Raw genomic sequence first — 114,673 nt, 5'->3', positions numbered from 1 at the left:
CGGGTCGACAGGCACGGCGGTGAGGTCTACGTCTACCGCCGACCCGGCGCACCGTGCCACGTCTGCGGCACCCCGGTGAGCCGCGGCGTCCTGGCCGGGCGCAACCTGTACTGGTGCGCCACCTGCCAGACCGGCTGACCCGGAGCCGGGCCGGCTACGGTCACGTCTCGTCGAGCAGCCAACGGACCGTGTCGACCTGGCCGCCGAAGACCTGATCCCCGCCGATGCTCCAGGCCAGCGTCTGCCCGACCGCCCAGCCCCGGACCCGTTCCCGGTCCAGGCCCAGCTCGGTGCTGAGCCGGTCGAGCCGGTGGCGCACCGCCGCCGGGGAGCGGCCCAGCTCCGCACCACGCACCAGCGGCACCACCGCGAACTCCCGCTCGCCGACGAGCGGCTTCGGGTCGATCACCAGCCACGGCTCGCGACCGGCCGCGAGGATGTTGCCGGCGTGCAGGTCCTGGTTCACCAGCACCTGCTCGCCCTGACTCGGCGCCAGTTCGGCGAGCAGGCCGAGCGCGGTGTCCAGCAGCCGCCGCTCGTACGGGCGGTTCGCCCGCCGCCAGTTGCCCGGCATCCGGTCCGCCCAGCCCGCCGCCTCCTCGGCGAGCGGGGTGAACGGCGCGCCGGCCGGCACCCCCAGCCGGGGGAGCAGGCCGACCGCGACGTCGAGCGCGGCGTCGGCCGCCAGCGCGTGCAGCGGCGTGCCCGGGTCGCAGCGCTCCACCAGCAGCGCGCGTCGGCCGGGGTCGTGGGCGAGCAGCCGGATCGCACCCCGGCCGGCCCACTGCGCCAACGCGGTGGGCTCGTGCACACTGTCGTCGTCCGGGTACTGCAGCTTCAGGACCGCCCGGGTCCCGTCGGGCAGCGTCGCCGGCAGCGCCAGCGAGGCGAACGCGTAGTCGAACGGTCGCCCGACGGTCAGCTCCCACCGGGCGACGCAGGCGGCCAGCCGGTCGGGCAGCTCCGCCAGCCACTCCCGCCCGGCCTCCGTCCGCTCGACCCAGCGCAGCCCCTCGGGAATGTCGTACCGCATCCGGCCACCATGGCAGACGCGGGCAACGGGTGCCGGGAGGGTCACCGCAGCCGGCGGATGTCCCCGTACGCGCGGTAGAAGCCGCCGCGGCCCGACTCCCGGACCTCGGTGACCAGGTAGCGGGCACCGGGTTCCCGAATGCCCTTGGGGAACTGGACCGACCAGTCCCGCCGGTAGCCGTCGGCCACGACGTGGACACGCAGCCGGCCGCCCTGGTCGACGCACTGCACGAGCACGCCGTCCCGGTCGTCGGTGGTCACCTCGACCGACGACCAGGCGGCCGTCTCGGGCAGCCGGGCCGGGGCCTTGACGTCCACCACGTCCGGCACGGTGCCCGCCTCGGCCGCCCGGATCGCCGCCTCGCCGGCGTCGATGCAGGCCAGGTAGCCGCTGGTGGTGACCACGTAGAGCCGGTTGTCGTGGTATTGCATCGAGTACGCCGAGCCGCAGCCGGTGCCGAGCTTCCACAACCGGTTGCCGGCCCGGTCGAAGCAGTAGATCGAGGACGCGCTGTCGCCGGCGAAGACGTACCGGCCGCCCTCGGCGGTGGCGCAGGAGAAGACCGCGGCGTCGCACTGGTACGCCTGCTCGGCCCGGCCGTCCTTGCGCAGCCGGACCACCTGGCGCGTGCCGGTACCGGCGAACACGGCGTCGCGTTCCTGCCAGCCGAACAGGACCGCGCCGGTGCCGGTGTGCCACAGCTCCCGCCCGGTGCGCCAGTCGTAGCCGGTGACCCCCTGCGAGTGGCCGTGGTAGAGCGCGTCCGCGTCGCAGCGCACCATCCACGCCGACCGCCCCCGCCCCGGCCGCCGCCAGAGGAACTCGTCCTCGTGGTCGATCGCCGAGATGCCGCCGTCCCGGTCGGACACGCCCAGCACGCCGTCGTGGATGTCCAGCCAGTAGATGTCGATCTCGGGGGCGATCGCGTACGCCGCCCGGGGCACCTTGCCGGAGAGGTCGTAGACGTTGCCGTCGTCGCAGCCGGCGTAGACCCAGGCGTCGTCGGCGACGATGCACTTGACCCCGTCGGGGAGCCGGACCTGGTGGAGCACCCGGGCGTCGTGGTCGAGGGTGGTGATCACGCCGTGCTCGTTGCCGACCATGCAGCTGCGCCCGTCGACGAAGATGCCGAAGGCGGGCGCGCCGGAGGCGTACCGCCACAGGACCGGGGCGGTGCGGGCGGTGGAGCGGGTGCTGACGATCTGCCGGCGCGAGACCGTCCGCTTCTGGCGTACGCCGGGCACGGCCGGGGCGTACCCCTTGCGGACCTTCTCGCCGATCTTCTTCGCGGCCGCGGCGCGGGCGCGGGCGTTGTCGGGGTAGGCGCTGGTCTTGACCTGGCCCTGGTCGCCGATCCGGCCGTAGCGCACGGTCAGCGCGGAGTCGTCCACCACCACCTCGTAGAACTTGTGCGCTCCACCATCCACTTCGGACAGTTCGAGGTAGGTCGTCTCCTGGGCCATAAGGGTTACCTCCGAGGGGAAGTGCCGAACCGGCAACGCGCACACGCTAACCCCGTCCTCCGACAAGACAGGTGTCAGGCGGGGGCCCTTCCTATACCGGAGGCGCTAACAGAGGGCCCTTTCTTACTCCCGGAGGGCGTCGACGGCCTTGCGGGCGGCGATCAGCACCGGATCCCACACCGGGGCGTACGGCGGCGCGTACCCCAGGTCCAGCGCGGTCATCTCGTCCACCGTCATGCCGTTCCACAGCGCCACGGCCAGCACGTCGATCCGCTTGGCCGCCTCCGACCAGCCGACGATCTGCGCGCCGAGCAGCCGCCCGCTGACCCGCTCGGCGATCAGCTTCACCGTCATCGGCCGGGCCCCGGGGTAGTAGCCGGCCCGACTCGTCGACTCGGCCCGCACGGTGACGAACTCGAAGCCGGCCTCCACGGCGTCCCGCTCCCGCAGGCCGGTGCGCCCCACCTCCAGGTCGCAGACCTTCGTCACGGCGGTGCCGATCACGCCGGGGAACGTGGCGTAGCCGCCGCCGATGTTGATCCCGGCCACCCGCCCCTGCTTGTTCGCGTGCGTGCCGAGCGGGATGTGCACCGGCAGCCCGCTGACCCGGTGCAGGGACTCCACGCAGTCGCCGGCCGCCCAGACACCGGGCACGCCGGGCACCCGCATCCGGCGGTCCACCCGGATCCCGCCGGACGGCCCGATCGGCAGGCCGGCGGCCTCGGCGAGCGTGGTGTTGGGACGTACGCCCAAACCCAGCACCACGACGTCGGCGGGGATCGGCCCCTGGTCGGTGACCACCGCGGCGATCCGGCCGTCCCGTTCCCGCAGGTCGGTCACCGTCAGGCCGGTGCGCACGCCGATCCCGCTGGCCCGCATCGCGTCGACCACCAGCTCGCCCATGTCCGGGTCGACGGTCGACATCGGCTGGTCGGCCTGCTCCACCAGTTGCACGTCGAGCCCGCGCAGCATGAGCGCCTCGGCCATCTCCACCCCGACATAGCCGCCGCCGACCACCACCGCACGTCGCGGCCGGGGCTCGCGGTCGAGCCAGTCGAGTACCGCGGCACCGTCGTCGAGCGTCTGCACGCCGAACACCCCGGCCACCTCGTCGCGCGCCCACGAGGGCTGCGCCGGGGTGGCGCCGGTGGCGTACACCAGGGTGTCGAAGCCGGCGCGGACCTCGCCGCCGCCCGCCAGGTCCCGCGCGACGACCTCGCGGCGGTCCAGGTCGATGGCGGTGACCTCGTGCCGGATGCGGACGTCGATGTCGAAGTCGTCGCGGAAGGTGGCGGGGGAGCGGCTGATCAGCTCGTCCCGCTCCGGCACCACACCGCTGACCCAGTAGGGGATGCCGCAGGCCGAGTAGGAGGTGAAGTGCCCCTGCTCGAAAGCCACGATCTCCAGGTCGGTCGGGTCCCGGCGGCGCCGCCGGGCCTGCGACGCGGCCGACATGCCGGCGGCGTCCCCGCCGATGACGATCATCCGTTCCGTCACGCGGCCCATCCTGTCAGAGTCCGGCGTCGCGGCGCTCAGCCGCGGGTCTGTCGGGCCACGTCCGCGACCACGTCGACCAACCGGCCGGTACGCGTGAACACCGCCCGCTGCCGCGCCGCGCCGCTGCCGTGCCGGCGCAGCCCGCCCAGCAGGTCGGTCACCCGGTCCAGGTCGCCGTGCCGCTGAAGTTCCGGGCGCAGCCGGTCGACCAGCCGGTCCAGCAGCTCCCAGGCGGGGCGCAGTTCGCCGTCGGTCAGGTCGACGCCCTCGCCCTCCAGCCCGTCGTGGGCGGCCCGCCAGTGCGCGGCGACAAGCAGGTGGTGGTCGGTGTTGACGGACGGCCGGCCGGCGGCGATGTCGCTCAGCGCGGTCGCGACGAGCGCGCGGACCAGCGCGGCCACCAGCACCGCGTCGTCGACGGACGGGCAGACGTCGCCGATCCGGATCTCGACCGTCGGGTACTTCGCGGAGAGCCGGGCATACCAGTAGAGCATTCCCTCGTCCAGCATCACCCCACTGGCGATGAGTTGCCGGATCAGCCGCTCGTAGTGTTCGTGCGACTCCAGGTACGGGGTGGGTGCCACCGACGGCCAGCGTTCCCACTCCACCGACCGCCAGCTCGCGTACCCGGTGTCCTCGCCCTGGGCGAACGGGGAGTTGGCGGTGACCGCCTGCAGGATCGGCAGCCACAGCCGGACGTGGTTGAGCACCTGCACCCCGGTGTCCGGGTCCGGGATGCCCACGTGCACGTGCATGCCGTTGTTGCCGGGGCCGGGCACCAGCAGCCGGAACCGTTCGATCATGCGGTCGAAGCGGGGCTTGTCCACCACGGCCGGCACCGGCCCGTCGACCGGCCCGGTGCCGATCGCCAGCAGCCGTACGCCCGCCCGCTCGGCCGCGTCGGCCAGTTCGGTACGCAACATCCCCAGGGAGTGCCGGATCGAGGAGAGTTCCAGCCCGGGCGGGCTGCCGATCTCGATCTGACTGGTCTGGAACTCGCGTTCCACCTGTCCCCGCAACTCGGCCGGCACCTGCTCCATCACCAGGTCGACGGCCGGCACGGCGGTTCCGGTGTGCGGGTCGGCGAGCAGGAACTCCTCCTCCACCCCGACTGTCAGCAGGTCCGTACCGCCGGATGCGGCGTTCCGTTCCCGCTGCGCCACCGAGCCGCTCATCGTCACCACCGTCTCCTCCGGACCGGTCGCGGCACGGTGCCGCTGTGGTCGAGTCCCTGTTACCCACCGTGTCGGCTCTCGGAAACGCGCTACCGGGCGTGTCGAGCCCCGTTCGCCCGTTCGGGTCGCCTCGCGGGCCCACGCCATGTGACACGGCGGGCTAGGCTCAGCCCGTGGCGCAAGCGCTGGCGGTCGTGACGGGGATGTGGGTCTACACCCTCACCCTGGCCGCGGACCGGCCGGTGGGGCTGCTCGCCGGGGCCGCGGTCGCCACCGCGCTGCTGCTGGCCATGCTGCTCGCGCTGCGGGTCCGGGCGCTGCCCACGCCGCCGGGCACCCGGTACGCCGCGGCACTGCGGGCCCGCTCCCGTCGTCGGGGTGTTCCCCGACAGACCGACCCGGACGCGGCGGGGCGTCCGCGCCCGCGGGCACCCGGAACGCACCCCTCGGCCGCATAGCCACCGCGTCGTCCGGGCCGGGCGACGCGAACCGGCCCGCCTCCGGGTGGCTCGGCGGCCGATTCCGCCGTCATCCGTCCCGCCCGCGCGGGACATCCGGAATCGGACCGAGGGGTCTGTCCCATGCTCTCCTTCGCACCGTTGCACTCCGCGGCCTCCGCTGCCGCGGTCGTCGTCATCTGGCTCACCGACCTGCTCGCCCCGCTCACCGGCGGTGCCGCGACGGCCGCCGCCATCGTCCTGTTCACCGTCTGCGTACGGCTGTTGATCTCGCCGCTGACCGTGGCCCAGGTCCGTGGGGAGCGGCGTCGCGCGGCGCTCGCGCCGCAGGTGCGGGATCTCCAGCGCCGGTACGCCGACGATCCCGCCCGCCTGCAGAGTGAGCTGTTCGCCCTCTACCGGCGGGCCGGGGCCAGCCCGGTCGCGGGGTGCCTGCCGGCCCTGTTGCAGGCACCGTTCTTCCTGGTCATGTACCGGCTCTTCGCCACCGGCGACGGTGCGCCCGGCCTGTTGGAGCAGCGGCTGGCCGGGGTGCCCCTGGGGTGGCACCTCGGCGACGGGCTGGCCGGTCCGGTGCCGCTGGTGTTCGGGGTGCTGCTGGCCGCGCTGCTGGCGCTGGCGTGGTGGTCGTCGCGGCGGATGCGGCGGGCGGCGGCGACCACCGGCACCGTGGCGGGCACCCCGACCGAGGGGCCGGGGGCGGCGGTGCTGGGCCGACTGCTGCCGCTGTTGCCGTACGGGACCGTGCTGGTGGCGCTCGTGGTGCCGCTCGCGGCGGTGCTCTATCTGGTCACCACCACCGCGTGGACGGCGTTGGAGCAGGTGGTGCTGCGCCGGCCGCAGCCGGCAGTCATCGACGAGCGTTGACAAGTGCGGGGGCGGGCGCGTAGAAATCGCTCTCAGAGAGCGCTCTCCCGGACCGTCCCCCGCAGAGAGGCACCCCGAATGAACCCGATTCCGGCGGCTCCGGCCGCCTCCGCCACCGTGCCCCGAACACGCCGCCGGCTCGCCCTGGCCGCAGGCGTGCTCGCCCTGACCACCGCGCTCACCGGCGTCTCGATGACCGCCCGGGCGGCGGTGCCCCCGACGCCCTCCGGCTGGAACCTGGTGTGGAGCGACGACTTCGCCGGCGGGGCCGGAACGCTGCCCTCGTCCGCCAACTGGATCATCGACACCGGCACCGGCTACCCGGGCGGCCCGGCCAACTGGGGCACCGGCGAGATCCAGACCTACACCTCCAGCACCGCCAATCTGGCCCAGGACGGCTCGGGCAACCTGCGCATCACGCCGTTGCGGGACGCCGCCGGCCGCTGGACCTCCGCCCGGATCGAGACGGTACGGGCGAACTTCAAGCCACCGTCCGGCGGCGTGCTGGCCATGGAGGGCCGGATCCGGATGCCCGACGTCACAGGCGCGGCGGCGTCCGGCTACTGGCCGGCGTTCTGGGCGCTCGGCTCGCCCTACCGGGGCAACTACCAGAACTGGCCGGGCATCGGCGAGTTCGACGTGATGGAGAACGTCAACGGGATCAACTCGGTCTGGGGCGTGCTGCACTGCGGCGTCGCGCCGGGTGGCCCGTGCGGGGAGTTCAACGGCATCGGCGCGTCCCGGGCCTGCCCGGGCAGCACCTGCCAGTCGGCGTTCCACACCTACCGGTTCGAGTGGGACGCCTCGACCAGCCCGCAGCAACTGCGCTGGTACGTCGACGGCCAGCTCTTCCACACCGTCGGGCAGAACCAGGTCGGTGAGCCGTACTGGGGTCAGATGACCAACCACGCCGGCTACTTCATGCTGCTCAACGTGGCCATCGGTGGCGGCTTCCCGGACGGGGTGGCCGGCTCGGCGACGCCCACCGCGGCGACCGTGCCCGGCCGGCCGATGCTCGTCGACTACGTGGCCGTCTACACCCGGGGCGGCGGTGGCGACCCGTCGCCGACCCCGACCACGCCGCCGCCGGGCGGGGTGCGGGACGCGTACGCGACGATCCAGGCCGAGTCGTTCAACGCGCAGAACGGCGTGCAGGTGGAGACGTGCGCCGAGGGCGGCCAGGACATCGGCTGGCTGGCCAACGGCGACTGGGCCCGCTACGACAACGTCGACTTCGGCTCGACGCCGCCGCGCGACTTCGTGGCCCGGGTCGCCTCCGGCGCGGCGGGCGGGGTGAGCGGGCTGGTCGAGGTGCGGGTGGACAGCCCGACCGCGCCGCCGATCGGCAGTTTCGCGGTCGGTGACACAGGTGGCTGGCAGACCTGGCGTTCGGTGCCCGGCAACGTCGCCGCGGTGACCGGCCGGCGCACCGTCTACCTGACGTTCAGCAGCGGTCAGCCGTCGGACTTCGTCAACGTCAACTGGTTCACCTTCCGCCGCTGAGCGCGGCCGGGGTGCGGCCCGGACCCTACGGTCCGGGCCGCACCGAACCAATGCTGGACAGAAACAGTTAACACTCTTAATAATAGGCGCACGTCGACGGTAGTGAATGCCTCTGCCCCCGCCCGTCACTGGAGGACGCCGTGAGACTCCGCCCCCGCCTGGCGACGCTCGCCGCCGCGCTGACCACCGCCGTGGTCGCCGGCGCCCTGCTGGCCGCGCCACCCGCCTCCGCCGCCACCGCCACCTTCGTCCGCACCTCCAGCTGGAGCAGCGGCTACGAGGCCCGGTTCACCGTCACCAACGACACCTCCACCGCCATCTCCTCGTGGAACGTGCAGTTCGACCTGCCCGCCGGCAACACGCTCGGCTCGTTCTGGGACGCCCGCCTGAGCACCTCCGGCCAGCACGTCACCGCCGTCAACCAGTCCTGGAACGGCGCGCTCGCCCCCGGCGCCAGCACCAGCTTCGGCTTCGTGGTCAGCGGCACCGGCGACCCGGTCAACTGCACGGTCAACGGCGCGTCCTGCACCGGCGGCGGCAACCCGGGCAACCCGGGCGCCCCGGCCACCCCCGCCGGGCTGCGGGTCACCGGCACCACCGCGTCGTCGGTGGCGCTGGCCTGGAACGCCGTCCCCGGCACGGTCACCGGCTACCGGGTGTACGAGGGCGGCACCGTCAGGGCCACCGTCACCGGCACCTCGGCCACCGTCTCCGGACTGGCCGCGTGCAGCGGACACAGCTACACCGTGACCGCGTACGACGGCGGCGGCGAGTCGGCCCGCTCGGCGGCGGTCGCGGCCACCACGGGCGGCTGCAGCGGCGGTGGCGCCGGCGCGATGGCCGCCGCGCCCTACCTCTACCCGGGCTGGGGCGACCCGCCCGCGCCGGCCACCGTCATGGGCGCGACCGGGATCAAGTGGTTCACCATCGCGTTCGTGCTCTCCGGCGGCGGCTGCATCCCGGCCTGGGACGGCAACGGCCCGCTGACCGGCGGCCCGCACGCCGCCACCATCGCCGCGATCAAGGCGGCCGGTGGCGACGTCATCCCGTCCTTCGGCGGGTGGAGTGGCAACAAGCTCGGCCCGAACTGCTCCTCGGCCGCCGCCCTGGCCGGCGCGTACCAGCAGGTCATCAACGCGTACGGGCTGAAGGCGATCGACATCGACATCGAGAACAGCGACGAGTTCGAGAACGAGGTGGTGCAGGACCGCATCCTGGACGCCCTGAAGATCGTCAAGCAGAACAACCCGGGCATCAAGACCATCGTCACGTTCGGCACCTCGACCACCGGCCCGGCCTACTACGGCACCCGGCTGATCAACCAGGCGGCGGCCAAGGGTGCCGGGATCGACGTGTTCACCATCATGCCGTTCGACTTCGGCGGCGGCGCGAACATGTACCAGAGCACGGTCAACGCGGCCGAGGGCCTGAAGACCGCGTTGAAGAACGCGTTCGGCTGGTCCGACGCCATCGCGTACGCGCACATGGGGCTGTCCGGCATGAACGGCCTCTCCGACCAGCAGGAACTGACCACGCCGGCCACCTGGACGCAGATCCGCGACTGGGCCAAGGCCCGCGGCCTGGCCCGGTTCACGTTCTGGTCGGTCAACCGGGACCGGCCCTGCCCGGGCGGCGGCGTGGTCGCCAACTGCTCCGGCATCGCGCAGGACACCTGGGAGTTCACCGCCGTCACCGCCGGCTTCTGACCGGCACCGGCCTCAGCGCCCGGTGGTCACCGACTGCCGGGCGCGCCGCCGGCGCACCTTCTTGACCGCCCAGCTCACGATCATGAAACCGAAGACCGCGAAGATCGCGTAGTTGAACCACTGGCTGTACTTGTCGACGTCCTTCCACCGCGATCCGAGGACGAAGCCGGCGCCGACGATGAGCGTGTTCCACACCCCGCTGCCGAGCGTGGTGAGCAGGATGAACTCGCCCAGCGGCATCCGGTTGGCGCCGGCCGGGACGGAGACCAGGCTGCGCACCACAGGCACCACCCGGCCGATCAGCACCGCCCACCGGCCGTGCCGCTCGAACCACCGGTCCGCCTTCTTCAGGTCCTCCTGGTCGACCAGCGGGATGTGGTCCAGCCACCGCTTGAGCCGGTCCTCGCCGAGCACCGCGCCGAGCCAGTAGAGGACCAGCGCGCCGAGCAACGAGCCGACGGTCGCCGCGACCACGATCAGCACCAGGTTGAACCGGCCCTCGGCGGCCAGGTAACCGGCCATCGCCAGCACGATCTCGCTCGGGATCGGCGGAATGATGCTCTCCAGCGCGACCAGCAGGGCCACACCGACCGCGCCGAACGAGTCGATCACGCTCGCCACCCAGCCGGTCAGCCCGGTGAACTCGTTCGGGTTGACATCCTGGGCGAGGGCCATGGTGGTCCTTTCACGCGGAGCCGGAGATCCGGGATTACTACCCAGGCCCGCCGGAGACACACCTGTGACTCAGCCCTCCGGGTGCAGCGCCGCGTCCGCCGGACCCCGCCGCCAGCCGGTGAAGCGGACCCGTAGGCCGCCGCGGCTGGGTGAGCAGCAGTACGGCCCGGCCGACGCCGTCGCCGCCGGATCGAGCGGGGCGACCCGGACCAGTCGCCACGGTTCCTCGTCGCAGCGGGCCCGGACGGTCAACGCGTCCCCGGCCCGGCTCACCCGCACCGTCACCAGGCGGCCCGACCACTGCGGCACCGGCGCCACCGACCAGTCGGAGAACTCGTCGGTGACCACGGCGCCCACCTGCGGCGCCCCGTCGCTCACCTCGACGCCGGCCTTGGTCCACCGCCGCTCGTCCACCCGCACCAGCACGCCGGCCTGGTCGAACTGCTCGGCGTAGTCGAGGCGGAAGGACACCTCGACCGCGCTGCCCACGCCGAACGGGGTGAGCAGCGCGCAGCCGTCGTCGTGCACGAAGCCGTAGCTGGTGCGCCGCCAGAAGTCGCTGCCGTCGTGCGGCTCGACCAGCAGGTCGCCGTCGCTCTCCTCGACCCGCGCCGGTGGGTTCAGCCAGGCGCCGGCGGACCAGTCGACGGCTGAGGTCTCCTCGCTCACCCCGGCACCGTACCGGGTTTGCCGGCGCCGACGTTCGGAGAAGTAGTCACCGCATGGGTGACAGGTGGTATCAGGAGGCGGTCGTCTACTGCCTCGACGTCGACACGTACGCGGACTCCGACGGCGACGGGGTGGGTGACTTCCAGGGTCTGATCAGCCGGCTCGACTACCTGGCCCGGCTGGGGGTGACGTGCCTCTGGCTCAACCCGATCCACCCCTCGCCCAACCAGGACGACGGGTACGACGCCACCGACTTCTACACCGTCGACCCCCGCCTCGGCACGCTCGGGGACTTCGCCGAACTGCTGCACCAGGCGGGCAACCGGGGCATCCGGGTGATCATCGACCTGGTGGTCAACCACACCTCGGACCAGCACCCGTGGTTCCAGTCCGCCCGGTCCTCGCCCGACTCGCCGTACCGGGACTGGTACGTCTGGGCCGAGCACGAGCCGGCCGACCGCCACCAGGGCATGGTCTTCCCGGGCGAGCAGCACGAGACGTGGACCTACGACCGGACCGCGAAGGCGTGGTACTACCACCGCTTCTACAAGTTCCAGCCGGACCTGAACGTCGAGAACCCGAAGGTCCGGGCGGAGATCAAGAAGATCACGTCCTTCTGGCTCCAGCTCGGCGTCGCCGGCTTCCGGATGGACGCGGTGCCGTTCATCATCGAGCGCACCGAGCCGGGCAACCCGGCCTCGCCCAAGGACTTCGACTTCCTCACCGACCTGCGCCAGCACGTGCAGTGGCGGCGCGGCGACGCGGCCCTGCTGGCCGAGGCGAACGTCGAGCCGGACGAGTTGCCGGTCTACTTCGGTGACGGCAGCGGCTCCGGCAACCGCATCCACATGCTCTTCGACTTCATGCTCAACGGCCGGCTGATGCTCGCCCTGGCCCGGGAGGACCCGGAGGTGATCATCGACGCGTTGCGCGACACCCCGAAGCTGCCCACCGGCGGCCAGTGGGCGACCTTCCTGCGCAACCACGACGAGATCGACCTGTCCAAGCTCACCGCCGACCAGCGCAACGACGTGCTGGGCAAGTTCGGGCCGGACGAGAACATGCAGCTCTACGGCCGGGGCATCCGCCGCCGCCTGGCACCCATGCTCGGCAACGACCGGCGGCACATCGAGCTGGCCTACTCGTTGCAGTTCTCCCTGCGTGGCACCCCGGTGCTGCGCTACGGCGAGGAGATCGGCATGGGGGAGGACCTGTCGCTCAAGGGGCGCGACGCGATCCGCACCCCGATGCAGTGGTCCTACCAGGACAACGCCGGCTTCTCCACGGCCGAGCCGGAGAAGCTGATCCGCCCGGTCATCGACAAGGGTGAGTACGGCTACCAGCACGTCAACGTCACCGCCCAGCGCAAGGACCCCCGGTCGTTGCTGGGCTGGTTCGAGCGGATGATCCGGACGCTGCGGGAGGCGCCGGAGACCGGCTCCGGCAGCACCACCCACATCGACGTGCCGATGCCGCCGGGGGTGCTCGCGCACCGCGCCGACGGACGCACCGGGACCATGGTCTTCCTGCACAACCTCGGCACCTCCGACGTCGAGGTCGACCTGAGCACGCTTGCCCCGGAGGCGGACCAGCCGATCGACGTGCTCAGCGACCGCAACTACGAGGACGTGGGCAAGCTCGACCGGCTCAAGCTCGGCGGGCACGGCTACCGGTGGATCCGGCTCTGCCGACGTCACGCGGTGTAGGGCGGCGTACGGCTGGGTTAAGCTCCTTCGATCGAGCCACAAGTTACCGGGAGGTAAGCATGTCGGAGGAGCCCCGCGTCGCCATCGTGACCGGATCCGCGCGCGGCATCGGCGCGGCCACCGCCCGCCGGCTGGCGGCCGACGGCATGGCCGTCGCCGTCGTCGACATCGACGAGTCCGCCACCAAGGAGACCGTGGACGCCATCGCCTCGGCCGGTGGCCGGGCGCTCGGCGTCGGCGCCGACGTGTCCGACCGGGCCCAGGTCGAGGCCGCCGTGGCGCGGGTCACCGCCGAGTTGGGCGCCCCGACGGTGCTCGTCAACAACGCCGGCGTGCTCCGCGACAACCTGCTGTTCAAGATGGCCGACGCCGACTGGGACACCGTCATGGGCGTGCACCTGCGCGGCGCTTTCCTGTTCAGCCAGGCCACCCAGAAGCACATGGTCGAGGCGAAGTGGGGCCGGATCGTCAACCTCTCCAGCACCTCGGCGTTGGGAAACCGGGGCCAGGCGAACTACTCGGCGGCGAAGGCCGGCCTCCAGGGCTTCACCAAGACGCTCGCGATCGAGCTGGGCCCGTTCGGGGTCACCGTCAACGCGGTCGCACCGGGCTTCATCGTCACCGACATGACCGCCGCCACCGCCGCCCGGATGAAGGTCGACTTCGAGGCGCTGAAGCAGCACGCCGCCGCCGAGATCCCGGTCCGCCGCGCCGGCACCCCGGAGGACGTCGCGCACACCATCTCGTTCCTGGCCGGCGAGGGCGCGTCCTTCGTCTCTGGCCAGGTCATCTACGTGGCCGGCGGCCCGAAGGACTGACCGGGCGCGCTCCACCCGGCGCGGTCCCGCTCAGGCGGGGTCGTGCCGGGTGCGCCAGAGCCAGAACAGGCCCAGCACCGGCAGCACCAGCGGCACGTAGCCGTAGCCGCTGCCGAAGCCCGACCAGACCGTCTCGTCCGGGAACAACTCCTCGTCGACCACGCTGAGCAGACCGACCCCGAGCACCCCGACCAGCTCGACCGTGCAGCAGGCAAGCGCCACCCGCCGGCCGGCGTGCCCGGCCCGGGCCAACCCCACCGCCGCCACGATGTAGATCAGCGCGGCCAGCGCGGACAGCAGGTACGCCACCGGCGCCTCGTCGAGCTTCGTGGCGATCTGCAGGCCGGCCCGCGACGTCGCGGCGATGGCGAAGATGATGTAGACGGCGATCAGCAGCCGGCCCGGCCCACGGTTGGTGGCGCGTTCCTGCGTCGTGGTCTCAGCCACCGAGGGCCTCCCAGGTCTGCTGAAGCCGTACCGCCACGACCGGCGTGACCAGGCAGACCGCGCAGACGATGCCCGAACCCCAGCGGGTCGGCTCCATCCGGGCCAGCACCCAGGCCAGCGGGGGCAGGCAGACGAGCGTCACCAGGTAGCCGAAGAACGCACCCGGCTCACCGGGCCGCTCCCCGCCGCCGAGCGCCACCAGGGCCACCACGGTGAGCGCGAGCAGCGCCACCTCCAGCACGGCCAGCCCGACGAACTGGACCCGGTCCGGCGGCCGGTGGCGTACCGCCACCACCAGGGCCCAGACCGCGACCGCCAGCGAGATCACGATCGCGACCGTGGCGAGCGGCCCGTCCACCGGGGAACCGGAGGCCGCCGCGCTGGTCGTCGACACGGTGTCGTTCACCGGCACAGCCTACTAACCGGTGTAGTAGCGGCTCGCCCGCCGGGTCGGGGCGCGCCGGGCGAGTCCGGCGACTAGCGTGGATCACGATCCCGGCGCACGCCGGTGGTCGATGTCGGCGGCAGGGGGTCGGGGTGCGGTTCGGGTTGTTCGGCACCGGTTACTGGGCGGCGGAGACGCACGCCGCCGCCATCGAGGCCCACCCGCGGGCCCAACTCGCCGGCGTGTGGGGGCGCAACCCCGCGAAGGCGGAGGAGTTGGCCACCCGGCACGGCGTACCGGCCTTCACCGACGTCGACGCGCTCATCGACGCCTCGGATGCGATCGCCGTGGCGCTCCCACCGGATGTGCAGGCCGACATCGCCGTCCGGGCCGCCACCGCCGGGCGGCACCTGCTGCTGGACAAGCCGCTGGCACTCGACCTCGCCGACGCCGACCGGGTGGTCGCCGCGACCGAGGCGTCCGGGGTGGCCTCGGTGGTCTTCTTCACCCAGCGCTTCCACCCGAACGTCACAGGCTTCCTCGCCTCGACGGCGGCGGCTGGCGGCTGGCAGCACGCCCGGGCCACCATGTTCGCCTCGATCTTCCAGCCCGGGAACCCGTACGGCGACTCGCGCTGGCGGCGGGAGCGGGGCGCCCTGTGGGACATCGGCCCGCACGCGCTGTCGCTGATCCTGCCGGTGCTCGGCGGGGTCACCCGGGTCGCTGCGACGGACGGGCCGAGCGGTCTGGTGCACCTGTTGCTCACCCACGACGGCGGCGCCACCAGCTCGCTCTCGCTCACGCTCGACGCGCCCCCCGGGGCGGTCGCCCGCGACTTCGTCTTCTTCGGCGAGAACGGCACCGAGACCGTCCCGCCCGGCGACGGCAGCGCCCTGCGGGCGTTCGGCGCCGCCCTGGACCAGTTGCTGGAGGAGGTCGACGCCGGCACCCGCGACCACCGCTGCGACGTACGGTTCGGCCGCGAGGTGGTGGCCGTGCTCGCCGCCGCCGAGACCGCCAGGGCGCAGGGACGCACCGTCGACCTGTAGGAAATCGGTCGCCGGGGCGACGGCCGGCCGCTAGCGTCGCCCGCATGTTCACGCACGCCCTGATCCGCGTGGCCGCCGCGCCGGCCGCGCACGGGTTCCTCCTGGTTGCCCGTCCGCGGTTCCGGCGCCCGGCCCTGGCCGGCCGGTACGCCCGCCGCGTCTGACCTGACCGCCGGCTCCTGCCCGCCCGCCTCGCACGAGGTGGTGCCGGTCGCGCCATCTCCACGAGGTGGCGGTGTCTGCCGTCCGTCGACCACGCCACCTCGCCGAGGTGGCGTCCGCGCCGATCCCTGGCGCCGCGTCCCGGCCACTCTCCAGGGCCGTCCGAGTCCCGATCCGCTCGGACCGCCCGCCCATCCGCCCTGTGCCGCCTCGGCGCACCGCCGTCTCGACGGCGAGGGCGACACCCGCGCAGCGGTCCGTACCCGTCGCCGTCCGGCGACAGACAGGACGAACCCGTGGCGCCCCGCCGACCCTCCGCACGCGACCGGTCCCGTCGCGTACTGTCCCAGAACTTCCTCACCGACCCGGCCGCCGTCGCCCGGATGGTCCGGGCGACCCGCCCCGACCCGGACGGCCTGCTGCTGGAGGTCGGTGCCGGTGACGGCCGGCTGACCCGGCCGCTCGCCGGCCGATGCGGGCGGCTGATCGCCTACGAGGTGGACCAAGCCGTGCTGCCGGACCTGGCCGTGACCTGCGCCGGCCTGCCGAACGTCGAGGTGCGGGCCGCCGACTTCCTGGCCGCGTCGCCGCCCGGCGAGCCGTTCTCGGTGACCGGCAACATCCCCTGGTCGCTGACCGCGGCGGTGGTGCGGTGGTGCCTGGCCGCGCCCGGACTGCGCACCGCCACGCTGCTCACCCAACTCGACTACGCCCGCAAGCGCACCGGCGACCACGGCCGGTGGAGCAGGCTCACGGTGCTCACCTGGCCGGAGCACCACTGGCGGCTGGCCGGTCGGGTCCCCCGGTACGCGTTCCGGCCGGTGCCGGGTGTGGACGGCGCCATCCTGCGCCTGGAGCGCCGTGCCGTGCCGCTGGTGGCGGCGGCGGAACTGCCCGCGTACCGGCGGATGGTGGAGGTGGGGTTCGGCGGGGTTGGCGGCCGACGGCATGGTCAACCTGGGCCAGCTCGGTCGGGAGCGGCACGGGCGGGACGCGGTGACGCTCATCGGCTTCGGCAGTTGGCGGGGCAGTGTGGTCGCCGCCCCGCGCTGGGGTTCCCCGGCCGAGACGATGGCGGTGCCGCCGGCCCGGGCGGGCTCGGTGGAGCATCTGCTGCACGAGCTGATGCCGGACCGGGCGGTGCTTGTCTTCGGCGGCGCGGACGAACCGGACTGGGTGACCGAGGAGGTCGACCACCGGGCCATCGGGGTGGTGTACGACCCGAGCTTCGAGTCCTGGGGCAACTACGTGCCGACCCGGCTGGGTGAGCGCTACGACGCGTTCGTCTGGTGCGACGAGACGACCGCGCTGCACCCGCTGCCCACCCGGGTGACGCCGAGCGAGATGGAGACCTACCCGGCGGGGGTGTGACCGGGTGGGGCCCGGCGGGGCCCCACCCGTCGGCTCACGCCTCGGCGTGCTTCTTCTCGTTGAGGTGGGCGCGCAGGCCCTCACCCTCGACGTCCACGTTGGGCAGGATCTTGTTCAGCCAACGGGGCAGCCACCAGGCGGCGTTGTTCAGCAGCGACATCACCGCCGGCACGATGGTCATCCGGACCACGAACGCGTCGATGGCGACGCCGACCGCGAGCGCGAAGCCCATCGACTTGATGATCGGGTCCTCCAGGAAGACGAAGCCGCCGAACACCGAGATCATGATGAGCGCGGCGGCGGTGACCACCCGGGCACCGTGCCCCATGCCGTTGATGGTGGCCTGCTGGGCGGTGTCGCCGTGCACGAAGTCCTCGCGCATCCGGGACACCAGGAAGACCTCGTAGTCCATGGCCAGGCCGAACAGGATGCCGATGAGCAGGATCGGCAGGAAGCTGACCAGCGGCGCCGGGGTGTCCAGGCCGACCAGGTCGGCCAGGTGGCCCTGCTGGAACACCGCGACCGTGATGCCGAACGTGGCCGCCACGGTGAGCAGGAAGCCCAGCGCCGCCTTGACCGGCACCAGGATCGACCGGAACACCAGCATCAGCAGCAGGATCGACAGGCCCACCACCAGCAGCAGATAGACCGGGAGCGCGTCGGAGAGCTTCTCCGACACGTCGATGCCGACCGCGGTGACGCCGGTGAGCAGCACGTCGACGTTCTGGACGCCCGATACCCGCTCACGGATGTCGTGCACGACCGTCTCGGTGGCCTCCTCGGTCGGCCCGGTCTTCGGGATCACCCCGATCAGGGCGGTACGCCCCGACGGGTCGACCTGCGGCGGGGCCACCGCGAGCACCCCGTCGGTCTTCTGGATCAGCTCGGCGACCTGCGGCACGGCGGCCTGGGTGGCCTGCGGCGAGTCGGCCGTCACCACCACCGCGAGCCGGCCGGTGAAGCCGGGACCGAAGCCCTCCCGGACCAGGTCGCTGCTGACCCGGGCCGGGGTGCCCTCGGCGGCGGCGGAGGCGTCCGGCAGCGCCAGGCGCATGTCCTGGGCCGGGATCGCGAGCAGGCCGAGGCCGAGCAGGCCGACCAGGATGACCGGGATGCGGAACCTGGTCACCCAGTTCGCCCAGCGGAACCCGAAGCCGGAGCGGTCCTCCGAGCCGGTGCCCGGGTCCTCGACCGCCTTGCGGTCACGCAGCTTGCGCGGCAGCACCTTGCGGCCGGCGAAGCCGAGCAGCGCCGGGGCCAGCGTGATCGCCACGAGCACGGCGACGGTCACGGTGCCGGCGGCGGCCAGACCCATCACGGTGAGGAACGGGATGCCCACGACGGCCAGACCGGCGAGCGCCACCACCACTGTCGCCCCGGCGAAGACCACGGCCGAGCCGGCGGTGCCGACCGCACGGCCGACCGCCTCCTCCGGGGACAGCCCGTCGAGCAGGTTCTGTCGGTGCCGGGAGGTGATGAACAGCGAGTAGTCGATGCCGACCGCGAGGCCGAGCATGAGTGCCAGGATCGGCGCGGTGCTGGTCAGCTCGACGGTGCCGCTGAGCGCGAACAGGCCGGCCATGCCGACGCCCACGCCGATCAGCGCGTTCAGCATGGTCATCCCGGCCGCCACCAGGGACCCGAACGTGATGACCAGGACGATCGCCGCGACCGCCACGCCGAGCACCTCGGTCGAGCCGACCTCCGGCTCGCCGTTGAGCACCTCGCCGCCGGGGGCGATCTGCCAGCCCTGCGCCTCGGCCTGCGCGCCGACCTTCTCGTACGCCTCGCACTGCTCGTCGGTGACGTCGTCGGCGCGGCCGGCGAACTGCACCTGGATCAGCGCGTACCGGCCGTCCGGGGTGAGCGCCTGCGCCTGGTAGGGGTCGACCGCGCCGACCACCCCGGGCAGCGTGGCCGCCTCCTGGGTGACCTGCTTGACGACCGCCTGCCCGGCGGGTGTGGTGAGCGCGCCGTCCTGCGGCGCCTTGACGGCGATGGTGCCGGTGGCGCCGCTGGCCGCGGGGAACCGGTCGGCCAGCAGGTCGATGGCCTTCTGCGACTCGGTGCCGGGCATGGTGAAGTTGCTCGCCGTCGGGCCCCTCAGCGTGGCCGCGGCCAGGCCGAGACCGACGAGTACGACGAGCCACACGACGGCGACGAGTCGCCGTCGGCGCAGGGATGCCCGGCCGAGCCGGTACAGCAGGGTGGCCATGAGTTTCCTTCGTCCTCGGGTGTGGATCAGATGGTGACGTCGAGTGCGCGGTATGCGACGGCGAGCAGCGCGGGTCGCAGCTCGTCGTCGCGGATGTCCAGGAACTCGCCGCAGGTCTCGGCGATGCCGGCGAGTACGACGAGCGCGGCGACGCGGGCCGCCGGCCGATCGGAGAAGCCGGCGAAGGCCGCGACCAGCCGCTCGGAGATCTGTTGGATGTGCGCGAACGCGGGCTCCTGGAGCAGGTCACCGAACTCCCCGCGCAGCAGTGCGATCTCCCGGCGGAACCGGACCGCCAGGTCGACGAAGCCCTCGGCGGCGACGCGCTGCGCCTCCGCGCCGGTGTGCGCGGCGGTCCGGGCGTCGACTTCCTCCAGCATCGCGATGGCCGGGGCCATCAGCTCCCGCAGCAGCGCGACCTTGCTGGCGAAGTGGTAGAGCACGGTGGCCTTCGAGCAGCCCACCTCGTTGGCGATGTCCTGCAACGAGGTGCCCTTGTAGCCGGTGACGGCGAACCGCCGGGCCGCCGCGGTGAGCAGCTCGCCGTGGGTGGCCGGGGTGGAACGTGCCATGTCCTCCAGCATGCCTGACCGATCGGTCAGCACCTGACCGATCGGTCAGATCGGGCGCGTGGTCTTCGCCACAGTAGGCTGTTCTGCCTGGTCAGCCGGTCCATTCGGCGAGCCAGTCGCCGGACCAGGTGAGCCTTCCCGCGCGCAGGTCGGCGACGAGCGCGCGGACCCAGTCCAGCTCGGCGCGGAGCACGGCCGCCCGGTACTCGTCCTCGACCAGGAAGAGTCGCGGCAGATCCACCGCGTTCAGGGTCGCCACGCGCTCACGCAGCCGCGCCTCGATGGCGACGGCCCGCTGTTCGAGCCGCCGGGTCGCCTCCTCGGGCGGCAGGATGGGCAGGAACGACAGGGCGGCGGGGAACTCCGGGAACTCCCGGGCGGGGGCGGCGAGCGCGTCGGCGAGCCACCCGTCCAGGGTGCGCCGTCCGGTCGGGGTGAGCGCGTAGACGGTGCGCTCCGGCCGTCCCTCCTCGCGCGTGGTCTCGGCGACCCGGATCAGCTCGTCGCGGCGCAGGCGCTCGATGGTCTGGTAGATGCTGTTGCGCTGCGCGACGTTGACCACGTCCTGCTTGTCCCGCTCGCGGATGAGCTGCTGCATCCGGTACGCGTGCATCGGCTCCTCGACCAGCAGGGCCAGCACCATCATCGCCAGCGGCGAGCGACGAGCCGTCATGCGCCCACCCTAGGTGACCCCTGGCCACTCATAGTCATTTTATGTATAGTCATGACATGACTAAAGCTGTTGTCGTCGGTGCCGGCCTGGCCGGTCCGGTCGCCGCCATGGCGCTACGACGCGCCGGCATCGACGCCCCGGTCCACGAGGCGTACCCGCGCGACGCCGTCGGCGTCGGCGCGTTCCTCACGCTCGCGGCCAACGGGCTGGACGCGCTGCGCGCGATCGGACTCGACGGCCTGGTCGCCGGGCTCGGCCACCCGACACCGCGGATGGTGATGCGCGACCACCGGGGCCGCCGGCTCGCCGAGTTCGGTGCCCCCGGCAGCCGCACCGTCGGCCGCTCCGACCTCTACCAGGCGCTGCGCGACGAGGCGGTGCGCCAAGGCGTCGAGTTCGTCCACGGCGCGCGGCTGACCGACGCCGTCCCGACCGACGGCGGCGTGACCGCGCTGTTCGCCGACGGCCGCACCGTCCACGGCGACCTACTGGTCGGTGCCGACGGGCTGCGCTCCCGGGTCCGCACCGTCATCGACCCGGCCGCCCCCACGCCCCGCTACGTGCCGTTGCTGAACGCCGGCGGGTTCGCCCACGGGCTGCGCCTGCCCGACCCGCCCGGCGCGATGCAGATGATGTTCGGCCGGCGCTGTTTCTTCTGCTGGATCGTGGTGGGACCCGACGAGGTCTGGTGGTTCGCCAACCCGCCGCAGCCGGTCGAGCCGAGCCGGGAACACCTCGCCGCGATCGACCCGGACGAGGCACGCGCCCGGCTGCACGCGCTGCTCGCCGACGATCCCGGACCGGCGGCGGCGATCCTCGACCACACCGCCCGGATCGAGTACGGCTGGCCGACGTACGACCTGCCCTCGGTGCCGCGCTGGCACCGCGACCGGATGATCGTCATCGGCGACGCGGCGCACACCGCCGCACCCTCCTCCGGACAGGGCGCGGCGATGGCCTTCGAGGACGCCGTCCAGCTCGCCCGCTGCCTGCGTGACCTGCCGGACGTCCCGGCGGCCTTCGGAGAGTACGAGCGGCTGCGCCGTGGACGGGTGGAACGGGTGGTCGCGCAGGGACGACGGACCAGCAGCACCAAGGTGGCCGGCCCGGTCGGACGGACCATCCGGAACCTGGGCATGCCACTCGCCGCCCGATACCTGGCGCGTAACGACGGCGCCGCCCAGGCGTGGCTGTTCGACCACCACATCGACTGGGCGCAGCGGGTGGCGGGCTGAACCGGCCGGACCGGTCGCCGACGCCCGGTGCCGTGTCGGGGTTGCCGAGCCGGCCCCGGCCCGGGAAGGTGGGCGGATGGGCGCCGCCGACGAGACCCGGGCCGGAGTGTCGCTGACCAACCTCGACCAGCCGCTGTTCGACGGCGCCGGGGCCACCAAACGCGACCTCGTCGACTACCTCGACGCCGTGCGGGAACGGATCCTGCCGCAGGTGCGCGACCGGCCGCTGTCGGTGCTGCGGGTACGGCCCGGCCAGGAGCCGTTCATGCAGAAGAACCTGCCGAAGTACACGCCCGACTGGGTGCGCCGCACCGAGGTCTGGGCGGAGGCGTCCCGCCGGCGGATCTCCTACGCGCTCTGCGACGACAGGCGGACGCTGCTCTGGTTCGCCAACCAGCGCGCGGTGGAATACCACCCGACGCTCGCCCACGCCGGGCACCCGGAGCACCCGACCCATCTGGTGCTCGACCTGGACCCGCCGGAGGGCGACTCGTTCCCGGCCGCGGTGCGGGTCGCGTTGCTCGTGCGGCAGGCGCTCGCCGACAGCGGACTGGCCGGCGCGGTGAAGACCAGCGGGGCGAAAGGGCTGCACGTGATCGTGCCGGTGGCGCCGGAGACGACGGCCGAGGAGGCCGCCGCCGCGACCCGGGCCCTCGCCGCCCGCACCGAACGGCTCGACCCGGCGGCGGCCACCACCGCGTTCATCGTGGCCGACCGTGGCGGCCGCGTCTTCGTCGACTCCACCCGGGCGTACGGGGCGACCGTGGTGGCCGCGTACAGCCCTCGCATCCGTCCCGGCACGCCGGTGTCGTACCCGGTGGGGTGGGTCGACCTGGAGGCGGCGCGGCCGGCCGACTTCACCGTGCGGACGGCGCCCGCGCTGCTCGGCGACCGGGACCCGTGGGCCGGGGAGATGCCCGCGCCGCAGCGGCTGCCGGCGGACCTGGTCGCCGAGGGGCGGACCATCCCGGTCGCCCGGGTGCAGGCGATGCACGAGGGCAAGCGTCGTGCCCGGGCCCGGCGCGCGGCCGGGTGAGCCGGGTCAGCGACGCGCGGTCGCCGGTGACCGCTTGCCCCAGGTGAGCGCGATCAGCGCCACCGAGAGTGCCCAGGTGACCACCAGGGTCCAGATCGGCCGGCTCTCGGTGGCCGCCCCCACATATCCGCCCACCGCATAGCTGACGAGGCAGAGCAGGCCGGTGGCGGCGAGCCGGCCGGCCGCGGCGCGGCCCGACGGCTCGAAGATCCAGTCGGCGATGCCCTTGGTGGTGCGCAGCACCGTACCGGTCTGGTAGGACGTGGCGGTCTGCACGCCGAAGGTGCGGACGATGAGGCCGCCGAGGATGCCGACCGGGAACGCAAGGAGCGCGGTCAACACGGTGCGCTCGGCCAGCGAACCGCGTCCCGAATCGAGGGACCGGTCCACCAGACCCCAGACGACGAGCAGCGCCAGCATGGCGAGCAGCTCCATCCCGGGCGGGGTGAGCGGGCCGGCCGGCGACAGCCTGCGGATGCCGGCACCGAGCAGGCCGCCGAGACCGAAAGCGACGAGCGACACCAGTGCGGACGGCCACGCCGGGAGATGACCTGCCGCCCCCATTCCGACGAACGCCACGTTGCCCGTCTGAATGCCCACGAAAACCTTGTACTTGAGGAAGGAAAAGGCATCGACCACCCCAGCCAGGCCGGTGGCCAGCGTGAGGGCGAGAAATGGCACGCGGGTCCCGCCGCCGCTGGCCGAGGACCGGGTGTTCAGCCCCACCGGCGACGTGCCGCGGACGTTCAAGCACAGCCTGCTCGCCCAGACACCGGAGAAGTTCGAGGGCGGCAGCGTCCGCATCGCCGACTCGAGCAACTTCGCCGCGGCGATCACCACGACCGTCGCCATGGTGGAGATCGAACCCGGCGCGCTACGGGAACTGCACTGGCACCCGAACGGCGCGGAGATGCAGTACGTCATCTCGGGCATGGGGCGTATGGGGGTGTTCGCCAACCACGGCACGGCGCGCACCTTCAACATGCAGACCGGAGACGTCGGCTACGTGCCGATCTCGATGGGCCACTACATCGAGAACACCGGCGACAAGCCCTTCGTCTACCTGGAGCTGTTCCGGACCGCGAAGTTCGAGGACGTGTCGCTGGCACAGTGGCTGGCGAACGTCCCGCCGGAGGTGGTCGCCGACACGATCAACGTGCCACGCGAGCTGGTCGAGGCGCTGCCGAAGACGAAGAGCCCGGTCCAGCGGCACTGACATCGACAGGCGCGGAGGCCACCCGAGGCGGGTGGCCTCCGCGCCGGATCGTCGCGTTCAGCGGTCGTCGTGCTGCCCGGCCTCCCACACCAGCGCCAGCTCCACCCGGTTGCGGACATCGAGCTTGGCGTAGATCGCGCGCAGGTGGGTGTCGACGGTGTGGAACGAGACGAACAGGTCCCGCGCCGCCTCCTGCTTCGTCATCCCGACGGCGAGCAACTCGGCCACCCGTACCTCGGCGGGGGTCAGCGTCGCGAGGGTCGGGGGCGCGGGATCGGCGGGTGCGGGGGTGCGCCCCGGCGTCAGGTCGCCCGTGGCGCCCATCCGGGTGTACATGGCGGCGTATTCGGCGCGCACGTCCCGCGCCTGGACCGCCGGCAGGCCGGGCACCGACGCCAGGTCACGCAGGGCGTCGGCCAGCGCCGGTCGGGCAGAGGTGGTACGCAGCAGCCGTACCGCCGCGTGCAGGGCAGCCGGGTCGCCGGTCAGCAGCCCGTCGGCCTGGTGGGCGACGCCCCGCCAGAGCCGGTTGTTGGCGGTGCCGGCGGCCCGCTTCAGGTGGCCGGCGAGCACCTCGGCGCGGTGCCGGTCGCCGAGCGCCAGCGCCACCCGTACCAGCCGGGGCCCGTGGTGTGGCACCAGCAGCAGGGGAGCCCTCGTCCGGTTGGGGATGTCGAGCGTGGCCCGCAGGAGCGCGGCGTGCCGGTCCGGTTCCGGGTCCTCGGCGGCGGCGCAGCCAAGCCGGAACCACTGCATGTGGTCGGGCCAGTCCACGGCGGGGCGTTCCCGGGCGAGCAGGGCCCGCGCGGGGCCCACCTCACCCCGGCGCAGCAGCACCTCCACCACCGTGGCGAGCAGGTCCACCCGGGCCTCCACCGGCATGGAGGTGCCCGGTTCCCGCAACGCCAGCCGGGCCCGGGCCTCCGCCTCGGCGAGTTCGCCGGTGGCGAGCCGGACCGTGCAGTCCAGGGCGGTGAACAGCGGCTGCGCCACCAGGCCCAACGTGTCGATCTCGGCGCCGACGGCGTCGAGCGCGGACGCGGCGTCGACGTAGTGGCCCAGCGCGACCTGGCTCGCGACCCGGGCCAGGCGCAGGAAGATCGCCTGGGTGCGGGCCGTGGGCTCGGTGGCGTCCACCTCGCGCAGGAATCGTGCCGCGCCGGCCAGGTCGCCGATGCCGGCGGCCAGCGACGCGCGGGCCAGTGCCAGCCGGATCTCCCCGCCGGGGGCCGGAGCGGTGGCGTGGGCCCGTTCCGCTCTCGCCAGGAGGTCGGTGGCGTCGGGATGCCCGAAGCGGGCCGCCAGCGACGCCAGCATGGTCAGGGCCCAGCTCCGACCGGCGGCATCCCGGTCCTGGTCCAGCGCCCGACCGAGGTACGTCAGCGACAGGGCGGGCCGCTGCGTCGCGTAGCAGGCGCCGAGCCGGCCGAGCAGGACGGCCTGCTGGCGTGGCCCGTACCTGTCGGCGGCGACCTCCCGGTGCAGCATCGCCAGCGTCTCGTCCACCCGGCCGGCGAGGAAGAGGTTGTCCACGAGGTCGACCAGCCAGGTCAGGCGCTCGGCGCCTCCTCGGGGGCGGGGGCGGCGAGCAGCAGGTCCGCGGCGAGGCTGGGACTGACCGCCGGGTGGTCGGCCAGCCGGGCGACAAGCGTCCGGGCGGAGCCGCTGGACGCCGGCATGGCCCGCAGCAGTTGCCGGGCGGCCTGGGCCGGGCGGCCGGCGTCGGCGAGCACCTCGGCGGCGGTCTCGCGCAGTCCCTGGCGCAACGACGGCGGAGCGTCCCGCAGGACGCTGTCGCGCAGCGCGATGGTGGCCAGCCGCAGTCCGGCGGCCGTGTCGACGAGGAACCCGCGGCAGATCAGCTCCTCCACCGTCCCCTCGATCGACGGCTGCGGCGGGGTGCCGGCCCGGTTGGCCATCTGATCGAGGAACCACAGGCCGCAGGGCGCGTCGGCGACGGCGACGGCGCGCAGCACCCACTGCTCGACAGCGGTCAGGGACGCGGGAACGCCTGTGTGCATCTTGGGCCGGTTGGTCAGCGGCGTGTCGGGCAACGATCACCTCGCGGCGTTTTCCGGGGTGGCTGCGGTGGAACCCGTCACCGCGAGGCTAACCGGGCCGGGAGGCGCCCACCCCCGGTTTCCGGCAGCAAAGGCGAAAGCTGTTCAGGCCGCGCCCCGGTCACGGGCCCGGGGTGCCTCGACGACGAAGGCCCCCGACCGGTTTTCGCCCGGTCAAGGGCCTCTCGTGCTGGTTTGCTCTGGTGCCCCCGGCAGGATTCGAACCTGCGCCCCCGCCTCCGGAGGGCGGTGCTCTATCCCCTGAGCTACGGGGGCTCAGCGACCCGAGAAGAGTAGCAAACCCCGTCTCCGATCACCGAATCGGTATCCCGCGGTCGATCTTCGGCCGGTTCAGGCGGCGGCGACGGCGCGACCGCAGCTCGGCAGCGGGTGCACCGCGATCCGCTGGGGCAGTCGGCGGGGCCACTCGTTGCGCGGCCATGAGCCGTCCACGATCAGGTGCACGGTGCGCTCCTCGGCCCCACTGAGCCGCAGCACGAAGTCCCGGGGCAGGGGCGGGTCCACCGACGGGGTGGTCACCATGAACCGCACCCGTCCCCGGGAGGAGACCGCCGACACCACGTCGGCGGCGGGCATGGTGCCGCGCAGGCGTACCCGGCCGATCCAGTAGACCTCCGCGTCGTGCTCCTGTGCGGCCCGGGTGATCGCCGGGTACTCGCTGCGTACCCACCGTTCGACCGCGCCGACGCAGAGCCCGCAGGCCCGTTCGCGCGGCTCGCGCGGCCCGAGCCCCCAAGCCCGCAGGTACGCCCCGACGGTGCCGGTGTCCAGCGCCAGCCCGAACCGGCGCTCGATGAGCGCGGTCAGGCTCTGCCGGGTCCAGAGTTCCTCGTCCAGACCGAACTCGTCGGGGTGGACCCCCCGCAGCACGTCGATGAGTTCGAGTTCCTGTTCGCGGCTGAGCGTTCCCGGCTCGCCCTGCCGCAGTCCGCGACGGACGGCTGCCACCGCTCCGTCACCGCCGATGGTGTGGCGTCGGCACCAGCTGGTCACCGACCGCCCTGCGTCTCTGAGTGCAACCCCCACGTCCTACGCAACGACCACGAATCCCAACCGGTCACGATATGTAGGTAGAAAAGTCGCTAAGCAGTGCAATGGGTTGTTAGCGCCAAAACGTTATAAACGGTCATAACGGGCAAAGTTGGTCACGGTGCTAAGCCCGGAGCCCGCGTCGCGGCAACGACGCGGGCTCCGGGTGGGCTGGACGGGTGACGCGGCTACGGGGTGCCACCCAGGCGCTTCAGCGCCGCGGACAGGTTCGTCAGGTCGTTCTGCTGGGTGTTCTTCATGGTCTGCGCGACCGCCCGGACGTCGTCGTCGTGCCCCTCGTCCAGGATGCCGTCGATCATGTGCACGCCGCCGATGTGGTGGCGGATCATCATCTGCAGGAACAGCACGTCGAACTCGCGGCCGCCCGCCGCCCGCAGCTTCGCCATCTCCTCCGGCGTGGCCATCCCCGGCATCAGGCCGTTCTTCACCAGGCCGCCGCCGTCGGACATCCACGCCATCGGAGCCTCGTCGCCGGTCGGATCCAGCTTCCAGGAGCGCAGCCAGGTCTGCATGGTGCCGATCTCACCCTGCTGCCCGGTGGCGATGTCCACACCGATCTGGCGTACCTCGGCGTCCTCGCCCTGGCGGAACGCGAGCAGCCCCATGGCCACCGCCTGGTTGTGGTGCGCCGTCATGTCGCGTGCGAAGCCCGCCTCCACCGAGTTGTTCCCCGGTCGGGTGAGCGCCGGCGTGAGCAGACCGCCGGCGTACCCCAGGAGGAGCCCGACCACGACGGCGGCGGCCACGACCAGCAGGCCGTAGCGTCGCGCCGCCCCCCGGCCGTCGGCGGCCGGGGCCTCGTCGATCTCGCTGTCGGTGGTCACCGGCGCGCTCATCGCGGCGTCCTCACTGGGCGGGCTGTTGCTGGGGCAGGTTGTCGCGAGGGGTGGTGCCGGGGGCGGTGACGCCCTGGTCGCAGAGGGCGTTCGGGCCCTCGACCGAGGCGTTCACGCGAAGCGTCTTGACGAACTCGTCGATCCGCCCGTCGTCGGCGTTGTCGACCTTGAGCTGGTAGCCCCAGGCCTGCAGGGAGATCGGCTTGTCCAGCCCTTCGAACGGGCTGAGCATCATCTTCTCCTTGCCCTGCACCTTGCTCTTGAGCTTCTCCACCTGGTCGGCGGGCAGGTCCGGGCGGTAGGTGATCCAGACGGTGCCGTGCTCCAGGCTGTGCACCGCGTGCTCGCTGGCGATGGGGGCGTCGTAGACGTCGCCCATGCAGTTCTGCCAGGCCTGGTTGTGCGGCCCACCGACCGGCGGGAGGATGTCGTACTTGATCGTGCCGGGCTGGTGGTTGCCGCCCTTGACCAGTTCCTTGTCCTTCTCGCGGTAGTCGACCACGCCGTCGATCGCCCGGGCCCGCTTCTCCCAGGGCTGGGCGCCCTGGTAGACCGCCCAGGCGCCGGCGCCGATGATGCCGACGGCAAGCAGGCCGACCGCCGCGAACAGCGCGATCGGGCCCCACGAACGACCCTGACTGACCTTCACCGGGGCGATCGGCTTGCGACCCTTGCCCCCCGCGCCGGGACGCGGGTTGCCCTTGCCGCCGCCGGCCTTGCCCGCGCCGGGCCTGCCCGCGTCGGCCTTGCCCGCGCCGGCCTTGGCCGTTCCGGCCTTGCCCGCGCCGGCCTTGGCCGTTCCGGTCTTGTCCGCTCCGTCCTTGGCGGCGGGCTTGTCGGCAGCCGCGGGCCGGCCGGCGCCCGGCTTCTTGCCGGTGCTGACCACGGTGGGACGGCGTTCCGGGCCGCCCGGGGTGCTGATGCTCATCGTGCCTCGTCAGGTCGGTCGGTCAGGGGGGTGCGGGGCACCGGTTCACATGCTGGGTCACCGCCGCGGTGGCCGAGTCTACCCCCGATAACATGGATCAGTGACTCCCGCAGAACTCGCCGAGGTCGTCCTCGCCGCAGCCCACGCCGTCTTCGACGCCCGGGGTCTGGACCGTGCCGCGCTGCCCGCGCAGACCACCGTCGAGCGACCCCGCAATCCCGATCACGGCGACTACGCCTCCACGCTGGCGCTCCAGCTCAGCAAGAAGGTCGGCGTCCCCCCGCGGGAACTGGCCACCGGGCTGGCCGACGAGCTGGCCAAGGCGCCGGGGGTCAAGTCGGTGGAGATCGCCGGGCCGGGCTTCCTCAACATCCGGCTCGACGCGGCCGCCGCCGGTCAGCTCGCCAAGGTCATCGTCGAGGCCGGCCCGGCGTACGGGCGCAGCGACACCCTCGCCGGCCAGCGGATCAACCTGGAGTTCGTCTCGGCGAACCCGACCGGCCCGGTGCACATCGGTGGGGTCCGGTGGGCGGCCGTCGGTGACGCGCTCAGCCGCCTGCTCCGCGCCACCGGCGCCGACGTGGGCACGGAGTACTACTTCAACGACGCCGGCTCCCAGATCGACAGGTTCGCCCGCTCGCTGCTGGCCGCCGCCCGGGGCGAGCCGGCGCCGGAGGACGGCTACGGAGGCGCGTACATCGCCGAGATCGCCGCCGACGTGATCCGCCTCCGGCCGGACGTGCTCGACCTGCCCGAGGGCGCCGCGCAGGACGTGTTCCGGGCCGAGGGCGTCCAGCTGATGTTCGCCGAGATCAAGTCCTCGTTGCGCGACTTCGGCGTGGAGTTCGACACCTACTTCAACGAGAAGGACCTGCACGACCGGGGCGCGCTGGAGGCGGCGCTGACCCGGCTGCGGGAGCAGGGGCACGTGTTCGAGTCCGAGGGCGCCACCTGGCTGCGCACCACCGACTTCGGTGACGACAAGGACCGGGTGCTGCGCAAGTCCAACGGCGAGTGGACCTACTTCGCCGCCGACTGCGCCTACTACCTGGACAAGCGGGAACGCGGCTTCGAACAGGTCGTGATCATGTTGGGCGCCGACCACCACGGCTACATCGGCCGGATGAAGGCGATGGCCGCCTGCTTCGGCGACGACCCGGCCCGCAGCCTGGAGATCCTCATCGGCCAGATGGTCAACCTGGTCCGCGACGGCGCGCCGGTGCGGATGAGCAAGCGCGCCGGCACAGTGGTCACCCTGGAGGACCTGGTAGACGCGATCGGCGTGGACGCCGCCCGCTACGCGCTGGCCCGCTACTCGGCCGACTCGCCCATCGACATCGACGTCGAGCTGTGGACCCGGGCCAAGAACGACAACCCGATCTACTACGTGCAGTACGTCGCGGCCCGCACCGCCGGTGTGGCCCGCAACGCGGCCGAGATCGGCCTGACCCGCGGCGACGGCGCGTCCTTCCACCCGGAGCTGCTCGGTCACGAGAAGGAGAACGAGCTGCTCAAGGCGCTTGCCGAGTTCCCCGCCGTGGTGGCCACCGCCGCCGAGCTGCGCGAGCCGCACCGCATCGCCCGCTACCTGGAGGAGAGCGTCGCCCCGGCCTACCACCGGTTCTACGACAACTGCCGGATCGCCCCGCAGGGCGACGAGGAGACCACCGACACCCACCGGGCCCGGCTCTGGCTCAACGACGCCACCCGGGTGGTCATCGCCAACGGCCTGCACCTGCTCGGGGTGTCCGCGCCGGAGCGGATGTAGTCATGCGCGCACACGAGGCAGGCGCACTGCACGGTGAGATCGGTCAGCGGGAGCCGGCCTGGCTGCGTCCCCCCGCCGACGTCAACGCCCTGGTGCCGCGGCTGTGGCCGCGGCACGTGACGCGCGGTCCGGCCGGGGCGCTGACCGTCGCCGGTCTGGACGTGCGCGACCTGGCCGCCGAGTACGGCACCCCGGCGTACGTGCTCGACGAGGACGACCTGCGGGAGCGCTGCCGCGAGTTCCGGGCGGCGTTCCCGGACGCGGACGTCTACTACGCGGGCAAGGCGTTCCTCTGCCGCGCGGTGGTCCGCGCGATCGCCGAGGAAGGGCTGTTCCTCGACGTGTGCACCGGCGGTGAGTTGGCCACCGCGCTGTCGGCCGGGATGCCGCCGGAGCGGATCGGCTTCCACGGCAACAACAAGTCGGTGACCGAGCTGACCCGGGCGGTCGACGCCGGGGTGGGCCGGCTCATCGTCGACTCGACCGCCGAGATCGACCGGCTCACCGCGCTGGCCCGCGAGCGTGGGGTACGCCCACGGGTGCTGCTGCGGGTCACCGTCGGCGTGGAGGCGCACACCCACGAGTTCATCGCCACCGCCCACGAGGACCAGAAGTTCGGCTTCTCGCTGGCCGGCGGCGCCGCCGCCGCGGCGGCGCTGGCGATCCTCGACGAGGACGTGCTGGAGCTGCGCGGGCTGCACTCGCACATCGGCTCGCAGATCTTCGACGCCAGCGGCTTCGAGGTCTCCGCCCGCCGGGTGCTCGCCCTCCAGGCGCAGATCCGCGACGCCCGGGGCGTGGAGCTGCCCGAGCTGGACCTGGGCGGCGGCTTCGGCATCGCGTACACCACCCAGGACGACCCGTCGTCGCCGCACGAGCTGGCCAAGCGACTCCGCAAGATCGTCGACGGGGAGTGCGCGGCGGAGAACCTGGCCGTGCCGCACCTGTCCGTCGAGCCGGGCCGGGCGATCGTCGGCCCGGCCGTGTTCACGCTCTACGAGGTCGGGACCGTGAAGGGCCTCGACGGGCTCCGGACGTACGTGAGCGTGGACGGGGGGATGAGCGACAACATCCGTACCGCGCTCTACGACGCGTCCTACTCGGCGACGGTGGCCAACCGCACGTCGGCGGCGGAGCCCCTGCTCGCCCGCGTGGTGGGAAAGCATTGTGAGTCCGGGGACATCGTGGTGAAGGATGAATTCCTGCCCGCCGACGTGCAGCCGGGAGATCTTGTCGCGGTGCCCGGCACCGGGGCGTACTGCCGGAGCATGGCCAGCAACTACAACCATGTCCCGCGGCCCCCGGTCGTCGCCGTCCGGGACGGCCAGGCCCGGCTGATCGTCCGCCGGGAAACCGAAGACGACCTGCTCGCATTGGATGTGGGATGACCTCACCGGTTCGCTTGGCGCTGCTCGGTTGCGGCACGGTGGGCAGCGACGTGGTGCGACTGCTGCACGAGCAGTCCGCCGACCTCGCCGCCCGGATCGGCGCCCCGCTGGAGATCGTCGGCATCGGCGTACGCCGCCTCGGCCGTGACCGGGGCGACCTGCCGGTCGACCCGGCGCTGTTCACCACCGACGCGCTCGGGCTGGTCAAGCGCGACGACGTGGACGTGGTGGTCGAGGTCGTCGGCGGCATCGAGCCGGCCCGCGGCTGGCTGGTCGAGGCGCTGCGTGCCGGCAAGAGCGTGGTCACCGCCAACAAGGCGCTACTCGCCGAGGACGGCGCGACCCTGCACGACGCCGCCGCCGAGGGCGGTGCCGACCTCTACTACGAGGCCAGCGTCGCCGGGGCCATCCCCCTGCTGCGCCCGCTGCGCGAGTCGCTGCACGGCGACCGGATCACCCGGGTCACCGGCATCGTCAACGGCACCACTAACTTCATCCTCTCCGCCATGGACGCCACCGGCGCCGGCTTCGCCGAGGCGCTGGAGGAGGCCACCGAGCTGGGGTACGCGGAAGCCGACCCGACGGCCGACGTGGAGGGCTTCGACGCCGCCGCCAAGGCCGCCATCCTCGCCTCCCTGGCGTTCCACACCCGGGTGACCGCCGCCGACGTGCACCGCGAGGGCATCACCGAGGTGACCTCCGCCGACATGGCCAGCGCCAAGGCGATGGGCTGCACCATCAAGCTGCTCTGCATCGCCGCCCGGGGCGTCGACCCGGCCGGGCGGGAGACCGTGAACGTCCGGGTGCACCCGGCGATGATCCCGCTGACCCACCCGCTGGCCGGCGTGGGCGACGCGTACAACGCGGTCTTCGTCGAGGCCGACGCGGCCGGGCAGCTCATGTTCTACGGCCGGGGCGCCGGTGGCGCGCCCACCGCCAGCGCCGTGCTCGGCGACGTGGTGGCGGTGGCCCGCAACCGCCTCGCCGGGGTACGCGCGGCAAGCGAGTCCGCGTACGCGGACCTGCCGGTACGCCCGATGGGCGAGGCGCTCACCCGCTACCACATCAGCCTTGAGGTGGACGACCGTCCGGGTGTGCTGGCCGGGGTGGCCGGCGTCTTCGCCCGGCACGAGGTGTCCATCGCCACGGTCCGGCAGGGGCCGGCCGGCGGGGACGCCGAACTGGTCATCGTCACCCACGTCGCCCCGGACGCGGCGCTCGCGGCCACGGTGGGGGAGCTGCGCGGGCTGGACATCGTCCGCTCGGTGACGAGCGTGCTGCGGGTCGAGGGCGGCGCGTGACCCACATCCCGCCTGATGGTTAGGGCAGGGTGTGGCCTTGGCTGGCCGCGACGGCTGGTCCAGGCTGTTGGTATGCCCCGGCGCGGGGCGACGGAGGCGAGGAGCGCGACATGTGGCGGGGACTGATCGAGGCGTACCGGGATCGGCTGCCGGTCACCGACGCGACTCCCGTCGTCACCCTGCACGAGGGCAACACGCCGCTGCTGCCGGCGCCGGTGCTCTCCGCCCGGGTCGGCGCGGACGTGTGGCTCAAGGTCGAGGGGGCGAACCCGACCGGCTCGTTCAAGGACCGGGGCATGACCGTCGCCGTCTCCAAGGCCGTCGAGGCCGGCGACAAGGCGATCATCTGCGCCTCCACCGGCAACACCAGCGCCTCGGCCGCCGCGTACGCGGCCCGCGCCGGGATCACCTGCGCCGTGCTCGTGCCGCAGGGCAAGATCGCGTTGGGCAAGCTGGCCCAGGCCCTGGTGCACGGCGCGAAGCTGCTCCAGGTGCAGGGCAACTTCGACGACTGCCTCGGCCTGGCCGGCAAGCTCGCCCAGGACTATCCGGTCGCGCTCGTCAACTCCGTCAACATCGACCGGCTGCACGGGCAGAAGACCGCCGCCTTCGAGATCGTCGAGGCGCTCGGCGACGCGCCCGACATCCACTGCCTGCCGGTCGGCAACGCGGGCAACATCACCGCGTACTGGATGGGCTACTCCGAGGACCTACGCGACGGCAACGCGACGAAGGCACCCCGGATGTACGGCTTCCAGGCGGCCGGGGCCGCCCCGATCGTCACCGGCCAGGTGGTGCCGGAGCCGTCCACCATCGCCACCGCCATCCGGATCGGCAACCCGGCGAGCTGGACGAAGGCCATCGACGCGCGGGACGCCTCCGACGGGTTGATCTCGGCGGTCACCGACCGGGAGATCCTGTCGGCGTACCGGCTGCTGGCCCGCGAGGTCGGTGTCTTCGTCGAGCTGGGCAGCGCCGCCAGCGTCGCCGGTCTGCTCCAGCAGGCCGCCGCCGGCCGGGTGCCGGCCGGGTCCCGGGTGGTCTGCACCGTCACCGGGCACGGGCTGAAGGACCCGGAGTGGGCCATCTCGACCGCGCCGGTGCCGGTGACCATCGCCAACGACGCGCTGGCCGCCGCCCGTTCCCTCGATCTGGCCTGACCCACCCGCTTCCTGGCCGTCCCCGGCCCGGGGAGGTGGTGCTGTCGGGGGACACCCCACAAGGGTGGGTGCGGGGCGCGTGCGGCAGACTCAGGGACCCCCGCATCCTTCCCTCTTCAGGAGTGAGTAACGCCGATGTCGCTGCTCGCCAGATTCAGTCTCGCCAACCGGGGCCTGATCGCCCTCATCGCGTTGGTGACCACGGCGTTCGGGGCGTTCGCCGTGCCGTCGCTGAAGCAGCAGCTGCTGCCGTCGCTGGAGTTTCCGGCCGCGTTCATCGTGGCGCCGTTCCCGGGCGCCGCGCCGGAGATCGTCGAGTCGCAGGTGGCCGAGCCGATCGAGAACAGCCTCCGGGGCATCCCCGGCCTGGAGAAGGTCACCTCGACCTCCCGTGAGGGCGCGGCGACGGTCCAGGTGGAGTACGCGTTCGGCACCGACCTGGACGACGTGGTCAACAAGATGGAGACCGCGCTGAGCCGGATCGACTCGCAGCTCCCCGAGGGCGTCGACCCGCAGGTCATCGCCGGCAGCACGGACGACCTGCCGGCCGTGGTGGTGGCCGCCACGGGCGACGGTGACGAGCGGGCGCTGGCGGAGAAGCTGCGTGCCTCGGTCGTACCCGAGCTGGAGGCGTTGGACGGGGTCCGCTCGGTGGACGTCACAGGCGCCCGCGACCAGGTGGTGACGATCACGCCGGACCCGGCGAAGCTGGCCGCCGCCCGGGTGTCGCCGGCCGCGATCGGGCAGGCGCTGAAGACCAACGGGGTGGCCGTGCCGGCCGGCGCGCTCGCCGACGGCGACCGGTCGCTGCCGGTGCAGGTGGGCAACCCGATCCGGACCCTGGACGATTTGCGCGGTGTCGTGCTCACCACCGCCCCCGCCGCCCCGGTACGTCTCGGCGACGTGGCCCGGGTGGAGCAGCAGCTCGCCCCGGCGACCTCGTTCACCCGCACCAACGGCAAGCCGAGCCTCGGCATCGCGATCACCGCCAGCCCGGACGGCAACGCGGTCGACATCTCGCACGACATCCGGGACCGGCTGGACGAGTTGTCGGCCGCGGCCGGCGCCGAGTTGACCGTGGTGTTCGACCAGGCACCGTTCGTCGAGCGGTCCATCGAGAGCCTCACCACCGAGGGCCTGCTGGGCCTGGTCATGGCCGTGGTGGTGATCCTGGTCTTCCTGCTCTCGGTGCGGTCCACCGTGGTCACCGCGGTGTCCATCCCCCTGTCGGTGCTGGTGGCGTTGATCGCGCTCTGGGTCGGCGACTACTCGCTCAACCTGCTCACCCTCGGCGCGTTGACCATCGCGGTGGGCCGGGTGGTGGACGACTCCATCGTGGTGTTGGAGAACATCAAACGGCACCTGGAGTACGGCGAACCGAAGCGGGAGGCCATCCTCACCGCGGTCCGGGAGGTGGCCGGCGCGGTGACCGCGTCCACGCTCACCACGGTCGCCGTGTTCGCACCGATCGCCCTGGTGGGCGGCTTCGTCGGGCAGCTCTTCGCCCCGTTCGCGATCACCGTGACGGTGGCGCTGCTCGCCTCCCTGCTGGTGTCGCTGACCGTGATCCCGGTGCTCGCGTACTGGTTCCTTCGTCCGCGCGGCCGGGTGGCCGACGACGCCGACCGCCGGGCCGCCGAGGAGAAGGAGCTGCGCAATCCGCTCCAGCGGGCGTACCTGCCGGTCATCGGGTTCGCCACCCGGTCCCGCAAGACCCGATGGGCGACCGTGGGGCTGGGGCTGCTGGTGCTCCTGGGGACCTTCGGGTTGGCGCAGAAGCTGGAGACCAACTTCCTGGACGACTCCGGCCAGGACACGCTCGCCATCCGCCAGGAGATGCCGGCCGGCACCTCACTGGCCGGCACCGACCGGGCCGCCGCCCGGGTCGAGGAGGTGCTGCGGCGTACGCCGGGGGTGGAGACCTACCAGGTCAGCGCCGGCGGCGGCGACAACCCGTTCGCCGGGGGCGGCAGCGACGCGGCCACCTGGTCGTTGGCGCTGACCGACGACACGGACGCCACCGAGGTGCGGGAGGCCCTGCGCAAGGAGTTCGACGCGCTCGGCCCGGAGGTGGGCGAGCTGACGTTCGGCGGCGGGCAGAGCACCTCGGCCAACCAGGTCGAGGTGGTGGTGCAGGCCGCGGACCCGCAGGCGCTGGCCCGGGGCGCGGAGGCGGCACGCGGGGCGATGGCCGGTACGCCCGGCATCGAGGACGTCACCACCAGCCTGGCCACCCGGGTGCCCCGGGTGGAGGTGACCGTGGACCGGGTCGCCGCGGCCCGCGCGGGTCTCACCGAGGCGGCCGTCGGGCAGCTCGTCGCGCAGACGTACCGGGGTGCGCCGCTGGGTCAGGTCACGTTGGACGGGACGACGCAGACCGTCGTGTTGAGCAGCGGGGCCCGTCCACCGCTGACCGTGGCGGAGCTGCGCGCGTTGCGGGTGGGCGCGGTGCCGCTGGACGCGGTCGCGGACGTCAACCAGGTCGACGGTCCGCAGCAGGTGACCCGGATCGACGGTGAGCGCAGCGTCTCGGTCACCGGCACGGCGACCGGCTCGAACCTGGGCGCCACCAGTCAGGAGCTGCGGGAGCGGCTGGACGCGTTGGACGTGCCGGGTGCCACGTACGTGATCGGCGGGGTGAGCGCCGACCAGGCGGACGCGTTCGCGGACCTCGGTCTGGCGGTGCTGGCGGCGATCGCCATCGTCTTCCTGATCATGGTGGCGACGTTCCGCAGCCTGACCCAGGCGCTGATCCTGCTGATCTCGGTGCCGTTCGCCGCGACCGGGGCGATCGGCCTGTTGCTGGTGACCGGGACGCCGCTGGGCGTGCCGGCGCTGATCGGCGTGCTCATGCTGGTCGGCATCGTGGTGACGAACGCGATCGTGCTGCTCGACCTGATCAACCAGTACCGGGCACAGGGCATGGGCGTGACCGAGGCCGTGGTCGAGGGTGGCCGGCGGCGGCTGCGACCGATCCTGATGACCGCGATCGCCACCGTGTTCGCGCTGCTGCCGATGGCGTTGGGGTTGACCGGTGAGGGCGGCTTCATCTCCAAGCCGTTGGCGATCGTGGTGATCGGTGGCCTGCTCAGCTCCACGTTGCTGACGCTGGTGCTGGTGCCGACGCTCTACACGATGGTGGAGCACACGAAGGGTTCCTTCCGGGCCCGCCGCCGGGGCGCCGCGGAGCCGGCCGAGCCGGTCGAGGAGCCGGCCCCGGTGCCGGCCGGCGTCGGTGGCGGGCAGCGGCGGGCCGAGGTCGCCCCAACGCCGTCCCGCCCGTCCGGCGCGCTCGTCGACGGCACGGACCAGTTCGAGGTGCTGCGCCTGCCGAAGAGCCGCCGATCTCCGCTGCCCCCCACCGACTGAGGGGTGGGCGGGGCCGGCCGGCGCACGTGCGTCCGGCCGGCCCCCGTCCGCACGGTGCCGATGGACGCCTTCCGGCCCTGCGCAGGCGGTACGCTCCGCGAGAGATTGCTTACGGAGCGTGTGAGGCGGGGATGGCCGACGGCGGATTCCGGTGGAGCCGACGCACCGTGTTGCGCCGGTCCGCGTTGCTGCTCGGTGGCGCCGCGCTCGGGTGCGCCGCGACCGTGGAGAGCACCTGGGTGGCCGACCGTCGGCTTCCGCTCGGCGGCGGCCCGGCCGGCGCCACGCTCGGCAACCGCCGCCAGGACGTGGGCGGAGGCGACGTGCAGGTCGTCTGGGGCGCCCGCACCACCGAGCCGCTGGTGGCCCTGACGTTCGACGACGGCCCGCTGCCGCAGTGGACCCCGTCGGTGCTTGACACGTTGGCCGAGCACCGGGTGCCGGCGACGTTCTTCCTGGTCGGTGCGCGGGCCCGCGAGCACGCCGCGCTGGTGCGGGGCCGGATGACCGGGCACGAGGTCGGCAACCACAGTTGGGCGCACGGGGACCTGGCCCGGATGGACGCCGCGACCGCGTACGACGACCTGCGCCGCAGTCACGACGCGATAAGCGCGGCGGTCGGGATGGTGCCGCGCCTGCTCCGCCCGCCCTGGGGCCACCTGGGCGGGGCGGTGTTGCACGCGTCGGCCCGGCTGGGCTACCGGCTGGTGCTCTGGTCGCTGCAGATGGTCGAGGGCGAGTTCCCGCACGACCCGGTCGGGCACGCCCGGCGGATCGTCGGTGACGTGCGTCCCGGCACGATCCTGCTCGCGCACGACGTGGGCGACGAGCGCAGACGTGTCGCGCTGCGGGGCCTGCCCGACATGATCGGCGGGCTGCGGGCCCGGGGTTACACTTTCGTCACGGTTTCCGACCTGCTGCGCCGCGCTGCCGCCCAGGAGGCGGCCCGGTAGGGTGCCGGCGTGTCGCCCGCTCTGTCGCTCGTTGCCCGTAACCGTGACTTCCGTAACCTGTTCCTCGCCGAGCTGGTGGTGTTCGGCGCCGACTGGTTCGTCATGGTGCCGCTGCTGGTGCTCCTGCCCGACCTGACCGGCAGCGGGATCTGGGGCGCGCTGGTGCTCGCGGTGGACACCGGCACCACCGCGTTGCTGCTGCCGTACGCGGGCACGGTCGCCGACCGGCTCGACCGCCGCCGGGTGATGATGGCGGCCAACGTGGCCGCGCTGGTCGGGGTCCTGCTGCTGCTCGGCGTGCGCAGCGCCGGGACGGCCTGGCTGGCGCTGGCGGCGATCGCGTTGGTGGCGGTGGCGAAGGCGTTCTACTCGCCCGCCGCCCAGGCCGCCCTGCCCAACGTGGTCGACCCGGAGGACCTGGCGGCGGGCAACGCGGTGGCCGGTTCGGCCTGGGGCACGATGACCGTGGTCGGCGCCTCCCTCGGCGGCATCCTGAGCGCCGTCTCCGGCCCGTACGTCAGCTTCTGGGTGGCCGCCGCGGCTCTGGCCGCCGCGGCGGGTCTGGCCGCGCTCATCCGCCGCCCGTTGCAGGCCCCCCGGGATCCGGCGGCCGCGGTGCCGCGCACCTGGGCAGCGATCCGCGAGGCGCTGCGCTACATCGCCCACCGTCCACGCGTGCTGGCGCTGGTCACGGTGAAGTCGGCGGTCGGCCTGGGCAACGGGGTGCTCACCGTCTTCCCGCTGCTCGCCGGGGTGTACGGGGTCGGGGCGGTGGGTGCGGGCCTGCTCTTCGCCGCCCGGGGCGCCGGCGCGTTGGTCGGGCCGCTGCTGACCCGCCGGGTGCTCAGCAACCGGGCCTGGCTGCTCACCGGCCTGGCCCTGTCCATGTCGATGTACGGCCTGGCCTACCTGGGCGCCTCGCTGGTCTCCTGGTTCCCGCTGGTGCTGGTCCTGGTCTTCCTGGCGCACCTGGGCGGGGGCAGCAACTGGGTGTTGTCCAACTACGCGTTGCAGGGCGAGGTGCCGGACCGGCTGCGCGGCCGGGTCTTCGCCACCGACATGATGCTGGCGACGCTCGCCATCGCGGTCAGCCAACTGGTGGTCGCGCTGGTGGTGGACCGGGTGGACGAGCGCACCGTGCTGGCCGGCTGCGGCCTGGTCACGGTGGTCTACGCGATCGGCTGGCGGTTCGCCACCCGGCGGCTCTCGCTCACCGATCCGGTGGACGTCCCGACCCCCGATCGCGCGGGCTGAGGCGTGGGTCGCCGGTCCCACGGTCCGGGCGATCCGGCCGGCCGGCCGCGGCGACGTCCTAGCATGGGCCGGTGTCCACCACCTTCGCCTCCGGCCCGGTCCGGGTCCGGGTGCCCGCGACCAGCGCCAACCTGGGTCCCGGCTTCGACGCGCTCGGGCTGGCTCTCGGCCGCCACGACGAGGTCACGGCCGAAGTGACCGGCGGGGGAGTCCGGGTGGCGGTGACCGGTGAGGGCGCCGGCGAGTTGCCCGCGGACGAGCGGCACCTGGTGGTGACCGCGATGCGGGCCACGTTCGACGAGTTGGGCGGGCAGCCGGCCGGTCTGGCGCTGGAGTGCGTCAACCGCATCCCGCAGGCCCGTGGGCTCGGTTCCTCGTCGGCGGCCATCGTGGCCGGGGTGTTGGCGGCCCGCGCGTTGGTCGTCGACGGCGACCGGCGGCTGGACGACGGGGCCGCGCTGCGCCTGGCGGCGGAGCTGGAAGGGCATCCCGACAACGTCGCGCCGTGCCTGCTCGGCGGCTTCACGATCGCCTGGACCGAGCCGGCCGGCGCGCGGGCGGTGTCGTTGCCGGTGGCGCCGGCCGTCCGGCCGACCGTCTTCGTGCCGGCCGAGCGGGGGTTGACCTCGGTGGCCCGGGCCGCGTTGCCGGCCACCGTGCCGCACGCCGACGCGGCGTCCAACGCGGGCCGGGCGGCGCTGCTGGTGCACGCGTTGACCGCCGATCCGGCGCTGTTGCTGCCGGCCACCGTCGACCGGCTGCACCAGGAGCAGCGGGCGCCGGGGTTGCCGGCCACGGCGGCGCTGGTGGAGGCGCTGCGTGGGGCGGATGTGGCCGCCGTGGTCAGCGGGGCCGGGCCGACCGTGCTGGCCCTCTCCCCGGTGCCGGCGGGATTCGTTCCGGGAACAGACTGGCGCCGCTGGGAGTTGCCGATAGATGTCAGCGGCGCCCGGGTTTCCCGGGGTAGACTTTGACACGCCGAGCGGGACCCTGTTGCCGCAGGTCGGAAGAGTTGATTACGCTCTAGACCGAGCACAGCCGCGAAGCATGCGATCTTCCTGCGGTTCGGCGCACCCCCGAAGCTCTCGGCGGTCAGCCCGTCACCCCTGCCAAAGGCCCACGCCGCACCGCAGTTTCCACAGGTCGCCGCAGGCGGCGAGACCTGCTCACCGATGGTGGTGAGCCGGGAAACCACCGGCTGCTGTGTCACAGACTCCCGCGACGCGTCCATGCGAGGCGGGTGCACCGAGGCCGCCCGGCCACCTGGCTCCACGACTCCGGGCAGCCCCGGCCTATCGAGGGAAGGAATCCATTGAGCGACACCACCGACGTGACGTCGGATGTTTCCAACGTCGCTGGCGATGCCACCACCGCCGCCCCCACGCGCCGTCGGCGTAGCGGCACCGGCCTGTCGGCGATGCTGCTGCCGGAACTGCAGAGCCTGGCCGCTTCGCTCGGCATCTCTGGTACGGCTCGCATGCGCAAGGGTGAGCTGATCAGTGCGATCACCGAGCGGCAGCAGGGCGGCGCTGCCGGGACCCCTCGACCACGTGCCGAGGTCGCGGCCTCTGCCGCCCCCGCCCGCGAGGAGGTGCACGCCGAGGTCCGTGAGGAGCGGACCGGAGCACGCGCCGCCGAGCCGGCACCGGTCGCCGAGGTGACCGAGGGGCGTACCCGTGCGCGGCGCACCCGGGCGTCCGCCGCGACCACCGAGAGCCGACCGGCCGAGGTGCAGCCTGCCGAGGCACGACCGGTCGAGACGCGCGCCGAGGAGGCTCCCGTCGAGACCGGCGAGCGGCCCGAGCGCGGTGCCGACCGGGGCCGCGAGCGTGCCGAGCGTGCCGACCGGGGCGGCGAGCGTGCCGAGCGGGGCGACCGTGCCGAGCACGGCGGCGAGCGTGCCGATCGGGGCGGCGAGCGTGCCGACCGGGGCGGCGAGCGTGCCGAGCGGGGCGACCGTGCCGAGCGCGGCGGCGACCGCAACGAGCGTGCCGATCGGGGTGAGCGTGCCGAGCGGGGCGATCGTGCCGAGCGCAACGACCGCAACGACCGGGGCGAGCGTGCCGATCGAGGCGAGCGTGCCGACCGGGGTGACCGCAACGACCGGGGCGAGCGTGCCGACCGGGGTGACCGCAACGATCGTGGTGACCGCAACGATCGTGGTGACCGCAACGATCGTGGTGACCGTAACGATCGTGGTGACCGTAACGACCGGGGTCAGCGCACCGAGCGGGACAACGACGGCGACGACGACGGCGAGGGCGGCCGGCGGGGCCGGCGCAGCCGGTTCCGGGACCGCCGGCGTGGCCGGGGCGAGCGGGTCGAGGGTAGTGACGGTGGCGGCCGCGAGCCGCAGGTGGGCGAGGACGACGTGCTCGTCCCGGTCGCCGGCATCATCGACGTGCTCGACAACTATGCCTTCGTCCGGACCACCGGCTACCTGGCCGGCGCGAACGACGTGTACGTCTCGATGTCCCAGATCAAGAAGTACGGGCTGCGCCGCGGTGACGCGATCACCGGCGCGGTGCGGGCCGCCCGGGACGGCGAGCAACGGCGCGACAAGTACAACCCGCTGGTCCGGCTGGACACCATCAACGGGATGGAGCCGGACGAGGCGCGGCGCCGGCCGGAGTTCTACAAGCTCACCCCGCTCTACCCGCAGGAGCGGCTGCGGCTGGAGACCGAGCCGCACATCCTCACCACCCGGGTCATCGACCTGGTCATGCCGATCGGCAAGGGCCAGCGGGCGCTGATCGTCTCACCGCCGAAGGCGGGTAAGACGATGGTGTTGCAGGCGATCGCGAACGCGATCACCACCAACAACCCGGAGTGCCACCTGATGGTGGTGCTCGTCGACGAGCGACCCGAAGAGGTCACCGACATGCAGCGGTCGGTGAAGGGCGAGGTCATCGCGGCCACGTTCGACCGTCCGCCGCAGGACCACACCACGGTCGCCGAACTCGCCATCGAGCGGGCCAAGCGACTGGTCGAGCTCGGCCACGACGTGGTCGTGCTGCTCGACTCGGTGACCCGGCTCGGCCGGTCGTACAACCTGGCGGCGCCGGCGAGTGGCCGGATCATGTCCGGTGGTATCGACTCGACCGCGCTCTACCCGCCGAAGCGGTTCCTCGGCGCGGCGCGCAACATCGAGAACGGCGGTTCGCTGACCATTCTCGCCACCGCGCTGGTGGAGACCGGTTCCATGATGGACACGGTCATCTTCGAGGAGTTCAAGGGCACCGGCAACGCCGAGCTGAAGCTGGACCGGAAGATCGCCGACAAGCGGGTCTTTCCGGCGATCGACATCAACCCCTCCGGCACCCGCAAGGAGGAGGTCCTGCTCGCGCCGGAGGAGCTGGCGATCATCCACAAGCTCCGTAAGGTGTTGCACTCGCTGGACTCGCAGGCGGCGCTCGACCTCCTGCTGGACCGGCTCAAGAAGTCCCGCACCAACATCGAGTTCCTGATGCAGATCGCGAAGTCCACTCCGGGCGAGTGAGCTGACGGATCCGACGACGAGGGGCACGGCCGAGCGGCCGTGCCCCTCGTGGCGTGTCGGGGTCCGGCGCGTATCTGAAGTATTTCTACGGTTCATGCGTCAGGTATTGAAACTTCTGTTCACCGTCGGGTTGACTGTGGTCCATGCGAATCCGCAGTCGACCCGCTCGTCTCACCGGCGTCCTGCTGCTGACGCCGTTGCTCACACTCACCACGCCGGCACCGACGGCAGCCACGGCCGCCGCGCCGGCCCCCGTCGCGCCGTCGGTCGCCACCGTCGCCGAGGACGCGCCGGCCGCCTCCTCCCGTCCCGATCCCGCGGTCGCGCTGGCCGGGGTGGAACCGGCCGGCGGTCTGGAGACCGCCAAGACCACCCGCCCGGTCGCCCCCGGTCTCGCCCTGACGTCCTTCGACAGGTACGACGCCGCCGGCTGGCTGCGCGCCGACGCCCTCACCGCCGACCTGTCCGGCGGTCTGACCGTGGACTACGTGAACTCCGGCGAGGTCACCCGGAACGAGCCGCTGCGCGCCGCGGTGGACCGCTCCCGCGCCGTGGCCGCGGTCAACGGTGACTTCTTCGACATCAACAACTCCGGTGCCGCCCAGGGCGTCGGCGTCCGCTCCGGCGAACTGGTGCAGTCGCCGGTCGCCGGGCACCCCAACGCGGTCGGGATCAGCGCCCAGGGCATCGGCCGGGTCGTCCAGGTCGGCTTCGAGGGCGCGGCGACGCTGCCCACCGGCCCGGTGCCGCTGACCCAGTTCAACAACATGGTGCAGCGCGACGGCGTGGGCGTCTTCACCCCGCTCTGGGGGTCGTACCCGCGGCAGCGGGCGGTGGACGGCGCGACACGGGTGGTCGAGGTCACCCTCACCGGCGGCCGGGTGTCGACCGTGGCCGACACCGCCGGGCAGGGGCCGATCCCGGCGGGCAGCACCGTGCTGCTCGGCCGCGAGGCCGGGGCCGCCGCGCTCGCCGCACTGCGACCCGGCGACACGGTGGACGTGTCCTGGCGTCCGCGCGCCTCCGACGGCGCTGACCTGCGCGCCGCCGTGGGCGGCGGCAACGTGCTGGTCCGCGGCGGCGCGGTGCAGCAGATCGCCGACCAGTCGCTGGCCCCGCGTACGGCGGTGGGCTTCTCCGCCGACGGCCGCAAGATGATCATGTTGACGGTGGACGGTCGGCAGGTGGACAGCCGCGGCGTCACCCAGACCGAGATGGGCCGGATGATGGTCGAGCTGGGCGCCGCCGACGCGCTCAACCTCGACGGCGGCGGCTCCTCCACCCTGCTCGCCCGCGAACCCGGCGCGGCGACGGTCCAGGTGGAGAACAGCCCGTCCGACGGCAGCGAGCGGCCGGTGCCCAACGGGCTGGCCGTCTACGCCCCGAAGGGCAGCGGCCGGCTCACCGGCTACTGGCTGGAGACCGCCAGCGACCCGACCGCCGCACCGGGCGTGGCACCGGTCCGGGGCGGCCGGCCGGACCGGGTCTTCCCCGGCCTCACCCGCCGGCTCACCGCCGCCGGCTACGACGAGACGTACGGCCCCGCGGCCGGCGACCCGCGCTGGCGCGCCACGCACGGGTGGGTGAACGGCGACGGGGTGTTCCGGGCCGCCATTCCCGGCCGGAGCACCGTCACCGCCGAGCGTGGATCGGCCCGGGGCACCATCGGCCTGACCGTGCTCGGCCCGCTGCAACGCATCGACGGCACCGTCGACCGGGTCGGCCTGGACCAGGCCGGCGACACAGGCCTGTTCGGCGTGGTCGGCTTCGACGCGGAGGGGAACACCGCGCCGATCGAGCCGGCCGACCTGAGGCTGGAGTACGACCGCGACCTGCTCTCCGTCACGCCCACCGCCGACGGCAACCTGGCCGTCAAGGCGCTCGCCGGCTCCGGTTCGGCGCTGGTCACCGCCCGCGTCGGCAGCCGCACCACGGTCCTGCCGGTGACGGTCGGGCTGACCGACGTGTCGGTGGCCGGCTTCGACGACGCTGCGTCCTGGAAGTTCAGCCAGGCCCGGGCCGCCGGCTCGGTCGCCCCGGCCGAGGGGCACACCGGCACCGGTCTGCGGATGTCGTACGACTTCGGCCAGTCCACCGGCACCCGGGCGGCGTACGCCGACCCGCCGGCCTGGATCGACGTGCCCGGTCAGCCGCAGGCGTTCGGCATGTGGATCAAGGCCAACGGCACCGGTGAGTGGCCCAGCCTGCACCTGCACGACGCGCAGGACACCCAGTTCGTGCTGCGCGGCCCGTACCTGGACTGGACCGGCTGGAAGTACGTGGAGTTCGCCGTCCCGCCGGGCGTGCAGTACCCGGTGCGGGTGCGCCGGTTCTACGTCGCCGAGACCGACGCGGCCAAGCAGTACCGCAGCGAGGTGGTCATCGACGACCTGGTGGCCCGGGTGCCGCCGGACGTGCAGGCGCCGCCGGAGCCGAACCGCACCGACCGGGTGGTGGTGCGCGACGGCACCGTGGACGGGGCGCCCTGGCGCTTCGCGGTGCTCTCCGACGCGCAGTTCGTCGCCGCGAACCCGGACAGCGACCTGGTCGCCCAGGCCCGCCGTACGCTGCGCGAGGTCCGCGCCGCCCGGCCGGACTTCCTGATCATCAACGGGGACTTCGTGGACACCGCCTATCCGGCGGACTTCGCCCTGGCCAAGCGGATTCTCGACGAGGAACTCGGCGGCGAGGTGCCCTACCACTACGTGCCGGGCAACCACGAGATCATGGGAGCGCCGATCGACAACTTCCGCGCCGTCTTCGGGGACACCTCCCGGGTGTTCGACCACCGGGGGACCCGCTTCGTCACCCTCAGCACGGCCACCGGGTCGCTGCGCGGGGGCGGGTTCGACCAGGTGGAGTTGCTGCGCCGCACGCTCGACGAGGCGGCCGGTGACCGCGGGGTGGGCTCCGTCGCGGTGTTCTTCCACCATCCGCCGCGCGATCCCACCCCGGCCAAGGCCAGCCAACTCGGCGACCGGAAGGAGGCGGCGCTGGTCGAGCAGTGGCTCGCCGACTTCCAGCACCGCACCGGCAAGGGCGCTCTGATGGTCAACGGGCACGTCGGCACGTTCCACGCCGACCGGGTCGACGGCGTGCCGTACGTGATCAACGGCAATTCGGGCAAGGGACCGTCCACGCCGGCCGCGCTCGGCGGGTTCACCGGCTGGACCGAGTTCGGGGTGGACCCGGTGACGCCGGGGGAGGCCGAGCGGGCCCGTCGTAACCCGCTCGCCGAGGGGCCGCGGTGGGTGGCGGCGGAGACGCACGCGCACGTCGACGGGCTCACCCTGACCGCCCCGGCCGAGGTGCGCCCCGGCGCGCCGGTCGAGGTGGCGGCCACGCTCACCCAGCCCGGCGGCCGGCAGGTGCCGGTGGCCGCGCCGGTCAGCGCGGACTGGGCCGGTTCGCCGAACCTGCACATCGGTGGCGTGACCGGCGTGCGGCCCTGGCACGTGGCCCGGTTCGACCCGGTTACCGGGCAACTGAGCGCGTTGCGTCCCGGCGCCCAGGTGCTGCTCACGGTGACCGTGAACGGCGTGAAGGCCGAAACCACGGTGCGGACCGCCGCCCGCACCGCGGCCTCCCGCGCCCGCCCCGCCGCCTGACCCACCCCGCCGCGGCGATCATGAGGTTGGCCGGAACCGGACGAACATGTCGTCGGTTCGACCTCATGGTCGCCGCGCCGCGCGGGAGTGGGCGGGGTGGGGGTGGGAATGCCGGACGGGAGACCGGTGTTGGAGGTGGCGGACCTCCTGCGTCGGGCGGAAGACGCCCGTGGCAGACTGGTCCATCGGCCACCGGTTCCGGTTCACGCCCGAGCCCCTCGCGGACGACGGGGGCACCGACGGCGACCCGGCGACCACCGACGAAAGGACCGAGGCGACATGAAGCCCAACATCCACCCGCAGTACGCGACCACCGAGGTCCGCTGCTCCTGCGGCAGCACGTTCACGACCCGCAGCACCGCCAAGGGCGGCGCCATCAGCGTCGAGACCTGCAGCGCCTGCCACCCGTTCTACACCGGTAAGCAGCGCGTGCTGGACACCGCCGGTCGGGTCGCGAAGTTCCAGCAGAAGTACGCCAAGGTTCAGGCCAAGAAGGCCAAGTAGCTCCGTCGACGACGCCCGTGTCCGGCCCCGTGCCGGATGCGGGCGTTCGTCCGTTTGTGCCGGTTCAGCCGACGACGAAGGAGCATCCGCAGCATGAGCAGCGAGCGCCTGGCCGCCCTCCTCGACGAGTACGCCCAGTTGGAGAAGCGGCTGGCCGACCCGGCCATCCACGCCGACCAGGGCGCCGCCCGGCGGGTCGGTCGGCGCTACGCCGAACTGGTCCCGCTGCACAAGGCGGCCGGTGAGCTGGCGCAGGCCCGCGCCGACCTGACCGCGGCCCGCGAGCTGGCCGCCGAGGACCCGGCGTTCGCGACCGAGGCGGAGGCGATCGGCGCGTCCCTGCCGGTGTTGGAGGAACGGCTCGCCGAGTTGCTCATCCCGCGCGACCCGCACGACGCCAAGGACGTGATCGTCGAGATCAAGGCCGGCGAGGGCGGGGAGGAGTCGGCGCTGTTCGCCGCCGACCTGCTGCGGATGTACACCCGGTACGCGGAGCGGCACGGCTGGGTCACCGAGGTGATCGACGCCCAGGACTCCGACCTCGGCGGCGTCAAGGACGTCTCGCTGGCGATCAAGAGCAGGGGCGTGCCGGAGGGCGGCAACGGAGTCTGGTCCCGGCTCAAGTGGGAGGGCGGCGTGCACCGGGTGCAACGGGTGCCGGTGACCGAGTCGCAGGGGCGGATCCACACCAGCGCGGCGGGCGTGCTGGTGCTGCCCGAGGCGGAGGACGTGGACGTCACCATCGACCCGAACGAGCTGCGCATCGACGTGTTCCGCTCGTCGGGCCCGGGTGGGCAGTCGGTCAACACCACCGACTCGGCGGTACGGATCACCCACGTGCCGACCGGCATCGTGGTGTCCTGCCAGAACGAGAAGTCGCAGCTGCAGAACCGGGAGCAGGCGATGCGGATCCTGCGCGCCCGCTTGCTGGCCGCGGCCCAGGAGCAGGCCGACGCGGCCGCGTCGGACGCCCGCAAGGCGCAGGTGCGCACCATGGACCGCTCCGAGCGGATCCGCACCTACAACTTCCCGCAGAACCGGATCACCGACCACCGCATCGGCTACACCGCGTACAACCTCGACCTGGCGTTGGCGGGGGAGCTCGACGGGGTACTCGACGCCCTCACCGAGGCGGACCGGGCGGCCCGGCTGGCCGGCGAGACCGAGCTGTCCCGCCGCTGACGGGCTTGGCGCGGGGGACCGGCCGACGGCCGGTCAGCCCGCGCGCGGTCGGCTCTTGGCCCGCAGCATCTCCCGGTCGGCCAGCTCGAACGCGGTGCCCAACGCCTCCCGGACGCTGACCGTGGTGCTGCCGTCCACCTCGGCGAAGCCGATGGTCACCCCGACCGGGGTGCCGGGAACCAGGGCGTCCCAGTCCTCGGTGCGCACGGCCGCCTCGATCCGCCGCGCCACCTCGACCGCCTCGGACCGGCAGGTGTCGGGCAGCACCACCACGAACTCGTCGCCGCCGTAGCGGGCCACGAAGTCACCGCGCCGCATCACCCGGTTGATCACACCGGCGACCCGTTGCAGCACCAGGTCGCCGGAGTGGTGCCCGTGCCGGGTGTTCACCGCCTTGAACCCGTCGAGGTCGCAGACGCCGACCACCACCCGCTCGCCGCGGGACACCACCGCGCCCAGGTAGCGCTCCAGCCGGCGTCGGTTGGGCAGGCCGGTCAGCGGGTCGGTGAGCGCCTCGCCCTCGTAGCGGGCGGCCTCGCGGCGCATCTCCTCGTGGTCGATGCGGGCGGCGATCCCGTCGATGTAGACGTCGCGGAGGCGGTCGCTGCGCCGCGCGGCCAGCCGGAACGCGTGCCGGTCGGCGCGGTGCGCCCCGGCGTGGTCGCCGGCCCGGGCCAACGCGATGCTGCGCAGCCGTTGCGGCTCGGCCGCCCCCAGCGTCTCGTCGGACACCCGCAGCGTGTCCAGCCGGGTGACCGCCTCGATCGGGCGGCCGGCGGCGACGGCCAGGCAGACCTGACCGAGTTGACGCAGGTCGCGGGCGCGGGCGCTGTCCCCGCCGAAACCGAGCAGGCGGTTGGGGTCGGCGTCCCCGGCGGACTCCACCCGGTCGCCGAGCGCGGCCCGCCGGGCGGCGGCGTAGCCGTAGGCGGCCAGGCTGCTCGGGCGCAGGTCGTCGGCCCGCCCGCCGCGCAGGAACCGGGCCAGGTCGCCGGCCACGTCGCGCAGCACCCGCAGGCAGCCGTCGCTGTCGCCGTTGTGGTCCAACGCCACGGCGTTGCGCAGCCGGATGCCCGGGGCGGCGAACGTCTCCTCCGGGATGCCCGCGCTCAGGCCGACCTCCCGGGCGCGTTCGATCGCGCCGAGCGCGTGGCCGTGGAAACTGAGATATGAGTACGCCATGGCCAGGTCGTGCCAGCCCCAGGCGGTGTCCCGGTCTGGCGTGTCGTCGGCACCCAACGCGCGGGCGGCCCGGACCAGGTGCATCACGCACCTGTCGAGCGCGCCCTGGTGGTGGGCGGCGAGCGCGGCGAGCGCGTTGAGGTGCCCGTGCAGGTAGGGCTCGGCCAGGTCCCGGACCGCGGCGGAGGCGTCCTCGACGGCGCGGGTGAACTCGGCGGTGCGACCGAGATTGATCAACGCGGACAGGCGCTGCACCAGCGCGTCGGCGCGGGCGTAGGGGTCCTCGGTGGTGCGGATGACCCGGTCGAGCAGGGCGCACGCCTCGGCGGAACGGCTGGCCTCCTGCAGCGACCGGGCACGTCGGAGAGCATCAACCTGGTCCTCGACCTGGTCGAGCCAGCCCACCCGAGACCTCCCTGCCGTGTGCGCCCGGACGCACCCGCTCGTGAGGTGGGCCGCGACGCTTCATGATTATTGCGTGACAACACTCCCGCAACACCCGTCCGAAGGGACAGAACGCGAACGTCCGACGCTCGTGGTCGCCCGCGTCTCCCGGACGCTCGCCGCGGCCGGCGTGGCGGCGCCCCGGGCCGAGGCCGAGCAGTTGGCAGCGCACGTGCTGGGGGTGCCGCGTGGCCGGCTGGCGCTGGCCGACGGCTTCACCCCGGCACAGCGCGACCGGCTGGACGCGCTCGTCCGTCGGCGGGTGGGTCGGGAGCCGTTGCAGCACCTGACCGGCGTGGCCGGTTTCCGGTTCCTGGAGCTGGCGGTCGGCGCCGGGGTGTTCGTCCCCCGGCCGGAGACGGAGTTGCTCGCCGGGTGGGGGGTCGAACAGGCCCGGGCGCGGGACGCGCCGCTCGTGGTGGACCTGTGCAGCGGCTCCGGGGCGATCGCCCTCGCGGTGGCCCACGAGGTGCCCTCGGCGCGGGTGGTGGCGGTGGAGCGGTCCCCGGCGGCGCTGACCTGGCTGCGCCGCAACGCCGCGGCGCGGGCCGCGGCGGGGGACCGGCCGATCGAGGTGGTGGTCGCCGACGTGACCGACCCGCGGCTGCTGGCCGACCTGGTCGGCCGGGTGGACGTGCTGCTGTGCAACCCGCCGTACGTGCCGCGGTCGGTGGCGGTGCCGCCGGAGGTGGCCGGGCACGACCCGGACGAGGCGGTGTTCGGCGGTGCGGACGGGTTGGCCGTGCTCCGCCCGGTGGTGACCCGGGCGGCCGCGCTGTTGCACCCGGGCGGTGTGCTCGGGGTGGAGCACGACGACACGCACGCCACGGCGGTGCCTGACCTGCTCGCCGACGACGGTCGCTACCAGCGCGTCGAGGAGCATCGGGACCTGGTCGGGCGGCCACGGTGGGCGACCGCGTCCCGGCGGGCGGACGGCACCCACGCCGACCGGGCCTCGGCGTGGCAGACTGACTCCTCGTGATGCTCTACGACTGTCGGTCGCCCGCCGACCGGGACCGCGGCATCGCCGCTGCCATCGAGGCGGTCAAGAACGGGGAACTCGTCGTCCTGCCGACCGACACGGTCTACGGCATCGGGGCGGACGCCTTCACGCCGTACGCGGTCAAGGCCCTGGCGGACACCAAGGGTGGCGCCCGGCAGGCGCCACCGGTGCTGATCGGTTCCCGGCACACGCTCGACGGCCTGGTCTTCTCCCTGCCCACCGCGGCGCGGGACCTGGTCGAGGCGTTCTGGCCGGGCGCGTTGACCATCGTGGTGGAGCATTCGCCCAGCCTGGCGTGGGATCTCGGGGACAGCAGCGGCACGGTGGCGGTGCGGATGCCGCTGCACCCGGTGGCGTTGGAGGTGCTGCGGGAGACCGGGCCGATGGCGGTGACGTCGGCCAACAAGGTCGGCCAGCCGGCCGCGCTGACCGCCGAGGAGGCGCGTGACCAGCTCGGCTACAGCGTGCGGGCCTATCTGGAGGCCGGGCCGGCGGTGGACCCGCTGCCGAGCACCATCGTCGACCTGACCGGCGAGGTGCCCCGGGTGCTGCGCGAGGGTGCGGTGACGTTGGCGAAGCTGCGTGACGTGGTGCCGGAGATCCTCGACGAACGGGGGGTCTGAGTGCCGCCGTTCACCGTCCTGCACGTCTGCATGGGCAACATCTGCCGGTCGCCGATGGCCGAGCGGCTGCTGCTGATCGCGGTCCGGGAGCGGCTGGGCCGCCTCGGTGTCGACCCGGCCGGGTCGGACGCGCTGGTGCACAGCCACAGTGCCGGCACCGGCGGCTGGCACGCCGGGGAGGAGATGAACCCGCCGGCTGCCCGGCAGGTGACCGCGCGCGGCGGTGACGTGGCCGGGTTCGCCGCCCGCCGGCTGCGCTCGGATCTGATCGACGCCGCCGACCTGGTGCTCGCCGCCACCGCCGACCAGCAGGAGTACGTGGTGGCGCTGCGGCCGGACGCCGCCGCCCGCACGTTCGTGCTGGGTGAGTTCGGCCGCCTGATCGGCGGGCTGGACCGGTCCGCGTTGCCGCCGGCCGAGGCGACGCCGGAGGCCGTGTACGCGCGCGGGGTGGCGCTCGTGGCGGCCGCCGACGCGGCCCGGCAGGGCACGTCGGCGCTGCCCACCGACGACCTGGACGACCCGTGGGGTCGGGGCGACCAGTGCTTCCAGCGGGTCGCCGACGAGATCGAGGAGACGGTGCAGCCGTTGGCTGCCGCGTTGGTGCCCTGACGTTCATCCTTTTCCGCGAACTTTCTGCGCATTTCCCCGAAGATGGTCGCTAAAGCGGCGGTTCCGGTCATTCTGATCAGGTCCGTACGGCCGGCTCCTGCGGGGAGAGCTGATGAACCGGGCCCATCTCGACAAACTGTTCACCGTTGTGCTCGCCGGCGTGCTCGCCGGACTGGCCCTGGCCGTCGCGGCGCTGCCTGCCGCGCTGGTCTTCGGGCTGGGTGTGAAGAACCTGATGCCGTACACGGCGCTGCCGGAGGCGCTCAGGGCACCACAGCCGGCGCAACGCTCCAACCTCTACGCCAACGACGGCCACACGCTGATCACCTCGTTCTACGTCGAGGACCGGGTGGACGTGCCGGTCGGCGAGGTGGCCCCGGTGATGCGCGCCGCCATCGTGGCCGCCGAGGACGTGCGCTTCTACCAGCACCACGGCGTCGACGTGCGCGGCGTGGCCCGGGCGTTCACCGCCAACCGTCGCGAGGGCACCCGCCAGGGCGCCTCCACGCTGACCATGCAGTACGTGCGCAACGCGCTCGCCGGTGACCCCCGGCTGACCGAGGAGCAGCGCGCCGCCGCCACCGAGATCACCCTCGACCGCAAGATCCGCGAGATGCGGTACGCGCTGACGCTGGAACGGCAGGTCGGCAAGGACGAGATCCTCGGGCGTTACCTGAACATCGCCTACTTCGGCGCCGGGGCGTACGGCATCGCCGCCGCCAGCAAGCGCTACTTCTCCACCACGCCGGACCGGCTCACGCTCGCCCAGGCCGCGCTGCTCGCCGGTCTGGTCCGCGCGCCCAACCACGACGACCCGATCAACGGTGACGCCGAGGCGGCGCGGCAACGACGCGGGTACGTGCTGGACCGGATGGTGGAGACCGGGCAGTTGGTCGCGACGGACGCGGCGGCGGCCAGGGACGAGCCGCTCGCGCTCACCCCGAGCAGCACCCCCAACGACTGTGCCGCGGTGCCGGCCGACCACAACGACTGGGGCTTCTTCTGCGACTGGTTCACCCAGTGGTGGAACGCCCAGCCGGCCTTCGGCAAGACCGTCGACGAGCGGCAGCGCACGCTGCGCCGCGGTGGCTGGTCGATCGTGTCCTCGCTCGACCCGGACGTGCAGGCCAAGGCCAGCCAGCAGGTCCGGGCGATCTACCCGGAGAACATCCCGCGGGCCGCGCCGACCGCCGTGGTGCAGCCGGGCACCGGCCGGGTGCTGGCCATGGCGGTGAACCGCACGTACGGGGTGGCCGCGAACCCGGGCGGGCAGCAGAACTATCCGAACACGGTCAACCAACTGGTGGCCGGGGGTGGGGGCATCACCGGCTACCAGGCCGGTTCGACGTTCAAGCTGTTCGCGTTGCTGGCCGCGCTGGAGTCCGGGCTGCCGCTGGACACCCGGTTCGACGCCCCCCGGGTCTACGTCACGAAGTACCCGGTCGGCCCGGGCCCGGCCAGCTGCGGCGGCCGGTGGTGCCCGGAGAACGCCAACACCTGGTGGATGGACGGCGAACGGGACATGTGGGACGCCTTCGGCCGGTCGGTCAACACGTACTTCGCGTGGCTGACCGAGCGGGTCGGCGCGGACCGGGTGGTCGAGATGGCGCAGCGGCTCGGCATCGCGTTCCGGGCTCCGCAGGACGCCCGGATGGGCGGCGACGGCGCGGCGACCTGGGGGCCGTTCACGCTCGGCGTGTCCGCCACCACGCCGCTGGACCTGGCCGGCGCGTACGCCGCCGTGGCCGCCGAGGGCGTCTTCTGCCGGCCCACCCCGGTCACCCAGATCACGGACCCGAACGGTCGCCGGGTCCCCGCCGGGGACAGCGACTGTCGGCAGGCGCTGGACACCGAGGTGGCCCGCGCGGCGGCCGACGCCAGCCGCTGCCCGGTCGGGGACCAGTCGATGTACCGGCGTTGCGCCGGTGGCACGGCCGAGGACCTCGCCCCGGGCCTGCGCCGGCCGGTGGCCGGGAAGACCGGCAGCTCGGAGCGCAACGCCACGGAGACCGTGGTCGCGTTCACCCCACAGCTCGCCGTGGCGACCATCGCGGCGAACCCGGACGACCCGCGCGACGCGGTCGGTGGCGGGGTGCAGACGCGGCAGATCGCCGCCGTCGGCCGCATCCTCGCCTGGGCGCTGCGCGACCAGCCGGTACGCGACTTCGTCCCGCCCGGCCAGTCGGTCGCGTTCCAGCAGACCGGCCCGCGCACCGGCAACTGAGGTCAGCCGGGGTGCTCGGCGCCCCGGGCGATGTTGCGGGCCATGCCGCCGAAGACGACGGCGTGGAACGGGGCCACCGAGGCCCAGTAGAGGTGGCCGGGCAGGCCGTGGGGGAGGAACACGGCGCGCTGGACGTAGCGGCTGCGGCCGTCGTCGGTCGGCTCGACGCGCATCTCCAACCAGGCCCGGCCGGGCAGCCGCATCTCGGCGCGCAGTCGCAGCAGCTCACCGGGGACGATCTCCTCGACCCGCCAGAAGTCCAGCGCCTCGCCGACCTGGAGCCGGTGCGGGTCGCGCCGGCCACGACGCAGCCCCACGCCGCCGACGGCCCGGTCCAGCCAGCCCCGCACCGACCAGGCCAGCGGGAACGAGTACCAGCCGTGTTCGCCGCCGACCCCCTCGACGACCCGCCACAGCGCCGCCGGTGGCGCGTCCACGTCCCGCTGCCGCAGGTCGGTGTAGGTGGTGCCGCCGGACCAGCCCGGGTCCGAGGGCAGCGGCTCGGCCGGCGCGTCCGGCCCGCTGGCGTTGGACCAGCGCGTCTCCACCTGGGCGTCGCGCACCTTGGCCAGTGCCAGTGCGACCGCCTGGTCGAAGCCGGTCAGCCCGCCCGGCGGGTCCGGCACGTACGCGGCGATGTCGTGTTCGTGCGCCACCGCCTCGTGCACGAGGCTCTCCACGAGCGGACGGGCGATCGCGTTCGGCACCGGGGTGATCAGGCCGACCCAGTGCGAGGAGAGCGACGGGGTGAGCGGGCGTACCGGCAGGATGATCCGGCGGCGCAGCCCGGCCACCCGCGCGTAGCGCTGCATCATCTGCGTGAACGTCAGCACGTCCGGCCCGCCGATGTCGAAGGCCCGGTTCACCTCCGCCGGCAGGCGCGCGCAGCCGACCAGGTAGCGCAGCACGTCGCGGACCGCGATCGGCTGGATCCGGTTGCGCACCCAGCGGGGGGTGACCATCGCCGGCAGCCGTTCGGTCAGGTAGCGCAGCATCTCGAACGAGGCCGAGCCGGACCCGATGATCACGGCGGCGCGCAGCACCACGGTGGGCACGCCGCTGGCCAGCAGGATGCGTGCGACCTCCGCCCGGGAGCGCAGGTGCGCCGAGGGCAGGCCGTCCCGCTCCGCCGGCTCCGGCCCGCCGAGGTAGACGATCCGGCGTACGCCGGCCGCCCGCGCCGCGTCGGCGAAGTTGGTCGCCGCCTCCCGGTCGGCCGCCTCGAAGTCGCGTTGACCCAGCGAGTGGACCAGGTAGTACGCGACGTCGACGCCCTCGAACACGGCCGGCAGCGTCTCCGGTCGGCGCAGGTCGCCCTCGACGACCTCCGCCTCGGCCGCCCAGGGCACGTCCCGCAGCCGTCCGGCGTGCCGGGCCAGGCAGCGCACGGCGTGCCCCTCGGCGAGCAGGCGGGGCGTGAGCCGCCCGCCGATGTACCCGGTCGCGCCGGTGACGAGGCATCTCACGGCCTCCAGTGTGCGGCTCCGTAGACTGCTTCGCTGTGGAGATCGCGAGGGACACCTTCTGGGGACCGGACTTCCAGCAGCTCAGCGCCGTCGATCCGGAGATCGCCGAGGTGGTGCTGGGGGAGCTGGGCCGGCTGCGCGGCGGGCTGCAACTGATCGCCAGTGAGAACCTCACCTCGCCCGCGGTGCTCGCCGCGCTGGGTTCCACGCTGTCGAACAAGTACGCCGAGGGCTACCCGGGTCGGCGTTACTACGGCGGCTGCGCCGAGGTGGACCGGGCCGAGGAGCTGGGCCTCGCCCGGGCGAAGGAGCTGTTCGGCGCCGAGCACGCCAACCTCCAGCCGCACTCCGGGGCGAGCGCCAACCTGGCCGCGTACGCGGCGCTGGTGCAGCCGGGCGACACGGTGCTGGCGATGGACCTGCCGCACGGCGGGCACCTGACCCACGGCAGCCGGGTGAACTTCTCCGGCAAGTGGTTCCGCCCGGTCGGCTACCCGGTCCGCCGGGACACCGAGACGATCGACTACGACGAGGTGCGCGACCTGGCCCGCGCGCACCGGCCAAAGCTGATCATCTGCGGTGCGACCGCCTACCCCCGGCTCATCGACTTCGCCCGGTTCCGGGAGATCGCCGACGAGGTCGACGCGTACCTGATGGTGGACGCGGCGCACTTCATCGGCCTGGTGGCCGGCGGCGCGATCCCGTCGCCGGTGCCGCACGCCGACGTGGTCACCGCGACCACGCACAAGGTGCTGCGCGGCCCGCGCGGCGGCATGATCCTGTGCCGGGAGTCGCTGGCGGCGCGGATCGACAAGGCGGTCTTCCCGTTCACCCAGGGTGGTCCGCTGATGCACGCGGTCGCGGCCAAGGCGGTCGCGTTGCGCGAGGCGGCGCAGCCGGAGTTCCGCACGTACGCCGCCCAGGTGGTCACCAACGCCCGGGCGCTCGCCGACGCTCTGGCGGCCGAGGGCCTGCGGCCGGTCTCCGGCGGCACCGACACCCACCTGGCGCTGCTCGACCTGCGCGAGGTCGGCGTGACCGGCGCGGAGGCCGAGTCCCGCTGCGACGCCGCCGGCATCACCCTGAACAAGAACGCCGTCCCGTACGACCCGCAGCCGCCGATGGTCGCCTCCGGCATCCGGGTGGGTTCGCCGAGCGTCACCACCCAGGGCATGCGCGAGGGGGAGATGCGCCGGATCGCGTCGTTGATCGGTCGCGCGGTGCGGACCGATCCCGGCGGGGCCGGTGGCGCGGACACCCTGGACGGGGTCGCCCGCGAGGTCGCCGAGCTGGTCGTCGCGTTCCCGGCGTACCCCCGATGACCGCCCCCCGGGCCGGCGAGCCGGGAGCGATCCGGGCCCGGCTGCCGCACCTGCGGTTGCCGCTGCTGGCGTGCGCGGTCCTCGCCGCGATCGCGGTTCCGCTGGCGGCGGTGCTGCGCGGCCCGACGGGGGCGGCCGGGGTCGCGGCGGGTGTGGCGCTCGTGGTCGTCAGCTACCTGATCTCCGGATTCTCGGTGGCGTGGGCGGACGCGATCAGCCCTCGGATGATCATGTCGGTGGGTCTGGTCACCTACGCCACCAAGATCGTGATCCTGGGTGTGGTGATGGCCGCCGTGGCCGCCACCGGCTGGGCCGGCCTGCCGGACATGGGGGTGGCCATCATCGCGGCCGTGGTGGTCTGGACCGGCGCCCACCTGACCTGGGCAATGCGGTCCCCGCTGCCCACCTACACGCGTCGCGACGACGAGCCGTGACGTCACCAATCCGTCCGGTACGGCGGGTCCCCGGATGGGCCCGACAGGAGTAACGTGGCGCCCGGTTGACGCACCCGCAGCAGGCCCGCACGCTGTCCGCAGTGTGGGGGGTGCCGCACATCCCCGCGCGCCGCTGCTGATATTGTTCGCCACGTCATGGCCGATGACCCCCGCTCCCGAACCCCTGACGAACACTCGTCGGAGGGTGCGGCGGGCGCCGTCGTGGGCTACCTGCTCGCCGGCATTCTGGTGTGGGGTGGCCTGGGCTGGCTGGCGGAGCGTTTTCTCGGGCTGCCAACCGGTATCGGGGTTGCCGTCGGCATGATGCTCGGCGCGGCCGGGGCGATCTACCTGATCATGAAGAGGCTCAGTGCCTGAGTTCCGGCACGCGCGGGTCTGTTGAGTGCGGAGGATGACACGGTGAGCGGACAGCTGGTCGTCGCCCAGGACCTTCCCTGGCCCCCCAGCGTCGGGGATTTCTACCCGCCGGATGTGGCCGGCCCCTGGGTCACCAAGTTCAGCATCATGGTCTGGCTCGCCGTCGCGTTGCTGATCATCTTCTACATGGCCGCCTACCGGAAGCCGAAGCTGGTGCCGGGCAGGGGCCAGTGGGCCGCCGAGGCGGTCTACGGACTGGTCCGGGACAACATCGCCCGGGAGCAGATGGGCAACGCGGGCATCCGCTTCGCGCCCTACTTCACGGTGCTGTTCAGCTTCATCCTGCTGACCAACTTCTTCAGCATCGTGCCCGGCCTGCAGATCTCGCCGAACTCGCACATCGCGTTCCCGATCGTGCTCGCCGGCATTTCGTACCTCATGTACAACTACATCGGCATCCGCAAGCACGGCCTCGGCAAATACCTCAAGCAGAGCCTCATCCTGCCCGGCGTGCCGTGGCCGATGCACTTCCTGCTGATTCCGATCGAGTTCCTGCAGAACTTCGTCGTCCGGCCGGTCACGCTGGCACTGCGGCTCTTCGCCAACATGTTCGCCGGCCACCTGCTCCTGCTGGTCTTCACCGTCGGCGGCTTCGTGATGCTCGGGTCGAGCAGCGTCTTCGTCCAGGCGACCTCGGTCTTCGCCTTCGCGATGGCGATCGTGATGGCCTTCTTCGAGGCCCTGGTCGCGGTGTTGCAGGCCTACGTCTTCGTGACGCTGAGCGCCAACTACATCGGCACGTCGCTGGCCGACGAGCACTGAGATCCCGGCTCGGCGGGCACCCGGCCCGGCCAAGCACTCTGGTACCGACCGCGTACACGTGAGCCCTCACGTGTGAACTAGGAGGAATACCCGCAATGAACGTTCTTGCCGAGATCGGTGGCAACGTCAACACCATCGGCTACGGCCTCGCCGCCATCGGCCCCGGTATCGGTGTGGCCCTGGTGTTCGCGGCCTACATCCAGTCGAGCGCCCGCCAGCCCGAGTCCGCCGGCTACAACCGCACCTGGCTGGTCCTGGGCTTCGCCCTGGTCGAGGCGCTGGCCCTGTTCGGCCTGGTGCTCGCCTTCGCCGTTAGCTGACGCGAGCTCCCCCGATCCGGAGGTCTGACATGTATCTCGCCGCCGAAGGCGCGCACAATCCGATCCTGCCCATCTGGCAGGAGATGGTCGTCGGGTTCATCTCCTTCATTCTGCTCGTCATCGTCCTGCTGAAGTTCGTCATGCCCCGCATGGAGGCGATGTACCAGGCGCGGGTCGACGCGATCGAGGGCGGCATCAAGCGCGCCGAGGCGGCCCAGGCCGAGGCGAACCAGCTGCTCGAGCAGTACCGGGCCCAGCTCGCGGAGGCGCGGACCGACGCCGCCAAGATCCGCGACGACGCCCGGGCCGACGCCGAGGGCATCCGGCAGGACATCCTCGGCAAGGCGCGCGAGGAGTCCGACCGGATCATCGCCGCAGGCAAGGAGCAGCTCGCCGCCGAGCGGGCCACCATCGTGCGCGAGCTGCGCACCGAGGTCGGCACCCTCGCGGTGGACCTGGCCAGCAAGATCGTCGGCGAGTCGCTCGCCGACGAGGCGCGTCGCAAGGGCACCGTCGACCGGTTCCTGAGCGGTCTCGAGAGCACGGGGGCCCGCTGATGCAGGCCGCCAGCCGGGAGTCGTACCGGGTCGGGGCCGAGCGCCTCGACGCGTACGTCCGCGGCACGGAGCCGTCGGCGGTGGCCTCCACCGCCGACGACATCCTCTCCGTCGCCGCCGTGCTGCGGCGCGAGCCGCGGCTGCGCCGGGCGCTGTCCGACCCGGCCCGCAGTGGGGCCGACCGGTCCGGCCTGCTCGGTGACATGCTGCGCGGTCGGATCGGCGCGGACGCGCTCGACCTGGTCGCCACGCTGGTCTCCGGTCGTTGGTCGGCCCCGTCCGAGCTGCTCGACGGTGTCGAGCGCCTCGGCGTGGAGGCGCTGCTCGCCAGCGCCGACCTGGCCGGTGAGCTGGGCGAGGTGGAGGACGAGCTGTTCCGCTTCGGGCAGGTCGCCGGTGGTTCCGCGGACCTGTCCAACGCGCTCTCCGACCCGATGGCGCCGATCGAGCGGCGGGCCGGCCTGGCCGGCCAGCTGCTCTCCGGCAAGGCCCGGCCGGTCACCGTCCGCCTCGTCGAGGCCGCGCTCGCCGGTTTCGGGGGACGCTCCTTCTCCGGGGCGCTCACCCGGCTGGTCGAGCTGGCCGCCGACCGGCGGGATCGTCAGGTCGCGTACGTGACCGTGGCGGCCCCGCTGACCGAGGAGGAGGAGCGACGCCTCGGTGCCCGCCTCACGGAGATGTACGGTCGGGAGGTGTCCGTCAAGCAGACGGTCGACCCCGACGTGCTCGGCGGGGCACGCGTGCAGGTCGGTTCCGACCTGTACGACGGCACCGTCCTGCGCCGCCTCAACGAGACACGCAACGCGCTCGCGAAGCGCTGACCAGCGTCTTTTGCAGCCCTGATTCGACGCCATCGGACCGGTCGGTACTAGGTATCCCGGGCCCCTGAACTTTAAGGAAGCAGAGGATGGCCGAGCTGACCATCTCGACGGAGGAGATCCGCGGCGCCCTGGAGCGCTACGTCTCCTCCTACACGGCCGACGTCTCCCGTGAGGAGGTCGGCACCGTCTCCGACGCCGGTGACGGCATCGCACACGTCGAGGGGCTGCCCTCGACCATGACCAACGAGCTGCTGGAGTTCGAGGACGGCACGCTCGGCGTGGCGCTGAACCTCGACGTCCGGGAGATCGGTGTCGTCGTTCTCGGTGACTTCTCCGGCATCGAAGAGGGGCAGCGCGTCAAGCGCACCGGCCGGGTTCTCTCCGTGCCGGTCGGTGACGCCTTCCTCGGTCGCGTGGTCAACGCGCTCGGCGAACCGATCGACGCGCTCGGCGACATTGCCAGCGAGGGCTACCGCGAGCTGGAGCTGCAGGCTCCGAACGTGATGTCCCGCCAGTCGGTGTTCGAGCCGCTGCAGACCGGCATCAAGGCCGTCGACGCGATGACCCCGATCGGCCGCGGCCAGCGTCAGCTGATCATCGGCGACCGGAAGACCGGCAAGACCACGGTCGCCCTGGACGCCATCCTCAACCAGCGGGACAACTGGCGCTCCGGCGACCCGACCAAGCAGGTCCGCTGCATCTACGTCGCGATCGGCCAGAAGGCCTCCACCATCGCCTCCATCAAGGGGACGCTGGAAGCGGCGGGCGCGATGGAATACACCACCATCGTGGCCTCCCCGGCCTCCGACCCGGCCGGCTTCAAGTACCTCGCCCCCTACACCGGCTCGTCCATCGGACAGCACTGGATGTACGGCGGCAAGCACGTCCTGATCGTCTTCGACGACCTGAGCAAGCAGGCCGAGGCGTACCGGGCCGTGTCGCTGCTGCTGCGCCGCCCGCCGGGTCGTGAGGCCTACCCGGGTGACGTCTTCTACCTGCACTCCCGCCTGCTGGAGCGCTGCGCCAAGCTCTCCGACGAGCTGGGCGGCGGCTCGATGACCGGTCTGCCGATCATCGAGACCAAGGCGAACGACATCTCGGCGTTCATCCCGACCAACGTCATCTCCATCACCGACGGCCAGATCTTCCTGGAGACCGACCTGTTCAACCAGGGCGTCCGGCCGGCCATCAACGTCGGCACCTCGGTCTCCCGGGTCGGTGGCGCCGCGCAGGTGAAGCCGATGCGCAAGGTCGCCGGTTCGCTGCGGCTGAACCTGGCCCAGTACCGCGAGCTGGAGGCGTTCGCCGCCTTCGCCTCCGACCTGGACCGGGCCTCCCGGGCGCAGCTGGACCGCGGTTCCCGCCTGGTCGAGCTGCTCAAGCAGCCGAACTACTCGCCGTACCCGGTGCAGGAGCAGGTCGTCTCCGTCTGGGCCGGCACCGAGGGCAAGCTGGACGACGTCCCGGTGGGCGAGGTGCGCCGCTTCGAGTCGGAGTTCCTCCAGTACCTCCGGCACAAGCACGACAGCGTGCTGGCCTCGATCGCGGACAACAACTGGGGTGACGACGTCATCTCCGCGTTGGACTCGGCCATCAGCGAGTTCAAGCAGGTCTTCCTGGGCAAGGAGGACGAGGTCCGGGTCAACGAGGCGCCGGCCAAGCCGCTGGAGGGCGAGCAGAGCCGCGAAACGGTGACCCGGTTCCGCGACGGCACCACCAACCGCCCGGCCGAGAGCTGATCCGATGGCGGCCCAGGTACGCGTTCTCCGCGGGCGGATCCGTTCCGCCAAGGGGATGAAGAAGATCACCAAGGCGATGGAGCTCGTCGCGACGAGCCGCATCGCCAAGGCCCAGGCCAAGGTGGCGGCCTCGTTGCCGTACGCCGAGGCGATCACCGGCGTGCTGACGGCGCTGGCCTCGAACGCGCGGATCGACCACCCGCTGCTCACCTCGCGCGAGCGGGTGCGGCGGGCGGGCGTCCTGCTGGTCACGTCCGACCGGGGTCTGGCCGGCGGATACAGCTCGAACGCGATCCGGGCCGCCGAGTCGCTGATCGCCCGGCTCCGTGCCGACGGCAAGGAGCCGGTGCTCTACGTCATCGGCCGCAAGGGCGTGGCGTACTACCGGTTCCGCGGCCGCGAGCTGGCCGGCAGCTGGACGGGCTTCTCCGAGCAGCCGACGTTCGCCGACGCCCGCGAGGTCGGTGAGACGCTGATCAAGGCGTTCGTCGCCGGCGCGGACGACACCGACGGCGACGCCGGTGCCGACGGCATCCTCGGGGTCGACGAACTGCACATCGTCTACACCGAGTTCAAGTCCCTGATGACGCAGAACCCGGTGACCCGGATCATCGGGCCGATGCAGGTCGAGGACCGGCCGCGGTCCGAGGGCGCGCTGCCCTCGTACGAGTTCGAGCCGGAACCGGAGTCGTTGCTCGACGCCCTGCTGCCGAAGTACATCAACACGCGGATCTTCGCGGCGTTGCTGGAGTCGGCGGCGAGTGAGTCGGCGGCCCGCCGGCGGGCGATGAAGAGCGCCACGGACAACGCCGAAGACATGATCGAGAAGTACACGCGCGAGATGAACTCGGCCCGTCAGGCCGGGATCACCCAGGAGATCAGCGAGATCGTCGGCGGCGCTAACGCGCTGGCCGCATCGGGAAGTGAAGTGTGATGACTGTATCCGCAGTGGAGACCAAGACGGCCACGGGTCGCGTGGTCCGGGTCATCGGCCCGGTCGTCGACGCCGAGTTCCCGCGTGACGGCATGCCGGGGCTGTTCAACGCCCTGCAGGTCGACGTGACGCTCTCCGGCGGTGAGAAGACGCTGACCCTGGAGGTTGCCCAGCACCTGGGTGACAACCTGGTCCGCGCGATCTCGATGCAGCCGACCGACGGCCTTGTCCGGGGCGCCGACGTCCGTGACACGGGCGCCCCGATCAGCGTGCCGGTGGGCGACGCGGTCAAGGGCCACGTGTTCAACGCTATCGGCGAGTGCCTCAACCTGACCGAGGGCGAGACGATCACCCCGGACGACCACTGGGGCATCCACCGCAAGGCCCCGGCCTTCGCGGACCTGGAGCCGAAGACCGAGATGCTGGAGACCGGCATCAAGGTCATCGACCTGCTCGCCCCGTACGTCAAGGGCGGCAAGATCGGCCTGTTCGGTGGCGCGGGCGTGGGCAAGACGGTGCTCATCCAGGAGATGATCACCCGGGTCGCCCGGAACTTCGGCGGCACCTCGGTCTTCGCCGGCGTGGGTGAGCGCACCCGTGAGGGCAACGACCTCATCGCCGAGATGACCGAGTCGGGCGTCATCGACAAGACCGCACTGGTCTACGGCCAGATGGACGAGCCGCCGGGCACCCGGCTGCGGGTGGCGCTCTCCGCGCTCACCATGGCGGAGTACTTCCGGGACGTGAAGAAGCAGGAGGTGCTGCTCTTCATCGACAACATCTTCCGCTTCACCCAGGCCGGTTCCGAAGTCTCCACGCTGCTCGGCCGGATGCCGAGTGCCGTGGGTTACCAGCCGACCCTGGCCGACGAGATGGGCGAGCTCCAGGAGCGGATCACCTCCGTCCGGGGTCAGGCCATCACCTCGATGCAGGCGATCTACGTGCCCGCCGACGACTACACCGACCCGGCGCCGGCCACCACGTTCGCCCACCTCGACGCGACCACCAACCTGGAGCGGTCGATCTCCGACAAGGGCATCTACCCGGCCGTGGACCCGCTGGCGTCCTCGTCCCGGATCCTCGCCCCGGAGTTCGTCGGCGAGGAGCACTTCGCCGTCGCCACCGAGGTGAAGCGGATCCTGCAGCGCTACAAGGACCTGCAGGACATCATCGCCATCCTCGGCATCGAGGAGCTCTCCGAGGAGGACAAGCTCACCGTCGGCCGTGCCCGCCGGATCGAGCGGTTCCTCTCGCAGAACACGTACGCGGCCGAGCAGTTCACCGGCGTGGTCGGCTCGACGGTCCCGATCGCCGAGACCATCGACGCCTTCCGCCGGATCAGCGAGGGGGAGTTCGACCACTTCCCGGAGCAGGCGTTCTTCATGTGCGGTGGCCTGGACGACCTCCGGGCGAAGGCCAAGGAGCTGATGGGCGAGGAGGGCTGAGAGCCCGCTCACACCACGAAGGCCGCCCCGACGCAGAGTCGGGGCGGCCTTCGCCTGTTCAGCACCGCTCACTATCAGATGCCCGCATCGCAGGCAAGCGGTTGGTCCGCGTGCGCGGTACCGTTCGTGGCACGACTTCCGATCACAGAGGTTGACTGCAACGAAACGAATCACCGCGCCCGTCTTCCTTTCGTGGGCGCGACGACGGGAGACGCACGTGGGCGACAAGGGTGGCACGGGCCGCAGCAAGCGGTCCATGTGGCGAGGCGTGCCCCGGTGGGCCCGCGTCTGCACCATCCTCGGCATCGTCATGGTGGTGCTCAGCGGTTCCGTGCTTGTCGCCTCGCGTGCGCTCGTCGCCCGCTACGAAGGCTCGGTCGGCAAGGCCGACCTCTTCGGTGACCAGGCCGCCGGCGCCAGCGAGAAGAAGAGCGACATCAAGGGGCCGCTCAACATCCTGTTGGTCGGCGTCGACCCCCGCACGGCGACGGCCCGACCGCTCGCCGACTCGATCATGATCCTGAACATCCCCGCCAGCATGGACCGGGGCTACCTTTTCTCGCTCCCACGCGACCTGCGGGTGGACATCCCGGCCTTCCCCAAGGCCGACTACTCCGGCGGCAGGGACCGGCTCAACGCCGCCATGTCCCACGGCAGCGACGTGCCCGGGCAGAACCCGAGCACCGCGCAGGGCTTCGAACTGCTCGCCATGACCGTGCAGCAGGTGACCGGGATCAAGCGCTTCGACGCCGGCGTGATCATCAACTTCAGCGGGTTCAAGAAGATCGTCGACGCCATGGGCGGCGTCGACATGTACATCGAGCGGGACGTGAAGTCCGAGCACGTCCAGCCGGACGGCACGCCGCGCCAGCTCAGGCCCGGTGGCGGGGGATACCTCGGTCCGCAGGCGCAGTACAAGAAGGGCAACGCCCACCTCAACGGCTGGCAGGCGCTGGACTACGTCCGGCAGCGTTACCCGCGCAACGGCGTCCCGGACGGCGACTACGGCCGGCAGCGGCACCAGCAGCAGTTCGTCAAGGCGATGGCGAGCCAGGCGTTCAGCGCCGACGTGGTGACGAACCCGGTGAAACTCGACCGGGTGCTGCGCGCCGCCGGCAAGTCGCTGGTCTTCAACGGGCGCGGCAACAGTGTGGTGGACTTCGGCCTGGCGCTGAAGGACATGCGCCCCGCCGCGATCGAGACGATCAAACTGCCGGCTGACTCCATCGGCACCGGCAGCGCGTACCGGGGTGAGCAGCTGCTCGAACCGGCGGAGGACTTCTTCGCCGCCCTGCGTACCGGGCAGGTGGACGCGTTCCTGCTGGAGCATCCCGATTTCAAGCAGGAGACCAAGTAGCCTGGTCCGGTGCGGGGCGGGCGTGGTCCGGCTCTCACCACCCGCGTTGGGTGGGCCGCGGGGGCGCGACTAGACTTTCGGCAATCCGCCGCCGCAGCAAGGAGACAGCGTGGCAAAGCAGCTTCACGTCGAGCTCGTAGCCGTCGAGGAGAAGGTCTGGACCGGCGAGGCCGAGATGGTCGTCGCCCGTACGACCGAGGGTGAGCTCGGTGTGATGCCGGGCCACGCACCCCTGCTCGGGCAGCTCGCGGAGCCCAGCCAGGTACGCATCAAGCAGGCCGGCGGCCAGCAGGTCGCGTACGACGTGGCCGGCGGTTTCCTGTCGGTGAGCGGTGAGGGCGTCACGGTCCTCGCCGAGAGCGCCACCCCGGCAACCCCGGCCCGCTGAGCCGACCCGCCGATGGCGATCGTCGAGGGTATCGGAATCGGCGTCGCGGTCGTCGTCGTCGGGCTTCTGATCCTCTTCCTCCGGCGGGCCCTGTTCACCCGCATCGGTGGCATCATCCGGCTGAGCGTGCGGGTCTCCACGATCCTCGACGGTCGCGGCTGGTCGCCGGGCTTCGGTCGGTTCGTCGGCGACGAACTCCGTTGGTACCGCATGTTCAGCTTCGCCCTGCGCCCCAAGCGGGTGCTCTCCCGCAAAGGGCTGGCGGTCGAGCGTCGCCGGCTGCCCGAGGGGCAGGAGCGCCTCTCCATGCCGGCGGAATGGGTGATCCTGCGCTGTACCAGCCACCACGCCCCGATCGAGATCGCCATGGCGCGTTCCACGGTTACGGGTTTCCTGTCCTGGCTCGAGGCCGCCCCGCCCGGGGCGGCCTCGCCGCGTCTGGCCTCCCAGGACTGGCCCGCCGCCTGACCGCACGGGCAAAACCGTCCGCACCACTCCTCGCCCGGGCCCGCTGGGCGGTTGTGGACCGGGTGTCCGGTTCCAGGGTGGTGGGCGGCACTGTGGGTGCGGAATCGCTGGCGGGTGGGTGGCGTTGTAACCGGGTGAGCGACCGAGCAACGGAAACGGCCCAGCCCTCGAACGGGCCGCACCGTCTGCGGGAACATCCCCGGGCCGTCGGTCGTTGAACATGGTTCCGGCGCCGCGACGTGGCATCCCCTCGCCCCGCGAGCGGTCGGACCCCCCGACAGTCTCTGAGCGCCTGACGGTGCCCACGCATCCCCGTCCCCCGTGGGTGTGTGTCGACCCCCGAATGGAGCACTCATCATGAACACGATCCTGCGGAAGAGCGTTCTGGGTATTGCTGGTCTGGCTTTCACCGGTGGCGTGTTCGCCGGTCCGGTCGCCGCCCACGCGGCGGTGGAGACCACGCACGCCGCCACGCCGGTCACGGCTGCGGTGCAGCAGGCTGACAAGCTGATCCCGCACGGCGTGCAGGGCGCCCAGTCGCGCATCGAGTTGAACGACGAGCAGAGCGCCAATGTGAAGGCGATCATCGCGGGCACGAAGAAGGCCGGCATGGACGAGCGTGCCGCGGTCGTGTCGATCGCGACGGCGTTGCAGGAGTCGAAGCTGGAGAACCTCGGCCACCTCGGCGAGCGTAACGACCACGACTCGCAGGGCCTGTTCCAGCAGCGCCCCTCCAGTGGTTGGGGCACGGTGGAGCAGATCACCGACCCCGAGTACTCGACCATGGCGTTCCTGAAGGGTCTGAAGCAGGTCGACGGTTGGCAGGACATGCCGCTGACCAAGGCCGCCCAGACCGTCCAGGTGTCGGCCTACCCGGACCACTACGCCCAGTGGGAGCAGCAGGCCGCCGACCTCGTCGCCGAACACTGGAACAAGTAAGACGAACAAGTAAGACACACAGCGAAAAGGCCGGCACCCCGCACGAAGGGGTGCCGGCCTTCACGCGTCCGCGACCAGCTCGACCTCGTACCCCTGCCCGTCGGTGAGGTAGGCGGCGTAGCTGTCCGGGCCGCCGGCGTGCGGGTGTCGGTCCGGGAACAGCAGCGTCCAGCCGTACTCGGAGGCGGCGGTGACCAGTCGCTCGACGGCGGCCGGTGGGCCGGCGTGGAAGGCCAGGTGGTTCAGGCCGGGCGCGCGCCTGTCGTGGGCACGGCCGGTGAGCGCGGATGACTCCTCCAGCACGATGTACGTCGCGCCGCGCCGCCAGGACCGGCCGGCGGGCCAGTCCTGGTAGAGCGTCCAGCCCAGCTCGCCGAGAAGCCAGCCCCAGGAACGACTGGCCGCCGCCAGGTCGGGTACCCACACCTCCACGTGGTGGAGGCCACCGACGGTCAGCGCTTCCCGCCCGGCACCCATAGCACGTCCCCGCCGGGATTTGCCGTTCTTGCCAGGATGAAGAGCAGGTCGGAGAGCCGGTTGAGATACTTTGCCGGGAGGGGACTGGTCCGTTCGGAATCGTGCGCGACCAGCGCCCACGCCGCGCGCTCGGCTCGCCGGGCGGTCGTCCGTGCCACGTGCAGCAGCGCCGCACCCGCGGTGCCGCCGGGGAGGATGAAGGAGTCGAGCTTGCTCAGGCGCGCGTTGAACTCGTCGCACCAGCCCTCGAGGCGCTCGACGTACTCCTCGGTGACCCGCAGCGGCGGATACTCCGGGTCCGGCTCCACCGGTGTGGCCAGGTCCGCGCCGACGTCGAACATGTCGTTCTGCACGGCTTCCAGCACTGCCCGCAGCTCGTCCGACAGATCACCGAGGGCGAGCGCCACCCCGATCGAGGCGTTGCACTCGTCCACGTCCGCGTACGCGGCGATGCGTGGATCGGTCTTCGGCACCTGCTCGTTGTTGCTCAGCCTGGTCATGCCGGCGTCGCCGGCCTTGGTGTAGATGCGCGTGAGGTGGACGGCCATGACGCACAGCCTACGGATACCGGACCTGACCATCCCGGCGCGGCCGGACCGGTCGACGGCGGGGCCGGCCGACGTCGGCGATCCGGCGCTCGGCGACCTCGACGTCATCCGGGTGCGGGGGGACGCCCGGCTCGCCGGCACCGTGCACGTGGTGGGCGCGAAGAACTCCGCGCTGAAGCTGATGGCCGCCGCGCTGCTCGCGCCCGGGCGCAGCCTGATCACCAACGTGCCCCGGATCACCGATATCGCGATCATGGGGGAGGTGTTGCGCCGGCTCGGCTGCGAGGTCAGCTTCGCCCCGGACGACCCGATCGATCCGATGGCGGCGCACGGCGGCCGGGAGCGGTCCCGGTCGGTGCTCATCGACGTGCCGGAGCGACCCGGCGCGGAGGCCGACTACGACCTGGTCCGGCGGCTGCGGGCGTCGATCTGCGTGCTCGGTCCGCTGCTGGCCCGCCGGGGGTACGTCCGGGTGGCCCATCCGGGCGGCGACGCCATCGGCTCACGCGGGCTGGACATGCACATCGCCGGGCTGGCCCGGATGGGCGCGGAGATCTCCGGTGAGCACGGTTTCGTCATCGCCGAGGCGCCGGACGGGCTGCGCGGCGCGGACATCGTGCTCGACTTCCCGAGCGTGGGCGCGACCGAGAACCTGGTGATGGCGGCGGTGCTGGCCCGGGGTGCCACCACGATCGACAACGCGGCCCGGGAGCCGGAGATCGTCGACATCTGCACCATGCTGAGCCGGATGGGGGCGCGGATCTCCGGCGCCGGCACGTCGACGCTGCACATCGTCGGCGTACCCGAACTGCATCCGGTCCGGCACGCCACGGTGGGAGACCGGATCGTTGCCGGCACCTGGGCGTTCGGCGCGGCGATGACCCGGGGTGACGTGACGGTGACCGGCGTCGACCCGGCCTACCTGGAGGTGGCGCTGGACAAGCTTGTCGCGGCCGGTGGTCTGGTCGAGACCCGCGACGACGCCTTCCGGGTACGGCTGGACGACCGGCCGAGGGCCGTCGACGTGGTCACGTTGCCGTTCCCGGGTTTCGCCACCGACCTGCTGCCGATGGCGATCGGGTTGGCGGCGGTCAGCGAGGGCGGTTCGCTGATCACCGAGAACATCTTCGACGGCCGGTTCATGTTCGCCAACGAGATGATGCGGCTCGGCGCGGAGATCCGTACCGACGGCCACCACGCCCTGGTGTGCGGTCGGGAGCGCCTGTCCGGTGCCCCGGTACGCGCCACCGACATCCGGGCCGGCGCCGGCCTGATCATCGCCGGGCTCTGCGCGGACGGGCTCACCGAGGTCTCCCACGTGCACCACGTGGACCGGGGCTACCCGGACTTCGTGGCGGACCTGCGCGCGCTCGGCGTCGAGGTGGAGCGCGGCACCGCGCCGGAGGAACCGGACCTGGCCATCTGACGACCGGGCCTTATCCGCCGTTAAGTAGGGTTCTTCCCGACAGTCGATAACACGGCGAGGGAGAAGTAGATGGCGGGTCGACTCGCGGTCGTCGGTGCCGGGCTGATGGGCTCGGGCATCGCCCAGGTGGCGGCTCAGGCGGGCTGGCAGGTGACGCTGCGCGACGTCGACGACGCGGCCACGAAGCGCGGCGTCGACGGCATCCGGAAGTCGCTGGAGAAGTTCGCCGAGAAGGGCCGGATCGAGGCGTCCGACGTCGAGGCGACGCTGGGCCGGATCACCCCGACCACCGAGCTTGAAGCCGCCGCCGACGCGGACATCGTGGTCGAGGCGGTCTTCGAGAAGATCGAGATCAAGCACGAGGTGTTCCGTGCGCTGGACCGGATCTGTCGGGCGGACGCGGTGCTGGCCACCAACACGTCGGCCATCCCGGTGACCCAGATCGCCACCGCCACCGAGCGTCCCGAATCGGTGGTCGGCACCCACTTCTTCTCGCCGGTGCCGATGATGAAGCTGTGCGAGCTGGTCCGCGGCTACAAGACCAGCGACGCGACCATGGACACCGCACGGTCGTTCGCCGAGGAGATCGGCAAGACCGTGGTGGTGGTCAACCGGGACATCGCCGGTTTCGTCACCACCCGGCTGATCTCCGCGCTGGCGATGGAGGCGATCAAGCTGGTCGAGTCCGGCGTGATCTCCGCCGAGGACCTGGACACCGCCTGCAAGCTGGGCTTCGGGCACGCCATGGGCCCGCTGGCCACGGTCGACCTGACCGGCGTGGATGTGCTGCTCAACGCCACCCGCAACATCTACACCGACACCGCCGACGAGAAGTTCTTCCCGCCGGAGCTGCTCCAGCGCATGGCCACCGCCGGCGACCTGGGCCGCAAGACCGGGCAGGGTTTCTACTCGTACTGACCGGCACGTCCCGCCCCCGGCCCGCGCGGCCGGGGGCGGTGTCATGTCCGGGGCGGGCTGAGTGCGCCGCCGAGCAGCGCGAACGCGTCGGGGATGACGGTGCCCCAGTAGCCGAAGTTGTGCCGCCCGTCGGCCCAGGCCGCGCGGACCGGCTCCTCGGGCAGCGCCCGGGCCAGCGCGCGGACGTCGGGGAGGACGTTGTCCTGCCGGCCGCACCACAGCCCGACGGGGGTGCCGCGCAGCTTCTCGGCGCCGGCGAAGACCGCGTCGCCGGGGCGCACCGCCGGGGAGAAGGCCGCCGCCATCCGCAACCAGCGCGGGTACGCCTGCGCGAGCAGCAACGCGCCGAAGCCCCCCATGGACCAGCCCCACACGGCCACCCGGCTGCTGTCGAATCCGCGCCGGGCGCACCAGATGGGCACCTCCTCGCGCACCATCCGCTGTGGGTCGTCGTCGCCGGAGGCGCGCCAGGACAGCCGCCCGCCGGCGGCGCCGGCGAGGGCGAACGGCGGGGCGCCCCGGCGTACCGCGTCGGTGAGGAAGCGGGCCAGCCCGAACCGGCCGAAGTCGCGCGGGGTGGCCGAGGCGCCGTGCAGGACCAGGCAGACGGGCAGGCCGCGGCCGTCGCCGTACCCGTCGGGCACGGCCGTCCAGAAGTCCACCTCGCGGCCACGGGCGGCGGACGCGATGCGGATCAGCCGCTCTTCGCCGGCCGGGGCGTCCGGCAGGGTGGGTCCGGTGCCCGGTCTCGGGTCGGACAGTTGCCGGGCGGCCAGGCCGCCGACCAGGCCGGCCCCGGCGAGGCCGCCGGCGGCGGTGAGCACCGTCCGCCGGCTCATCGTGCGTCCCATGCCGGCGAGTGTGCCATCTGGTACGCGCCGGGGGCGCGCGCGACGGCGTGACCAGGTGGTCAGCCGTCGCGCTTGGTGGTCCAGCGGAAGGTCGTCATGCACAGGACCAGGCCGAGGACGCACCAGGCGCCCAGCACCAGCGCGACGGTGCCCAGCTCGAACGAGCCGCCGGGCTCCCGGGCGCCGAAGCTGTCCGGCAGGAAGACCGACCGCAGCCCCTGGCACATCCACTTGAGCGGGAAGATCGCCGCGACCTGCTGCATCCAGGTGGGCAGGCTGGTGAAGACGAAGAACACGCCGGAGATGAACTGGAGCACCAGCGCGACCGGGGTGACCACGGCCGACCCGCTGCGGGCGGTGCGGGCCAGCGACGAGATGGCGATGCCGCAGAGCGTGCAGGCGGTGACGCCGAGGACGGCGACCCAGCCGAACGTCAGCCACTTGGCGGCGGTCTGCGGCAGTTGCAGGTCGAACATCGCCACCGAGACGGCGAGCAGCAGCGCGGTCTCGGCGATGCCGATGACCACCACCATGATCACCTTGCCGGCGAACCAGACCCACTTCGGCATCGGCGTGCCCCGGTAGCGCTTGAGCACGCCCCGGTCCCGCTCGATCGGGATCCAGATGCCGAGGTTCTGGAAGCTCACCGTCATCAGGCCGGTGGCGATCATGCCGGTGATGAAGTACTGCGTGTAGCTGACGCCCGGGGCGATCTCGTCGCTGAAGATCGCCGCGAAGATCAGGATCATGATGATCGGGAAGCCCATCGTGAACACGACGGACTCCCGGCTGCGCAGGAACTGGGTGATCTCCAGCCGACCCTGGCGCAGCGCCAGCGTGCCCGCGCCGGGCCGTCGCCCCGCGGTGGGGGCGACCGGGGCGGTAGGCGTCGTCGTGGTGGTCATGAGTGTCCGATCATCCGCAGGTAGACGTCTTCCAGGGTCGGCCGGGTCACGGTCAGGCCGGGCACCTCGCCGCCGAAACGCGCGGCCAGGTCGGCCACCAGCGCCGTCGGCGTGGCGGTCTGCGCCGACCACGGCCGCCCGTCCGGGGTACGGCAGGAGACGGTCGCCAGCGCCTCCTGCCGGCGGCCCAACTCGTGGGGCGGGGCGACCTCGACCACCCGGCCGGCGGCGATCACACCCACCCGGTCGGCGAGCGACTCGGCCTCGTCCAGGTAGTGGGTGGTGAGCACGATTGTGGTGCCGGCGGCGGAGAGGTCCCGGATCAGCTCCCAGAACTCCCGCCGGGCCTCCGGGTCGAAGCCGGTGGTCGGCTCGTCGAGGAAGAGCAGTTCGGGGCGGCCGATGATGCCCAGCGCCACGTCGAGGCGGCGCTTCTGCCCGCCGGAGAGCGTGTGCGTGCGCGCCTTGGCCTTGGCGCCCAGCCCGACCCGCTCGACGACCTTGTCCGGGTCGTCGGCGCCGGGGTAGAAGCCGGAGAAGTGCCGGACCACCTCGGCGACGGTCAGTTCGTCGAACTCGCCGGTGCCCTGGAGCACGATGCCGACGCGGGAGCGCCAGCCGGCGTCGGGGCGGGCCGGGTCGACGCCGAGCACCCGTACCTCACCGGCGTCGCGGTGCCGGTAGCCCTCCAGGATCTCCACGGTGGTCGTCTTGCCGGCCCCGTTCGGACCCAGTAGGGCGAACACCTCGCCCCGGTGGACGTCCAGGTCCACGCCGGCGACCGCGACGTTGTCGCCGTACGCCTTGCGCAGGCCCCGCACGGAGATCGCGAGCTCGTTTTCCATGCCGTCAAGTGTGCGTCGTGCGGTCGCCCGTTCCGCTGTCGGGTCATCTATATACGCGAGGTATGCACTCGGTGTAGTGTCTGGTCATGACGGTTCCCCTGACCCTGCTGGGGCTGCTCGAACGTGAGCCGAGCCACGGCTACGACCTGAAGCGCGAATACGACACCTTCTTCGGGCGCGGCAAGCCGCTGCCGTACGGGCAGGTCTATTCGACGCTGAGCCGGCTGGCCCGCGACGGCAAGGTGATGGTCAGCGACGTCGCGCCCGGCGCCGGGCCGGACCGCAAGCGCTACGTCATCACCGACCTGGGTGCCACCGAGGTGAACCACTGGTTGACCGAGCCGGTCGAACCGGAACCGCACCTGCAGACCGTGCTGTTCGCCAAGGTCGTGCTCGCGCTGATGCTGGAGCGCCCCGCCGAGGACTATCTGGACACCCAGCGCGCCGCCCACCTGCGCCGGATGCGCGAGCTCACCGAGGTCAAACGCAAGGGCGGACTCGTCGACGTGATGCTCGCCGACCACGGCCTCTACCACCTGGAGGCGGATCTGCGGTGGATCGAGACGACCGGCGCCCGACTGGACGCCCTGCGAAAGGCGGTAAGGCCATGACCGTGACGATCGAGGCCCGGGACGTCGTCCTCGCGTTCGGTGGGACACCCGCCCTGCGTGGCGCGAGCCTGGCCGTGGCGGCCGGTGAGGTCGTCGCCGTCATGGGGCCGAGCGGCTCCGGCAAGTCGACGTTGCTGCACTGCCTGGCCGGGATCCTGCGCCCCGACTCCGGCGAGGTCCGGTTCGACGGGACGCGGATCGACACGCTCGGCGAGGCCGACCGCAGCGCGCTGCGCCGCGACCGCTTCGGCTTCGTCTTCCAGTTCGGCCAGCTGGTGCCGGAACTCACCGCGGCCGAGAACGTGGCGTTGCCGCTGCTGCTGCGCGGCGTCCGCCGCACCCCGGCGCTGCGTGCCGCGCACGGCTGGTTCGAGCGGCTCGGCCTGGCCGGCCTGGAGCACCGCCGCTCCGGCGAACTGTCCGGCGGGCAGGCCCAGCGGGTCGCGCTGGCCCGCGGCCTGGTCGCCGAGCCGCGGGTGCTGTTCGCCGACGAGCCCACCGGCGCGCTCGACTCGCTCACCGGCGAGGAGGTGATGACGCTGCTGGTGGACGCCGCCCGCGAGAAGGGCACCACGGTCGTCCTGGTCACGCACGAGGCGCGCATCGCCGCGTACGCCGACCGGGAGGTCATGGTGCGCGACGGTCGGGTCAACGCCCCCGCCGGGGTCGTCTCGTGATCCGGCTCGCGCTGCGCCTGGCCGTCGCCGGCGGCCGGGAGGCGCTGGTCCGGCTGCTCGCCATCGCCGCCGCCGTCGCGGTCGGCACCGGGCTGCTGCTCACCACCGTCGCCGGCGTGCACGCCACAAACGCCCAACTCGGCCGGTACGCCTCGCTGTACCCGCAGGAGACGGCGGACGGCTCGGCTGATCCGCTGCTGTGGTCGACCCGGTTCGACTACTTCCGCGGCACCCAGATCGCCCGCGTCGACGTGGCCGCGACCGGGCCGACCGCGCCCACCCCGGTCGGTGTTCCCCGCACCCCCGGTCCCGGCGAGTACTACGCCTCCCCGGCACTGCGGACGTTGCTGGCCACCACCCCGGCCGACCAGCTCGCCGACCGCTATCCCGGCCGTGACCTCGGCACGGTCGGGCCGGCGGCGCTCACCTCGCCGGACACCCTGCTCATCCTGGTCGGCGGGACCCCGGAACAGGTCGGGGCACTGGAGCGGGTCCGCGAGATCACCCGGGTCGACGACAACCGGGCCCCGCTGCCGGGAACGGTGATCGCCCTCCTCCTCGCCGTGGTGACCGGCGGGCTGCTCTTCCCGGTGCTCATCCTCATCGGCACCGCGACCCGCCTCGGCGCCGCCCGCCGGGAGCAACGCTTCGCCGCGATGCGCCTGGTCGGGGCCACGCCGCGACAGATCTCGGTGGTCGCTGCCGTGGAGGCCGCGCTCGCGGCGGCGGCCGGCGCGGCGGGCGGCTTCGTCCTGTTCCTCGCGTTCCGCCGGCAGCTCGCCGGGTTCCCGCTCACCGGCATGCCGTACTTCCCCGACGACCTGTCCCTCGGCGTGCCGGACGTCCTGCTGGTGGCGCTCGGCGTGCCGGCGGGTGCGGCGGTCGCGGCCTGGGTCGCGTTGCGCCGGGTGCGGATCTCGCCGCTCGGCGTGACGCGGCGGGTGACGCCGCGTCCGCCGCGGGCGTACCGGTTGATTCCGCTCGTGCTCGGTCTCGCCGTGCTGGGCTTCGCCCTGCTCTACCGGCCCGGCACCGCGGACGGTCAGACCGCGCTCTTCCTGCCCGCCCTGTTGCTGGTCATGACCGGCCTGATCACGGGCGGGCCGTGGCTGACCATGGTCGGCGCCCGGGCGATGGCCGCCCGCGCCAGCCGACCGGCCGCGCTGATCGCCGCGCGCCGCCTCGCCGACAACCCGGCCGCCGGGTTCCGGGCCGTCAGCGGGGTGATGCTCGCGCTCTTCGTCACGACCGTGGCCGTCGGCGTCATGGGGACGATCGCGCACGAGCGCGGACCGGCGCCCCGGGGTTCGCTGGAGGCCGGTCGGCTGTCCCTCTCGTCGGCGGGCGACTCGCCGGTGCCCGGTTCGCTGCTGACCGACCTGGCCGCGGTGCCCGGCGTCCGCGACCCGGTGATCGTCCGGCAGAACCCGGTGCGCGGCGGCGGCCACGAGTCCGGCGTGATCGCCTGCGCGGACATCCCACCGGCCTACGGACGGTGCGCCGACGGGGCGACCGTCGCCGAGGTGGCGCAGGGTCTGATTCCCTGGCGGGAGTCCGCCTCCGCGGCCCGGATCTGGCCCGCGTCGACCGTCGACCCGGCCGTGCTCCCGCGGCTGCCGGTGGATTCCGTGGCGGTGGACGCGGCCGACCCGGCGGCGGTCGAGCGGGCCCGGACGGTCATCGAGGCCGCGTTTCCCGCCTTCGTCGTGGCCCCGAACGTGCCCGGTGACTTCGAGGCCGACTTCGCGGACACCATGCGCGGCTGGCAGCGGCTGGCCGACGTGGTCGTGGTGGCCGGCCTCGCGCTCGCCGGGTGCAGCCTGGCCGTCGGCGTCGCGGCCGGGCTCAGCGAACGGAAACGGCCGTTCAGCCTGCTCCGGCTCAGCGGTGCGCCGGTGCGGCTGCTGCGCCGGGTGGTGGCTCTGGAGAGCGCGGTCCCGCTGCTGACCGTCGCGGTGGTCGCGGTCGGGATGGGCCTGGTCGCCGCCCATCTGTTCCTTCGCGCGCAGATGGACTACGACCTGCGAACACCGGGGATCGGGTTCGCGGCCGTGGTGGCGGTCGGGCTGCTGGGCAGCCTCGCCGTCATCGCCGCCACCCTGCCGCTGCTGGAACGGATCACCGGACCGGAGACCGCCCGCAGCGAGTGACCCGTACGGTGGGCCGGTGGCGCGCCGGCCCACCGACGCGGTGTGGGTTGTGTGGTTTTCCACACTCTCTTTTACTGGGCGGTAACTTAAACTCCGGCCATGGATGACGCGATGCCGGGACGGCTGCCCGAGCGGGACCGCCCGTGGGTGATGCGCACGTACGCCGGGCACTCCTCCGCCGCGGCCACCAACGCGCTCTTCCGACGCAACCTGGCGAAGGGGCAGACCGGGCTGTCGGTCGCCTTCGACCTGCCCACCCAGACCGGGTACGACCCGGACCACGAACTGGCCTCCGGTGAGGTGGGCCGGGTCGGCGTGCCGGTGGCGCACCTCGGCGACATGCGGGCGCTGTTCGACGGCATCCCGCTGGCCGAGATGAACACCTCGATGACCATCAACGCGCCGGCGATGTGGCTGCTGGGCCTCTACGGCACGGTCGCCGCCGAGCAGGGCGCCGAGCTGAGCCGCTGCGCCGGCACCACCCAGAACGACATCATCAAGGAGTACCTGTCCCGGGGCACGTACATCTTCCCGCCGGCCGCCTCGCTGCGGCTGACCGCGGACATCATCGCCTACACGCTGCGCGAGATGCCCCGGTGGAACCCGGTGAACATCTGCTCGTACCACCTGCAGGAGGCCGGCGCGACACCGGTGCAGGAGGTGGGCTTCGCGCTCGCCACCGCGGTCGCCGTGCTGGACACGGTGCGCGACTCCGGCCAGGTGCCGGCCGAGCGGATGGGCGACGTGGTCCAGCGGGTCTCCTTCTTCGTCAACGCCGGCGTGCGTTTCGTCGAGGAGATCGCCAAGATGCGCGCTTTCGGCGCGCTCTGGGACGAGATCACCCGCGACCGCTACGGCGTGACCGAGGCGAAGCAACGCCGGTTCCGCTACGGCGTCCAGGTCAACTCGCTGGGCCTGACCGAGGCGCAGCCGGAGAACAACATCCAGCGCATCGTGCTGGAGATGCTCGGCGTCACGATGTCCCGCGACGCCCGCGCCCGCGCCGTGCAGCTGCCCGCCTGGAACGAGGCGCTGGGCCTGCCCCGCCCGTGGGACCAACAGTGGTCGCTGCGCATGCAGCAGGTGCTCGCGTACGAGTCGGACCTGCTGGAATACCCCGACCTGTTCGCCGGCTCGCACGTGATGACCGCGCTCGTCGACGAGATCGTCACCGGCGCCCGGGTGGAGCTGGACAAGGTGCTGGAGATGGGCGGCGTGGTCGCCGCCGTGGAGTCCGGATACCTCAAGAGCGCGCTCGTCGCCTCGCTCGCCGACCGGCGTCGGCGGATGGAGTCCGGCGCCGACGTGGTGGTCGGCGTCAACCGGTTCACCGAGACCGAGGCGTCCCCGCTGACCGCGGCCGACGCCGAGAACATCGAACAGGTGGACCCGGCCGTCGAGGCGGCGGCCACCGACGGCGTGACCCGGTGGCGGGCCGACCGGGACGCGGCCGCCGTGGACGCCGCGCTGGACCGGTTGCGCGCGGACGCCGCGACCACGACGAACCTGATGCCGGCGACGCTGGCCTGCGTGCGGGCCGGGGTGACCACCGGCGAGTGGGCGGGCGCGCTGCGCCAGGTGTACGGCGAGTACCGGGCGCCGACCGGACTGGCCGGGGCGGCCGGGGCCGGCGGCGACGCGGGCCTGGCCGCGGTCCGCGAGCGGGTCACCGCGACCGCCCGGGAGCTGGGCAGTGGCCGGCTGCGGCTGTTGGTCGGCAAGCCGGGGCTCGACGGGCACTCCAACGGCGCCGAGCAGATCGCGGTACGCGCCCGCGACGCCGGGTTCGAGGTGGTCTACCAGGGCATCCGGCTGACCGCCGGGCAGATCGTGGCGGCGGCCGTGGAGGAGGACGTCGACCTGGTCGGCCTGTCCGTGCTCTCTGGTTCGCACCTGGCCGCCGTGCCGGCGGTGCTGGACGGGTTGCGCGCGGCCGGGCGGGGTGACCTGCCGGTGGTGGTGGGCGGGATCATCCCGGCCGCCGACGCCGCCGCGCTGCGGGCCGCCGGGGTGGCGCGGGTGTTCACGCCGAAGGACTTCGCCCTCACCGGCATCATCGACGACCTGGTCACCGTCGTCCGCGAGGCCAACGACCTGAGGTGAAAGGAAGGGGCCCCTCTTAACGCCTGCGGTAGAGCAGGGGCCCCTTCTTAACAACGGCGCGGAGGCGGCGGCGCCCCGCCGAGGCGGTTGCGTGGGTGAGTCAGCGGCTCTCGTAGGTCATGCAGTCGGCCATGTCCATGTCCGGGCCGACGGTGATCGCCGGGGCGTGGCACTCCAGGTCGGAGTTGTGCCGGCAGTCGGCGCGCGAGCAGGCGCCGACCTGGGCGACCAGCTGGTCGAGGCCGCCGCGCACCGGCATCTCCACGAACGTGTGGCAGTGGGCGTGGTCGCTGCTGCCGATCGTGATGGCGAACGCGTGGCAGTCGTTCGTGTGGTTGTAGGCGCAGGACCGGACGGCGCACTCCTGGACCCGGGGCATTTCCAACGACGCGGTCATCTTCCCGTACCTCCTTGGGTGTCTTGCCCCAATTTTAGAGGGTTCCGGAGCCGGGGCGGGTCAGACGCGGAAGCCGGCCTCCCGGGCGGCGGCGCGTTCCCGGCGTCGACTTCGGCGGCGGCGTACCAGCCAGGGCACGAAGAACACCAGGGCGAGCAGGAACACCAGCACCAGCACCGGCAGCAGGATCGCCACCACCGACATGACCACACTCGTCGCGTCCTCGGCGGTGCTGGCCACCGGGGCGCCGAAGCCGGCCGTGGCCGCGTTGATCACCGGCCGGGTGGCGGCCTTGAGCAGGTGCACGCCCAGCGCGATGACCACGCCGACCACCACCGGCACCCACTGGTGGGAGGAGAAGAACGAATCCGGGTCGCTGACCGTGACCGTCTCCGAACCGGAGCCCGCGCCGAACGCGAGGCCGCCGGCGGTGGGTCGGACCACCGTCTGCACCACGTCGTTGACGTGGTCGAGCACCGGCACCTTGTCCGCCACCACCTCGACCGCCAGCAGCACGGCGAGGATCACCACCACCCAGCCGTTGCCGAGCCACTGCCAGCCGCTCGGCAGCTCGATCAGATCGGTGTAGCGGGCCAGCAGACCCATCAGCAGTAGGGGGATGTAGGCGTTCAGGCCGGCCGAGGCGGCCAGGCCGGTACCGGTGAGGACTTCGAGCACCATCTCAATATGGCACTGCCGCGCCAGTGGCGCTCGTCGGCGCCGGTGGGGGCCTCCGCTACCCTCGTCGGGTGCGGTTGGTGATTGCGAAGTGCTCGGTGGACTACGTCGGACGGCTCTCGGCACACCTGCCGCCGGCCACCCGGTTGCTCATGGTGAAAGCGGACGGCTCGGTGTCGATCCACGCGGACGACCGGGCCTACAAGCCGTTGAACTGGATGAGCCCGCCGTGCCGGCTGGAGGAGGCACCCGGGGTGTGGCGGGTGGTGAACAAGGCCGGCGAGGAGTTGCGCATCACACTGGAGGAGATCTTCCAGGACACCTCGTACGAACTGGGCGTCGACCCGGGCCTGCGCAAGGACGGCGTCGAGGCGCACCTGCAGGAGCTGCTCGCCGCGAACCCGCAGACGCTGGGGGAGGGCTTCACCCTGGTCCGGCGGGAGTACATGACCGCGATCGGGCCGGTCGACCTGCTGTGCCGCGACGCCAATGCCGGCGCGGTCGCCGTCGAGGTGAAGCGGCGCGGCGAGATCGACGGTGTGGAACAGCTCACCCGCTACCTGGAACTGATGAACCGCGACCCGCTGCTCGCGCCGGTGACCGGGGTGTTCGCCGCGCAGGAGATCAAGCCGCAGGCCCGGGTGCTCGCCACCGACCGGGGCATCCGCTGCGTCGTGGTCGACTACGACAAGCTGCGCGGCATCGAACGCGACGAGCTGACGCTGTTCTGACCGCCGGCCGGCTCAGCGTCCCCGGCCGTAGATCAGCTTGGCGACCTTGACCAGCCGGGCCACGTCGGCGGGGGTGCGGTTGAAGGTCATCGACGGCAGCAGCGAACGCGCCCGCCGGCGGGTGACCGACTTGGCGTGGGTGAACTCGCGCAGCCCGTCCTCGCCGTGGATGCGGCCGAAGCCCGACTCGCCGGTGCCGCCGAACGGCAGCGTCGACATGCCGGCGAAGGTCAGCGCCGAGTTGACCGAGGCCATGCCGGAGCGCAGCCGCCGTGCGACGGCCACCGCCCGCGCCCGGCCGAACACCGAGCCCCCGAGGCCGTACGGCAACGCGTTGGCGCGCTCGACGGCCTCGTCGACGTCGCGTACCCGGTTGACGACCAGCGTCGGGCCGAACGTCTCCTCCTGAACGGCGGCCGAGTCCTCCGGCACGTCGACGAGCACGGTCGGGTGCACGTACGGCGGCTGGACCGCCTCCGGGCCACCGAGCACCGCCCGGCCGCCGCGGGCGATCGCGTCGTCGATGTGTCGGCGGATGACCTCGATCTGCGACGGCATGGTGATCGGTCCGAGGTCGGCCCCGTCGGCGCCGACGGTCAACCGCCCGGCCTGTGTCACCAGCTTGTCGACGAACGTGTCGAAGACCTGGTCGACCGCGTAGACCCGCTCGATGCCGATGCAGGTCTGGCCGGCGTTGGTGAGCCCGCCCCAGAGACATGCGTCGACCGCCGCGTCCAGGTCGGCGTCGGAGTCGACGATCATCGCGTCCTTGCCGCCGGCCTCCAGCAGCACCGGGGTGAGCGTCTCGGCGCAGGCTGCCATCACCCGGCGGGCGGTGGCGGTCGAGCCGGTGAAGGCGACCTTGCCGACCCCGGAGCGGCACAACGCGGCGCCGACCGCGCCGAACCCGTGCACCACCTGGAACACCGGCTGCTCGGGCACCACCTCGGCGAACCGGTCGACGAGCCACTGACCGGCCGCCGGGGTGTACTCGCTGGGCTTGAGCACCACCGTGTTGCCGGCGGCCAGCGCGTACGCGGCGGAGCCGATCGGGGTGAAGACCGGGTAGTTCCACGGGCCGATCACGCCGACCACGCCGTAGGGCTGGTATTCCAGGTGGCCGGTGAACTCGGCCAGGATCAGCCGGGAGCGGACCCGCCGGGGGCCGAGCACCCGGCGGGCGTTGCGGGCGGCCCAGTCGATGTGCTCCAGCGCGGTGAGGATCTCCACCACGGCGTCGCCGACCGGCTTGCCACCCTCGACGTGCACCAGGTCAGCCAGTTCCTCGATCCGCCGGGCGATCACCCGGCGCCAGCGTTGGAGCCGGTCCTGCCGGCCGGCGAAGCCGAGCCCGGCCCACCAGTCCGACGCGGCACGGGCCCGGTCGACGGCGGCGTGCACGTCAGCCTCGGCCGCCAGCGGGAACCGCCCGGCCTCCGCGCCGGTGGCCGGGCTGGTCGACACCAGTTGACCATCGGAGATGAGCGGGGCTCCCGGCACATGCACAGCGGTCATGGCCGAAGTCTAGACCTGAGAATTACTCGCCGGTAGGCGTGGACGGCCCGTACGCTGCCCGGACGAACAGGCGTCGCATCGATGACGATGCCGACCGAAACGGCGAACGGGAGATGGCCGGCCGGGGTGGTCGGGGTGACCGTGCGGTGGTGGGAGCCACCCCGTTGAGGTGACAGGCTGACGCCGCAGGCGATGTGGGGTGGAGGTCGACTGTCCATGAAGGAGCATCCGGAGCTGATGCCGTTGCTGACGGTGTCCGGCGGGGCGATGCGTGGGCTCAGCTTCCGGGTCGGCCGGGGCACGCAGGTGATCGGCCGGGCGCCGACCGCCGACATCGTGCTCGCCGATCCGCACCTGAGCCGCCGCCACGCCACCGTCCAGGCCACCCCCGCGGGGGTCGTGCTGACCGACCTCGGGTCGACCAACGGCACCTGGCTCAACGACACCCGGATCGCCGGCAGCGTGCCGATCTCCGACGGGGACGTGGTCCGCCTGGGCCGCACCGACCTGCGCCTCTACGACCCGGGTGTGGCCCGGACCGACCCGGTCGGGATGAGCTTCGGGGCCCTCCGCCGCGACCAGCGGCCCACCCTGCCGCTGCCCGTCCCGGCGCCCCGGCAGCCGATCGAGGCCCGCGAGGCGCAGCCGGTCGACGCCCGCGAGGCGCAGCCGGTCGACGCCCGCTGAACCCGAGCCTGTCGCCACCTCCCCGACGTCGGCTGTGGATGCCGGCCACATGGACTCCGCCACGGCGTTCGTGCCAGCATGCGCGGATGCGTAGCGCGCGGCACACGGTCCAGGCCCACGGCATCAACCAGGCGGTACGGGTGGCCGGCCCGCCGGACGGCGTGCCGGTGCTGCTGGTGCACGGCAACGTCTCCTCGTCGGCGTTCTGGGAGCCGCTGCTGTCCCGGCTGCCCGGGACGCTCCGGGTCGTCGCGCCCGACCTGCGCGGCTACGGCGAGACGGACACCGCCCCGGTCGACGCCACCCGAGGGCTCGCCGACTTCGCCGACGACGTGGCCGCCCTGCTGGAAGCCCCCGGCCTGTTCGCCCCGCACGCCCGGCCGGTGGTGGTCGGGCACTCCCTGGGCGGCGGGGTGGCGATGCGGTTGCTCGTCGACCACCCGGACCGGGTGGCCGGGCTGCTGCTGGAGGCGCCTGTCTCCCCGTACGGCTTCGGTGGCACCGGGGACCTCGACGGCACGCCGACCACCCCCGACCTCGCCGGCACCGGGGCCGGCGGCGCGAACCCCGGGTTCGTGGCCCGGCTGGCCGCCGGTGACCGGAGCGCGGACGGCCCGACCAGCCCGCGCAGCGTGCTGCGCACCGCGTACGTGGCCGACCCGGCGTCGCTCGGCGACGACGAGGACCTGCTGCTGGACAGCATGGTGACCACCGCCGTCGGGTCCGACAACTACCCGGGCGACGCGGCCACCTCGCCGCACTGGCCGGGGACCGCCGCCGGAGCGCGCGGCGTGCTCAACGCGCTGGCCCGCTTCCGGGTCGCCGACGAGCTGGTCGCCGTCGGGGTCAAGCCGCCGGTGACCTGGGTACGCGGTGACGCCGACGTGATCGTCTCGGACACCTCGCTGTTCGACCTGGCGTACCTCGGTCAGCTCGGCGTGGTGCCCGGCTGGCCGGGCACCCCGCAGTGCCCGCCGCAGCCGATGATCGGCCAGACCCGCGCGGTGCTCGACCGGTACGCGGCGGCCGGCGGGGCCTACCGGGAGGTGGTGCTGCCCGGCTGCGGGCACAGCCCGCACCTGGAACGGCCGGCGGAGTTCGTCGCCGAGCTGCTGGCGCTCACCGGGGCGACCGTCACCGGGTGAGGCACGGTGCGTGAAATATCCCACCGCGTCTCGACAACACAGCGTCACGTGGCAGACTCCGGCGCATAACCTTAGCGGCCGTTCATGTCGCGGACGGCGGAGTCGAGCCAGGGGAGGCCGGTCGTGGCGCGGGAGTTCACCAAGGTAGGCGTGGTGGGTCTGGGCACCATGGGTGCCGGCATCGTGGAGGTGTTCGCCCGCAACGGCATCGACGTGACCGCGGTGGAGATCTCCGACGCCGCGCTGGAGCGGGGCCAGGTCACGCTCACCGGGTCCACCGACCGCGCGGTGGCCAAGGGCAAGCTCGCCGAGGCCGAGCGGGACGCCCTGCTCGCGCGGGTCGACTTCCGGGTCGGGCTGGACGCGCTGCGGGACGTCGACCTGGTGATCGAGGCGGTGCCCGAGCACCTGGACCTCAAGCAGCGGATCTTCGCCGAGCTGGACCGGGTGTGCAAGCCCGAGACCATCCTGGCCACCAACACGTCCTCGCTGAGCGTCACCGAGATCTCCGTGGCCACCAGCCGGCCGAACCAGGTCATCGGCATCCACTTCTTCAACCCGGCCCCGGTGATGAAGCTGGTCGAGGTGGTCCGCACCGTGGTCACCTCCGCCGACGTGGTGGCCGACGTGGAGGCGCTCTGCGCGCGGCTGGGCAAGGTCGACGTGACCATCAGCGACCGGGCCGGGTTCATCGCCAACGCGCTGCTCTTCGGCTACCTGAACCACGCCGTCGGCATGTTCGAGGCGCGCTACGCCACCCGCGAGGACATCGACGCCGCCATGAAGCTCGGCTGCGGCCTGCCGATGGGCCCGCTGGCACTGATGGACCTGATCGGCCTGGACACCGCGTACGAGATCCTCGACACCATGTACCGGCGCGGCGGACGGGACCGCCGGCACGCCCCGGCCCCGCTGCTCAAGCAGATGGTCACCGCGGGGCTGCTCGGTCGCAAGTCCGGTCGCGGCTTCTACACCTACGAGCGGCCCGGCTCGCCGAAGGTCGTACCCGACGCGCACACGCCGCCGGCCGGGGACGCCGCGCTCGCCGACGGCGCCCGGACGATCGCCAAGGTCGGCGTGGTCGGCTCCGGCACCATGGCCACCGGCATCATCGAGGTCTTCGCCAAGGCCGGGTACGAGATCATCTCGGTGACCCGGGGCGCGGAGAAGTCCGCGAAGGTCTGCGAGGCGGTCAAGACGTCGCTGAACAAGGGCGTGGTGCGGGGCAAGCTCAGCGAGACCGACCGGGAGGCCGCGCTGGGCCGGATCACCTGGTCGGCGACGCTTGAGCACCTGGCCGACGTCGACCTGGTGGTCGAGGCGGTGATCGAGGAGCTGAGCGTCAAGAAGGCCCTGTTCGCCAGCCTCGACGAGATCTGCAAGCCGGACGTCGTGCTCGCCACCACCACCTCGTCGCTGCCGGTGATCGACGTGGCGATGGCCACCCAGCGCCCGGCCGACGTGGTCGGCCTGCACTTCTTCAACCCGGCGCCGATCATGCCGCTGGTGGAGATCGTGCAGACCATCCGTACCTCGGCCGAGACGTCGGCCACCGCCCGGGCGGTCTGCGCCACGCTGGGCAAGACCGGCGTGGTCTGCGGCGACCGGTCCGGCTTCATCGTCAACGCGCTGCTCTTCCCCTATTTGAACGACGCGGTGAAGATGCTGGAGGCCAGCTACTCGACCGCCGACGACATCGACTACGCGATGAAGCTCGGCTGCGGTTACCCGATGGGTCCGTTCGAGTTGCTCGACGTGGTCGGCCTGGACGTGTCGCTGGCCATCCAGCGGGAGCTGTACCTGGAGCTGCGCGAGCCCGGCTTCGCCCCGGCGCCGCTGCTGGAGCACCTGGTCACCGCCGGCTACCTGGGTCGCAAGACCGGCCGCGGGTTCCGCGACCACACCCGGCGCTGACCGCTGTCAACAGCCGGGCCCGGTGACGGCGTCTTCAGGGTGTGACCTTCGAGGAGTACGTCGGCAGCCGCGGCCCGGCCCTGTTGCGCCTGGCCCGGCTGCTGACCGGCGACGCGCACCGCGCCGAGGACCTGACCCAGGACGTGCTGGCGCGCGCGTACGTGCACTGGCGGAAGATCGCCCGGGTCGACCGCCCCGACGTGTACGTGCGCCGGATGCTCGTCAACGCGAACACGTCCTGGTGGCGGCGGCGGTCCAGCCGTGAGCTGACGGTGGACACGTTCGCCGACCGGCCCGAACGCGGCGACCTGAGCGGCGAGGCGGCCGACCGGGACGCGATGTGGGGGCTGATCCGCGCTCTCCCGGACCGCCAGCGTGCCGTGCTGGTGCTGCGCTACTACGAGGATCTGGACGACGCCACGATCGCCCAGATCCTCGACTGCTCCCCGGTCACCGTCCGCACCCACGCGATGCGGGCGCTCGCCCACCTCCGGGAACGCTGCGGCGTCCCGACGACCAAGGGGAGCCGGCTGTGACCGACCTCAACGAACGGATCGCCTCGACGCTGCGGGAGCAGGCCGAGGGGGAGATGGACACCGGACGTCTGCTGCGCGGCTCCCGCGCACTCGGCCGGCGCCGGCGGGCACGCCGCCGGGTGACCGCCGGCACCGCGCTCGCCCTGGTCGGCGTGCTCGGTTTCACCGGCGCGACACGCGCGGACATGGGCGGGCTCGCCGAGCGGATGCCCTGGACGGCGGCGACGCCGACGGCCGCCGCGCCGGTGCCGCCGAGGGCCGACGGGGTACCGGGGGCACGCGACCGCCCCGACCTGGTCGGCACCGACGGGCAGGTGCTGCACCTGAGCCTGGACGACAGCCAGGCCCGCTATCTGGGCTGGTCCGTCCACGCCTCCGGCCCGATCGAGTCCATCCGGTTCAGCATCGACGGCGGACACACGATCGTGCTTGAGGTGAGCCCGGACGCGAAGGCCATCAACGGCACCCCCCCGATCGAGGGCTTCCCGGCGCAGGCCGTCACCGGCCCGCCGACCTTCGACGGTGCCGTACTGCGCGTCGCCGGCACGGATGGCCTGGTCAAGTCGTGGCAGCCCGTCCCCGGTCTCTACGCCCGGGCGGCCGTGCTCGGTGGCGACGTGTCCGTCCTGGACCGCGCCGCCGGGCTGGTGCGCTGGGACGAAGCCCGGCGGTGCACCGGGCCGGTGCGATTGACCACGTTGCCGGCGAACGCGACGGTGACGGCATGCTCGGTGGATGCGGCCGCCTTCCCGAAGGGCGTCATAGCTCAGTTCACCGTCTCCCGGGCGCCGTCCTCGACCATGTGGATGCGGCTGGTCTACGGGGCGGAAATGGCACCGGGCGCGGATCGGAACAGCAACCGCGACCTGCGTGGCCGCCCGGGCTTCCTCTACCCGGACGGCACCCGGCTGGAACTGCTCGGCCTGCCCATGGGGCGGGTGACTGTCGACTTCGCCTGGCCCTTCCCGGGCGACCGACCCGCGGGCCAGGTGGACTTCACCGAGGCCGAGGCGACGACCGTGCTCGCCGGCGCGCAGGTGGCGAAAGACCTCACCCGCCCAGACACCTGGCGCTGACCGACCCGCCCCGAACGAGATCTTGGTACGGAACGGCCCTTCGAGGGGCGCATCCGTACCAAGATCTCGTGGGTTCGGGGCATCGGCGGTGGGGTGGGGAGGGGCCGTAGGGTGGGACTGTGAGTCCCCGTCGCAACCGTCCCCGCCGGGACGAGATCGCCGCAGTGGACGGCGAGCGCGCCCGGCACGGCGTGTCGACCGTGCAGCAGTGGCGCGACGGCGACTGGCAGATACGCGCGATCAGCGGTGGGGCGTCCGCCAAGACGTACCGCTGTCCCGGCTGTGACCAGGAGATCCGGCCGGGCGTGGCGCACCTGGTCGCCTGGCCGGCCGACGACCGGGGTGACCTGACCGACCGCCGGCACTGGCACAGCGGCTGCTGGCGGGCGCGCGACCGGCGCGGACCGAACCTCCAGCGGGGCCGGGGCGCGCCCCGCTACGGCTGAGCGATCTGGATCACCCGGTTGCCGTCCCGGCGGGCGGCCGGGCCGCCGACACGGGAGACTGGCAGGCGTGAGCACTCCGATTCGCGCGTCGTCGATCCTGCCCGGCCGCCGGGAGGACATCGAGCTGCACACCGCCGACGGGTTGACGCTCGTCGGCGAACTGGCCCGGCCGCTGGAGCACGAACCGGTCGCCACCCTGGTCTGCCTGCACCCGCTGCCCACCCACGGCGGGATGATGGACAGCCACGTGTTCCGCAAGGCGGCCTGGCGGCTGCCCGCGCTCGCCGACCTGGCGGTGCTGCGGTTCAACACCCGGGGCACCAGCAGCGTCCGGGGGACCAGCGGGGGCACGTTCGACGGCGCCGTCGGTGAGCGGTTCGACGTGGCCGCCGCCATCGAGTACGCCGAGTTCCACGAACTGCCGAACGTCTGGCTGGTCGGGTGGTCGTTCGGCACCGACCTGGCACTCAAGTATGGCTGCGACCCGGCGGTGTCCGGCGCGATCCTGCTCTCCCCGCCGCTGCGCTTCTCCGCCCCCGAGGACCTGACGGTCTGGGCCGACTCCGGCAAGCCGCTCACCGCCCTGGTGCCGGAGTTCGACGACTACCTGCGCCCCGAGGAGGCACGGCAGCGCTTCGCCGCCGTGCCGCAGGCCGAGGTGGTCGGCGTGGACGGCGCCAAGCACCTGTGGGTGGGCGACGCGGAGAAGGTGCTCGACGAGATCGTCCGGCGGGTCGCCCCGGCCGTGCCCCTGCCGCTGCCGACGACCTGGGACGGCCCGATGGAGACCGGCGACGTCAGCGCGTACGCCGACCGCACGGTGGCCGCGTTCGCCGACACCCCGGTCCCCGGCCCGGCCCAGCGGCGCGCCGAGTAGCCGCTCAACGCCGGTCCTGGCGGGGCAGCACCACCTCGCGCACGATCAACTGCAACGCGGCCACCAGGGGGATCGCGATGAGCGCGCCCACCACACCCATCAGCGCCACCCCGAGCAGCGCGGCGAGCAACGCGGCCACCTCGTTCACCGACACCGCCCGGCGCATGATCTTCGGGTAGATCAGGTAGTTCTCCAGCTGCTGGTAGAGCACGAAGAACACCAGGCAGGCGATGCCCACCGGCAGGGAGGTGGCGAGCCCGACGAGCGTCACCACCACCGCGCCCAGGGTGGCCCCGATCTGCGGGATCAGGTCGGTGACCGCCACGACCACGGCCAGCGCGAACGGATAGGGCAGGTCCACCACGAGCGCGAACACGAACGTGGTCACGCCGGCCAGCACGGCGATGGCCGACGCGCCCACCATGTACGCGCCGACGCGGGTGAGGATCTCGTCGCCGATCAGCCGGACCCGCTCCCGGCGGGTACCCGGCACCAGCGAGTACCCGAGTTCGCGCATCCTGTCGAAGTACGCCAGGAAGTAGATCGTCAGCACCAGCACGGTCAGCAGGCGGAAGAGCGTCCCGAAGACAAGTTGCGCCCCGCCGAGTACCCCACCGAGCGCCCGCCCGATGGTGTCCGTGTTCGCCGCCGCCCGTACCCGCTCCATCACGTCGTACCGGACGATCAGATCGTTCACCGTGGGATTGCGGCGCAGATCCTCCACGTACCCGGGTAGCTGCTGGACGAACTGACCGGACTGGGTCACCACCGGCGGCACCAGCGCCAGCAGCCCGCCGACTATCAGCAGCAGCACGGTAAGCGTCACCACCGCCACCGCCAGCCCGCGGGGCACACCCCATCGCCGTAGCCGGACCACCGCCGGGTGCAGGCCGACGGCCAGGAACAGCGCGATGACCACCAGCACCAGGATGCCGGCCGCGTTGCGCACGCCCAGATACACCGTGTACGCCAGCAGCGCGCCGAGGGCGCCGGTGAACCCGACCAGGAAACTGCTGCGCCGCAGGGGTTGCCCGGGTTTGCCGAACCGTCCGCCCGACGGTCGCCCAGCCGAACCGGCCCGGACGCTCGCCGTTTCGTCGGGGTGCGCGTCCGCGTGCACGGCGTTCGTGCCGGCCGGTGCGGCGCCGGCGGTCACGGCTGTGGTGTCTGCGGTGTCGGCGCGTCCGGCGTCGCCGCCCGTGGTGTCGGCGGCGCCCCGGCCCGGGTTCGCGGCGGCCTGATTCGCGCCGGCCGGGTTCGCGCCGGCCGGGTTGGTGGCGGCCGTGCCGGACTGGTCGTCCCGGGCGGCGAAGTCCTCCTGCGACACCCGTGCCTCCCCGCTGCCGGCATCCCGGCCGGCCTGCCGGAACGCGTGTCGGCCCACGCCTGACGGCGGGACCTCTGCCGCAGGGTAGTCGTCGCCGGATGTGCCCGCCGGTGTGGTCGGCCTGCCCGGCACCGTCGGTCGGCCAAGCGGTCTCGGTTGGTGGCGGGTCGCCGGCCTCGCGGTGGCGGCCCGCCGCGTCAGTCCTTGTCGACGGTGACGGCGCTGGGCTTGGCGCTGCGCTCGTCGGTGGTGGGCTTGGTGGGGCGCTTGCCGTTCTCCCCGGTGCTGGTGATCTTCGTGGGGGTGGCACCCCGACCACCCTCGCCCGGCACGGCGGCGACCGTGGGTTCACCGTCCACCCCGCCCGCGGCGGGCGAGTCCATGGTGGTCACCGGCTCGGCGACCGGTTTCGCCTCGGCCGGCGCGTCGCCGTTCGGGGTGGCGGCCAGATCGCCCGGAGCGACCGGGGTGGCCGAGATGCCGGCCGAGCCGGCGTCGCGCCGCAAGTCGGTGAGCCGGCTTTGCAGGTCGTCGGACTCCTGCCGGGACTTCCACGTCTCGGTGCGCAGGTCCGCGAGTTCCTGCTGCGCCTTGGCGATCTCCAGCATCACGTGGGCGAGTTGCTGCCGACCGGCGGCGACCTCCTGCTGGGTCGCGGCGAGGTGCTGCTGGGTGGTGGCCAGATGCTGCTGCGTGGTGGCCGCGTGCTCCTCGAACTGGCGCCGTGACCCCGCGACGTGCTCGTCGGCCTTGCGGCGCTGCTCGGTGGCGTCCGTCTCGGCCCGGCGCAGCAGCTCGGCGGCTTCCTGCTCGGCCTGCTGCCGCATGGTCTGCGCGTCGGCCTCGGCGGCGGACCGGATGTCGGCGGCGGTGCTGTCGATCTCCTCGCGGCGGGCGGCGTACGCCTGCTCCAGCTCCTGCTGCCGCGTGGTGTGCTGGTTGTCCAGCTCGTCGCGGCGCTTGGCGAACTCCTGCTCGGCGGCGGACCGGCGCTGGGCCAGCTCCTTCTCCACCTTCTCCCGCTGCCCGGCGACCTCCTTCTCCACCCCGGCCCGCCAGGCGCCCAGCTCCTGTTGCGTCTGCGCGCGGGCCTGCTGCACGTACGTCTCGATCTCGGTGCGCATCCGCTGCACGTACGCCTCGACCTCGGCGCGGTTGCGCTTGCCGGCCTCGGCGGCCTCGGTGGTGAGCCGGCTGGCCTCGGAGCGGGCCCGGCCGCGGGTGACCTTGGCGGCCTCCTCCGCGTCGTCCACGATCTTCTTGGCCTCGGCGAGCGCCTTGGCATGGGAGGCGCGACCGGCCTCGGCGGCGGCGTCGGTGAGGCGCTTGGCCTCCTGCTGGCCCTTGGCGTGGACCTCCTTGGCCGCCTCACGGAGCTGGGCAGCCTCCTGCTGGGCCTTGGCCAGTGCCTCCTTGGCAGCCTCGCGCAGCCGGGCGGCCTCCTGCTGGGCCCGGGAGTGGATCTCCTTGGCGGTGTCCCGGAGCTGGGTGGCCTCCTGCTGGGCCTTGGCCAGCGCGTCCTGGGCGGCCCGGCGCAGCTTCTCCGCCTCGTCCTCGGCGGCCCGGCGCAGCTTCGCCGACTCGTCCTTGGCGGTTTTCAGCGTGGCCTCGGCCTCGGCCCGGCGGGCGGCGGTGTGCCGCTCCTCCTCGGTCCGCCGGGCGGCGAGGGCGATCTCGAAGTCCTTGAGGGCGCGGGCGGCCTGCTCCCGGGCCTCCTCGACGATGTGCTCGGCAGTGGCGCGCCGGGCCTCGATCTCCTCGTTGGCGGCGGCGAGGATGTCGTCGGCCTGTTCCTCGGCCATGGTGAGGATCTGCTCGACGCGCGGGCCGAGGTGCCGGAACGACGCCCGGTCCACCACCCCCACCTGCTTGCGCACCTGGGCGAGGTCGCGCTGGAGCACCTCGACCTGACCGGCCAGCTTGTGGATCTGGGTATATGCCTGTTCCCGCTCGTTGGTCAGCGCCGCGATCTCGTGCTCCGCGCGAGCGACGTAGCGGTCCACCTGCCGTTTCTCGTACCCCCGCAGGGCGGACTCGAAGCTTGGCTCCGTCGTCACGTCCCCGCCGAGCGCGAACAGTTCCTCGCCGTGCGACATGCCCCCATCCTCACACGCCTCCGGCATCGCTGGGGCGATACGGAGGGCCCATCTGGGAGCTACTTCACCCTCGTGGCGAAACGGGCCCGCACAAGCATGACGGCGCGGGGCGACACCGGTCACCCGGTGTCACCCCGCGCCGTGGCTCATGCCCCGTCCGCGGGTGGTCGTTCAGCTGGCCGACTCGGCCGTCACCTTCTGCCCGGAGGCGTCCGTCTTCGGCGTCTCGGCCTTGGCCGCGGCCGGCACGCCCGGCACGATGCCGGCCAGGCCGGACAGCATCTGCCCGAGCTGCGAGGTGACCGCGTCCTTCTGGCGGGTGAGGTCGTCGACCTCGCGACGGGCGGCCTGCGTGGTCAGCTCGGCCTCGGTGCGGGCCTCGTTGAGCACGCGCTGCGCCTCGGTGCGCGCCTCGTTGAGCGTCTTGTCGGCCAGCGCCTTGGCCTTGTCCACGGTCTCGTTGGCGGTGCGCTCGGACTCGACCCGCCGGGCCTCGGCCCGCTGCTCGATCTCCTTGGCCCGCTCCTGCGCGGCCCGGGCCCGCTGCTCGGCCTCGCCGACCAGCTTCTGGGTCTGGGCGACCTGGGCGGCGTGCCGCTGGGACTCCTCGCGCTCGGCCTTCTCGCGCCGCTCGGCGAGCTGGAGGTCCAGGGCCTGCAGGTCCTTGTCGCGCTTGTCACGCGCGTCGGTGAGCAGCTTGGTCGCCTCGGCCCGCTTCTCCTCGGCCTCCCGGCCGGCCTTGGCCCGCTGCTGGGTGATCTCCCGCTCCGCGGTGGCGCGCAGGGTGGCGACCTCCCGCTCGACGGTCGACTTCAGCTCGGCCACCTCGTGGGCGGTGACCGTGCGCAGCTGCTTGGTCTCCCGGTCGGCGTCGGCGCGCAGGGTGTCGGCCTCGCGGCGGGCCTGCACGCGGACCTCGGCGGCCTCGCGCTCCGCGGCGGTGCGGACGCTGCCGGCCTCCCGCTCCGCGGTGGCCTTCATGGCGGCGGCCTCGGCGCGCGCCTTGTCGGTGATCTCGCGGGCCTCGAGGCGGGCGGCGGAGAGGATGCCCTCCGACTCGCGCTTGGCCTCGTTGCGGTGGTCGTTGGCCTGCTCCTCGGCCAGCCGCAGGATCTGCTCGACGCGGGTGCCCAGGCCGGACAGCGTCGGGCGGCTGTTCTCCTCGAGTTGCTTGTTGGTCTCGGCGAGCTTCTGCTCCAACGCGCTCTGGCGCTGCTCGGCCTGCCGGAGCCGACGCTGGGCATCGTTCATCCGCTGCTCGGCCTCGGCGCGGGCCTGCTCGGACTGGCTCAGTGCGGCGCTCAACCGGCCGATGAAGTCGTCGACCTGGTTGGTGTTGTATCCGCGCAGGCCGACAGTGAAATCGGGCTGTGAGTTCGCGTTATCGAAGAACGCGAGAGGGGAGGACTGCTGCTGGGGCATTGGGACATACTCGCAGACCCCCCAGGGTGGTTCGCAAGAGTGGTCGGCACCTTTCGCGTCCGGTTCACATGGTCAACTCCGCCCGCCGCCGGGGTCGGGGCGACTGGCGATCTTGGCAGGTCCCGGGCGGGTCGGGCGTGGCGGAGAAGGGACACGAAAAGGGCCGCGGTTGGGTACCCGCGGCCCTTTGTCCGGACGGCCGAATGGCGCCCGGGTCGGCCGGAAAGACAATCCGGCGCGACCGTACGGTCAGTGCCCGCGGAACCGGTTGATCGCGCTTTCGTGCCGCGAGCGCATCTCGGTGTCCCGGACGCCGAGCCCGTCGGTGGGGGCGAGGCAGCGCACGCCGACCTTGCCCTGGTGCGCGTTGCGGTGCACCTCGTAGGCGGCCTGGCCGGTCTGCTCCAGCGGGTACGTCTTCGACACGGTCGGGTGCACCCGGCCCAGCGCGACCAGCCGGTTCGCCTGCCACGCCTCGTGGTAGTTGGCGAAGTGGCTGCCCACGATGCGCTTGAGGTGCATCCACAGGTAGCGGTTGTCGAACTGGTGCAGGTAGCCGCTGGTGGAGGCGCAGGTGACGATCGTGCCGCCCTTCTTGGCGACGTAGACGCTGGCGCCGAACGTCTCCCGGCCGGGGTGCTCGAAGACGATGTCCGGGTCCTCGCCGCCGGTCAGCTCGCGGATGCGCTCCCCGAAGCGACGCCACTCGTCCTGGTCCTGGGTGTGCTCGTCGGACCAGAACTTGAACCCCTCGGCGGTGCGGTCGATGACCAGCTCGGCACCCATCTTGCGGCACAGCTCGGCCTTCTCCGGCGAGGAGACCACGCAGACCGGGATCGCGCCGCCGTTGAGCGCCATCTGGGTGGCGTAGCCGCCGAGGCCGCCGGAGGCGCCCCAGATCAGCACCACGTCGCCCTGCTTCATGTTCGCGCCGTGGTGCGAGACGAGCTGCCGGTACGCGGTGGAGTTGACCAGCCCCGGGCTGGCCGCCTCCTCCCAGCTCAGGTGGCGCGGCTTCGGCATCAGCTGGTTGGCCTTGACCACGGCCAGCTCGGCCAGGCCGCCGAAGTTGGTCTCGAAGCCCCAGATCCGCTGCTGCGGGTCGAGCATCGTGTCGTCGTGACCGGCCGCGTCCTCCAGCTCGACGGACAGGCAGTGCGCGACCACCTCGTCGCCGGCCTTCCACTTGGTGACGCCCGGCCCGGTGCGCAGCACCACGCCGGCCGCGTCCGAGCCGACCACGTGGTACGGCAGGTCGTGGCGGCGGGTCAGCTCGGAGAGCCGACCGTAGCGCTGGAGGAACTTGAACGTGGGCAGCGGCTCGAAGATGCTGGTCCACACCGTGTTGTAGTTGATCGCGCTGGCCATCACGGCGACGAGCGCCTCGCCCGGGCCCAGCTCGGGGGTGGGTACCTCCTGCACGTGCAGCGCCTTGCGCGGGTCCTTGTCGCGGGTGGCCAGGCCGTCGAACATGCGGGTGTCCTCGGCGCGCACCACCACGCCCCGGTAGCTCTCCGGTACCGGCAGGCCGGCGAGGCCGGCGAGCTCCCGCTCGGGCTGCGACGAGCCCTCCGCCGCCATGATCGCTTCGAGGATGTCCTGCACAGTGACCTCCCGTTCCGTCCGCACCCGCACACCGCGGGCAGGGGTGCTGCCATCGTCGGCGCCGGTGCGACGGGACCGCCATGTCGGCCATCGACACGTTCCGGCACCGGTCGCGTTCCTGTGGGCCGGACGTTACTGAACGGTAGCTAAAGCGGGAAGCCCTGTGTGAAAAACCGCATCTGCCGATGCGTGGAGGTGCGCGGGAACACGTCCCCGCGCACACCCTCGCGCGCTGCCGTCAGGCGGGCTGGACCAGCTCGATGAGGACGCCGCCGGCGTCCTTGGGGTGCACGAAGTTGACCCGGGAGTTCGAGGTGCCGCGCCTCGGGGCCTCGTAGAGCAGCCGCACCCCGCGCTCGCGCAGCGCCGCGCACGCCACGTCGATGTCCGCCACCGTGTACGCGACCTGCTGGATCCCCGGACCGCGCCGGTCCAGGAACTTGCCGATCGTGGTGTCCGGCGACAGCGGCGCGAGCAGCTGCACCATGCCGCCGGAGGCGTCCGGCCCGACGGCCAGCATCGCCTCGCGTACACCCTGCTCGGTGTTGGTCTCGGTGTGCACGCAGCGCATCCCGAACGTGCGCTGGTAGAAGTCGATCGCGGCGTCCAGGTCGGCCACGGCGATCCCTACGTGGTCGATGCGGCGCAGGCCGATGTCTGTGACAAACTCGGCAGCGGGCTCGACGGGGGAGTTCTCAGCCATGGCGCTAGTCTGACCGAACAATCGTTAAGGCGTACAGGTCGGCTCCCCCTCGGAGGCAGGTAATGGCTTCGGTGATCGTCAGCGGCGCGCGGACCCCGATGGGGCGCCTGCTGGGCAACCTCAAGGACCTCCCGGCGACCAGGCTCGGCGGCATCGCGATCAAGGCGGCGCTGGAACGTGCCGGCGTGGCGCCGGACCAGGTCCAGTACGTGATCATGGGACAGGTGCTCCAGGCGGGCACCGGACAGATCCCGGCGCGGCAGGCCGCCGTGGAGGCCGGCATCCCGATGTCCACCCCGGCGCTGACCATCAACAAGGTCTGCCTCTCCGGGCTGGACGCGATCGCACTCGCCGACCAGCTCATCCGGGCCGGCGAGTTCGACGTGGTGGTGGCCGGCGGCATGGAGTCGATGACGAACGCCCCGCACCTGCTGCTCGGGCAGCGCTCCGGTTACAAGTACGGCGACGTGACGGTCAAGGACCACATGGCCCTGGACGGCCTCACCGACGCCTGGGACTGCTGCTCGATGGGCGAGTCCACCGAGCGCCACGGCGCGAAGCACGGCATCACCCGCGCCGAGCAGGACGCCTTCGCCGCCGCCAGTCACCAGCGCGCCGCCGCGGCGCAGAAGAACGGCCACTTCGCCGAGGAGATCACCCCGGTGATCATTCCGCAGCGCAAGGGCGACCCGCTGGTGGTCAGCGAGGACGAGGGCATCCGGCCGGACACCACCGCCGAGTCGCTGGGCAAGCTGCGTCCCGCCTTCGCCAAGGACGGCACCATCACCGCCGGCAGCGCCTCGCCGATCTCCGACGGCGCCGCCGCGGTGGTCGTGATGAGCAAGGCCAAGGCCAAGGAGCTGGGGCTGACCTGGCTGGCCGAGATCGGCGCGCACGGCAACGTGGCCGGGCCGGACAACTCGCTGCACTCGCAGCCGTCGAACGCGATCAACCACGCCCTGAAGAAGGGCGGCCTGAGCATCGAGGACCTCGACCTCATCGAGATCAACGAGGCGTTCGCGGCGGTCGGCATCCAGTCCACCCGCGATCTCGGGATCGACGCGGACAGGGTGAACGTCAACGGCGGCGCGATCGCGCTCGGCCACCCGATCGGCATGTCCGGCGCCCGGGTGGTGCTCACGCTGGCGATGGAGCTCAAGCGCCGGGGCGGCGGCACCGGGGCGGCGGCGCTCTGCGGCGGCGGCGGCCAGGGCGACGCGCTGATCATCCACGTGCCGAACGGCACCGAGAGCTGATACCTGCGAGCCCCGCAGTCGTGAACGAAGGCGGCACAGTGCCAGACGTCCAGAACACCCCGGCGGCGGCCACCGGACCGGTGCGCCGCAGCCGGGACGTACCCATGCTCGTGACCCGGGCCCGCGCGGGCGACCCCCGCGCGGTGGCCCGGCTGATCACCCTGGTGGAGTCCGGCGACGAGGTGTTGCCGCAGGTCGCGGCCGCGCTGGCGCCGTATGCCGGGCACGCCCAGGTGGTCGGCCTGACCGGGTCGCCGGGGGTGGGTAAGTCGACCACCACCAACGAGTTGGTCCGCTCCCTGCGGGCACGCGGGCACCGGGTCGGCGTGTTGGCCATCGACCCGTCCAGCCCGTTCACCGGTGGGGCGATCCTCGGCGACCGGGTGCGGATGCAGGACCACGCCACCGACCCCGGGGTCTACATCCGGTCGATGTCCAGCCGGGGCCACCTCGGCGGGCTCTCCGCGGCCACGCCCCAGGCGGTGCGCGTGCTGGAGGGCGCGGGCTGCGACGTGGTGCTGGTGGAGACCGTCGGGGTCGGGCAGGCCGAGGTGGAGGTGGCCTCGCTCGCGGACACCACGCTGGTGCTGCTCGCCCCGGGCATGGGCGACGCGATCCAGGCGGTCAAGGCCGGCATCCTGGAGATCGCCGACGTGTTCGTGGTCAACAAGGCCGACCGGGACGGCGCGGACGCGACGGTCCGCGACATCCAGGGCATGATCGCGCTCGGCGAGCGCGGGCCGGACCAGTGGCGTCCGCAGGTGGTGCGGGCGGTCGCCGCCCGCGCCGAGGGCATCGACGACATCGCCGCCGCGATCGACAAGCACCGCGACTGGCTGGAACGCCACGACGAGCTGCGCCGCCGGCGGGAGACGCGGGCCGCGGCCGAGATCGAGGCGATCGCGCTCGGCGTGCTGCGGTCCCGCATCGGCTCACTGCGCGACGGTACGCAGTTGCCGACGCTCGCGGCGAAGGTGGCCGAGGGCGCGATCGACCCGTACGCCGCCGCCGAGGAGTTGCTCGCCCAGCTCCGCGGCTGAGGTCGGTCCCGCCACTTCCACGGCAGGGAAACTCCATGATCGACGGTGGGGGTACGCTCCCGGGGACGAGGGAGGGCGCGTGGAGGATGACGCTACCCGGGAGTTGTCGATGACTCCCGATGCGGTGGTCGGTGGGGCCACCCAGGTGTCCGACGAGGTCGTGGAGAAGATCGCGGTGGCGGCCGCCCGGTCGGTGCCCGGGGTGGCCGAGCTGGGCGGCGACGTCGCCCGGTTCTTCAACGCCGTGCTGGACCGGGTCGGCCTGGACCAGGTGGGCGACGCGCGGCGTGGCTGCTCGGCGCACGTGACGAACGGCGCCGCCGTGGTCAACCTGGTCATCGTGATCGACGGTGGCCACCAGGTCCCGCAGGTGACCGACGGCGTGCGGGCCGCGGTCACGTCGGCCGTCGAGGGGTACGGGCTGCGCGTCGACGAGATCAACATCCGGGTGGACGACGTCGCCCTGGGTGCTGGCTGACAATCGTGGCACCGGAGCGTGGCTGAGTCGTCCCGCGGTTCGGTCGCGTTCCGGGTGGGTCGGCTCGACCGTCCTGTGTTCACCGCCCCGCCGTGCGGCACAGCCTGCGTTCCTGCCGCGGTGGGCGGGGTCAGCCCGTCGGGCGGGCGGGTGCCCCGTACCGTTGTTCCCGGTGGCGCGGGGCCGCCGCGTGTCGGGAGGTTCGCATGCCCAAGGGTGTCCCGTTCGCCCCCGTGCGCACCGTGAGGGCGTACGAGGGGATCGTCCGGCAGGTGGAGGACCGGATCGCCGCCGGTGACCTGCGGCCGGGGGACCGGCTGCCCAGTGAACGCGAGCTGACGACGCAGTTCGACGTGAGCAGGTCCACTGTGCGCGAGGCGCTGCGTGTCCTGGAGAGCAGCGGCCTGGTCCGGTCCCGCCCGGGTGACCCCCTCGGACCGCAGGTGATCGCCTCGACCGCGTCGGCGATGCGCAAGCTTTTCGCCCGGGTCGTGGACAGCCGTCGGTTGGGGGTGGCGGAGCTGTTGCAGTTCCGGATGCTCATCGAGTCGGCCGCCGGTTTCGTCGCGGCCCGGTTGGCGTCACCGTCCGAGTTGGACCAGCTCGAACAGGCGCTTGTGGAGATGCGGACCGCCGCCGCCGAGGGCTACGAGGCCTTCAGCGCGGCGGACGTCCGATTCCACGAGCACGTCGCCCGGCTGTCGGGCAACGAACTGCTCGTGCTCTGCCTCGACGCGGTCCGGAGCATGGTGCTGGACCTGATTTCCACGAAGCTCGCCGAGGCCCCGGACCGCGCGGCGCTCATGGATCGCACCCTTGCCCACCACCGCCGGGTCCTCGACGCGATGCGGGCCGGCGAGGCCGACGAGGTCGCCCGGCTGACCCGTCAGGAGCTGCACCACTACTACGCCGAGTACGTGCAGGAGCAGCGGCGGTCGATGGTGGACGTTTTGCTCTGAACCGGCCCGGTATGAGCCGAACCGGGGTCTTCCCCGGATCGGCCATCGGCTGAATGAGGGGTTCCTTTCAACTGGTCTGACCAGTAGCCTCCGTCACATCGGGGGACCACGCAGTTGACCATTGCATCGATCGCCCCAACTGGGCGGACGTCGCACTGCTTCGCATGGGAGAAGCTCCATGAAGTCGTCCAGAATCGCGGCGCTCGCCGCGACAGCCCTGGCCTGCCAGGGACTCGCGCTCGTCGCGGCCGCGCCCGCGTCGGCCAACCCCGCCGCCGGTGCGCCGGGCACCCACAACGCCATCACCGACGTCCCCGGCATCCAGGTCGGTCAGGTCCAGTCCGACACCGCCCCGTACCTGACCGGCACCTCGGTCGTGTACATGCCGACGATGTCCGTGGCGAGCGTCGACCAGCGCGGCGGCGCCCCCGCCACCAAGGAAACCGACCTGCTCAGCCCGCTCAACTCCAACCCCGGCGTCAACGCCATCCAGCTCGGCGGCAGCAGCATGTACGGGCTGTCCGCCACCAACGGCATCATCCGCTGGCTGGAGGACCGCGGCGAGGGCGTCGGCGTCGGGGCCGGAGGCGTGGCCCCCATCGTGCCGGCCGCGGACATCTTCGACCTCGGCCGCGGCGGTGACCCCAAGGCGCGTACGTCCGCCGAGTGGGGCTACCTCGCCGCACAGGCCACTTCGGACGGCCCCGTCCGTCAGGGTGGCGTCGGCGGCGGCACCGGCGCCCGTGGCGGCGGTCTGCGCGGCGGTGTCGGCACCGCGAGCGTGCACCTCGGCGACGGCATCTACGTCGGCGCGATGGTGATCGTCAACCCGGCCGGTTCCCCGGTCGACCCGGCCGACTGCACCCTCTACGGCACCAAGTTCGGCATCGGCGACGAGTTCGCCGGTTACAAGGCGCCCAAGAAGAAGGAGTGCAACCCGCCGAGCACCCCTGCCCAGCAGCCGGCGAACACCACGATCGCCGTCGTGGCCACCAACGCCCCGCTGGAGAAGGCCGCCGCCCAGCGCATGTCCGGCAACGCGCACGACGGCATGGCGCGCGCGATCAGCCCGATCCACACGCTCGGCGACGGCGACACCGTCTTCGCGGTGTCCACCGGCAAGGGCGAGGCGCTGCAGATCAACGACCCGGCCGACACCCGGCAGCTCAACGCGATCTTCAATGCCGGGGCCAGCACGCTTGCCCGCGCCATCGCCAAGGCGGTCCTCTCCTCCGAGAGCATCGGCAACACCAGCAGCTACTGCGACCGCTACCCCTCCGCCTGCAAGGGCATGAAGCAGCTGAAGCAGTGGCGTACCCAGGGCAACGCCCCGACCGTGACGCCGGAGACCTTCGCCCAGGCGTCGGAGGCGCTGAAGCAGACTCCGGTCCCCGCGCCGGCCGGTGCCGACAAGGACAAGGGCAAGGGCAAGGGCAAGCCCAACGCCGCTCCGGCGAGCAACACCAGGAACGACGCCGGCCAGGACTCGCAGAACGGCATCGTCCTCGCCTCCGGCGACACCGGTGGGCCCGGTGTGTCGACCGGCGTGACCACGGCGCTGCTGGCCGCGGTCCTGCTCAGCGTCGGCCTGCTGGGTATGCACCTGCGGGGACGTCGGCGGGCGCTGCCCTCCGCCTGACAGGCAACGCTGTCCCACTGTCGCGCCGGTAGCCAGGCGCGCCTGATGATCGAGGCGGGTTCCGTCCACCGGACGGGACCCGCCTCGCTGTGTGCGTCCCGCCGGACGCCGTGCCAGCGGTAGCCGCCGGACCGCTCCACGCGCGTACCGCCCGGCCCAGTGACTCCCGCGGTCGTTTACGTGAGTGCGGCAGTGGGTCCTGGGCGGTCCCTGTGCGGAGCGGACGACAACCGTCCAGAACCTGGGGGCGCCCCACCGAGCAGGGGAACATCCCTGCCGGCCCGTGACTGCAAGCCGCGAGTGTCCACAGTCCGCCTCCGCCTCCGCCTCCGCACTCGTACTCGGCTCGGCTCCTACTCGGCTCGGGCTCGTACCCGGCTCGGGCTCGTACTGGGCTTGGGCTCGTACTGGGCTTGGGCTCGTGCTGGGCTCGGGCTCGGGCTCGGCGATCTTGCACGTTGCTGCTCCGCGGAATTCGCCGACCGGGCGTCCCGGGGGCGCGAGGTGCAGGATCGCGTGGGACGTGCTGGCGGGGAGGTCACGGGGCCGCAGCGTCGGCGGCGGGGCGGTGGTGGCGCGGCGCCGACAGGCCGGTCGGCTGTCCGGGCAACGAGAGAAGGACCTGGTGGGCCGGAGCCCACCAGGTCCCTCCGGGTACGTGGAGCAGGTTACTTCTTCGACACCTTGGTGACGTCGAACGACTGGGTCACCGCGTCCTTCGGGAAGCCCTCGACACCCTGCCGGATCACGGCCAGGTTCGGCAGCAGGAAGAGCCAGTCGCTGGCAGCCTCCTGCGAGATGACCTTCGCGGCCTCGGCGAACTTCTGGTCCCGGACCGACGCGTCCAGGGCGGTGTCGGCCTCGCTCATGAGCTTGGTGACCGCCGGGTTCTTGTACCGGTGGTAGTACTCCGGCTCGCCGTAGCGGACGAGGTCACGCGGCTCGACGTGCGCGATGATCGACAGGTCGTAGTTGGCCTTGCCGAACACCTTGTCCAGCCACTGCGGCATCTCGACGTTGTTCTGGGTCACCTTGATGCCGACCTCGCCCAGCTGCGAGGCCACGAACTGCGCCGACGAGCGGGCGTACCCCGGCGGCGGGACGTCCATGGTCAGCGAGAGCCCGTTGGCGTGACCGGCCTCGGCCAGCAGCTGCTTCGCCTTGGCCGGGTCGTGCGGGAAGTCGCCGGTGCGGTCCTCGTACCAGGGGTCGCTCGGCGGCACCATGCTGCCGATCCGCGTTCCGTAGCCGGACCAGACGGTCTTGATGAGCGCGTCGTGGTCGATCGCGTGGCGGACCGCCTGACGCACCCGCGGGTCGGCCAGCGGGCCCTTGCTGTTGTTCATCGCCAGGACGACCTCGCCGGTCGTCTTGCCCTCGACCACCTGGAACTGGTTGTTGCCCTTGAAGACCTCGAGCAGCTGCGGCGCCTGGATGTTCGCCACGATGTCCAGCTGACCGGAGAGCATCGCGTTGTTGAGCGCGTTCGCGTCGGTGATGTAGCGGAAGACCACCTTGGCCGACGGGGCCTTCTCGCCCCAGTAGCTGTCGCTGCGGGCCAGGGTGATGCTGTCGCCCCGGTTCCAGTTCTCGAACTTGAACGGGCCGGTGCCGTTCGGCTTGGTCCCCAGGTCGGCGGCGCCTTCCTTGAGCACCACGCCGACGCGGCCGGCGATGTCGAACAGCCAGCTCTGGCTGGGCCGGGACAGCGTCACCACGACGCTGGACTCGTCCGGCGCCTCGACGGTCTTGACGACCGTCATCTGCGACTTGAACGGGTTCGTCGAGGCCTTGTCGGTCACCCGCGTGAAGCTCCACACCACGTCCTTCGCGGTGAGCTTCTGCCCGTCGTGGAAGGTGACGCCGTCGCGGAGCTTGAACGTGTACTTGGTCCCCTCCTCGGAGACCTGCCATTCGCTGGCCAGCAGCGGCTCCACCTCACCGGTATCCGGGTTCTGGCGCACCAGACCCTCGTACACGTTGTAGAGGAGGACCTGCGGGATCGCCGCTCCGGCCTCGGCCGTCAGGTCGAGGCTCACCGGTTCCAGGTAGGCGCCCAGGGTGACCGTCCCGTTGCCGGAACCGCTCGTGGTGTTGTCCGAGTCGCCGTCGCCGCTGCACGCGGTGAGAGCGAGCGCCGTAGCGAGCAGCACGGCGGGCATTTTTATCTTCAGCCGGTTCATTCGTGTCGTCCCATCGCGAAGAACGCCAAGGGCGCTCATGGCCTGTGAGCTGGGACACTAGGAGGGTGGTACCCGATTCAAAAGGGCCAGATCAGCGGCCCCGGCAGGTACCAATCGCCTGCGTGCACCCGTTGTTGTGGTCAGCTGCCGCCGCTGATGGCGGCGGCGACCGCGTCCCCGAAGTCCTCCGTCGACATGCCCATCTCCGGTCCGCGCATCGCGCCCAGCCGCGGCAGCACCGCCTTCACCCCGTCCTCCAGGCTGCGTGCCGCCTCCGGGTGGCCCAGGTGCTCCAGCATGAGCGCGGCGCTGAGGATGGAGCCCGCGGGATTGGCCCAGCCCCGGCCGGCGATGTCCGGCGCGGAACCGTGGACCGGTTCGAACATGCTCGGCGCCGAGCCGGTCGGGTTGAGGTTGCCGCTCGCGGCCAGGCCCAGCCCGCCCTGCACGGCCGCGCCGAGGTCGGTGATGATGTCGCCGAACAGGTTGTCGGTGACCACGACGTCGAACCGCTCCGGCTGCGTGACCAGGTAGAGGCACATCGCGTCGACGTGCACGTAGTCCGTCGCGATGTCGGGGTACTCCGCCGCGACCTCCTCGAAGGTCCGCTGCCACAGGTCACCGGCGAACGTGAGGATGTTCGCCTTGTGCACCAGGGTGAGGTGCCTGCGCCGCCCCATCGCCGCGCGGAAGCCGTGCCGGATGAGACGCTCGACCCCCTTGCGGGTGTTGACCGACTCCTGGGTGGCGATCTCGTCCGGCCCGCCCCGGTGGACGAAGCCGCCGGCCCCGACGTAGGCGCCCTCGGTGTTCTCCCGCAGGATCAGCAGGTCGCACTGCTCGGGGCGGAGCCCCGCGATGGGCGAGGGTACGCCGGGCAGCAGCTTGACCGGCCGCAGGTTGACGTACTGGTCGAAGGCGGTCCGCAGATGGATCACCAGGCCGCGTTCGAGTACCCCGGGTGGCACCGACGGGTCGCCGACGGCGCCGAAGAGGATCGCGTCCGCCTTCGCCAGTTCCTGTTCCACGTCCGGCGGCACGACCTGGCCGGTTATCCGCCAGTAGTCCGCGCCGAGTTCGTATTCTTCCCAGACCAGATCGATCCCGAACCGTTGCGCCGCGGCGTCGCACGCCTTGACCGCCTGCGCGGTGACCTCCGGTCCGATGCCGTCCCCGGGCACCAGCGCGATTCGCTGGGCGCTCATTAGTCCACCCCTGTCCGCGTGCAGGAGACCGTCACCTGCCGTCGCCCGGCCAAGCGTGGCGGGATCGGGCCCTCCGCAACAGGTCCAGGTCTCCGGCTAGGCTAGTACCAGCGAGGCGCGGAGGGGGTCCCGCGGTGTGCGGCGACGGGACCGGGCGAGGCTCCGCGGGAGGTGGGAGGTCGGTATGACGGACTTTCTGCTACCGGTCAACCCGCAGAGCACCGTCCCCCTGTACGAGCAGATCATCACCGGGCTTGAGGACGCCATCCTCGCCGGGCAGTACGACGACGGCCCGCTCCCGAGCACCCGCCGGCTGGCCGAGGCGCTCGGCGTCTCGCGGAACACCGTGCTGACCGCCTACGACCGCCTCATGGAGCAGGGCCTCATCCTGACCGTGCCCCGGCGCGGCCTCTACGTCTCCTCCGCCGCCGTGGTGCGGATGCGGGCCGCGCGACGGACCTCCCGCTCCCCGGCCACCCGGATCGACTGGTCGGCGCGACTGCCGGAACCGCCGCCGACGCCGGTGCACCGGGACCCGGCCTGGGCACGGGCACCGTTCCCGTTCGTCGTCGGCCAGCCCGACCCGGCCATGTTCCCCGTGGGCGCATGGGAGCGGGCGCAGCGTGAGGCGTTGCGACAGGACGGGCTGTCGCGGGTGATCGGGGACGCCGGGCAGGCCGACGACCCCGAACTGGTGCGTCAGCTGTGCGAGCACGTGCTGCCGTCGCGCGGCATCTCCGCCCGCCCGGACCAGGTGATGATCACGCTGGGTTCGACGCACGCGCTGCACCTGCTCGCGAGCGTCCTCATCCGGCCGGGCAGCGTGGTGCTGGTCGAGGATCCCGGCTACCCCGACGCGCGGACGATCATGCAGTTGGCCGGGGCCGACGTGGTGCCCGGCCGGGTCGACGAGGACGGCCTCGTCGTGGCGGACCTGCCGGCGGACCTGCACGGCGCCGAGTTGGTGTACGTCACGCCGAGCCACCAGTACCCCACCGGCGCGACGATGTCGGCGTCCCGCCGCGAGGATCTGCTGCGACTGGCCGGCACCGCGGACGCCGTGGTCATCGAGGACGACTACGACCCGGAGACGACGTTCCGGGGCATCCCCGCGGTGGCGGTGCGGGCCCTCGACGACGAGGACCGGGTGGTCTACCTCGGCAGCTTCAGCAAGCTGCTGGCACCCGGCCTGCGGCTCGGCTACGTGGTGGCCTCCCCGGCGCTTGTCGACGCGATGCGGGCCCGGTCCCGCTACGTCCTGCGCCACCCGCCCGGCACCATGCAACGCGCCCTCGCGCAGATGATCGCCAGCCGTGACCTGGCCCGGCACGTCCGTCGCATCCGCGCCCACTACCAGGGGCTGTACGAGGAGATGGTGCGGGCGGTGGAACGCCACGTGCGTTGGGGGCCGCAGCCGGTGCCGCGTGGTGGCCTGGCCCGGTGGATCACCGGCCCGCCGGGCCTGGACGCCGGGGAACTCGCCCGCGAGCTGCGTCGGCAGGGTGTCCTGCTCGACCCCGGCGCGCCGTACTGGACCGCCCGGCCCGCCCCGCGCCACCACTTCCGCCTGGGCTACCAGGTGATGCCGCTGGACCGCATCGACGAGGGCGTGCGACGGGTCGCCGCAGCCGTGGAGGAGCAGGTCGGACGGGGGCTGGTACCCCCGCCGACCCGGAAACTGGACGTTCCCCTTCCGCAGCGGAGTTCGTAACGTCCGTCGCCATGACGACGGACACCCACGCCACCCTCCGCGCCGGCCACCTCGTCGATGAGCAGGCCGTCGTGTCGCTGACCCAGGAACTGGTCCGCATCCCCTCGACCTGGGACGCGGGACGCGGGCGTGGCGAGCGGCCCGTGGCGGAACTCGTCGCCGAGGTCATGCGGGGCTTCGGCTGGCAGCCGGACGTCGTCGAGGTCGCCCCGGGGCGGCCGAACGTCGTGGCGGTCGTGGACGGCGGCCTACCCGGCCCCACGCTGATGTTCGAGGGGCACACCGACGTCGTGACCGAGGGCTCCCGCGACGAGTGGACCGTCGACCCGTTCGGTGGTGAGATCGTCGACGGGCGACTGTACGGTCGCGGCTCCGCCGACATGAAGGCCGGTGTGGCCGCGATGATCCACGCCACCCGGGCCGTCGAGTTGGCCGGGCCGTTCCCGGGGCGCATCGTGGTGGCCGCGCTCGTGGACGAGGAGGGCCAGATGCTCGGCGCGAAGCACTTCACCACCACCGCGCTCGCCGCGGAGGTGGACGCCGCGATCGTCTGCGAGCCGGAGGCGGAGGAGATCTGCGCGGTGGCCAAGGGCGCGGTCCGGCTCCTGGTCACCTGCACCGGCCGGATGGCCCACGGCGCGATGCCCCAGCACGGCCGCAACCCGGTCCCCGCGGTGGCCGAACTCGTCCGGTCCCTGGGCCTTTTCCAGGCGGAGTTGCAGGCCGAACCGGGCGAGCACGAGCATCTCGGCCTGACGTACCTGACCCCCACGGTCCTGGACGCCGGCTCCGCCGACCAGCTCAACGTCATCCCGGGCGGCGCCGTACTGGGCGTGGACTGCCGGACCGTGCCCGGGGTCGACCACGCCGCCCTCGCGGCGCGCGTCCGCTCCGACGCCGACGCCATCGGCGCCCGGCACGGCGTCACCTTCGCCGTCGAGGTCGTCGACGACCGGCCCTGCGCGGTCACGCCGGAGGACCACCCCGTCTCGCTCGCCGTGGCATACGCGCACCGCGCGGTCACCGGCACGGAACCCGTCTTCGGCGGCGTGCCCGGCGCGACCGACGGAACGATCCTGTGGCGCGACAGCGGCATCCCGAACGTGGTGTACGGCCCGGGCCCCAAGTGGATTGCCCACCAGCCCGACGAGTACGTCGAGGTCGACGACGTCGTCCGCAAGACCAGGGTGTACGCGGAGGCCGCGCTGGTCTTCCTCACCGGGTCCACCGGCGCCGCGGCGGGTGCGGCGTGACCGCCCGGGAGTTGCTGGACGCGCTGCCCGCCGGCCTGCCGATCGGCGACGGCTGGGCGGCCACCGCGCAGACGGCGCCGGTGCGGTTCCCGTTCGACGGCAGCACCGTGACCCGGGCCCCGTGGGGCGACCCCGCGGACGCGGAGGCGGCCGTCGGTGCCGCGTACGCCGTCGCGGGGCAGATGGCCGACCTGCCCGGTCACGCGCGTCGTGGCATCCTGACCCGGGTGGCCGCCGAGGTCCGTGCCCGCGCCGACTCCCTCGCCGAACTGCTCGTCCTGGAGACCGGCAAGCCCTTGGTGGACTGCCGGGTCGAGGTCGCCCGCACGCTCGTCACGCTGGAGACGGCCGCGGAGGAGGTCGGCCACCTCACCGGTGAGACGGTGGCCCTCGACATGCAGCCGGCCGGCGAGGGCATGCTGGGGTTCTGGGTGCGCCGCCCGGTCGGCGTGGTCGTCGGCATCACCGGCTTCAACTACCCCCTGCTGCTGGCCGCGCACAAGGTCGCGCCGTCCGTCGCGGCGGGCTGCCCGGTGATCGTCAAGCCGGCGCCGAACACGCCGCTGGCCACGCTCGTGCTCGTCGACCTGTTCCGTCGGGCGGGCTGCCCGGCGGCCGGGGTCCAACTCGTCACCGGTGGCGTCGAGGTCGGCAAGCTCCTGACCACGCACCCGCACGTCGCGGCCGTGTCCTTCACCGGGTCCGCGCAGGTCGGCCACCAGATCGCCCGTGCCGCCGCCCCCCGCAAGGTGCTGCTGGAACTGGGGTCCAACGCGGCGCTCGTGGTCGGCCGCGACGCCGACCTCGACCGGGCCGCCGAGGCCGTCGTACGCGGCGGGTTCTACGCCTCCGGGCAGGCGTGCATCAGCGTCCAGCGGGTCGTCGTCGAGGAGCCGGTGCGCGAGGCGCTGCTGGAGCGCCTCGCGCCGCTGCTGGAGAAGGTCACCACCGGGGATCCCCGATCCGCGGACACCCGGGTGTCCGCCCTGGTCGACGAGGCGTCCACCGAGCGGGTCCACTCGTGGGTGGACCGGGCCGTCGCCGCGGGCGCCCGCTGCCTGGCCGGTGGCACCGCGTACGGCCGGGTCCTCCAGCCGACCCTGCTGGTCGACGTGCCCGAGGACGCCGACTGCTGGGCGGAGGAGATCTTCGGCCCGGTGGTGTGCGTCCGTTCGGTGCCCGACATGGACGCGGCCGTCGAACTGGTCAACAGGTCCCGCTACGGGCTCCAGGCCGCCGTCTTCACGCGCGACCTGGGGGTCGCCCTCGACGTCGTGCGTCGTCTCGACGTCGGCGGGGTGCTCGTCAACGAGGTGCCCGGGTTCCGGGCCGACAACATGCCCTACGGCGGCGTCAAGGACTCCGGCATCGGCCGGGAGGGCCCCCGCTTCGCGATGGAGGAGCTGACCGTGACCAAGATGGTGATGATCAGGCCATGACTCGGAGTGGGAGCGCACACGCATGCTGATCTACTTCGCGCGGCGGCTGGCCATCCTCGCGGTGTCGCTGTTCGCCGCGTCGATCCTGGTCTTCACGCTGTTGACGTTGCTGCCCGGTGACCAGGCGCAGGCGATGCTCGGCGTGAACGCCACCCCGGAGGCGCTTGAGGCGCTGCGGGAGCAGTTCGGGACGAACCGGCCGTTCGCCGAGCGCTATCTGGACTGGGCCGGCGGCCTGATCCGTGGCGACTTCGGGATCTCGCCGCTCAGCGGGGTGTCGGTCGGGTCGGAGATCGCCGACAAGCTCGGTGTCACCGTGCCGCTCATCCTGGCCGGGATGACACTGGCGCTGCTCATCGCCGTTCCGCTGGGCATCCTCGCGGCGGTGAAGAGCCGCACCGCGATCGGTACGGCGTTGTCGGCGTTCAGCCAGGTCGGCATCGCCGTCCCGTCGTTCTGGCTGGGCATCCTGCTCATCACGGTGTTCGCGGTGAAGCTCCAGTGGCTGCCCGCCGGTGGGTTCAGCGGGTGGGACGACGTCGGGGGTGCCGTCCGGGCCCTGCTGATGCCGGCGCTGGCCCTCGGCGTGGCCCAGGGCGCCATCCTGATGCGCTACGTCCGGTCCGCGGTGGTCGAGGTCATGCAGGAGGACTTCATCCAGACCGCCCGCGCCAAGGGCCTCAGCCGCTCGCAGGCGCTGACGCGGCACGCGTTGCGCAACGCGGCGATCCCGGTGATCACCGTCCTCGGCCTGCAACTCGCGACGTTGCTCATCGGCACCGTCGTCATCGAGAACGTCTTCGGCCTGCCCGGTCTCGGCCGGATGCTGTTGCAGGACGTCGGCAACCGCGATCTGCTGAAGGTGCAGGGCACGGTCATGGTGCTCACGGCCGCGGTGCTTCTGATCAACTTTCTCGTCGACGTGGTGTACCACGCAGTCGACCCCAGGTTGAGGAGCAAGGCATGACCTCCGTCGCCGAAGCCCCACCCGAGGCCACCGCCGACGTCGTGGCGCCCACGGTCGGCAAGCCGCGCCGGTGGAACCTCACGCTGGTGATCGGCGCCAGCGTGGTGGGCCTGGTCGTCCTCACCGCCGTGGTGTCGTTCATCTGGACGCCGTACGACCCGACCCGGGTCGACCCGGCGAACACCCTGTTGTCCCCGGGCGGCGACTACTGGCTCGGCACCGACCACTTCGGGCGGGACATCGTCAGCCAACTGCTCGTCGGCGCGCGGACCACCCTGTTCGTCGGTGTCGTCGCGGTCGCGATCGCCGCGGCGATCGGCGTACCGCTCGGTCTGCTCGCCGCCAGCGGGGGACGCTGGCTCAGCGAACCGGTGATGCGGGCGCTGGACATCGTGTTCGCCTTCCCCGCCATCCTGCTGGCGATCATCCTGGCGGCCGGCTTCGGTGCCTCCACGCTCACCGGCATGATCGCGATCGGCGTCGCCAACGTCCCGGTGTTCGGCCGCCTCACCCGCGCCGGCGCGCTCCAGGTGTTGCAGAGCGACTTTGTGCTGGCCGCGCGCAGCTACGGTCGCCGGGGCGTGGTGCTCATGGTCCGGTACGTGCTGCCCAACATCGCGGCGTTGCTCATCGTGCAGGCGTCGGTGTCGTTCGCGCACGCGGTGCTCGCCGAGGCGGCGCTGTCCTACCTCGGCTACGGCACCCCGCCGCCGACCCCCACCTGGGGTCGGATGCTCCAGGAGGCCCAGAACTACTTCGTCGTGCAGCCGATGCTCGCGGTGTGGCCCGGTCTGGCCATCGCGTTGTCGGTGCTCGGTTTCAACCTCATGGGCGACGGGCTGCGCGACGCCCTCGACCCGCGGCTGAGAGGACGGTGACCGGGGTGAGCGGGCTCGTGGTGGAGGACCTCGTGGTCAAGGTCCACGACGTTCAGGCGGTCAAGGGCGTCTCCTTCGAGATCGGGCGCGGCCGGCGTACGGGGCTGATCGGCGAGTCCGGGTGCGGCAAGTCCCTGACCGCCCTCGCGCTGATGGGCCTGCTGCCGCACGGGGTGACGGCGTCGGGGCGGGTGCTGCTGAACGGCCGGGACCTGCTCGACCTGTCCGACCGCGAGATGTGCGCGGTGCGCGGCAACGACATCGCCATGGTGTTCCAGGAGCCCATGACGGCGCTCAACCCGCTGATGCGGGTCGGCAACCAGATCGCCGAGTCGCTGCGCCTGCACCGCGGGATGAGCCGCAAGGCGGCCGCCGCCCGGGCCGTCGAGCTGATCGAGCGGGTCCAGCTGCCCGAGCCCGACGACACGGCGCGCAAGTATCCGCACCAGCTCTCCGGCGGCCAGCGGCAGCGCGTGGTGCTGGCCATCGCGTTGGCCTGCGACCCTGCCGTGCTCGTGGCGGACGAGCCGACCACCGCGCTGGACGTCACGGTGCAGGCGGAGATGCTGCGGCTGATGGACACGCTGGTGCGGGAGGAGGGCGCGTCGCTGCTGCTCATCACGCACGATCTGCCCGTGGTGGCCAGCATCTGCCAGGAACTGCTGGTGATGTACGGCGGCACGATCGTGGAGCACGGCGACGTCGCCACGGTGTTCGACTCGCCGCGGCACCCGTACACGGCGGGACTGCGGGCGTCCACGGTGCTGGAGAGCACCGACGGAAGCGGGCGGCTGACAACCATCGCGGGCCGGGTGCCGTCGCTCGGGGCCTTCCCCGGCGGGTGCGTGTACCGCAACCGGTGCCCGCGCGCGGACGACGTCTGCCGGACCGTCCCGCTGCTGACGGCCCCACCCGGCAGTTCGCAACGTGCGGCCTGCCACCACCCGATCGAGAGTGACCAGCCGCTGGAGACCGGGAAGGCGAGCGCATGACGACGACCCCGTTGTTGGAAGCCGTCGACGTGGTACGCGAGTACCGGTCACCCCGGCGGTCCCTGCGTACGCCGGGGCAACCGATCCGCGCGTTGGACGGCGTGAGCCTGCAGGTCCACGAGGGCGAGGCGTTCGGCATCGTGGGGGAGAGCGGCTCCGGCAAGTCCACGCTGTCGCGCATCCTGATGGCCCTGGACCAGCCGACGTCCGGCACGGCCTCCTACGCCGGCCAGCGCATCAGCGGCGTGCCGGAGCGGCGGCTCGGGTTCCTGCGGCGCGATGTGCAGATGGTGCTGCAGGACCCGATGTCGTCGTTGAACCCTCGGATGCGCGTCGCGGACATCATCGGCGAGCCGATGCGGGCGTTGCGCCTGCCGGGCGACCGCCGGGCCCGGGTGGCCGAGTTGATGCACTCGGTGGGCCTGCCCGAGGAGGCGGTGACCCGCTACCCGCACCAGTTCTCCGGCGGTCAGCGGCAGCGCATCGCCATCGCCCGCGCCCTGGCGGCCGGACCGAAGGTCATCGTGGGGGACGAGCCGGTCAGTGCCCTCGACGTCTCGGTGCGCGCGCAGATCCTCAACCTGCTCACCGACCTGGCCGAGCAGTTCAAGCTGACCCTGATCCTGGTCTCCCACGACCTGTCCGTGGTCCGGTACCTCTGCGACCGGATCGCGGTGATGAACCAGGGCCGGATCGTCGAGACGGGTGACACCGAGGCGATCTACTCCGACCCCCAGCACCCCTACACCCAGAAGCTGCTGTCCGCCGTGCCGACCCTGCGCGGCGACCTTCTGGACCGATTCAACAGGAGCAGCACATGAGGTTGGTTGACCGCGTCGCCGTCGTCACCGGAGGCGCCAGCGGCATCGGCCTGGCCACCGTCGGCCGGCTCGTCGAGGAGGGCGCGCGTGTCGTCATCGCCGACCTCGACGGCGACCGCGCGGCCCGGGTGGCCGCCGACCACGGCAGCGGAGTCGTCGGTGTCGCCTGCGACGTGACCCGGGCGGAGGACTGCCGCGCGGCCGTGGCGACCGCGGTGGAGCGGTTCGGGCGGCTGGACGTCATGCACGCCAACGCGGGGACCCCGTTCACCGGCCCGGTGGACGAGGTGGACCAGGCGACGCTCGACCGCGTGATCGACGTCAACCTCAAGGGTGCGTTCTGGACCGCGCAGGCCGCGGTGCCGGCGCTGATCGAGGCCGGGGGCGGTTCCATCGTGTTCACCGCGTCCCTGCAGGCCGTCATCGCCCGCCCGCGGTACGCGCCGTACACCGCCGCGAAGCACGGGGTCATCGGGCTGATGAAGGCGCTGGCGCTGGAACTCGCGCCGCACGGCATCCGGGTCAACGCGATCGCCCCCGCGGCGACGGAGACGCCGATGCTCTCGGCGTTCCTCGGCGGGATGGGGGAGGTGCCGGACAGCGCCCGGGAGAACTTCCGGGCGTCGATCCCGCTGGGGCGGATGGCGACGCCGCGCGACTCCGCGGACGCCGTGATCTACCTGGCCAGCGACGAGGCGCGGATGGTGACCGGCCACACGCTCGTCCTCGACGGCGGCACGACGGCCGGCTGAGGAACGCCACGGCGTCGACGCCGGTTCGTCGACGACCGGCGGCACGCACATACGACGGCGGGGGGGGGGGGGGGGGGGGGGCGCCCCCCCCCCCCCCCCCCGGGGGGGGGGGGGGGGGGGGGGGGGGCGGGCGCGGCCGGGGGG

Annotated in this window: 101 protein-coding genes, 1 tRNA gene and 3 pseudogenes (1 of these 105 running past the window's edge); 70 read left to right on the top strand and 35 right to left on the bottom strand. The window is 72.6% G+C overall.

Going from position 1 to position 114,673, the window contains the following annotated elements; translation table 11 throughout:
* Positions 1-138, top strand: partial view of an Fpg/Nei family DNA glycosylase gene (locus ACLQ2X_RS05180; RefSeq protein WP_425679773.1) — the end only. Its footprint begins 672 nt before the window's first position; 138 of the gene's 810 nt are visible here — the last part of the coding sequence; the start codon falls outside the window, past its left edge; the stop codon is at positions 136-138.
* A gap of 22 nt (positions 139-160) precedes the next feature.
* Here the strand turns inward: ACLQ2X_RS05180 and ACLQ2X_RS05175 are convergent, their stop codons facing one another.
* From ACLQ2X_RS05175 to ACLQ2X_RS05160, 4 genes are all read right to left on the bottom strand, one after another.
* The gene (locus tag ACLQ2X_RS05175) at positions 161-1,033 is read right to left on the bottom strand and encodes an aminoglycoside phosphotransferase family protein (RefSeq protein WP_425679772.1); all 873 of its coding nucleotides are present in this window, start codon (positions 1,031-1,033) and stop codon (positions 161-163) included.
* Positions 1,034-1,074: 41 nt separating this feature from the next.
* Positions 1,075-2,496 carry a WGR domain-containing protein gene (locus tag ACLQ2X_RS05170; RefSeq protein WP_425679771.1) on the bottom strand — a complete coding sequence of 474 codons (1,422 nt, stop codon included), beginning with the start codon at positions 2,494-2,496 and terminating at the stop codon, positions 1,075-1,077.
* Positions 2,497-2,619: 123 nt separating this feature from the next.
* A complete protein-coding gene (locus ACLQ2X_RS05165; protein WP_425679770.1) occupies positions 2,620-3,993 on the bottom strand; it encodes an FAD-dependent oxidoreductase in 1,374 nt (457 codons plus the stop codon).
* 35 nt (positions 3,994-4,028) lie between these two features.
* Entirely contained in the window at positions 4,029-5,177 is a 1,149-nt protein-coding gene (locus ACLQ2X_RS05160; RefSeq protein WP_425679769.1) for a carboxylate-amine ligase, read from the bottom strand.
* Between the two features lie 164 nt (positions 5,178-5,341).
* Here ACLQ2X_RS05160 and ACLQ2X_RS05155 point away from each other — a divergent pair, with 164 nt between their 5' ends.
* The 4 genes from ACLQ2X_RS05155 (at position 5,342) to ACLQ2X_RS05140 (ending at position 9,702) form a co-directional block, all read left to right on the top strand.
* A complete protein-coding gene (locus ACLQ2X_RS05155; RefSeq protein ID WP_425679768.1) occupies positions 5,342-5,626 on the top strand; it encodes a DUF6412 domain-containing protein in 285 nt (94 codons plus the stop codon).
* Between the two features lie 123 nt (positions 5,627-5,749).
* Entirely contained in the window at positions 5,750-6,493 is a 744-nt protein-coding gene (locus ACLQ2X_RS05150) for a YidC/Oxa1 family membrane protein insertase (protein WP_425679767.1), read from the top strand.
* Positions 6,494-6,571: 78 nt separating this feature from the next.
* Entirely contained in the window at positions 6,572-7,996 is a 1,425-nt protein-coding gene (locus ACLQ2X_RS05145) for a carbohydrate-binding protein (RefSeq protein WP_425679766.1), read from the top strand.
* A 140-nt stretch (positions 7,997-8,136) separates the two neighbouring features.
* Complete coding sequence (locus tag ACLQ2X_RS05140; protein WP_425679765.1) at positions 8,137-9,702, top strand: cellulose binding domain-containing protein; 1,566 nt, start codon at positions 8,137-8,139, stop codon at positions 9,700-9,702.
* Positions 9,703-9,714: 12 nt separating this feature from the next.
* On the opposite strand, the gene ACLQ2X_RS05135 is transcribed toward ACLQ2X_RS05140, so the two are convergent.
* The gene (locus ACLQ2X_RS05135; RefSeq protein WP_425679764.1) at positions 9,715-10,377 is read right to left on the bottom strand and encodes a DedA family protein; all 663 of its coding nucleotides are present in this window, start codon (positions 10,375-10,377) and stop codon (positions 9,715-9,717) included.
* A gap of 69 nt (positions 10,378-10,446) precedes the next feature.
* Positions 10,447-11,046, bottom strand: a complete 600-nt coding sequence (locus ACLQ2X_RS05130; RefSeq protein ID WP_425679763.1) for a DUF1349 domain-containing protein — start codon at positions 11,044-11,046, stop codon at positions 10,447-10,449.
* Positions 11,047-11,099: 53 nt separating this feature from the next.
* Here ACLQ2X_RS05130 and ACLQ2X_RS05125 point away from each other — a divergent pair, with 53 nt between their 5' ends.
* Both ACLQ2X_RS05125 and fabG read left to right on the top strand, forming a co-directional pair.
* Positions 11,100-12,752: an alpha-amylase family protein gene (locus ACLQ2X_RS05125; protein ID WP_425679762.1), complete on the top strand. Its 1,653-nt coding sequence runs from the start codon at positions 11,100-11,102 to the stop codon at positions 12,750-12,752.
* A gap of 59 nt (positions 12,753-12,811) precedes the next feature.
* Entirely contained in the window at positions 12,812-13,570 is a 759-nt protein-coding gene (gene fabG / locus ACLQ2X_RS05120) for a 3-oxoacyl-ACP reductase FabG (protein ID WP_425679761.1), read from the top strand.
* Here fabG and ACLQ2X_RS05115 read toward each other — a convergent pair.
* Together ACLQ2X_RS05115 and ACLQ2X_RS05110 are read right to left on the bottom strand one after the other, a co-directional pair.
* Positions 13,543-14,017: pseudogene (locus ACLQ2X_RS05115) on the bottom strand (hypothetical protein). The gene fabG and the pseudogene ACLQ2X_RS05115 sit on opposite strands and share 28 nt — an antisense overlap.
* Complete coding sequence (locus ACLQ2X_RS05110) at positions 14,010-14,423, bottom strand: hypothetical protein (protein ID WP_425679760.1); 414 nt, start codon at positions 14,421-14,423, stop codon at positions 14,010-14,012. The pseudogene ACLQ2X_RS05115 and the gene ACLQ2X_RS05110 overlap by 8 nt, the downstream one beginning before the upstream one ends.
* A gap of 131 nt (positions 14,424-14,554) precedes the next feature.
* Between ACLQ2X_RS05110 and ACLQ2X_RS05105 the strand changes: the two genes are divergently transcribed.
* The 3 genes and pseudogenes from ACLQ2X_RS05105 to ACLQ2X_RS05095 form a co-directional block, all read left to right on the top strand.
* On the top strand, positions 14,555-15,451 hold the full coding sequence (locus ACLQ2X_RS05105) for a Gfo/Idh/MocA family protein (protein ID WP_425679759.1): 897 nt from the start codon (positions 14,555-14,557) through the stop codon (positions 15,449-15,451).
* Positions 15,452-15,909: 458 nt separating this feature from the next.
* Positions 15,910-16,614: pseudogene (locus tag ACLQ2X_RS05100) on the top strand (ribosomal RNA small subunit methyltransferase A); the annotation flags it as partial.
* Positions 16,547-16,984: pseudogene (locus tag ACLQ2X_RS05095) on the top strand (erythromycin esterase family protein); the annotation flags it as partial. The pseudogenes ACLQ2X_RS05100 and ACLQ2X_RS05095, both read left to right, overlap by 68 nt.
* A gap of 34 nt (positions 16,985-17,018) precedes the next feature.
* Here ACLQ2X_RS05095 and ACLQ2X_RS05090 read toward each other — a convergent pair.
* The 3 genes from ACLQ2X_RS05090 to ACLQ2X_RS05080 form a co-directional block, all read right to left on the bottom strand.
* Positions 17,019-19,199, bottom strand: coding sequence for an MMPL family transporter (locus tag ACLQ2X_RS05090; RefSeq protein WP_425679758.1), 2,181 nt, complete (start codon positions 19,197-19,199; stop codon positions 17,019-17,021).
* Positions 19,200-19,225: 26 nt separating this feature from the next.
* Positions 19,226-19,771, bottom strand: coding sequence for a TetR/AcrR family transcriptional regulator (locus tag ACLQ2X_RS05085; protein WP_425679757.1), 546 nt, complete (start codon positions 19,769-19,771; stop codon positions 19,226-19,228).
* 91 nt (positions 19,772-19,862) lie between these two features.
* The gene (locus ACLQ2X_RS05080; RefSeq protein ID WP_425679756.1) at positions 19,863-20,444 is read right to left on the bottom strand and encodes a PadR family transcriptional regulator; all 582 of its coding nucleotides are present in this window, start codon (positions 20,442-20,444) and stop codon (positions 19,863-19,865) included.
* A gap of 56 nt (positions 20,445-20,500) precedes the next feature.
* Between ACLQ2X_RS05080 and ACLQ2X_RS05075 the strand changes: the two genes are divergently transcribed.
* Positions 20,501-21,679 carry an FAD-dependent oxidoreductase gene (locus ACLQ2X_RS05075; protein ID WP_425679755.1) on the top strand — a complete coding sequence of 393 codons (1,179 nt, stop codon included), beginning with the start codon at positions 20,501-20,503 and terminating at the stop codon, positions 21,677-21,679.
* Between the two features lie 76 nt (positions 21,680-21,755).
* A complete protein-coding gene (gene ligD / locus ACLQ2X_RS05070; RefSeq protein ID WP_425679754.1) occupies positions 21,756-22,715 on the top strand; it encodes a non-homologous end-joining DNA ligase in 960 nt (319 codons plus the stop codon).
* 6 nt (positions 22,716-22,721) lie between these two features.
* Here the strand turns inward: ligD and ACLQ2X_RS05065 are convergent, their stop codons facing one another.
* A complete protein-coding gene (locus ACLQ2X_RS05065) occupies positions 22,722-23,354 on the bottom strand; it encodes a DUF1275 family protein (RefSeq protein ID WP_425680013.1) in 633 nt (210 codons plus the stop codon).
* A 22-nt stretch (positions 23,355-23,376) separates the two neighbouring features.
* Here ACLQ2X_RS05065 and ACLQ2X_RS05060 point away from each other — a divergent pair, with 22 nt between their 5' ends.
* Positions 23,377-23,931: a cupin domain-containing protein gene (locus tag ACLQ2X_RS05060; protein ID WP_425679753.1), complete on the top strand. Its 555-nt coding sequence runs from the start codon at positions 23,377-23,379 to the stop codon at positions 23,929-23,931.
* A 57-nt stretch (positions 23,932-23,988) separates the two neighbouring features.
* On the opposite strand, the gene ACLQ2X_RS05055 is transcribed toward ACLQ2X_RS05060, so the two are convergent.
* The 6 genes from ACLQ2X_RS05055 to ACLQ2X_RS05030 form a co-directional block, all read right to left on the bottom strand.
* Complete coding sequence (locus ACLQ2X_RS05055; protein WP_425679752.1) at positions 23,989-25,464, bottom strand: helix-turn-helix transcriptional regulator; 1,476 nt, start codon at positions 25,462-25,464, stop codon at positions 23,989-23,991.
* Positions 25,465-25,481: 17 nt separating this feature from the next.
* Positions 25,482-25,985 (bottom strand): hypothetical protein, encoded by a 504-nt coding sequence (locus ACLQ2X_RS05050; RefSeq protein ID WP_425679751.1) that lies wholly within the window; start codon positions 25,983-25,985, stop codon positions 25,482-25,484.
* A gap of 207 nt (positions 25,986-26,192) precedes the next feature.
* Positions 26,193-26,267: transfer RNA gene (locus ACLQ2X_RS05045), tRNA-Arg, on the bottom strand.
* Positions 26,268-26,342: 75 nt separating this feature from the next.
* Complete coding sequence (locus ACLQ2X_RS05040; protein WP_425679750.1) at positions 26,343-27,038, bottom strand: winged helix-turn-helix domain-containing protein; 696 nt, start codon at positions 27,036-27,038, stop codon at positions 26,343-26,345.
* Positions 27,039-27,229: 191 nt separating this feature from the next.
* Positions 27,230-27,898: a DUF305 domain-containing protein gene (locus tag ACLQ2X_RS05035; RefSeq protein WP_425679749.1), complete on the bottom strand. Its 669-nt coding sequence runs from the start codon at positions 27,896-27,898 to the stop codon at positions 27,230-27,232.
* A gap of 10 nt (positions 27,899-27,908) precedes the next feature.
* Positions 27,909-28,826 carry a DUF3105 domain-containing protein gene (locus tag ACLQ2X_RS05030; RefSeq protein ID WP_425679748.1) on the bottom strand — a complete coding sequence of 306 codons (918 nt, stop codon included), beginning with the start codon at positions 28,824-28,826 and terminating at the stop codon, positions 27,909-27,911.
* Positions 28,827-28,926: 100 nt separating this feature from the next.
* Between ACLQ2X_RS05030 and argS the strand changes: the two genes are divergently transcribed.
* The 12 genes from argS to prfA all read left to right on the top strand — a co-directional run bounded on the left by argS (position 28,927) and on the right by prfA (position 48,812).
* Positions 28,927-30,594: an arginine--tRNA ligase gene (gene argS, locus ACLQ2X_RS05025; protein ID WP_425679747.1), complete on the top strand. Its 1,668-nt coding sequence runs from the start codon at positions 28,927-28,929 to the stop codon at positions 30,592-30,594.
* Between the two features lie 2 nt (positions 30,595-30,596).
* Positions 30,597-31,982 carry a diaminopimelate decarboxylase gene (lysA, locus tag ACLQ2X_RS05020; RefSeq protein ID WP_425679746.1) on the top strand — a complete coding sequence of 462 codons (1,386 nt, stop codon included), beginning with the start codon at positions 30,597-30,599 and terminating at the stop codon, positions 31,980-31,982.
* A complete protein-coding gene (locus tag ACLQ2X_RS05015; protein ID WP_425679745.1) occupies positions 31,979-33,283 on the top strand; it encodes a homoserine dehydrogenase in 1,305 nt (434 codons plus the stop codon). Before lysA ends, ACLQ2X_RS05015 begins: the two co-directional genes overlap by 4 nt.
* A 110-nt stretch (positions 33,284-33,393) precedes the next feature.
* On the top strand, positions 33,394-34,443 hold the full coding sequence (gene thrC, locus ACLQ2X_RS05010) for a threonine synthase (RefSeq protein WP_425679744.1): 1,050 nt from the start codon (positions 33,394-33,396) through the stop codon (positions 34,441-34,443).
* Positions 34,444-34,578: 135 nt separating this feature from the next.
* Positions 34,579-37,812 carry an efflux RND transporter permease subunit gene (locus ACLQ2X_RS05005; protein WP_425679743.1) on the top strand — a complete coding sequence of 1,078 codons (3,234 nt, stop codon included), beginning with the start codon at positions 34,579-34,581 and terminating at the stop codon, positions 37,810-37,812.
* A 131-nt stretch (positions 37,813-37,943) separates the two neighbouring features.
* Positions 37,944-38,765, top strand: a complete 822-nt coding sequence (locus tag ACLQ2X_RS05000) for a polysaccharide deacetylase family protein (protein WP_425679742.1) — start codon at positions 37,944-37,946, stop codon at positions 38,763-38,765.
* 9 nt (positions 38,766-38,774) lie between these two features.
* A complete protein-coding gene (locus ACLQ2X_RS04995) occupies positions 38,775-40,019 on the top strand; it encodes an MFS transporter (protein ID WP_425679741.1) in 1,245 nt (414 codons plus the stop codon).
* Between the two features lie 71 nt (positions 40,020-40,090).
* Positions 40,091-40,993 carry a homoserine kinase gene (thrB, locus tag ACLQ2X_RS04990; RefSeq protein WP_425679740.1) on the top strand — a complete coding sequence of 301 codons (903 nt, stop codon included), beginning with the start codon at positions 40,091-40,093 and terminating at the stop codon, positions 40,991-40,993.
* A 338-nt stretch (positions 40,994-41,331) separates the two neighbouring features.
* Positions 41,332-43,518, top strand: coding sequence for a transcription termination factor Rho (rho, locus tag ACLQ2X_RS04985; RefSeq protein ID WP_425679739.1), 2,187 nt, complete (start codon positions 41,332-41,334; stop codon positions 43,516-43,518).
* Between the two features lie 143 nt (positions 43,519-43,661).
* A complete protein-coding gene (locus tag ACLQ2X_RS04980) occupies positions 43,662-47,126 on the top strand; it encodes a phosphodiester glycosidase family protein (RefSeq protein WP_425679738.1) in 3,465 nt (1,154 codons plus the stop codon).
* Between the two features lie 279 nt (positions 47,127-47,405).
* The gene (gene rpmE, locus ACLQ2X_RS04975; protein ID WP_425679737.1) at positions 47,406-47,630 is read left to right on the top strand and encodes a 50S ribosomal protein L31; all 225 of its coding nucleotides are present in this window, start codon (positions 47,406-47,408) and stop codon (positions 47,628-47,630) included.
* A 93-nt stretch (positions 47,631-47,723) separates the two neighbouring features.
* On the top strand, positions 47,724-48,812 hold the full coding sequence (gene prfA / locus ACLQ2X_RS04970) for a peptide chain release factor 1 (RefSeq protein WP_425679736.1): 1,089 nt from the start codon (positions 47,724-47,726) through the stop codon (positions 48,810-48,812).
* A 33-nt stretch (positions 48,813-48,845) separates the two neighbouring features.
* Here prfA and ACLQ2X_RS04965 read toward each other — a convergent pair whose 3' ends face one another.
* A complete protein-coding gene (locus tag ACLQ2X_RS04965; RefSeq protein WP_425679735.1) occupies positions 48,846-50,399 on the bottom strand; it encodes a diguanylate cyclase domain-containing protein in 1,554 nt (517 codons plus the stop codon).
* Between the two features lie 73 nt (positions 50,400-50,472).
* Between ACLQ2X_RS04965 and prmC the strand changes: the two genes are divergently transcribed.
* The 4 genes from prmC (at position 50,473) to ACLQ2X_RS04945 (ending at position 54,900) form a co-directional block, all read left to right on the top strand.
* On the top strand, positions 50,473-51,420 hold the full coding sequence (prmC, locus tag ACLQ2X_RS04960; protein WP_425679734.1) for a peptide chain release factor N(5)-glutamine methyltransferase: 948 nt from the start codon (positions 50,473-50,475) through the stop codon (positions 51,418-51,420).
* Positions 51,420-52,064, top strand: coding sequence for an L-threonylcarbamoyladenylate synthase (locus tag ACLQ2X_RS04955; RefSeq protein WP_425679733.1), 645 nt, complete (start codon positions 51,420-51,422; stop codon positions 52,062-52,064). The genes prmC and ACLQ2X_RS04955 overlap by 1 nt, the downstream gene beginning before the upstream one ends.
* A complete protein-coding gene (locus ACLQ2X_RS04950) occupies positions 52,065-52,676 on the top strand; it encodes a phosphotyrosine protein phosphatase (protein ID WP_425679732.1) in 612 nt (203 codons plus the stop codon). It abuts the gene before it with no gap.
* 112 nt (positions 52,677-52,788) lie between these two features.
* Entirely contained in the window at positions 52,789-54,900 is a 2,112-nt protein-coding gene (locus ACLQ2X_RS04945) for a transglycosylase domain-containing protein (RefSeq protein WP_425679731.1), read from the top strand.
* A gap of 2 nt (positions 54,901-54,902) precedes the next feature.
* Here the strand turns inward: ACLQ2X_RS04945 and ACLQ2X_RS04940 are convergent, their stop codons facing one another.
* Positions 54,903-56,366 carry an SDR family oxidoreductase gene (locus ACLQ2X_RS04940; protein ID WP_425679730.1) on the bottom strand — a complete coding sequence of 488 codons (1,464 nt, stop codon included), beginning with the start codon at positions 56,364-56,366 and terminating at the stop codon, positions 54,903-54,905.
* 35 nt (positions 56,367-56,401) lie between these two features.
* On the opposite strand from ACLQ2X_RS04940, the gene glyA reads away from it, so the two are divergent.
* The 14 genes from glyA (at position 56,402) to ACLQ2X_RS04870 (ending at position 68,290) form a co-directional block, all read left to right on the top strand.
* Complete coding sequence (gene glyA, locus ACLQ2X_RS04935) at positions 56,402-57,688, top strand: serine hydroxymethyltransferase (protein ID WP_425679729.1); 1,287 nt, start codon at positions 56,402-56,404, stop codon at positions 57,686-57,688.
* A complete protein-coding gene (locus ACLQ2X_RS04930; protein WP_425679728.1) occupies positions 57,685-58,122 on the top strand; it encodes a hypothetical protein in 438 nt (145 codons plus the stop codon). The genes glyA and ACLQ2X_RS04930 overlap by 4 nt, the downstream gene beginning before the upstream one ends.
* Positions 58,123-58,278: 156 nt before the next feature.
* Entirely contained in the window at positions 58,279-58,500 is a 222-nt protein-coding gene (locus ACLQ2X_RS04925; RefSeq protein ID WP_425679727.1) for a hypothetical protein, read from the top strand.
* A gap of 42 nt (positions 58,501-58,542) precedes the next feature.
* Positions 58,543-59,322, top strand: coding sequence for a F0F1 ATP synthase subunit A (gene atpB / locus ACLQ2X_RS04920; protein WP_425679726.1), 780 nt, complete (start codon positions 58,543-58,545; stop codon positions 59,320-59,322).
* 95 nt (positions 59,323-59,417) lie between these two features.
* Positions 59,418-59,642 (top strand): ATP synthase F0 subunit C, encoded by a 225-nt coding sequence (gene atpE, locus ACLQ2X_RS04915; protein ID WP_018789141.1) that lies wholly within the window; start codon positions 59,418-59,420, stop codon positions 59,640-59,642.
* 29 nt (positions 59,643-59,671) lie between these two features.
* Positions 59,672-60,199: a F0F1 ATP synthase subunit B gene (locus ACLQ2X_RS04910; protein ID WP_425679725.1), complete on the top strand. Its 528-nt coding sequence runs from the start codon at positions 59,672-59,674 to the stop codon at positions 60,197-60,199.
* Positions 60,199-61,020 carry a F0F1 ATP synthase subunit delta gene (locus ACLQ2X_RS04905; protein WP_425679724.1) on the top strand — a complete coding sequence of 274 codons (822 nt, stop codon included), beginning with the start codon at positions 60,199-60,201 and terminating at the stop codon, positions 61,018-61,020. Before ACLQ2X_RS04910 ends, ACLQ2X_RS04905 begins: the two co-directional genes overlap by 1 nt.
* An 86-nt stretch (positions 61,021-61,106) precedes the next feature.
* A complete protein-coding gene (gene atpA, locus ACLQ2X_RS04900) occupies positions 61,107-62,759 on the top strand; it encodes a F0F1 ATP synthase subunit alpha (RefSeq protein WP_425679723.1) in 1,653 nt (550 codons plus the stop codon).
* A 4-nt stretch (positions 62,760-62,763) separates the two neighbouring features.
* Positions 62,764-63,693, top strand: coding sequence for a F0F1 ATP synthase subunit gamma (locus ACLQ2X_RS04895; RefSeq protein WP_425679722.1), 930 nt, complete (start codon positions 62,764-62,766; stop codon positions 63,691-63,693).
* Complete coding sequence (gene atpD / locus ACLQ2X_RS04890) at positions 63,693-65,138, top strand: F0F1 ATP synthase subunit beta (RefSeq protein WP_425679721.1); 1,446 nt, start codon at positions 63,693-63,695, stop codon at positions 65,136-65,138. The genes ACLQ2X_RS04895 and atpD overlap by 1 nt, the downstream gene beginning before the upstream one ends.
* A gap of 256 nt (positions 65,139-65,394) precedes the next feature.
* Positions 65,395-66,495 (top strand): LCP family protein, encoded by a 1,101-nt coding sequence (locus ACLQ2X_RS04885; RefSeq protein ID WP_425680012.1) that lies wholly within the window; start codon positions 65,395-65,397, stop codon positions 66,493-66,495.
* A gap of 109 nt (positions 66,496-66,604) precedes the next feature.
* Positions 66,605-66,883, top strand: a complete 279-nt coding sequence (locus ACLQ2X_RS04880; RefSeq protein ID WP_425679720.1) for a F0F1 ATP synthase subunit epsilon — start codon at positions 66,605-66,607, stop codon at positions 66,881-66,883.
* Positions 66,884-66,895: 12 nt separating this feature from the next.
* The gene (locus ACLQ2X_RS04875) at positions 66,896-67,351 is read left to right on the top strand and encodes a DUF2550 domain-containing protein (protein ID WP_425679719.1); all 456 of its coding nucleotides are present in this window, start codon (positions 66,896-66,898) and stop codon (positions 67,349-67,351) included.
* A 357-nt stretch (positions 67,352-67,708) separates the two neighbouring features.
* On the top strand, positions 67,709-68,290 hold the full coding sequence (locus ACLQ2X_RS04870; RefSeq protein WP_425679718.1) for a hypothetical protein: 582 nt from the start codon (positions 67,709-67,711) through the stop codon (positions 68,288-68,290).
* A gap of 60 nt (positions 68,291-68,350) precedes the next feature.
* Here the strand turns inward: ACLQ2X_RS04870 and ACLQ2X_RS04865 are convergent, their stop codons facing one another.
* Both ACLQ2X_RS04865 and ACLQ2X_RS04860 read right to left on the bottom strand, forming a co-directional pair.
* A complete protein-coding gene (locus ACLQ2X_RS04865) occupies positions 68,351-68,767 on the bottom strand; it encodes a VOC family protein (protein WP_425679717.1) in 417 nt (138 codons plus the stop codon).
* Positions 68,743-69,315, bottom strand: a complete 573-nt coding sequence (locus tag ACLQ2X_RS04860; RefSeq protein WP_425679716.1) for a cob(I)yrinic acid a,c-diamide adenosyltransferase — start codon at positions 69,313-69,315, stop codon at positions 68,743-68,745. Before ACLQ2X_RS04860 ends, ACLQ2X_RS04865 begins: the two co-directional genes overlap by 25 nt.
* On the opposite strand from ACLQ2X_RS04860, the gene murA reads away from it, so the two are divergent.
* Positions 69,314-70,741: a UDP-N-acetylglucosamine 1-carboxyvinyltransferase gene (gene murA, locus ACLQ2X_RS04855; protein ID WP_425679715.1), complete on the top strand. Its 1,428-nt coding sequence runs from the start codon at positions 69,314-69,316 to the stop codon at positions 70,739-70,741. The genes ACLQ2X_RS04860 and murA overlap by 2 nt on opposite strands.
* 69 nt (positions 70,742-70,810) lie before the next feature.
* On the top strand, positions 70,811-71,659 hold the full coding sequence (locus tag ACLQ2X_RS04850) for a 3-hydroxyacyl-CoA dehydrogenase family protein (RefSeq protein WP_425679714.1): 849 nt from the start codon (positions 70,811-70,813) through the stop codon (positions 71,657-71,659).
* Positions 71,660-71,700: 41 nt separating this feature from the next.
* Here ACLQ2X_RS04850 and ACLQ2X_RS04845 read toward each other — a convergent pair whose 3' ends face one another.
* From ACLQ2X_RS04845 to ACLQ2X_RS04835, 3 genes are read right to left on the bottom strand one after another with little or no spacing between them, the layout of a single operon-like run.
* Positions 71,701-72,510 carry an alpha/beta hydrolase gene (locus ACLQ2X_RS04845; protein WP_425679713.1) on the bottom strand — a complete coding sequence of 270 codons (810 nt, stop codon included), beginning with the start codon at positions 72,508-72,510 and terminating at the stop codon, positions 71,701-71,703.
* Between the two features lie 59 nt (positions 72,511-72,569).
* A complete protein-coding gene (locus tag ACLQ2X_RS04840; RefSeq protein WP_425679712.1) occupies positions 72,570-73,415 on the bottom strand; it encodes an ABC transporter permease in 846 nt (281 codons plus the stop codon).
* A complete protein-coding gene (locus ACLQ2X_RS04835; protein ID WP_425679711.1) occupies positions 73,412-74,260 on the bottom strand; it encodes an ABC transporter ATP-binding protein in 849 nt (282 codons plus the stop codon). The genes ACLQ2X_RS04840 and ACLQ2X_RS04835 overlap by 4 nt, the downstream gene beginning before the upstream one ends.
* Positions 74,261-74,346: 86 nt before the next feature.
* Here ACLQ2X_RS04835 and ACLQ2X_RS04830 point away from each other — a divergent pair, with 86 nt between their 5' ends.
* The 4 genes from ACLQ2X_RS04830 to ACLQ2X_RS04815 all read left to right on the top strand — a co-directional run bounded on the left by ACLQ2X_RS04830 (position 74,347) and on the right by ACLQ2X_RS04815 (position 79,801).
* A complete protein-coding gene (locus tag ACLQ2X_RS04830) occupies positions 74,347-74,871 on the top strand; it encodes a PadR family transcriptional regulator (protein ID WP_425679710.1) in 525 nt (174 codons plus the stop codon).
* Complete coding sequence (locus tag ACLQ2X_RS04825; RefSeq protein ID WP_425679709.1) at positions 74,868-75,548, top strand: ABC transporter ATP-binding protein; 681 nt, start codon at positions 74,868-74,870, stop codon at positions 75,546-75,548. Before ACLQ2X_RS04830 ends, ACLQ2X_RS04825 begins: the two co-directional genes overlap by 4 nt.
* Positions 75,545-77,698, top strand: coding sequence for an FtsX-like permease family protein (locus ACLQ2X_RS04820; RefSeq protein WP_425679708.1), 2,154 nt, complete (start codon positions 75,545-75,547; stop codon positions 77,696-77,698). Before ACLQ2X_RS04825 ends, ACLQ2X_RS04820 begins: the two co-directional genes overlap by 4 nt.
* A gap of 99 nt (positions 77,699-77,797) precedes the next feature.
* Positions 77,798-79,801: a methylmalonyl-CoA mutase family protein gene (locus tag ACLQ2X_RS04815; protein WP_425679707.1), complete on the top strand. Its 2,004-nt coding sequence runs from the start codon at positions 77,798-77,800 to the stop codon at positions 79,799-79,801.
* Positions 79,802-79,901: 100 nt separating this feature from the next.
* Here the strand turns inward: ACLQ2X_RS04815 and ACLQ2X_RS04810 are convergent, their stop codons facing one another.
* Together ACLQ2X_RS04810 and ACLQ2X_RS04805 are read right to left on the bottom strand one after the other, a co-directional pair.
* Positions 79,902-80,198, bottom strand: a complete 297-nt coding sequence (locus ACLQ2X_RS04810; protein WP_302905148.1) for a DUF1540 domain-containing protein — start codon at positions 80,196-80,198, stop codon at positions 79,902-79,904.
* A gap of 60 nt (positions 80,199-80,258) precedes the next feature.
* Complete coding sequence (locus ACLQ2X_RS04805; RefSeq protein ID WP_425680011.1) at positions 80,259-80,876, bottom strand: DUF4126 domain-containing protein; 618 nt, start codon at positions 80,874-80,876, stop codon at positions 80,259-80,261.
* A 71-nt stretch (positions 80,877-80,947) separates the two neighbouring features.
* On the opposite strand from ACLQ2X_RS04805, the gene nucS reads away from it, so the two are divergent.
* The gene (gene nucS, locus ACLQ2X_RS04800) at positions 80,948-81,607 is read left to right on the top strand and encodes an endonuclease NucS (protein ID WP_425679706.1); all 660 of its coding nucleotides are present in this window, start codon (positions 80,948-80,950) and stop codon (positions 81,605-81,607) included.
* A gap of 12 nt (positions 81,608-81,619) precedes the next feature.
* Here nucS and ACLQ2X_RS04795 read toward each other — a convergent pair whose 3' ends face one another.
* Positions 81,620-83,122, bottom strand: a complete 1,503-nt coding sequence (locus ACLQ2X_RS04795; RefSeq protein ID WP_425679705.1) for an aldehyde dehydrogenase family protein — start codon at positions 83,120-83,122, stop codon at positions 81,620-81,622.
* A gap of 216 nt (positions 83,123-83,338) precedes the next feature.
* Between ACLQ2X_RS04795 and ACLQ2X_RS04790 the strand changes: the two genes are divergently transcribed.
* From ACLQ2X_RS04790 to ACLQ2X_RS04760, 7 genes are all read left to right on the top strand, one after another.
* Positions 83,339-83,809: an FHA domain-containing protein gene (locus tag ACLQ2X_RS04790; protein ID WP_425679704.1), complete on the top strand. Its 471-nt coding sequence runs from the start codon at positions 83,339-83,341 to the stop codon at positions 83,807-83,809.
* 86 nt (positions 83,810-83,895) lie between these two features.
* The gene (locus tag ACLQ2X_RS04785; RefSeq protein ID WP_425679703.1) at positions 83,896-84,954 is read left to right on the top strand and encodes an alpha/beta fold hydrolase; all 1,059 of its coding nucleotides are present in this window, start codon (positions 83,896-83,898) and stop codon (positions 84,952-84,954) included.
* 123 nt (positions 84,955-85,077) lie between these two features.
* Positions 85,078-86,868 carry a 3-hydroxyacyl-CoA dehydrogenase family protein gene (locus tag ACLQ2X_RS04780; RefSeq protein ID WP_425679702.1) on the top strand — a complete coding sequence of 597 codons (1,791 nt, stop codon included), beginning with the start codon at positions 85,078-85,080 and terminating at the stop codon, positions 86,866-86,868.
* A 41-nt stretch (positions 86,869-86,909) separates the two neighbouring features.
* Complete coding sequence (locus tag ACLQ2X_RS04775) at positions 86,910-87,404, top strand: SigE family RNA polymerase sigma factor (RefSeq protein ID WP_425679701.1); 495 nt, start codon at positions 86,910-86,912, stop codon at positions 87,402-87,404.
* Complete coding sequence (locus ACLQ2X_RS04770; RefSeq protein ID WP_425679700.1) at positions 87,401-88,480, top strand: hypothetical protein; 1,080 nt, start codon at positions 87,401-87,403, stop codon at positions 88,478-88,480. The genes ACLQ2X_RS04775 and ACLQ2X_RS04770 overlap by 4 nt, the downstream gene beginning before the upstream one ends.
* Before the next feature lie 119 nt (positions 88,481-88,599).
* Positions 88,600-88,926, top strand: coding sequence for a hypothetical protein (locus ACLQ2X_RS04765; RefSeq protein WP_425679699.1), 327 nt, complete (start codon positions 88,600-88,602; stop codon positions 88,924-88,926).
* Between the two features lie 67 nt (positions 88,927-88,993).
* Complete coding sequence (locus ACLQ2X_RS04760; RefSeq protein ID WP_425679698.1) at positions 88,994-89,803, top strand: alpha/beta hydrolase; 810 nt, start codon at positions 88,994-88,996, stop codon at positions 89,801-89,803.
* 4 nt (positions 89,804-89,807) lie between these two features.
* On the opposite strand, the gene ACLQ2X_RS04755 is transcribed toward ACLQ2X_RS04760, so the two are convergent.
* From ACLQ2X_RS04755 to mce, 5 genes are all read right to left on the bottom strand, one after another.
* Positions 89,808-91,130, bottom strand: a complete 1,323-nt coding sequence (locus ACLQ2X_RS04755) for an AI-2E family transporter (protein ID WP_425679697.1) — start codon at positions 91,128-91,130, stop codon at positions 89,808-89,810.
* 197 nt (positions 91,131-91,327) lie between these two features.
* The gene (locus tag ACLQ2X_RS04750; RefSeq protein WP_425679696.1) at positions 91,328-93,226 is read right to left on the bottom strand and encodes a hypothetical protein; all 1,899 of its coding nucleotides are present in this window, start codon (positions 93,224-93,226) and stop codon (positions 91,328-91,330) included.
* A 171-nt stretch (positions 93,227-93,397) separates the two neighbouring features.
* Positions 93,398-94,648 carry a DivIVA domain-containing protein gene (locus ACLQ2X_RS04745; protein WP_425679695.1) on the bottom strand — a complete coding sequence of 417 codons (1,251 nt, stop codon included), beginning with the start codon at positions 94,646-94,648 and terminating at the stop codon, positions 93,398-93,400.
* Positions 94,649-94,897: 249 nt separating this feature from the next.
* Positions 94,898-96,253 (bottom strand): crotonyl-CoA carboxylase/reductase, encoded by a 1,356-nt coding sequence (ccrA, locus tag ACLQ2X_RS04740; protein WP_425680010.1) that lies wholly within the window; start codon positions 96,251-96,253, stop codon positions 94,898-94,900.
* A gap of 238 nt (positions 96,254-96,491) precedes the next feature.
* Positions 96,492-96,956 carry a methylmalonyl-CoA epimerase gene (mce, locus tag ACLQ2X_RS04735; RefSeq protein WP_425679694.1) on the bottom strand — a complete coding sequence of 155 codons (465 nt, stop codon included), beginning with the start codon at positions 96,954-96,956 and terminating at the stop codon, positions 96,492-96,494.
* A 62-nt stretch (positions 96,957-97,018) separates the two neighbouring features.
* Between mce and ACLQ2X_RS04730 the strand changes: the two genes are divergently transcribed.
* The 5 genes from ACLQ2X_RS04730 to ACLQ2X_RS04710 all read left to right on the top strand — a co-directional run bounded on the left by ACLQ2X_RS04730 (position 97,019) and on the right by ACLQ2X_RS04710 (position 102,328).
* The gene (locus ACLQ2X_RS04730; RefSeq protein ID WP_425679693.1) at positions 97,019-98,212 is read left to right on the top strand and encodes an acetyl-CoA C-acetyltransferase; all 1,194 of its coding nucleotides are present in this window, start codon (positions 97,019-97,021) and stop codon (positions 98,210-98,212) included.
* 104 nt (positions 98,213-98,316) lie between these two features.
* A complete protein-coding gene (meaB, locus tag ACLQ2X_RS04725) occupies positions 98,317-99,252 on the top strand; it encodes a methylmalonyl Co-A mutase-associated GTPase MeaB (RefSeq protein ID WP_425680009.1) in 936 nt (311 codons plus the stop codon).
* Between the two features lie 79 nt (positions 99,253-99,331).
* A complete protein-coding gene (locus ACLQ2X_RS04720) occupies positions 99,332-99,730 on the top strand; it encodes an Asp23/Gls24 family envelope stress response protein (RefSeq protein WP_425679692.1) in 399 nt (132 codons plus the stop codon).
* A 206-nt stretch (positions 99,731-99,936) separates the two neighbouring features.
* Positions 99,937-100,689 (top strand): FadR/GntR family transcriptional regulator, encoded by a 753-nt coding sequence (locus ACLQ2X_RS04715; protein ID WP_425679691.1) that lies wholly within the window; start codon positions 99,937-99,939, stop codon positions 100,687-100,689.
* A 178-nt stretch (positions 100,690-100,867) separates the two neighbouring features.
* Complete coding sequence (locus tag ACLQ2X_RS04710) at positions 100,868-102,328, top strand: P1 family peptidase (RefSeq protein ID WP_425679690.1); 1,461 nt, start codon at positions 100,868-100,870, stop codon at positions 102,326-102,328.
* Between the two features lie 668 nt (positions 102,329-102,996).
* On the opposite strand, the gene ACLQ2X_RS04705 is transcribed toward ACLQ2X_RS04710, so the two are convergent.
* The gene (locus ACLQ2X_RS04705; protein WP_425679689.1) at positions 102,997-104,511 is read right to left on the bottom strand and encodes an ABC transporter substrate-binding protein; all 1,515 of its coding nucleotides are present in this window, start codon (positions 104,509-104,511) and stop codon (positions 102,997-102,999) included.
* 140 nt (positions 104,512-104,651) lie between these two features.
* Positions 104,652-105,716, bottom strand: coding sequence for a 3-isopropylmalate dehydrogenase (locus ACLQ2X_RS04700; protein WP_425679688.1), 1,065 nt, complete (start codon positions 105,714-105,716; stop codon positions 104,652-104,654).
* Positions 105,717-105,900: 184 nt separating this feature from the next.
* Here ACLQ2X_RS04700 and ACLQ2X_RS04695 point away from each other — a divergent pair, with 184 nt between their 5' ends.
* Genes ACLQ2X_RS04695 through ACLQ2X_RS04660 form a run of 8 tightly spaced genes read left to right on the top strand, consistent with a single transcriptional unit; the run spans position 105,901 to position 114,529 of the window.
* Positions 105,901-107,427 (top strand): PLP-dependent aminotransferase family protein, encoded by a 1,527-nt coding sequence (locus ACLQ2X_RS04695; RefSeq protein WP_425679687.1) that lies wholly within the window; start codon positions 105,901-105,903, stop codon positions 107,425-107,427.
* Between the two features lie 11 nt (positions 107,428-107,438).
* Entirely contained in the window at positions 107,439-108,680 is a 1,242-nt protein-coding gene (locus ACLQ2X_RS04690) for a M20 family metallopeptidase (protein ID WP_425679686.1), read from the top strand.
* On the top strand, positions 108,677-110,119 hold the full coding sequence (locus tag ACLQ2X_RS04685; RefSeq protein ID WP_425679685.1) for an aldehyde dehydrogenase family protein: 1,443 nt from the start codon (positions 108,677-108,679) through the stop codon (positions 110,117-110,119). The genes ACLQ2X_RS04690 and ACLQ2X_RS04685 overlap by 4 nt, the downstream gene beginning before the upstream one ends.
* A gap of 22 nt (positions 110,120-110,141) precedes the next feature.
* Complete coding sequence (locus tag ACLQ2X_RS04680; RefSeq protein ID WP_425679684.1) at positions 110,142-111,086, top strand: ABC transporter permease; 945 nt, start codon at positions 110,142-110,144, stop codon at positions 111,084-111,086.
* Positions 111,083-111,964, top strand: coding sequence for an ABC transporter permease (locus ACLQ2X_RS04675; protein ID WP_425679683.1), 882 nt, complete (start codon positions 111,083-111,085; stop codon positions 111,962-111,964). The genes ACLQ2X_RS04680 and ACLQ2X_RS04675 overlap by 4 nt, the downstream gene beginning before the upstream one ends.
* Positions 111,965-111,969: 5 nt before the next feature.
* On the top strand, positions 111,970-112,956 hold the full coding sequence (locus ACLQ2X_RS04670) for an ABC transporter ATP-binding protein (RefSeq protein ID WP_425679682.1): 987 nt from the start codon (positions 111,970-111,972) through the stop codon (positions 112,954-112,956).
* Complete coding sequence (locus ACLQ2X_RS04665) at positions 112,953-113,777, top strand: ATP-binding cassette domain-containing protein (protein ID WP_425679681.1); 825 nt, start codon at positions 112,953-112,955, stop codon at positions 113,775-113,777. Before ACLQ2X_RS04670 ends, ACLQ2X_RS04665 begins: the two co-directional genes overlap by 4 nt.
* The gene (locus ACLQ2X_RS04660) at positions 113,774-114,529 is read left to right on the top strand and encodes an SDR family NAD(P)-dependent oxidoreductase (RefSeq protein WP_425679680.1); all 756 of its coding nucleotides are present in this window, start codon (positions 113,774-113,776) and stop codon (positions 114,527-114,529) included. Before ACLQ2X_RS04665 ends, ACLQ2X_RS04660 begins: the two co-directional genes overlap by 4 nt.
* Positions 114,530-114,673: the final 144 nt, after the last annotated feature.

This window comes from Micromonospora sp. DT31 (assembly GCF_049841795.1).
Taxonomy (GTDB): Bacteria; Actinomycetota; Actinomycetes; order Mycobacteriales; family Micromonosporaceae; genus Micromonospora.
The sequence above is the reverse complement of the archived record's forward strand: the minus strand, read 5'-3'. Positions and strand labels throughout refer to the sequence as shown.

Bases quoted from the DNA above. Each gene is read 5' to 3' on its own strand.
- ACLQ2X_RS05175 (WP_425679772.1), bottom strand. From the start codon at position 1,033: ATGCGGTACGACATTCCCGAGGGGCTGCGCTGGGTCGAGCGGACGGAG.
- ACLQ2X_RS05170 (WP_425679771.1), bottom strand. From the start codon at position 2,496: ATGGCCCAGGAGACGACCTACCTCGAACTGTCCGAAGTGGATGGTGGA.
- ACLQ2X_RS05150 (WP_425679767.1), top strand. From the start codon at position 5,750: ATGCTCTCCTTCGCACCGTTGCACTCCGCGGCCTCCGCTGCCGCGGTC.
- ACLQ2X_RS05145 (WP_425679766.1), top strand. From the start codon at position 6,572: ATGAACCCGATTCCGGCGGCTCCGGCCGCCTCCGCCACCGTGCCCCGA.
- ACLQ2X_RS05135 (WP_425679764.1), bottom strand. From the start codon at position 10,377: ATGGCCCTCGCCCAGGATGTCAACCCGAACGAGTTCACCGGGCTGACC.
- ACLQ2X_RS05125 (WP_425679762.1), top strand. From the start codon at position 11,100: ATGGGTGACAGGTGGTATCAGGAGGCGGTCGTCTACTGCCTCGACGTC.
- fabG (WP_425679761.1), top strand. From the start codon at position 12,812: ATGTCGGAGGAGCCCCGCGTCGCCATCGTGACCGGATCCGCGCGCGGC.
- ACLQ2X_RS05090 (WP_425679758.1), bottom strand. From the start codon at position 19,199: ATGGCCACCCTGCTGTACCGGCTCGGCCGGGCATCCCTGCGCCGACGG.
- ACLQ2X_RS05085 (WP_425679757.1), bottom strand. From the start codon at position 19,771: ATGGCACGTTCCACCCCGGCCACCCACGGCGAGCTGCTCACCGCGGCG.
- ACLQ2X_RS05080 (WP_425679756.1), bottom strand. From the start codon at position 20,444: ATGACGGCTCGTCGCTCGCCGCTGGCGATGATGGTGCTGGCCCTGCTG.
- ACLQ2X_RS05075 (WP_425679755.1), top strand. From the start codon at position 20,501: ATGACTAAAGCTGTTGTCGTCGGTGCCGGCCTGGCCGGTCCGGTCGCC.
- ligD (WP_425679754.1), top strand. From the start codon at position 21,756: ATGGGCGCCGCCGACGAGACCCGGGCCGGAGTGTCGCTGACCAACCTC.
- ACLQ2X_RS05035 (WP_425679749.1), bottom strand. From the start codon at position 27,898: ATGAGCGCGCCGGTGACCACCGACAGCGAGATCGACGAGGCCCCGGCC.
- ACLQ2X_RS05030 (WP_425679748.1), bottom strand. From the start codon at position 28,826: ATGAGCATCAGCACCCCGGGCGGCCCGGAACGCCGTCCCACCGTGGTC.
- lysA (WP_425679746.1), top strand. From the start codon at position 30,597: ATGCGCGCACACGAGGCAGGCGCACTGCACGGTGAGATCGGTCAGCGG.
- ACLQ2X_RS05015 (WP_425679745.1), top strand. From the start codon at position 31,979: ATGACCTCACCGGTTCGCTTGGCGCTGCTCGGTTGCGGCACGGTGGGC.
- thrC (WP_425679744.1), top strand. From the start codon at position 33,394: ATGTGGCGGGGACTGATCGAGGCGTACCGGGATCGGCTGCCGGTCACC.
- ACLQ2X_RS05005 (WP_425679743.1), top strand. From the start codon at position 34,579: ATGTCGCTGCTCGCCAGATTCAGTCTCGCCAACCGGGGCCTGATCGCC.
- ACLQ2X_RS05000 (WP_425679742.1), top strand. From the start codon at position 37,944: ATGGCCGACGGCGGATTCCGGTGGAGCCGACGCACCGTGTTGCGCCGG.
- ACLQ2X_RS04980 (WP_425679738.1), top strand. From the start codon at position 43,662: ATGCGAATCCGCAGTCGACCCGCTCGTCTCACCGGCGTCCTGCTGCTG.
- rpmE (WP_425679737.1), top strand. From the start codon at position 47,406: ATGAAGCCCAACATCCACCCGCAGTACGCGACCACCGAGGTCCGCTGC.
- prfA (WP_425679736.1), top strand. From the start codon at position 47,724: ATGAGCAGCGAGCGCCTGGCCGCCCTCCTCGACGAGTACGCCCAGTTG.
- ACLQ2X_RS04955 (WP_425679733.1), top strand. From the start codon at position 51,420: ATGCTCTACGACTGTCGGTCGCCCGCCGACCGGGACCGCGGCATCGCC.
- ACLQ2X_RS04945 (WP_425679731.1), top strand. From the start codon at position 52,789: ATGAACCGGGCCCATCTCGACAAACTGTTCACCGTTGTGCTCGCCGGC.
- ACLQ2X_RS04930 (WP_425679728.1), top strand. From the start codon at position 57,685: ATGACCGCCCCCCGGGCCGGCGAGCCGGGAGCGATCCGGGCCCGGCTG.
- ACLQ2X_RS04925 (WP_425679727.1), top strand. From the start codon at position 58,279: ATGGCCGATGACCCCCGCTCCCGAACCCCTGACGAACACTCGTCGGAG.
- atpE (WP_018789141.1), top strand. From the start codon at position 59,418: ATGAACGTTCTTGCCGAGATCGGTGGCAACGTCAACACCATCGGCTAC.
- ACLQ2X_RS04910 (WP_425679725.1), top strand. From the start codon at position 59,672: ATGTATCTCGCCGCCGAAGGCGCGCACAATCCGATCCTGCCCATCTGG.
- ACLQ2X_RS04905 (WP_425679724.1), top strand. From the start codon at position 60,199: ATGCAGGCCGCCAGCCGGGAGTCGTACCGGGTCGGGGCCGAGCGCCTC.
- atpA (WP_425679723.1), top strand. From the start codon at position 61,107: ATGGCCGAGCTGACCATCTCGACGGAGGAGATCCGCGGCGCCCTGGAG.
- ACLQ2X_RS04895 (WP_425679722.1), top strand. From the start codon at position 62,764: ATGGCGGCCCAGGTACGCGTTCTCCGCGGGCGGATCCGTTCCGCCAAG.
- atpD (WP_425679721.1), top strand. From the start codon at position 63,693: ATGACTGTATCCGCAGTGGAGACCAAGACGGCCACGGGTCGCGTGGTC.
- ACLQ2X_RS04885 (WP_425680012.1), top strand. From the start codon at position 65,395: ATGTGGCGAGGCGTGCCCCGGTGGGCCCGCGTCTGCACCATCCTCGGC.
- ACLQ2X_RS04875 (WP_425679719.1), top strand. From the start codon at position 66,896: ATGGCGATCGTCGAGGGTATCGGAATCGGCGTCGCGGTCGTCGTCGTC.
- ACLQ2X_RS04870 (WP_425679718.1), top strand. From the start codon at position 67,709: ATGAACACGATCCTGCGGAAGAGCGTTCTGGGTATTGCTGGTCTGGCT.
- ACLQ2X_RS04865 (WP_425679717.1), bottom strand. From the start codon at position 68,767: ATGGGTGCCGGGCGGGAAGCGCTGACCGTCGGTGGCCTCCACCACGTG.
- murA (WP_425679715.1), top strand. From the start codon at position 69,314: ATGACGCACAGCCTACGGATACCGGACCTGACCATCCCGGCGCGGCCG.
- ACLQ2X_RS04860 (WP_425679716.1), bottom strand. From the start codon at position 69,315: ATGGCCGTCCACCTCACGCGCATCTACACCAAGGCCGGCGACGCCGGC.
- ACLQ2X_RS04850 (WP_425679714.1), top strand. From the start codon at position 70,811: ATGGCGGGTCGACTCGCGGTCGTCGGTGCCGGGCTGATGGGCTCGGGC.
- ACLQ2X_RS04845 (WP_425679713.1), bottom strand. From the start codon at position 72,510: ATGGGACGCACGATGAGCCGGCGGACGGTGCTCACCGCCGCCGGCGGC.
- ACLQ2X_RS04840 (WP_425679712.1), bottom strand. From the start codon at position 73,415: ATGACCACCACGACGACGCCTACCGCCCCGGTCGCCCCCACCGCGGGG.
- ACLQ2X_RS04835 (WP_425679711.1), bottom strand. From the start codon at position 74,260: ATGGAAAACGAGCTCGCGATCTCCGTGCGGGGCCTGCGCAAGGCGTAC.
- ACLQ2X_RS04830 (WP_425679710.1), top strand. From the start codon at position 74,347: ATGACGGTTCCCCTGACCCTGCTGGGGCTGCTCGAACGTGAGCCGAGC.
- ACLQ2X_RS04825 (WP_425679709.1), top strand. From the start codon at position 74,868: ATGACCGTGACGATCGAGGCCCGGGACGTCGTCCTCGCGTTCGGTGGG.
- ACLQ2X_RS04815 (WP_425679707.1), top strand. From the start codon at position 77,798: ATGGATGACGCGATGCCGGGACGGCTGCCCGAGCGGGACCGCCCGTGG.
- ACLQ2X_RS04810 (WP_302905148.1), bottom strand. From the start codon at position 80,198: ATGACCGCGTCGTTGGAAATGCCCCGGGTCCAGGAGTGCGCCGTCCGG.
- ACLQ2X_RS04795 (WP_425679705.1), bottom strand. From the start codon at position 83,122: ATGACCGCTGTGCATGTGCCGGGAGCCCCGCTCATCTCCGATGGTCAA.
- ACLQ2X_RS04790 (WP_425679704.1), top strand. From the start codon at position 83,339: ATGAAGGAGCATCCGGAGCTGATGCCGTTGCTGACGGTGTCCGGCGGG.
- ACLQ2X_RS04785 (WP_425679703.1), top strand. From the start codon at position 83,896: ATGCGTAGCGCGCGGCACACGGTCCAGGCCCACGGCATCAACCAGGCG.
- ACLQ2X_RS04750 (WP_425679696.1), bottom strand. From the start codon at position 93,226: ATGTCGCACGGCGAGGAACTGTTCGCGCTCGGCGGGGACGTGACGACG.
- ACLQ2X_RS04745 (WP_425679695.1), bottom strand. From the start codon at position 94,648: ATGCCCCAGCAGCAGTCCTCCCCTCTCGCGTTCTTCGATAACGCGAAC.
- mce (WP_425679694.1), bottom strand. From the start codon at position 96,956: ATGGCTGAGAACTCCCCCGTCGAGCCCGCTGCCGAGTTTGTCACAGAC.
- ACLQ2X_RS04730 (WP_425679693.1), top strand. From the start codon at position 97,019: ATGGCTTCGGTGATCGTCAGCGGCGCGCGGACCCCGATGGGGCGCCTG.
- meaB (WP_425680009.1), top strand. From the start codon at position 98,317: ATGCTCGTGACCCGGGCCCGCGCGGGCGACCCCCGCGCGGTGGCCCGG.
- ACLQ2X_RS04715 (WP_425679691.1), top strand. From the start codon at position 99,937: ATGCCCAAGGGTGTCCCGTTCGCCCCCGTGCGCACCGTGAGGGCGTAC.
- ACLQ2X_RS04710 (WP_425679690.1), top strand. From the start codon at position 100,868: ATGAAGTCGTCCAGAATCGCGGCGCTCGCCGCGACAGCCCTGGCCTGC.
- ACLQ2X_RS04705 (WP_425679689.1), bottom strand. From the start codon at position 104,511: ATGAACCGGCTGAAGATAAAAATGCCCGCCGTGCTGCTCGCTACGGCG.
- ACLQ2X_RS04700 (WP_425679688.1), bottom strand. From the start codon at position 105,716: ATGAGCGCCCAGCGAATCGCGCTGGTGCCCGGGGACGGCATCGGACCG.
- ACLQ2X_RS04695 (WP_425679687.1), top strand. From the start codon at position 105,901: ATGACGGACTTTCTGCTACCGGTCAACCCGCAGAGCACCGTCCCCCTG.
- ACLQ2X_RS04690 (WP_425679686.1), top strand. From the start codon at position 107,439: ATGACGACGGACACCCACGCCACCCTCCGCGCCGGCCACCTCGTCGAT.
- ACLQ2X_RS04680 (WP_425679684.1), top strand. From the start codon at position 110,142: ATGCTGATCTACTTCGCGCGGCGGCTGGCCATCCTCGCGGTGTCGCTG.
- ACLQ2X_RS04675 (WP_425679683.1), top strand. From the start codon at position 111,083: ATGACCTCCGTCGCCGAAGCCCCACCCGAGGCCACCGCCGACGTCGTG.
- ACLQ2X_RS04665 (WP_425679681.1), top strand. From the start codon at position 112,953: ATGACGACGACCCCGTTGTTGGAAGCCGTCGACGTGGTACGCGAGTAC.
- ACLQ2X_RS04660 (WP_425679680.1), top strand. From the start codon at position 113,774: ATGAGGTTGGTTGACCGCGTCGCCGTCGTCACCGGAGGCGCCAGCGGC.